This window comes from Streptomyces sp. NPDC045678, assembly GCF_056432085.1.
In genome coordinates this window covers 400,795-515,600 of the sequence record NZ_JBWKJS010000002.1, presented here as the reverse complement: position 1 = coordinate 515,600, position 114,806 = coordinate 400,795, and the positions used below count along the sequence as shown (strand labels likewise).

At 69.7% G+C, this 114,806-nt stretch carries 95 protein-coding genes and 4 pseudogenes; 42 read left to right on the top strand and 57 right to left on the bottom strand.

The genetic code is table 11. The annotated features are described in order from the left end of the window. Positions 1-317: 317 nt before the first annotated feature. Genes AC07DO_RS08815 through AC07DO_RS08805 form a run of 3 tightly spaced genes read right to left on the bottom strand, consistent with a single transcriptional unit; the run spans position 318 to position 1,972 of the window. Positions 318-950, bottom strand: coding sequence for a hypothetical protein (locus AC07DO_RS08815; RefSeq protein WP_479057943.1), 633 nt, complete (start codon positions 948-950; stop codon positions 318-320). A gap of 42 nt (positions 951-992) precedes the next feature. Then, positions 993-1,553, bottom strand: coding sequence for a competence protein CoiA family protein (locus tag AC07DO_RS08810; RefSeq protein ID WP_479057942.1), 561 nt, complete (start codon positions 1,551-1,553; stop codon positions 993-995). A 26-nt stretch (positions 1,554-1,579) separates the two neighbouring features. Then, on the bottom strand, positions 1,580-1,972 hold the full coding sequence (locus AC07DO_RS08805; protein WP_479057941.1) for a helicase associated domain-containing protein: 393 nt from the start codon (positions 1,970-1,972) through the stop codon (positions 1,580-1,582). Between the two features lie 610 nt (positions 1,973-2,582). On the opposite strand from AC07DO_RS08805, the gene AC07DO_RS08800 reads away from it, so the two are divergent. Both AC07DO_RS08800 and AC07DO_RS08795 read left to right on the top strand, forming a co-directional pair. Then, positions 2,583-3,062, top strand: coding sequence for a hypothetical protein (locus tag AC07DO_RS08800; protein WP_479057940.1), 480 nt, complete (start codon positions 2,583-2,585; stop codon positions 3,060-3,062). 151 nt (positions 3,063-3,213) lie between these two features. Next, positions 3,214-3,459, top strand: coding sequence for a hypothetical protein (locus AC07DO_RS08795; RefSeq protein ID WP_479057939.1), 246 nt, complete (start codon positions 3,214-3,216; stop codon positions 3,457-3,459). Positions 3,460-5,047: 1,588 nt separating this feature from the next. Here the strand turns inward: AC07DO_RS08795 and AC07DO_RS08790 are convergent. The 3 genes from AC07DO_RS08790 to AC07DO_RS08780 all read right to left on the bottom strand — a co-directional run bounded on the left by AC07DO_RS08790 (position 5,048) and on the right by AC07DO_RS08780 (position 7,248). Next, positions 5,048-5,377: a hypothetical protein gene (locus tag AC07DO_RS08790; RefSeq protein ID WP_479057938.1), complete on the bottom strand. Its 330-nt coding sequence runs from the start codon at positions 5,375-5,377 to the stop codon at positions 5,048-5,050. A gap of 667 nt (positions 5,378-6,044) precedes the next feature. Then, positions 6,045-6,482 (bottom strand): hypothetical protein, encoded by a 438-nt coding sequence (locus tag AC07DO_RS08785; RefSeq protein ID WP_479057937.1) that lies wholly within the window; start codon positions 6,480-6,482, stop codon positions 6,045-6,047. 16 nt (positions 6,483-6,498) lie between these two features. Then, complete coding sequence (locus AC07DO_RS08780; RefSeq protein WP_479057936.1) at positions 6,499-7,248, bottom strand: peptidase inhibitor family I36 protein; 750 nt, start codon at positions 7,246-7,248, stop codon at positions 6,499-6,501. Positions 7,249-7,661: 413 nt separating this feature from the next. Here AC07DO_RS08780 and AC07DO_RS08775 point away from each other — a divergent pair, with 413 nt between their 5' ends. The 3 genes from AC07DO_RS08775 (at position 7,662) to AC07DO_RS08765 (ending at position 12,620) form a co-directional block, all read left to right on the top strand. Continuing rightward, entirely contained in the window at positions 7,662-12,095 is a 4,434-nt protein-coding gene (locus tag AC07DO_RS08775; RefSeq protein ID WP_479057935.1) for a golvesin C-terminal-like domain-containing protein, read from the top strand. A 116-nt stretch (positions 12,096-12,211) separates the two neighbouring features. Beyond that, a complete protein-coding gene (locus AC07DO_RS08770; RefSeq protein ID WP_479057934.1) occupies positions 12,212-12,400 on the top strand; it encodes a hypothetical protein in 189 nt (62 codons plus the stop codon). A gap of 34 nt (positions 12,401-12,434) precedes the next feature. After that, complete coding sequence (locus AC07DO_RS08765) at positions 12,435-12,620, top strand: hypothetical protein (protein WP_479057933.1); 186 nt, start codon at positions 12,435-12,437, stop codon at positions 12,618-12,620. Positions 12,621-12,713: 93 nt separating this feature from the next. Here the strand turns inward: AC07DO_RS08765 and AC07DO_RS08760 are convergent. Continuing rightward, positions 12,714-13,002 (bottom strand): annotated as a pseudogene (locus tag AC07DO_RS08760) (transposase); the annotation flags it as partial. A 304-nt stretch (positions 13,003-13,306) separates the two neighbouring features. Here AC07DO_RS08760 and AC07DO_RS08755 point away from each other — a divergent pair. The 6 genes and pseudogenes from AC07DO_RS08755 to AC07DO_RS08730 all read left to right on the top strand — a co-directional run bounded on the left by AC07DO_RS08755 (position 13,307) and on the right by AC07DO_RS08730 (position 18,516). After that, complete coding sequence (locus tag AC07DO_RS08755; protein WP_479057932.1) at positions 13,307-14,086, top strand: DUF6531 domain-containing protein; 780 nt, start codon at positions 13,307-13,309, stop codon at positions 14,084-14,086. 306 nt (positions 14,087-14,392) lie between these two features. Beyond that, positions 14,393-15,328: a hypothetical protein gene (locus AC07DO_RS08750; RefSeq protein ID WP_479057931.1), complete on the top strand. Its 936-nt coding sequence runs from the start codon at positions 14,393-14,395 to the stop codon at positions 15,326-15,328. A gap of 5 nt (positions 15,329-15,333) precedes the next feature. Continuing rightward, entirely contained in the window at positions 15,334-15,885 is a 552-nt protein-coding gene (locus AC07DO_RS08745; protein WP_479057930.1) for an RHS repeat-associated core domain-containing protein, read from the top strand. Between the two features lie 336 nt (positions 15,886-16,221). After that, positions 16,222-16,833, top strand: a complete 612-nt coding sequence (locus AC07DO_RS08740; protein WP_479057929.1) for an ATP-binding protein — start codon at positions 16,222-16,224, stop codon at positions 16,831-16,833. Beyond that, positions 16,821-17,281 (top strand): annotated as a pseudogene (locus AC07DO_RS08735) (telomere-associated protein Tap); the annotation flags it as partial. The gene AC07DO_RS08740 and the pseudogene AC07DO_RS08735, both read left to right, overlap by 13 nt. A 590-nt stretch (positions 17,282-17,871) precedes the next feature. Continuing rightward, positions 17,872-18,516 carry an SMI1/KNR4 family protein gene (locus tag AC07DO_RS08730; protein WP_479057928.1) on the top strand — a complete coding sequence of 215 codons (645 nt, stop codon included), beginning with the start codon at positions 17,872-17,874 and terminating at the stop codon, positions 18,514-18,516. Positions 18,517-18,577: 61 nt separating this feature from the next. On the opposite strand, the gene AC07DO_RS08725 is transcribed toward AC07DO_RS08730, so the two are convergent. The 5 genes and pseudogenes from AC07DO_RS08725 to AC07DO_RS08705 all read right to left on the bottom strand — a co-directional run bounded on the left by AC07DO_RS08725 (position 18,578) and on the right by AC07DO_RS08705 (position 22,954). Further along, positions 18,578-18,892 carry a hypothetical protein gene (locus AC07DO_RS08725; protein ID WP_479057927.1) on the bottom strand — a complete coding sequence of 105 codons (315 nt, stop codon included), beginning with the start codon at positions 18,890-18,892 and terminating at the stop codon, positions 18,578-18,580. A gap of 676 nt (positions 18,893-19,568) precedes the next feature. Further along, positions 19,569-20,726: an oxygenase MpaB family protein gene (locus AC07DO_RS08720; protein WP_479057926.1), complete on the bottom strand. Its 1,158-nt coding sequence runs from the start codon at positions 20,724-20,726 to the stop codon at positions 19,569-19,571. 94 nt (positions 20,727-20,820) lie between these two features. Further along, positions 20,821-21,875 (bottom strand): annotated as a pseudogene (locus AC07DO_RS08715) (polyprenyl synthetase family protein). After that, complete coding sequence (locus AC07DO_RS08710; protein WP_479057925.1) at positions 21,865-22,143, bottom strand: polyprenyl synthetase; 279 nt, start codon at positions 22,141-22,143, stop codon at positions 21,865-21,867. The pseudogene AC07DO_RS08715 and the gene AC07DO_RS08710 overlap by 11 nt, the downstream one beginning before the upstream one ends. Positions 22,144-22,153: 10 nt before the next feature. Beyond that, a complete protein-coding gene (locus AC07DO_RS08705) occupies positions 22,154-22,954 on the bottom strand; it encodes a DUF6192 family protein (protein ID WP_479057924.1) in 801 nt (266 codons plus the stop codon). 800 nt (positions 22,955-23,754) lie between these two features. Here AC07DO_RS08705 and AC07DO_RS08700 point away from each other — a divergent pair. From AC07DO_RS08700 to AC07DO_RS08690, 3 genes are all read left to right on the top strand, one after another. Continuing rightward, entirely contained in the window at positions 23,755-23,952 is a 198-nt protein-coding gene (locus AC07DO_RS08700) for a helix-turn-helix transcriptional regulator (RefSeq protein ID WP_479058570.1), read from the top strand. Positions 23,953-24,053: 101 nt separating this feature from the next. After that, complete coding sequence (locus AC07DO_RS08695; protein WP_479057923.1) at positions 24,054-24,542, top strand: hypothetical protein; 489 nt, start codon at positions 24,054-24,056, stop codon at positions 24,540-24,542. A 110-nt stretch (positions 24,543-24,652) separates the two neighbouring features. Then, positions 24,653-24,790, top strand: coding sequence for an integrase (locus AC07DO_RS08690; protein WP_479057922.1), 138 nt, complete (start codon positions 24,653-24,655; stop codon positions 24,788-24,790). Positions 24,791-24,951: 161 nt separating this feature from the next. Here the strand turns inward: AC07DO_RS08690 and exaC are convergent, their stop codons facing one another. From exaC to xylB, 6 genes and pseudogenes are all read right to left on the bottom strand, one after another. Next, entirely contained in the window at positions 24,952-26,475 is a 1,524-nt protein-coding gene (gene exaC, locus AC07DO_RS08685) for an acetaldehyde dehydrogenase ExaC (RefSeq protein WP_479057921.1), read from the bottom strand. Between the two features lie 160 nt (positions 26,476-26,635). Further along, positions 26,636-27,883 (bottom strand): winged helix-turn-helix domain-containing protein, encoded by a 1,248-nt coding sequence (locus tag AC07DO_RS08680; protein ID WP_479057920.1) that lies wholly within the window; start codon positions 27,881-27,883, stop codon positions 26,636-26,638. A gap of 76 nt (positions 27,884-27,959) precedes the next feature. Then, positions 27,960-28,559: an N-acetylmuramoyl-L-alanine amidase gene (locus tag AC07DO_RS08675; RefSeq protein ID WP_479057919.1), complete on the bottom strand. Its 600-nt coding sequence runs from the start codon at positions 28,557-28,559 to the stop codon at positions 27,960-27,962. 199 nt (positions 28,560-28,758) lie between these two features. Beyond that, a pseudogene (locus tag AC07DO_RS08670) lies at positions 28,759-28,905 on the bottom strand (acetamidase/formamidase family protein); the annotation flags it as partial. 352 nt (positions 28,906-29,257) lie between these two features. After that, a complete protein-coding gene (locus AC07DO_RS08665; RefSeq protein ID WP_479057918.1) occupies positions 29,258-30,526 on the bottom strand; it encodes an ROK family protein in 1,269 nt (422 codons plus the stop codon). A 14-nt stretch (positions 30,527-30,540) separates the two neighbouring features. Continuing rightward, the gene (xylB, locus tag AC07DO_RS08660; protein ID WP_479057917.1) at positions 30,541-31,995 is read right to left on the bottom strand and encodes a xylulokinase; all 1,455 of its coding nucleotides are present in this window, start codon (positions 31,993-31,995) and stop codon (positions 30,541-30,543) included. A gap of 123 nt (positions 31,996-32,118) precedes the next feature. On the opposite strand from xylB, the gene xylA reads away from it, so the two are divergent. Both xylA and AC07DO_RS08650 read left to right on the top strand, forming a co-directional pair. Further along, complete coding sequence (gene xylA / locus AC07DO_RS08655) at positions 32,119-33,285, top strand: xylose isomerase (RefSeq protein ID WP_479057916.1); 1,167 nt, start codon at positions 32,119-32,121, stop codon at positions 33,283-33,285. A 290-nt stretch (positions 33,286-33,575) separates the two neighbouring features. Beyond that, on the top strand, positions 33,576-34,157 hold the full coding sequence (locus tag AC07DO_RS08650; protein ID WP_479057915.1) for a hypothetical protein: 582 nt from the start codon (positions 33,576-33,578) through the stop codon (positions 34,155-34,157). 5 nt (positions 34,158-34,162) lie between these two features. On the opposite strand, the gene AC07DO_RS08645 is transcribed toward AC07DO_RS08650, so the two are convergent. The 3 genes from AC07DO_RS08645 to AC07DO_RS08635 all read right to left on the bottom strand — a co-directional run bounded on the left by AC07DO_RS08645 (position 34,163) and on the right by AC07DO_RS08635 (position 39,873). After that, positions 34,163-35,512, bottom strand: a complete 1,350-nt coding sequence (locus AC07DO_RS08645; RefSeq protein WP_479057914.1) for an esterase-like activity of phytase family protein — start codon at positions 35,510-35,512, stop codon at positions 34,163-34,165. Between the two features lie 168 nt (positions 35,513-35,680). Then, positions 35,681-37,000: an SWIM zinc finger family protein gene (locus AC07DO_RS08640; RefSeq protein ID WP_479057913.1), complete on the bottom strand. Its 1,320-nt coding sequence runs from the start codon at positions 36,998-37,000 to the stop codon at positions 35,681-35,683. After that, on the bottom strand, positions 36,997-39,873 hold the full coding sequence (locus AC07DO_RS08635; RefSeq protein WP_479057912.1) for a DEAD/DEAH box helicase: 2,877 nt from the start codon (positions 39,871-39,873) through the stop codon (positions 36,997-36,999). Before AC07DO_RS08635 ends, AC07DO_RS08640 begins: the two co-directional genes overlap by 4 nt. Positions 39,874-40,121: 248 nt before the next feature. On the opposite strand from AC07DO_RS08635, the gene AC07DO_RS08630 reads away from it, so the two are divergent. Next, a complete protein-coding gene (locus AC07DO_RS08630) occupies positions 40,122-41,174 on the top strand; it encodes a fatty acid desaturase family protein (protein ID WP_479057911.1) in 1,053 nt (350 codons plus the stop codon). Between the two features lie 153 nt (positions 41,175-41,327). Next, positions 41,328-41,510, top strand: coding sequence for a hypothetical protein (locus tag AC07DO_RS08625; protein ID WP_479057910.1), 183 nt, complete (start codon positions 41,328-41,330; stop codon positions 41,508-41,510). A 58-nt stretch (positions 41,511-41,568) separates the two neighbouring features. Here the strand turns inward: AC07DO_RS08625 and AC07DO_RS08620 are convergent, their stop codons facing one another. Both AC07DO_RS08620 and AC07DO_RS08615 read right to left on the bottom strand, forming a co-directional pair. Next, positions 41,569-42,393: a hypothetical protein gene (locus tag AC07DO_RS08620; protein ID WP_479057909.1), complete on the bottom strand. Its 825-nt coding sequence runs from the start codon at positions 42,391-42,393 to the stop codon at positions 41,569-41,571. A 127-nt stretch (positions 42,394-42,520) separates the two neighbouring features. After that, positions 42,521-42,826, bottom strand: coding sequence for a hypothetical protein (locus AC07DO_RS08615; RefSeq protein ID WP_479057908.1), 306 nt, complete (start codon positions 42,824-42,826; stop codon positions 42,521-42,523). A 101-nt stretch (positions 42,827-42,927) separates the two neighbouring features. On the opposite strand from AC07DO_RS08615, the gene AC07DO_RS08610 reads away from it, so the two are divergent. After that, on the top strand, positions 42,928-43,833 hold the full coding sequence (locus tag AC07DO_RS08610; RefSeq protein ID WP_479057907.1) for an oxygenase MpaB family protein: 906 nt from the start codon (positions 42,928-42,930) through the stop codon (positions 43,831-43,833). Here AC07DO_RS08610 and AC07DO_RS08605 read toward each other — a convergent pair. Next, the gene (locus tag AC07DO_RS08605) at positions 43,810-44,343 is read right to left on the bottom strand and encodes a PadR family transcriptional regulator (protein WP_479057906.1); all 534 of its coding nucleotides are present in this window, start codon (positions 44,341-44,343) and stop codon (positions 43,810-43,812) included. The genes AC07DO_RS08610 and AC07DO_RS08605 overlap by 24 nt on opposite strands. 138 nt (positions 44,344-44,481) lie before the next feature. Between AC07DO_RS08605 and AC07DO_RS08600 the strand changes: the two genes are divergently transcribed. Beyond that, complete coding sequence (locus AC07DO_RS08600; RefSeq protein ID WP_479058569.1) at positions 44,482-45,231, top strand: alpha/beta fold hydrolase; 750 nt, start codon at positions 44,482-44,484, stop codon at positions 45,229-45,231. Positions 45,232-45,270: 39 nt separating this feature from the next. On the opposite strand, the gene AC07DO_RS08595 is transcribed toward AC07DO_RS08600, so the two are convergent. Beyond that, positions 45,271-45,870 (bottom strand): class I SAM-dependent methyltransferase, encoded by a 600-nt coding sequence (locus AC07DO_RS08595; RefSeq protein WP_479057905.1) that lies wholly within the window; start codon positions 45,868-45,870, stop codon positions 45,271-45,273. A 152-nt stretch (positions 45,871-46,022) separates the two neighbouring features. Between AC07DO_RS08595 and AC07DO_RS08590 the strand changes: the two genes are divergently transcribed. From AC07DO_RS08590 to AC07DO_RS08570, 5 genes are read left to right on the top strand one after another with little or no spacing between them, the layout of a single operon-like run. Beyond that, complete coding sequence (locus AC07DO_RS08590) at positions 46,023-46,796, top strand: MHYT domain-containing protein (protein ID WP_479057904.1); 774 nt, start codon at positions 46,023-46,025, stop codon at positions 46,794-46,796. A 56-nt stretch (positions 46,797-46,852) separates the two neighbouring features. Beyond that, positions 46,853-49,498 (top strand): sensor histidine kinase, encoded by a 2,646-nt coding sequence (locus AC07DO_RS08585; RefSeq protein ID WP_479057903.1) that lies wholly within the window; start codon positions 46,853-46,855, stop codon positions 49,496-49,498. After that, positions 49,495-49,929 (top strand): roadblock/LC7 domain-containing protein, encoded by a 435-nt coding sequence (locus tag AC07DO_RS08580; protein WP_479057902.1) that lies wholly within the window; start codon positions 49,495-49,497, stop codon positions 49,927-49,929. The genes AC07DO_RS08585 and AC07DO_RS08580 overlap by 4 nt, the downstream gene beginning before the upstream one ends. Positions 49,930-49,947: 18 nt before the next feature. Then, entirely contained in the window at positions 49,948-50,361 is a 414-nt protein-coding gene (locus tag AC07DO_RS08575; protein WP_479057901.1) for a DUF742 domain-containing protein, read from the top strand. Continuing rightward, on the top strand, positions 50,342-50,947 hold the full coding sequence (locus AC07DO_RS08570; protein ID WP_479057900.1) for a GTP-binding protein: 606 nt from the start codon (positions 50,342-50,344) through the stop codon (positions 50,945-50,947). The genes AC07DO_RS08575 and AC07DO_RS08570 overlap by 20 nt, the downstream gene beginning before the upstream one ends. 64 nt (positions 50,948-51,011) lie before the next feature. Here AC07DO_RS08570 and AC07DO_RS08565 read toward each other — a convergent pair whose 3' ends face one another. Further along, positions 51,012-51,440 carry a PPOX class F420-dependent oxidoreductase gene (locus tag AC07DO_RS08565; RefSeq protein WP_479057899.1) on the bottom strand — a complete coding sequence of 143 codons (429 nt, stop codon included), beginning with the start codon at positions 51,438-51,440 and terminating at the stop codon, positions 51,012-51,014. Positions 51,441-51,543: 103 nt separating this feature from the next. Between AC07DO_RS08565 and AC07DO_RS08560 the strand changes: the two genes are divergently transcribed. Together AC07DO_RS08560 and AC07DO_RS08555 are read left to right on the top strand one after the other, a co-directional pair. After that, entirely contained in the window at positions 51,544-51,957 is a 414-nt protein-coding gene (locus tag AC07DO_RS08560; protein WP_479057898.1) for a roadblock/LC7 domain-containing protein, read from the top strand. Positions 51,958-52,068: 111 nt separating this feature from the next. After that, positions 52,069-52,986, top strand: coding sequence for a DUF6397 family protein (locus tag AC07DO_RS08555; RefSeq protein WP_479057897.1), 918 nt, complete (start codon positions 52,069-52,071; stop codon positions 52,984-52,986). Positions 52,987-53,042: 56 nt separating this feature from the next. Here the strand turns inward: AC07DO_RS08555 and AC07DO_RS08550 are convergent, their stop codons facing one another. From AC07DO_RS08550 to AC07DO_RS08540, 3 genes are all read right to left on the bottom strand, one after another. Continuing rightward, entirely contained in the window at positions 53,043-53,555 is a 513-nt protein-coding gene (locus tag AC07DO_RS08550) for a tetratricopeptide repeat protein (RefSeq protein ID WP_479057896.1), read from the bottom strand. A 133-nt stretch (positions 53,556-53,688) separates the two neighbouring features. Next, on the bottom strand, positions 53,689-54,591 hold the full coding sequence (locus tag AC07DO_RS08545) for an acyl-CoA thioesterase (RefSeq protein WP_479057895.1): 903 nt from the start codon (positions 54,589-54,591) through the stop codon (positions 53,689-53,691). A gap of 46 nt (positions 54,592-54,637) precedes the next feature. Further along, a complete protein-coding gene (locus tag AC07DO_RS08540; protein ID WP_479057894.1) occupies positions 54,638-57,211 on the bottom strand; it encodes a DEAD/DEAH box helicase in 2,574 nt (857 codons plus the stop codon). Positions 57,212-57,272: 61 nt separating this feature from the next. Between AC07DO_RS08540 and AC07DO_RS08535 the strand changes: the two genes are divergently transcribed. After that, a complete protein-coding gene (locus AC07DO_RS08535) occupies positions 57,273-58,067 on the top strand; it encodes a metal-dependent hydrolase (RefSeq protein ID WP_479057893.1) in 795 nt (264 codons plus the stop codon). Positions 58,068-58,135: 68 nt separating this feature from the next. Here the strand turns inward: AC07DO_RS08535 and AC07DO_RS08530 are convergent, their stop codons facing one another. From AC07DO_RS08530 to AC07DO_RS08515, 4 genes are read right to left on the bottom strand one after another with little or no spacing between them, the layout of a single operon-like run. Next, positions 58,136-60,001: an ABC transporter ATP-binding protein gene (locus AC07DO_RS08530; RefSeq protein ID WP_479057892.1), complete on the bottom strand. Its 1,866-nt coding sequence runs from the start codon at positions 59,999-60,001 to the stop codon at positions 58,136-58,138. Continuing rightward, positions 59,998-61,809 (bottom strand): ABC transporter transmembrane domain-containing protein, encoded by a 1,812-nt coding sequence (locus AC07DO_RS08525; RefSeq protein ID WP_479057891.1) that lies wholly within the window; start codon positions 61,807-61,809, stop codon positions 59,998-60,000. The genes AC07DO_RS08530 and AC07DO_RS08525 overlap by 4 nt, the downstream gene beginning before the upstream one ends. Before the next feature lie 57 nt (positions 61,810-61,866). Then, entirely contained in the window at positions 61,867-63,648 is a 1,782-nt protein-coding gene (locus AC07DO_RS08520) for an ABC transporter ATP-binding protein (protein ID WP_479057890.1), read from the bottom strand. Next, positions 63,645-65,561 (bottom strand): ABC transporter transmembrane domain-containing protein, encoded by a 1,917-nt coding sequence (locus tag AC07DO_RS08515; RefSeq protein WP_479057889.1) that lies wholly within the window; start codon positions 65,559-65,561, stop codon positions 63,645-63,647. The genes AC07DO_RS08520 and AC07DO_RS08515 overlap by 4 nt, the downstream gene beginning before the upstream one ends. Positions 65,562-65,791: 230 nt before the next feature. On the opposite strand from AC07DO_RS08515, the gene AC07DO_RS08510 reads away from it, so the two are divergent. After that, the gene (locus AC07DO_RS08510; protein WP_479057888.1) at positions 65,792-66,505 is read left to right on the top strand and encodes a L,D-transpeptidase family protein; all 714 of its coding nucleotides are present in this window, start codon (positions 65,792-65,794) and stop codon (positions 66,503-66,505) included. 87 nt (positions 66,506-66,592) lie between these two features. Continuing rightward, positions 66,593-68,212: a peptide-N4-asparagine amidase gene (locus AC07DO_RS08505; protein ID WP_479057887.1), complete on the top strand. Its 1,620-nt coding sequence runs from the start codon at positions 66,593-66,595 to the stop codon at positions 68,210-68,212. A 60-nt stretch (positions 68,213-68,272) separates the two neighbouring features. On the opposite strand, the gene AC07DO_RS08500 is transcribed toward AC07DO_RS08505, so the two are convergent. From AC07DO_RS08500 to AC07DO_RS08490, 3 genes are all read right to left on the bottom strand, one after another. After that, positions 68,273-69,763, bottom strand: coding sequence for a Gfo/Idh/MocA family protein (locus tag AC07DO_RS08500; RefSeq protein ID WP_479057886.1), 1,491 nt, complete (start codon positions 69,761-69,763; stop codon positions 68,273-68,275). Positions 69,764-69,889: 126 nt separating this feature from the next. After that, the gene (locus AC07DO_RS08495) at positions 69,890-72,814 is read right to left on the bottom strand and encodes an FAD-binding and (Fe-S)-binding domain-containing protein (protein ID WP_479057885.1); all 2,925 of its coding nucleotides are present in this window, start codon (positions 72,812-72,814) and stop codon (positions 69,890-69,892) included. A 45-nt stretch (positions 72,815-72,859) separates the two neighbouring features. Continuing rightward, the gene (locus AC07DO_RS08490) at positions 72,860-73,303 is read right to left on the bottom strand and encodes a MarR family winged helix-turn-helix transcriptional regulator (protein WP_479057884.1); all 444 of its coding nucleotides are present in this window, start codon (positions 73,301-73,303) and stop codon (positions 72,860-72,862) included. A 94-nt stretch (positions 73,304-73,397) separates the two neighbouring features. Here AC07DO_RS08490 and AC07DO_RS08485 point away from each other — a divergent pair, with 94 nt between their 5' ends. From AC07DO_RS08485 to AC07DO_RS08470, 4 genes are all read left to right on the top strand, one after another. Next, positions 73,398-75,206 (top strand): ABC transporter ATP-binding protein, encoded by a 1,809-nt coding sequence (locus AC07DO_RS08485; RefSeq protein ID WP_479057883.1) that lies wholly within the window; start codon positions 73,398-73,400, stop codon positions 75,204-75,206. A 43-nt stretch (positions 75,207-75,249) separates the two neighbouring features. Continuing rightward, positions 75,250-76,062: an endolytic transglycosylase MltG gene (gene mltG, locus AC07DO_RS08480; RefSeq protein ID WP_479057882.1), complete on the top strand. Its 813-nt coding sequence runs from the start codon at positions 75,250-75,252 to the stop codon at positions 76,060-76,062. 135 nt (positions 76,063-76,197) lie between these two features. Next, the gene (locus tag AC07DO_RS08475; RefSeq protein WP_479057881.1) at positions 76,198-76,899 is read left to right on the top strand and encodes an antibiotic biosynthesis monooxygenase; all 702 of its coding nucleotides are present in this window, start codon (positions 76,198-76,200) and stop codon (positions 76,897-76,899) included. Between the two features lie 246 nt (positions 76,900-77,145). After that, positions 77,146-78,381, top strand: a complete 1,236-nt coding sequence (locus AC07DO_RS08470; RefSeq protein WP_479057880.1) for a S8 family peptidase — start codon at positions 77,146-77,148, stop codon at positions 78,379-78,381. Here AC07DO_RS08470 and AC07DO_RS08465 read toward each other — a convergent pair. The 6 genes from AC07DO_RS08465 to AC07DO_RS08440 all read right to left on the bottom strand — a co-directional run bounded on the left by AC07DO_RS08465 (position 78,378) and on the right by AC07DO_RS08440 (position 83,918). After that, positions 78,378-79,499 (bottom strand): NAD(P)-binding domain-containing protein, encoded by a 1,122-nt coding sequence (locus AC07DO_RS08465; RefSeq protein WP_479057879.1) that lies wholly within the window; start codon positions 79,497-79,499, stop codon positions 78,378-78,380. The genes AC07DO_RS08470 and AC07DO_RS08465 overlap by 4 nt on opposite strands. Positions 79,500-79,582: 83 nt before the next feature. Then, positions 79,583-80,791, bottom strand: a complete 1,209-nt coding sequence (locus tag AC07DO_RS08460; RefSeq protein WP_479057878.1) for an LLM class flavin-dependent oxidoreductase — start codon at positions 80,789-80,791, stop codon at positions 79,583-79,585. A gap of 2 nt (positions 80,792-80,793) precedes the next feature. Then, a complete protein-coding gene (locus AC07DO_RS08455) occupies positions 80,794-81,843 on the bottom strand; it encodes an ABC transporter substrate-binding protein (protein ID WP_479057877.1) in 1,050 nt (349 codons plus the stop codon). An 88-nt stretch (positions 81,844-81,931) separates the two neighbouring features. Beyond that, positions 81,932-82,684, bottom strand: coding sequence for an ABC transporter ATP-binding protein (locus AC07DO_RS08450; RefSeq protein ID WP_479057876.1), 753 nt, complete (start codon positions 82,682-82,684; stop codon positions 81,932-81,934). After that, on the bottom strand, positions 82,657-83,538 hold the full coding sequence (locus AC07DO_RS08445) for an ABC transporter permease (protein ID WP_479057875.1): 882 nt from the start codon (positions 83,536-83,538) through the stop codon (positions 82,657-82,659). The genes AC07DO_RS08450 and AC07DO_RS08445 overlap by 28 nt, the downstream gene beginning before the upstream one ends. A gap of 296 nt (positions 83,539-83,834) precedes the next feature. After that, on the bottom strand, positions 83,835-83,918 hold the full coding sequence (locus AC07DO_RS08440; protein WP_355809829.1) for a putative leader peptide: 84 nt from the start codon (positions 83,916-83,918) through the stop codon (positions 83,835-83,837). 102 nt (positions 83,919-84,020) lie between these two features. Between AC07DO_RS08440 and AC07DO_RS08435 the strand changes: the two genes are divergently transcribed. Genes AC07DO_RS08435 through AC07DO_RS08425 form a run of 3 tightly spaced genes read left to right on the top strand, consistent with a single transcriptional unit; the run spans position 84,021 to position 85,511 of the window. After that, positions 84,021-84,449 (top strand): secondary thiamine-phosphate synthase enzyme YjbQ, encoded by a 429-nt coding sequence (locus AC07DO_RS08435; RefSeq protein ID WP_479057874.1) that lies wholly within the window; start codon positions 84,021-84,023, stop codon positions 84,447-84,449. Between the two features lie 41 nt (positions 84,450-84,490). Continuing rightward, positions 84,491-84,874: a hypothetical protein gene (locus AC07DO_RS08430; RefSeq protein WP_479057873.1), complete on the top strand. Its 384-nt coding sequence runs from the start codon at positions 84,491-84,493 to the stop codon at positions 84,872-84,874. A 1-nt stretch (position 84,875) separates the two neighbouring features. After that, on the top strand, positions 84,876-85,511 hold the full coding sequence (locus tag AC07DO_RS08425) for a hypothetical protein (RefSeq protein ID WP_479057872.1): 636 nt from the start codon (positions 84,876-84,878) through the stop codon (positions 85,509-85,511). Between the two features lie 28 nt (positions 85,512-85,539). Here AC07DO_RS08425 and AC07DO_RS08420 read toward each other — a convergent pair whose 3' ends face one another. Beyond that, positions 85,540-86,706, bottom strand: coding sequence for a M48 family metalloprotease (locus AC07DO_RS08420; protein ID WP_479057871.1), 1,167 nt, complete (start codon positions 86,704-86,706; stop codon positions 85,540-85,542). 63 nt (positions 86,707-86,769) lie between these two features. Beyond that, a complete protein-coding gene (locus AC07DO_RS08415; RefSeq protein WP_479057870.1) occupies positions 86,770-87,186 on the bottom strand; it encodes a Fur family transcriptional regulator in 417 nt (138 codons plus the stop codon). A 263-nt stretch (positions 87,187-87,449) separates the two neighbouring features. Between AC07DO_RS08415 and katG the strand changes: the two genes are divergently transcribed. The 3 genes from katG (at position 87,450) to AC07DO_RS08400 (ending at position 92,002) form a co-directional block, all read left to right on the top strand. Then, positions 87,450-89,675, top strand: a complete 2,226-nt coding sequence (katG, locus tag AC07DO_RS08410) for a catalase/peroxidase HPI (RefSeq protein ID WP_479057869.1) — start codon at positions 87,450-87,452, stop codon at positions 89,673-89,675. A gap of 177 nt (positions 89,676-89,852) precedes the next feature. Continuing rightward, the gene (locus AC07DO_RS08405) at positions 89,853-90,470 is read left to right on the top strand and encodes a TOPRIM nucleotidyl transferase/hydrolase domain-containing protein (protein ID WP_479057868.1); all 618 of its coding nucleotides are present in this window, start codon (positions 89,853-89,855) and stop codon (positions 90,468-90,470) included. Between the two features lie 167 nt (positions 90,471-90,637). After that, positions 90,638-92,002, top strand: coding sequence for an FAD-dependent oxidoreductase (locus AC07DO_RS08400; protein ID WP_479057867.1), 1,365 nt, complete (start codon positions 90,638-90,640; stop codon positions 92,000-92,002). 82 nt (positions 92,003-92,084) lie between these two features. Here the strand turns inward: AC07DO_RS08400 and AC07DO_RS08395 are convergent, their stop codons facing one another. The 4 genes from AC07DO_RS08395 to AC07DO_RS08380 all read right to left on the bottom strand — a co-directional run bounded on the left by AC07DO_RS08395 (position 92,085) and on the right by AC07DO_RS08380 (position 95,511). After that, a complete protein-coding gene (locus tag AC07DO_RS08395) occupies positions 92,085-93,443 on the bottom strand; it encodes an aldehyde dehydrogenase family protein (RefSeq protein ID WP_479057866.1) in 1,359 nt (452 codons plus the stop codon). Between the two features lie 95 nt (positions 93,444-93,538). Beyond that, positions 93,539-94,105 carry a TetR/AcrR family transcriptional regulator gene (locus tag AC07DO_RS08390; protein WP_479057865.1) on the bottom strand — a complete coding sequence of 189 codons (567 nt, stop codon included), beginning with the start codon at positions 94,103-94,105 and terminating at the stop codon, positions 93,539-93,541. A 3-nt stretch (positions 94,106-94,108) separates the two neighbouring features. After that, positions 94,109-94,804, bottom strand: a complete 696-nt coding sequence (locus AC07DO_RS08385) for a type 1 glutamine amidotransferase domain-containing protein (protein ID WP_479057864.1) — start codon at positions 94,802-94,804, stop codon at positions 94,109-94,111. A gap of 197 nt (positions 94,805-95,001) precedes the next feature. After that, entirely contained in the window at positions 95,002-95,511 is a 510-nt protein-coding gene (locus AC07DO_RS08380; protein ID WP_479057863.1) for a winged helix-turn-helix transcriptional regulator, read from the bottom strand. Positions 95,512-95,584: 73 nt separating this feature from the next. On the opposite strand from AC07DO_RS08380, the gene AC07DO_RS08375 reads away from it, so the two are divergent. After that, the gene (locus AC07DO_RS08375) at positions 95,585-96,349 is read left to right on the top strand and encodes a class I SAM-dependent methyltransferase (RefSeq protein WP_479057862.1); all 765 of its coding nucleotides are present in this window, start codon (positions 95,585-95,587) and stop codon (positions 96,347-96,349) included. Between the two features lie 192 nt (positions 96,350-96,541). Beyond that, positions 96,542-97,366: an IclR family transcriptional regulator gene (locus AC07DO_RS08370; RefSeq protein ID WP_479057861.1), complete on the top strand. Its 825-nt coding sequence runs from the start codon at positions 96,542-96,544 to the stop codon at positions 97,364-97,366. Here AC07DO_RS08370 and AC07DO_RS08365 read toward each other — a convergent pair. The 9 genes from AC07DO_RS08365 to AC07DO_RS08325 form a co-directional block, all read right to left on the bottom strand. Then, positions 97,312-98,826, bottom strand: a complete 1,515-nt coding sequence (locus tag AC07DO_RS08365) for a cytochrome P450 (RefSeq protein WP_479057860.1) — start codon at positions 98,824-98,826, stop codon at positions 97,312-97,314. The genes AC07DO_RS08370 and AC07DO_RS08365 overlap by 55 nt on opposite strands. Further along, a complete protein-coding gene (locus AC07DO_RS08360; protein WP_479057859.1) occupies positions 98,823-99,737 on the bottom strand; it encodes an SDR family NAD(P)-dependent oxidoreductase in 915 nt (304 codons plus the stop codon). The genes AC07DO_RS08365 and AC07DO_RS08360 overlap by 4 nt, the downstream gene beginning before the upstream one ends. A 74-nt stretch (positions 99,738-99,811) precedes the next feature. Then, positions 99,812-100,231 carry an ester cyclase gene (locus AC07DO_RS08355; protein WP_479057858.1) on the bottom strand — a complete coding sequence of 140 codons (420 nt, stop codon included), beginning with the start codon at positions 100,229-100,231 and terminating at the stop codon, positions 99,812-99,814. 45 nt (positions 100,232-100,276) lie between these two features. Continuing rightward, positions 100,277-102,706 (bottom strand): KR domain-containing protein, encoded by a 2,430-nt coding sequence (locus tag AC07DO_RS08350; protein ID WP_479057857.1) that lies wholly within the window; start codon positions 102,704-102,706, stop codon positions 100,277-100,279. Positions 102,707-102,725: 19 nt separating this feature from the next. Further along, a complete protein-coding gene (locus tag AC07DO_RS08345; RefSeq protein WP_479057856.1) occupies positions 102,726-108,776 on the bottom strand; it encodes an SDR family oxidoreductase in 6,051 nt (2,016 codons plus the stop codon). A gap of 59 nt (positions 108,777-108,835) precedes the next feature. Next, positions 108,836-110,317, bottom strand: coding sequence for an acyltransferase domain-containing protein (locus AC07DO_RS08340; protein WP_479057855.1), 1,482 nt, complete (start codon positions 110,315-110,317; stop codon positions 108,836-108,838). Positions 110,318-110,396: 79 nt separating this feature from the next. After that, positions 110,397-111,746 carry an NAD(P)/FAD-dependent oxidoreductase gene (locus AC07DO_RS08335; RefSeq protein ID WP_479057854.1) on the bottom strand — a complete coding sequence of 450 codons (1,350 nt, stop codon included), beginning with the start codon at positions 111,744-111,746 and terminating at the stop codon, positions 110,397-110,399. A 61-nt stretch (positions 111,747-111,807) separates the two neighbouring features. Next, positions 111,808-113,271 carry an MFS transporter gene (locus AC07DO_RS08330; protein WP_479057853.1) on the bottom strand — a complete coding sequence of 488 codons (1,464 nt, stop codon included), beginning with the start codon at positions 113,269-113,271 and terminating at the stop codon, positions 111,808-111,810. 62 nt (positions 113,272-113,333) lie between these two features. Further along, on the bottom strand, positions 113,334-114,617 hold the full coding sequence (locus AC07DO_RS08325) for a wax ester/triacylglycerol synthase domain-containing protein (RefSeq protein ID WP_479057852.1): 1,284 nt from the start codon (positions 114,615-114,617) through the stop codon (positions 113,334-113,336). Between the last annotated feature and the right edge of the window lie 189 nt (positions 114,618-114,806).

The window sequence follows — 114,806 nt, the reverse complement described above, 5'->3', positions numbered from 1 at the left end:
GAGCTACAGGTGCACACGCGGCCAGAGTTACGAGAGTTACAGGGTTTTGGTCTATTGCAAGACGGTCTCCGGCTACTCGTACACGCACTACGGCCAGTGGGAGTGGACGAACGGCACGTCCATCGCATGGTGCGCCGGGGGAGACCGCAGGACGGGCTTCAGTAGCGAAGAGAGCTGAACCTTGTGCGACGTCCCGTGGCACACCACGGGACGTGGCCCGCTTCACGGCCTGCCGGACGGTAAGGCCGCCCTGGACCTCCTGCGGGGTGTAGAAGGTCTTCTCCCTTCACCGGCCGCTCCGGACAGGCACGCAACCTTCAGCACATGGTCAGTTGCTCGTGCTCGGGCAGGTCGAGGTTCGTGACTCGCCCTCCGGCCATCACAGCAACCAGTTCCCGGGCCTCCTGGGCACTTCTGGCCAAGGCGTGCAAGCGCTGCATTCCGGGTGAGGACGCGACCAGGCTGGGACAGGGCCGTACGACTCCGTACAGAATCCGGCGCCGTCCCAGCGAGTACACCGGAACTCCATAGACGTACTCCGCTGATAAGACTGGATTCTGCGGAACCTTCACCCGCAGACTCGTCATGCGCCAGGCATACTCGGCGACCACGGTGAACAGTTCGGTCTTCTGCTGCGACGACAGCCGATCCCACCACGCCCTCGCCGTCGCCAGTATCTGCCGCTGTGCCTCCTCGTGTTCGGCCTGCTCCTGGGCGAGCCGCGCCTCCTCTTCCGCTCTATCCGTCGCCCGCACCGCAGCCTCCTTCGCCCACTGTCGATGGATCTCCTCCCAGCGGGCGCGGGAGGCCTCCTCCTGCTGCTTACGCAGACGCTCAGCTGCCTCCGCCCTGCGGGCACGCTCCTGCTCCTCCAGCGCCCGCCGACGGCGTTCCGTCTCCTCTTGGCGGGCCTCCCGCTCGGCCTTCGCCGTCTCCTGCCGCTGCCGCATCGCCTCGTGCTTCTTCTGGTCGCCGACTGACTGAAGCGACGTCTACCACTGGTGCCGCCGGAACCGTCGCCGCTTACCGTCGATGACGCGGTAGACCCGCCGATACCGCGGCAAGACCGTTGTCGGGACAAGCTGGCCGTGCAGCGCCCAGCGCACGAACTGGGCGAGTGCCGCCTCTCTGAATATCCAGCCGCCGGCGGTGAAGACGAATCCGGTGAGGCCGTCGTCGACTACCCAGTCCTGATCTCGTTCTTGTGGAGCGCGAACCCGGACCGCCGGAACTGTGCTGATCCACTGCGGCGTTTGTTCATGTGGAGACACCCAGCAGACCGGGATGTCTTCGTCGGCGTAGCGGTCGGTGCGGGCAGCAATGGCGTCCAAGGTGATCGGCGACAGCTGTGCCTCCCAGGCCATACGTTGAGTGCCGTCCACGGAGGACGCCATGACACGGCTGGAGTTCCGCCACGATCTCGGGCTCGCTCTCGCCGCCCACTCCAGCCCGAGGCCGGCGAGCGCGGCGAGCTTGCCCGTACTGAGTTTGGCGCGCCTGGTCTTGGTGTTGGACAGGAACACCCCAAGCTTCACTTCCGTCCCGTCCGGCAACGCCTCTACGTGGCCCCTGGGGACCGTCACAGAGCCCGTGTGGGCCCTTGGGCTGCGCCAGAGGCCGCAACGCCCCTGCCGAAGGGCCTCACGGGCGTCGTGGACGGCTCCGTCGGCGCGGCCTGCTCCATCGGGGTCGGTGCCGGGGCCTGCGGGGTGACGCCGACGGCCTCCAGGCGCTCGCGCTGCCCGTCGGCCAGGGACTCCCACACCTCGGGCTTCCGCTGCCGGGCCAGCCACTTCACCACGTCCATGCCGTGCACGGTGAAGCCGGGCAGGACCTCCGCCACGCCTTCCTCGTCACGCACCAGCTCGCGCAGCGCGGCGTAGTGCCGCTGCCACTCGGTGGGCCACGACGGATTCCAGTCCTCGTCCACGGCCAGGAGCGCGGCCTCCTGTTCCTCCGGGTGGTCGGCCAAGGTGTCAGGGGCGCAGGTGGGACGGCCACTGCCCGACCGCCTGACCCAGCGCCGACGCAAACCTGGGGCGCACACAGCGTAAGTGCTCGTCGTGGTACGTACAGGCCACTTCCAACTTCCCCTGGAAGTGCCCAATGCGCACAGCTGCCTTCCTCGGAGTTTTCGCGACGTGCAGGACCTGCTCCACAAGCTCATCTGAACCGGCCAATTTTCCGGATGTCGGTGCAGTGAAAGGGTAGCCCTATCGCCACATCGAGAATTCCTTATGGATTTTAGGTGAGGCGCTTAGTAAGGTCCGGTTGTGACGGGGAAGCGTAGTTGCCGTGACGTTGCTGCCGAACGATTGCGGAGGAGGGGACTTGCATAGAATTAGAGGCAAGGAATGGCCTGCAGGAGCCTTCCTGGATGCGACGCCGCAAACAACTCGGCACTGGCAATTTCACAGCAACTGCGAGCAGCTTCACATCCTCTGAAGCTGCTTTGATCCGCCCGTAAAAGGACGCACAGATCCACACTGTCCACTTTTGAGTGAAATGGCAGTGGAATCGGCCGCATTCCCGTCAAAGATCACGGTCGCTCCACGTCGTGTGAAACACAAAGGAGATGTTACGTGAAGGGCAATACCCTGCGCATAAGTGCGGCCACCGCGATGGCCGCGGTCGCCTTCGGTGTTGCGGCACCGGCCGCCTCTGCCGTCGAGCATCACCGCACCGGTGGTTTCGTCGCATCCGCCACGGAGGCCGAGTCCGGGCTCGGGACCTCAGAGGCCCGTACCCTGCTGGCCGTGCCCGAGTTCCGCGCCGAACTCACCCCCGACGCCGAAGCCGCACTGCGGGCCGTGGCCGACGGTACCGCTACCCAGGAGGAGCAGGCCGTTGCCCGTGCGTCCGCCGCCAGTACGATCTGGAATCTGATCAAGAAGGCTGGCCCGTCCGTCGTCAAGGCGGCCAAGAAGGCGGCCGGGAAGTTCGCGACCTTCCGGAACTGGGTTAACGGCCTGTCCTGGTACAACCCGATTAAGCTTGCCTGGAAGGCCGCAGGAGCTGAAGCTCAGTACCAGATATGGAAGTACATCCACGACCACATCTGACGCTCGTACCGTGCGGGCCGAATGCCCGTTCATATTCGGCCCTCACGGCCACCCACCCCAGCCCCAAAGGACCTCAGAACCGATGGCTCCCTCGCGACCTCACCCTCCCGAAAATGCGGTCGGGCCTTCACCGGGAAACCGCACCGAGACCGTGATCGGCACCTTTCTGCTCACGACCTTTGTCGGCTTCCTTTTCCTGTTCGTCGCGGATGCCCGCGACAACGACACCCTGGCCACGATCGGCCGTGTCCTGCACTGGGCAGCGGGAGCGGGCATTGCCGCCGCCATCATCACCACCCGTACCGCACTGCGGCGCTGGACGTCCGGCTTCGACTGGATCTTCGCTGCAGTGTGGATTGTCCTCACGATCATGGCGTGGATCAACGGGCATCTTTGATCCGCCCTGTCGACGTTCCTGCGCGCGCTGCGCAGTGACCTGGCGGCGGGGAAGGGCGCCGGTCTCGCCGACCTCCCGCGCGAGCGCCGCGCCCATCTGCTCGCCGACCGCGCCATTGGCGAGAAGCAGGCCGGTCTGCGCACCGATGCGGTCGCCACGCTACCCAAGGCCGAGGAAGAGGCACCCGAGGAAGTCCTGTGCCGCCCCCGCACCAAGCAACTCGTCAAGGCCTTGCGGCGGTTGGGCACCGGTGCCGCGGAGGGGCGGTTGCGCGCCCTTGCTGATCGTCGTGGACTGCCCCGGTGACCACACGCACCCTGTACCTCATCGCCTGCGCCGCCCCGCCCGCCCGACGTCTTCACGTACCCGTCCACGCTGCCCAGGCGGCGGGCTGGGACGTGTGCGTGATCCTCAGCTTGTTTTTTAACCTCAGGCGCCTGTGCCAGATTCTTTGATAGGGGTGTTCGTGGCGCCGGGCTAGCGGCGATACCGCCTACGCACCCAGCCCGCTTCGAGAGCAACCGCGGCGATCACAGACAGAAGGATCGCCCCAAGAACCACGGTTGCTCCGCCTGTAATCACGATGACGGCCCACTACGGCGGATCACCTTCCACAGTGCACCCCTAAGGAATCACGAGTACCAGACCCGTGGGCCTGATCGCTCAATGCTCGATGGCGCCTGAGTCCGAACGGCGTGTCGTACGGGTTCACTCACCTGGGTATTCGCGGGGCAGGCGGATGGCAACCAGACGAACCCAGCGTCGAGCCAGCGGTCACGAAGGAGGCGGACCTGAGTCACGGTGCCGTCTCCGACGCCAGACTCAGTGCCGCAGCACTCACAGATGATGAACAGGGCCAAGCCGTGCTCGTCGAACCGCACTTCAGCGACGTCCAGCCCGTGAACTGATCTGGCACAAGCCGGTCGGCGCCGACCCCGACGCCACATTTCAGCGCATCGCCTGCAGCGACCAAGACGGCTTCGTTATGAGCAGCGGAACACAAGACATCTCCGCTGTCCTGGACGTGCCGGGTCAGCCATGGTGCAGCCACTGCCTCCTGTCGGCTCGCGCCACCAAGGAGTGAAGACCGTGCAGACTTCGGACACCACGCAGAGCCCGACAGCGTGGGATGGCGACGTGCGAGTCAGCAAGCACGGCCACCCGTTGTACGCGCTGACCATCTCCCGGGATGACGTGCCTCGTTATCGGCTCACTGACGACGATGTCACTGAACAAGGCACTGCTCCACGTGCATGCACACGCGAATGCGGGACAGTATGCGAACCGATCCGCTGTGTCCTGCCTGGCTGATCGCCGTTCCGCCCACGCCCGGTCAACCTCCGTCCGCACGTGCCGAGCGGCGGGTGCAGGGTGCACGCAGACTCTCCATGGGCGGAGCGGTTGGGCGGTTTCCGGCCCGGGGGGCGGGCAGCGCAGGGCGGCGCCACTTGTCCTCGGGTGGCTTCAACGGGCTACAGAGGCTCCACTTTTCCGGCTTGAATCGGGACCACTTGAAGGTCAAATGTAGGTGGTTCCGGTTTGAGCCGGCCGCGGGATCCGGTCCGTCTTGGCCCCCGGCTGCTCGGGTTCAGTCGTAGTGCTCACCGTCATCGCCTTGGACTCGGGCGCCAAGTGACAGCGCCACTGACTGCATCCTTCTGGTCAGGATGTCGGTGGGATTCTTGGCGCTGATATCCGATGGCGAGGACCAATGGATGGCTGTTCCCATCCGCTTCTCAGGCGGATGAGTGGCCATCTCCGCGGTCCAGCACGGGTGTTGTCCGTCGATGAAGGCGGGCGGAGCCATCTTCAGGTCGGGGTCGGTGGCGATCGCTGTCCGCCACTCCGCCTCAGTGATCTCCGGTCCGCTCTCGTCCCACCAGTTGTCGCGACGAGTGATGTGCACGTCATATCCCATGACACGGAACCATAGACAAGCGCGCTGACAGTCCAGGCCTGCGGCGGTGCCGGGCCGATCGGGACGCGGTCGTGCAGGACTTTCGCGTGGCGTGGACGCAGGAGATGTACTCGCCGGGGTGGACGGCCCGGTCGTGCCTGATCGTGAGCCGCCTCAGGCAGTTGTCGTCGAGAATGACGAAACAGCGACAGCCCGTCTCAAACAATCTGGGCGACGTAGATCAGCGGGGCTCGTACTCTCTCGAAGTGCCCGCACCCCACGACATCGACTCCTTAGGGACACCTTGCCGTTCATCCGGTTGGCCAGGCCCGTCTCCCGGCACCACCGGTCGAAGCTCGCCTTGTCCGTGTACTCGATGGGGATGGGCTCGCCGCGCTCCAGCCACCGGGACCAGCTCGATGGTGATGCCGCCCCGCCCGGCTTGCCGGCCTTCTGCTAGCGGGTCGAGTGCCGTCAGCAGAGCCTCAAGGGGTTGTCAGCAAGCTCAGGGCACGGCTCGACGAGGCACTGCCCGAAGTCGGGGAACGGCGACTGGTCCCGGAGCCAGGTGTCGAAGTCGGGCAAGTCCACCGCCATCGTCCACCAAGGCTGACGCCTCGTACGATCCGGGGCACGGCGCACTGGGCGCGCCGTGCCCCGACTCCGCATCAGCTCAGAACTCCTCGGGTCAGAATTCCTCGTTGGTGACGAGGGCGTTGCCGAAGACGTCGTACACCGAGACGTAGCCCTCCTTGGAGTCCTTCCAGTCGTCGAAGGCCGCGGCGAGCGCGCGTGCGGTGGCCATGGGTTCCTTGACCGGCGTCGTCCCACCGTTGATGTCGGTGGAGATGTAGGCGTTGCCGGTCCTGTCGTCCCACTCGCCGATGACGCGCCGTACGCGGGACGCCGCCTTCTTCTGCTCCTGGGTGCCGTTGGCCTCGACCCACGCGCGGAAGTCGTCGGCGTTCTTCCTCGACTGCTTCTTGTCGGTGTCGGGCGGCAGGGTCTCCTGCTCGGTGGCGGTGCCCTGGGCCGTCGTGTCGGTCCATTCACAGCCACTCGTGAGGCCGATGGCGACGCACGCACCGAGGGCGAACGCCGCGGATCGGATCAGCCGGGGGCGCATCACGCGCTCCTCCCTCTCAGAACTTGATCGCGTCGGCCTTGTCGTTCCAGTTACCACCGTAAGCGTAGGAAATCTTCTTGAAGTCCGGGTACCGGGTGTATCCGGCCCCGAGGAAGAGGTGCGGGTCGGGCATGCCGGTACGGAAGTCGTACAGCTCCACACCGCGCTGGGGGCGGTTGACGTACGCGGAGGACGCCTTGTCCCGGAAGCTCGGGCTGTACTGGTCCAGGTGGCGGGTCTTCGCGGTGTCGTACGTCGGCCACTGCAGGCGACGGCCCTTGAAGTCCGCGTCCTGCCACAGGCACACCCAGCTCTTGGGGCAGTCCAGCCAGCTGCTGCGCAGGGCGGTGGCGGCCAGCGCAGCCTTCTTCGGGGCGCTCTGGGCGGCCGCGCCCTCGCGCGCCTGCGGAGTCGGCGCGTGCTCGGCGAGGTAGGCGTCGGCCTCGGCCTGGTCGTCGAAGCACTCCATCGTGCCGTCCTGCGAGACCTCGGCGCAGACCTGCGCGCCGCCGAGGTCGTCGGACCGGGAGTCGATCTTCTCGCCGTGGTAGTACATCTCGACCTTCGGCGCGTTCTCCACCTCCTGGTGGACCTGCGCCTCCTCTTCGGCGGTCGCGGTGCCGGAGACGGCACCGGGCACCTCGGGGAGGGAGCTGTCGGCGAAGGCCGGAGCGGCGGTGATGCCTGCGGTCGCGAGGGCGAGGGCGGCGGCGGCCATGGTGGTGCGGGCGCTGATGTGCACGGGTGTTCCCCAGAAAGACGTCATGTTCGAGCGGATCCACGGAGCTCCGGGTTCTCCGGAGCGCGGATCCGATCAAGGAACGTAATGCGTGGAGCGTGCACCGATCTAGCGGATGAATCCGCTTAAAGCCGACAAGTGCCACCCACCCCATCTGTGGCGTTAAGCATGGTTGTACGGCGAGGGATAACAGCCCCATCAAGATCGACTCACGGCGCGGTCAACCACGTCGTGACGCGGCGTCACATGCTGATGAGTCCTCATATGTCCGTCGTGGCACCCGGTTTACGGCCGCCCTTATCCACGCCTTACGATGATCAATCCCATTTCCCCCACACCTCACAGCTTGACCGGCAACGCACCGACATCACGGGAGAAGACCCGTAACACACCATCGGTGCTGCTTTGCCATGCGCCAACTGTGAGAGGAAGAGCATGAGTTGACATCGCACATACGGAGACCGGCACGCGCCGGGATCGCGGGCCTCGCGGCCGCCGCGGTCCTGGCCGGGCTGATCCAGACCGGCACGGCCCACGCCGCGCCCGACGGCACGACCGTCGCCTCCCAGCCGAAGTCGGCCGGAGACGGCCCCGGTTCGGGTGCCGTCGCCGACCCCGACGAGATGCTCGGCAAGGACTGGGACACCTCGAAGGACCGGGCCGTCACCGCCGCCGCCGACTCCGAGGGGCTGCGCATCCTCGCCGCCGCGTCGGACGAGGCGTACGCGTGGAAGACCGCCGCCGTCCTCAACGAGCCCGGAATGCCCGCCGATTCGTGGATCGGCAACCAGTGCGTCATGGACGACTCCCATGTCGCCGCCGTGTACGCGCCGCGCGCGTTCACCAACAAGCCGGACCTGATGCAGGGCGGCGCGTTCACCGCGATCGTGAACACGAGGACGGGGGACGTGACGAAGCTGCCGTTCACCGGCACCCTCGCCTACTTCGACCCCACCTGTAACACCACCACGCACACCGCGGCCTTCACCCAGTACCGCGACATGAACGACGTGTCGCAGGTGAAGACGCAGGTGATCACGGTGGACACGGCGGGCAAGACCATCGCCAAGACCGGTGAGCTGCGCGGCCAGGTGTCGTCGGCGGCGCCCGTGAAGGCCGGTGTGGTCGCCGGTCTTGGCCGCGACCTCGTCCACGTCGACGGCAAGGGCAAGATCCGCAAGGTGGCCGAGGGCGACAGCGTCCCCTTCGACATCCGCCCCATGGGCGGCGACCGCGTCGGCTTCGTGGACCGCAAGGGCACGAAGACGGCGCAGGCGAAGGTGTACGACGGGCACGGCGTGCCCCGCACGATCGCCACCGGCCGCCTCGGCGACCTCGGCCTCGAACCCGGCGCGCGGGGCCGCACCTTCCTGACCGGCGAGGCCAAGGACGTACGACTGCGGGACAGCGGGGTCACCCGGGTCGACGCGCCCGCCGACACCGACCTCTCCTCGCACGGCCGGCTCGCCGTCGAGCCCGTCCTCACCCCCGGCGTCCGCGCCGGACTGACCCGCATCAAGGGCGCGGGCAAGGGCTTCGACAAGGCGAATGAGCCCGAGGCGGGCGTGCGTTCGCGCTCCGGCCAGGCCCCGGGCACCGCGGACGACGAGACCGTCATCACGGTGACGTCGACCGCGACGACCACCGGCGAGGAGGTCGAGCAGCGGGTCGAGTCGGCGCAGCCGCGCACCACCGCGGGCCTCTCCCCGGCCCTGACCGGTGACAGCAAGCCGCGCACGCTGACCCGCGCCTCGGCCGTCAAGACCGCGGCCGCGTCCGTCTCGCACGATCCCGTCGACACCGACCGGTGGTGCTCCGTCTCGCGCAACGACATGAGTGCCCAGGCGTTGCAGCCGACGCCGAACCAGGTGGAGTGGGCGGTGGACATGGCCGTACGCGGTGAGCTGCGCGCCAAGTGGATCCGCCAGGGCGACCACCGGGGCCAGGCGGGGCTCGGCACGATCGACCCGCAGGGCCTGTTCCCGCTGCCGAAGCTGAACGGGGGTGGCCGGATCCCGGCGAGCGTGCTCCTCGGCATCCTGGCGCAGGAGTCCAACCTGTGGCAGGCCGAGTCCGGCGCGATCCCCGGCCAGATGGGCAATCCGCTGGCCGCCGTGGACGGCTACTACGGCCACAAGGCGAAGGACACGCTCCTCGGCTACTGGCGCATCAACTGGGACAAGTCCGACTGCGGTTACGGCGTCGGCCAGGTCACCGACGGCATGCGCCTGAAGGGTCACGAGAAGAAGGACGAGACGAGCCTCGACCCGAAGCTGCAGAAGGTCATCGCGGTCGACTACGCGACCAACATCGCCGCCTCCATGAAGATCCTCGCCGACAAGTGGAACGAGGTCCACAAGGACGGGCAGAAGATCACGGTCAACAACGACGATCCGTCCCGCATGGAGAACTGGTTCACCGCCGCCTGGAATTACAACCTCGGCTTCAACCCCAAGTCGGAGGCGGGCAAGAACGGCGGACACTGGGGCCTCGGCTGGTACAACAACCCGGCCAACCCCATGTACAAGAAGGGTGCCTGGGACCACCCGTTCATGGATGTCAGCCTCAACGCGAACAACATCCGTGACGCGGCGCACCCGCAGGACTGGCCGTACGAGGAGAAGGCGATGGGCTGGTCCGCCTGGTCCATCGACACCGGCTTCTCCTACGGCACGGACGGCAAGCAGGACTGGAAGGGCGAGTCCGGCTTCAACACCGCCGGGTTCCGTCCCGCGTGGTGGGCGAGCATCGCCGACCGCTCCCGCGTCAGCCCGCCGCTGGACACGTTCTGCAACAAGAAGAACAACTGCGATCCGGCCAACCCGGTCGACTGCCCGGACGAGGCCTGCTACCGGCAGTTCTGGTGGACGCAGGAGAAGGCGGTGTGGAAGCCCGACTGCGACCAGACGTGCGGGCACGAGAGCATCAAGTACGTCACGCTGCGCTCCGAGCCGGGCCGCGGCTACCGGCTGAAGAACGGTGACCCGGTGTGCGGGGGCGCCCCCGCGGGCTCCGACGTCGTCGCCTCCGTACCCAACGGGACGCCGACCTGGTCCACTTGCGGCAAGGCGTCCTCGACGGGCGCGTTCCAGTTCACCTTCCATCCTGACTGGGACAAGCACTACGAGGCGAAGGCCGATCTGCACTCCATCGGTGGCGGCCACGGCGGCCACTTCTGGTACACCCACACCCGTAACGAGGACCACCTCGGCGGCGACGGCAACCGGATGACGATCGAGGGCGAGTGGACGGCGGGCAAGAAGTACGATCTCGCCGCCGTCTACGCCTACGTCCCCGACACCGGGGCGCAGACCAGGCACGCGACGTACGTTGTCAGCGGCGCGTCCGGCGGCCCCTACGAGCGGGTCGTCGACCAGAACGCGAACAACGGCAAGTGGGTGCCGCTGGGCGCCTACAAGTTCACGGGCACGCCGAAGGTGAAGCTCACGAACTACACGAAGACGGGCACCGCGGACCGCGACATCGCCTGGAACTCCGTGGCGTTCAAGCCGATCAAGGGCAAGTTCGTGCACCGCTCGCTGACCGCCGCGGCGATCTTCGACCCGAACCAGGAGCTGAACTCCAACTGGCCGGTGTCGACCGAGATCAACTCGCCGGTGCAGTCGATGAAGTCGCTCTACGACTGGGGTCTCGGCCTCGCTGACCACGGTCCGCTGTGGAACAACCCGGAGGGCGCCGACGCCGTCGGCATGTCCTCCAAGGCGCGCTGCCCTTCGGCGAAGGCCGTCGGCGAGTGCACGGGCCAGAAGACGTGGGACGCGGCCGACAAGTGGGCCAAGGAGATCAAGGCGGGCGGCTGGAAGCCGCGCGCCGACGGCTCCGCCCCCGCGCACTCCATCCCGCGCTGGATGGCCATGTCCAACGAGCGGCCCGACCCGGCCGAGCCCGCGTCCAAGGCGTACGCGGACCCGAACAGCTACAAGATCAAGTCTGATGTGAACGTGACGTTCGTGGTCGGCGAGGACGGGAAGATCGTCGACGGCAGCGTGGGGTCCGACTACCGCGCCCGCGTCGGCAACGCCCACCTGCCGCACTTCGTCACGGACATCATGCAGGCGATCGAGGCGGACTACGGCATCCCGGCGCCGGACATCGACTACACCACGCAGGACGCGCTCGAGTACGGCAACGTCCACACGTCCCACCCCTACAAGGACGGTGACACCCCTGGTCAGGCGTACTTCCCGCACTTCCGCGGCGCACGTCTGGACGACGCCAAGCAGTGCGTCGACTTCCGCGGGGTCGGCGGCGGTGTGCACGGCTACCGGGCGATGATCGGCCACAAGTCCGTCAACGACAACGTCAAGGCGTGGGTGGACCAGGTCAACAACGACCTGGAGACCAACCACACCGTGCGGCGGTTCGCCGGGGACGTCTACTCGATGTTCTTCAAGAACACCGGGAAGTGGAACAACAACATGTTCGGCTCCATGATCGGCAACGCCCCGCCGATCTGGCAGGACATCGCCGCGGCCTTCTGCGCCGACGGCTCCGTGAAGCCGACTCACCTGCAGAAGAACAGGGACGCCAACCCGTCCGACGGCATCGTCTTCCAGTCGTACATGCCGGACCTCTATCTGTACGTGGACGACCGGCTGACCGACAACCTCGGCCGGAAGTCGAACCACCGCATCAGCGGAGGCGACTGGCGGAACTTCTCCAACTTCCCCGCCACCGCGCCGAACGGCAACGCCTACGCCTCCTGCTCCGCCTACCACCGGGGCAGCGGCGGCAATCCATGGGGCGTGGACGCCCCCGTTCCGTTCCTGGGGGACGGGCCGGGAAACCGTCCCGGCAGTGTGGTGCACTGTGACGAGCCGGCGAACAAGTTCACCGAAAACCTCACCCGGTGACCCGGAGTGGGTGAGTGAGCGCATGACCGCCGACTGATCCGATGCACGAAGAGGGGGGACGGACCGGCCCGCACCGGCCGGCCCGTCCCCCCTCCGCACGACTAGGGAGAATCCTCATGGGCTTTCTGTACTTGGCCTTCTTCGCCGCGTTCCTCTACCTGGTGCCCGTGGCCCTGCTCTGCAGGAAGGTCGCGCTCAAGACAACGGCGAAGATGGGCTGGACCATGGCTTTCCTGCTGATCGTCTTCCCCGTCATCCTGCTGGTCATCGGCGGCGTGGTGGACGCCAAGGGAGCCGCGACGTAGGCATCTGCCGCATCACGCACAGAGGGAGCACGGCATGCGCATTCCTGGACCCGAACCGAGGGCGGTCGGCGGGGTGGGAGCCATCGCGGAGGCCGGGGGCCTGCACACCTACCAGCTGTGGCTGCACCAGGAGTACGGGCCCGTCGCGCGCTTCCAGCTGCCGGGCGTGGAGATGGCCGTCTCGGTCGCCGACACCGTGCTCCTTGAGAACTGCCTGTGACGACTGAGCGGGAGCTACGAGGCGAGAGCAGGCAATCTCCAAGAGGCCACCCGCTGACCGGAGTGGCGGCAGGAGCCACCTACACGAATCCCATCACCCGGCGAAGCCTTGGAGGCCCTGACAAAGGCCGACGTGGCGGTGGGTGATCAGGCAGACGGCGAGGCCGGGGAATGCTTCGTGGATGTCGTCGCGTCTGTCCCAGCGGATGCGTAGGCGGCGGAAGCCGTGGAGCCAGGCGATCGTGCGCCTCGACGACATAGCGGAAGACGCCCAGGCCGGTGCCGTGCGGCTCGCCCCGTTTCGCGATCACGGGGCGGATCCCGCGCTGCCAGAGCAGGCGGCGGTACTTGTCGTGGTCGTAGCCGCGGTCGGCCAGCAGGGCATCCGGGCGCCGACGGGCCGCGGAGCGCCAAACCGTTCTTTCTGGCCCCGCGTTGGGACAAAGCGAGCTACTGGGCCGGAGCCAGTGCTGATGGCGGATCCTCGTTCAATCACGCGGTAGCGATGCCCTTCAGCACCAAGGCCGGAGCGAAGGAGCGACTCGCGGCACAGCACATCAAGGACGCCTACACCAAGCCGACGAAAACCCGAGCCGGTAAACGCCAAGAAGCACATCCCTGGCCGCACCGCCAGCCGCCCTCTCACCCGCCTATATCACGATAAGGCTCGCCGCAAAGCCATCCGCGATGAGGCGATCAAAGCAGGCAAGGCCAAATGGGGGGCCGGATACGCAGAGGGCGGGGAGAAGGAGTGAGTTCCCCTTCTCCAGCACCTACGAGGGTGCTGCCCAGGCCACGGACGCGCTGACCGCCCGCATCAACTTCTCCACCGGCAACCTGATGCTGACCGCCACCGACTTCTCCATCGCCGGCGTCGGCCAGGAGCTCACCTCGGCGCGGACGTACCACTCGCTGGACGCGCCGTGGGGCAAGGTCTCCCAGCGCTGGTGGCAGCAGTACGAGCGCTACCTCCAGGTCCTGGACGACGAGGTGGTGCTGTACGACGCCTCCGGCGACACCCTGCGCTTCAAGAAGGCCGCCGACGGCTCCTACACCACACCCAAGGGCTACTCGAAGGAGCTGAAGGAGAACACCGACGGCACCTACACCGTCACCAACTGGAAGTCCCACACCAAGGACACCTACGACGAACACGGCACCCTGACCAAGGTCACCGACAAGAACAAGGGCACCATCACGATTGACCAGCACGACAAGGGCGACGAGCACAAGGGCTTCAAGCTGACCGAGACCCGCTCGGGCCGCTGGATCGACCTGCTCAAGACCGATGCCTCGCAGTGGCAGGCCAAGGACAACACCGGCCGCACCGCCGTCTCTGCGCGCCACCGAGCTGAACGGCTCCGGCCACACCGGGCCGACCTGGACCTACGAGTACGACACCGCCTCGCCGACCGCGGCCGGGACGACGAAGGTCACCGACCCCGAAGAACACGTGACGCGCTATGAGCACGACGGTGACGGTGAGGTGGAGAAGGTCACCGACGCCTTGGACCACAAGCGGTCGACGAAGTTCGACGCGAACCACAACGTGGATACGGCCACCGACGCCATGGGCACCGGCACCACTCCCGGCAACGTGACCGACTACGGGTTCAACACCCGCAACAACCTGGAGTCGGTGAAGTCGCCCACTGGTGGGAAGTCGGTCACCAGCTGGCAGACGATCGCCGGCGCGACAAGCCCAAGGACTCCACGAACGCCGACGGCGAGAAGACATCCTTCACCTACGACACCGCCGGCAACACCAAGTCGGTGGCCCGGACCGGCACGGGCGGCGGGCACGTCTCCTACACCTACAACCCCGCCACCCCCGACTGCGGCGGTTTCGAGGGCCAGCGCTGCACCGCCCAGACGAAGATGTCGTCCACGAAGACGGTGAAGACGTCCTTCACCTACGACGACAAGGGCAACCTCACCAAGGTCACCCCGCCCAAGCCGCTGGGGCAGACGACTTACACCTACGACGCGTTGGGCCGTACCGAGACCCTCACCGACGGCCGCGGGATCAAGAAGGTCTTCACCTACGATCACCTCGACCGCATCAAGACGGTCTCCACCACCAACGACACGGTCCGTTACCACTACGACGGCGACGGCAACCTGCGCCGGCGCGACGACTCCACCGGCACGGTGAAGTACGAGTTCGACCCCTTGCAGCGCGAGACGATCCGCACCCTGCAGGATGGCTCGCAGACCCTGCTGGCCTATACGCCCGCGGGCAACGTCGACTACTACCAGGACCCGGCCGGCAAGACCGACTACACCTGGAACGAGGTCAACAAGCTCAAGGACTCGCAGGGCAAGACCACCACGTACAAGTACAACAGCAACGACATCCGCACCCAGACCGCCTACCCCGGTGGCACTGTCCAGAAGGTGGACGTCGACAACTCCAGCCGCCCCAAGAACATCAAGGCGACCTCCCCCAAGGGCACCTTGGTCGACCTCACCTACACCTGCGGCTACGGCACCGACGCCAAGACCGACGGCGACAAGATCCGCACCACAACCGACGCCGTGACCGGCATGAAGACCAGCTACACCTACGAAGGCCGCTACGGCTCCACCGACCATAGCGAGCGCGTCAAGCTCGGCGACACCTACTTCCACAACGGCCCCCTCGGCCTGTCGGCCACCTCAACTGCCGGTGTGGACACGGGCTTCAACCGGGAACCGGGGGCACGCTGAACTCCATGACCCGGGACGGGAAGACGTACTTCTACCTCACCGACGCGCTCGGCTCCATCGTCGCGGCCGCCGACGAAGCCGGCGAAAAGGTCAACACGTACTCCTACAGCCCGCGCGGCGTGCAGCGGTCGACCACCTCGGAGAAGGCCCCGCAGCCCTACCGGTTCGCCGACGGCTACCAGGACTCGACCGGCCTCTACCACTTCGCGGCCCGCTACTACGACCCCAACATCGGCCGCTTCACCCAGCGTGACCCCTCCGGGCAGGAGAGGAACCCCTACCTCTACGCCGAGGGGGACCCCGTCAACCGCATCGACCCCACCGGACTCTTCAGCTTCAAGGACCTCGGCATCGACACGCTGATCGGCACTATCGGTGGTGCCGTAACCGGATGTGTTGGTGGAGCGGTTACAGCCGCGATCGTCGGATCGGCGGCAGGGCCCGGCGGAACAACCGTGGGTGCGCTTGGGGGGTGCGGTGTGGGAGCTGCCGCAGGCGGCTCCGCCGGCGCGGCTGGCGGGGTTGTCACATCAACTCTGAACCAGCTACTGAAATAGCCTGATAGATCGAAGGCGGAGGCCGAAAATGAGCGCACTCACCGCTGCTCTGGTCGGTGCGGTTATGGGGCTTGTTGTCGGCCCAGTGACCGTACTGCTCGTGATCAGGGCCCGCAAAAGACGCTGAGTCGGCATGAATGCGCGGTGGGCGGCCCGCCCGACGGCGGAAGTGCAGCACTACACGCCCACGTCGGGTACCGGACACTCCTGGGACTCACCGCCCCCCGACGGGACTCCGGGCAGTGTTTTTCCTCCGCCACCGCCGGCCGAGGGGCCATAGCCAGCCCCGGTCGGAGTCCTCGGCCGCCGCATCGGCGGCCGAGGGCTTCACCATGAGTGCCCCCGCCGGCGCTGCGGGAGCACTCCAGTTACGCGGGAGCACTCCAGTTACAAGGACTTCCTGGCCGAACCGGAGGCCAAGTTCGTCGAACGCGGGCAGTGCAGAAGCAGCGGCTGGTCAGGGAAGCGAACTTCCCCAGGCCCAAGCGGCCGGAGGGCTTCAAGTTCGAGGAAGACCCCGACGTCACCCTGCAGACGGTCGACCCGCCCGCCAGCCCGGCCTGGGTCGCCGCCCGCCAGCCGCTCTGCCTGATCGGCGAATCCGGCACCGGCAAGTCCCACGCGCTCATCGGGGTAGTGACCGCGATCGCGGAGGCCGGACTGCGGGTGCTCTACACGACCACCGTGAACCTGGCCAACGAACTCGCCGAGGCCGCGGACGAGAAGAAGCTCGCCCGTACCATCGCCCGCTACGGGGCGCAAACCCTGTCTACGGCTACGCCGGTACAGCGCCGCCTCTGCGTCACGCGTCCCGGCAGGGTCTCGAACCGGCCCCTGGCCCCTGGCGCCAGAGCTTCTGACCTGCATGCTCAATCTGCGATGGCACGAACTCGCGGTCATCAAGGTTCGGTGCCCCACGCTCAGAATTCGATGACCACGGCCCGCTAACCGTCCTGGACGGTGACGGCTCCGCGTACACGGTGGGCGCGTCGTGCTGGAATGCCCGGCGACCACCGTGCAGGAGCTGGTGGAGTGGACGCTGCGTGAGTCCGGTCTCGGCGCGCCGAAGCTCGACCGGTACGGCAAGGACAGCGACCCGCTGATCGTGCTCACCACGGCCGCCGCCGTGAAGCGCGGGCTGCCCGAGCGCCTGGAGGGCCACGAGCAGCGCCGTAGCCTGCGCCTTCCGGAGGACCACCCGGTCGTCAAGCAGCTTGCGAAGGCGAAGCGGCAGCTGACCCAGCGCGGGTTCGGGCCGTGGGCGCGGATCTACCGCAAGGCGCTGGGCCGCGACCGGCAGTGTGTGCAGTTGGCCGTGCTGTCCTGAGACGCCCTCGATGAGCGCTCCTGGCCCGGCGTCGCGGAGATGGAGCCGGCCGACATCGCCCGCGTGCTGACGCCTACGCGCGCCGCGCATCCGCCGTCCGTGCTCAGCGGCGGCGGCCCGGCTTCCGCGGGCCGTTCGTTGGTGGAGGTCGTGCAGACGGTTCCAGCGACGCTCCGGCGTCTTCGCGTCGCGCGGCGCGGGCCGGTTGGGTGCCGGGCGTGGAGCTCTAGCCAGGCATCGGGTCTGGCACCTGCGCGAGCCGCTGAGGGAGATTCGCACTCCTGGCAACCACGAGTTGACCCACCTCATGTGAGGACCAATGAGCACCATCCCCGCCCTCGGCATCTTTGGAGTCGAGGCACTGAACGTCCGTCCCCAGAAGGCCGGTCCCCGCGCCCCTGCGTCTCGCCAGCACCGGCAGAGCTTCCTGTACGGCGAGTACGACGGCAACGACATCCTGAGCCTTCGCTATGCGAGCAAGCAGGCTCAGTCCAAGCAGGTGCTGGAGGACCAGGGCTCGGAGTCCCGTCTGACCGGGCTTGCCGCCCCTGGGGAGTGCCTGAATGGCCAATCCGTATCTGGTCACGACGCGCACCGTGGAGCACGACCGAATCTTGCGTCCCCTGCTGCACGTGAACAGTTGGCGCTAGCGTGCTGGTATGGATGGACATGCGGCACGCGAGCAGAACATTGAGTGGCGGCAGATAGACGACGCCTGGCAGCGTACTGAGTCCTGGCTTGAACGGAACGCTCCGGCGACATTCGCGAGCTTGTTGCCTGGCGCTTCCGAGGCGGAGCTCGACGAACTGCAGGAGTCTTTGGGCGTGCGTCTGCCCGTTGGGCTGAGGGCATTGTGGAGTCGGCGGGCAGGTGTGGGACCGGATTCGACACCCGGGTTTATGCCGCTGGAGTGTGTGCTGATGTCGTTTTCCGTCGTCCGCCGCGTCTACAAGCGACAGATGTTTCTGCGTCAGCAGGATCTAGAGGATCAGCGGAGGACGGGTAGCACAGAAGAGATCACGGTGTGGCGTCCCTCCTGGGTCCCCTTTGCCGCGATGGGTACGGATGCTCTGTCTGGCCTGTGCGTGGACGCTGAGACCGGAAGGATCTGGTACTGGTGTAGGTATGCGGAGCGCAGCATCCAGTTCGAGTCACTGACGGACTACATGGAGGAGATGGCTGACGTCCTCGAAATCCCGTCGCTCGCAGAAGAGGCGCGGGTCGGCCTGATGAACGGCTTCTTGGTGTGGGGTGTGCCGCAGGATGCGGCCGAGCGAGCGGCGTGGGAGCCGTTGGGTGGGTGAGAAGTGTGGGGTGAGCGTGCGTACTCACCCCACACGTCAGGAGAATTTAGCTGATCTTCTTTCACGCGCAGGTGCTGCTGGTGGTGGTGCAGTGTTCGAAGCCAGGGTTACTGAGGTAGAAGGTGTCCTTGTCGAGCATGCGCCAGGCGGGACCCGGAAAATTATGGAAGGCCCCCACTTTTTGAACTTCGGGGATCGTGGCACGGCCGCACTTCTCAGCGTTGCCGGGGCCGTTCTTGTCCTTGCGTGTGTCGGCGAAAAGGCCGAAGGAGCTCCCCGAGGGGTTGGCGTAGAGCTGCGCGCACTTGTCTCCTGAGTTGACCTCGTACTTGTTGCCGGTGTCGGGGTAACCACCACTTTCGTGGTTTGAGGCCATGGCGAACTCGTCGCGGGCCGGCGACCCGCGCGGCGAGGTCGACGTCGACAGCGCCGACCATGTCCCAGGTCAGGTCGATGGTCTCCTCGCCTGTGCCGGTCCACTTCGTGGTGGTGCTGGCCACCTGAGTCTGGCCGACCTCGCTGTCCAGCCAGTAGCCCCTCTCGGCCTCTCCCGTCTTGTAGTGACGGAGACGGGCTGACGGCCGGGGCTTGGGGTCCTACCTACCGTCAACGCGAGAGACCGGGGTGGCAGTTCGAGCTCGCTGCACCACCACGTCCGGGTGGACGTACGCCTGGCGGCGTCTGCGCGCCAAACTCACCGAGCTGGAGGAGGCGTTCACCGGCCACCATGCGTTCCTGCTTACCCAGATGGTGGCCGCGTCGGCGCCATCAACGCCGACATCACGGCGCTGGATGCGCGGATCGGCGCGGAGGTCGGCCCCGGCGCCGACGTGATCCGGCCCCATGTGGAACGGCCCTGCTTTCAGCGGCTTCTTCTGCCCGCGGCCCGGAAGCTTCGGGGATTTGCGCCACGAAGGATCGGTGCGGTGTCGCGCCCGTCCGGGTTCATGACGTCTGCGGCATCGGGACAGGCCGCTCTCCCGAGCCCCGGACGACCGGCCGGGCGGGGACGGTGATCGTGCGTGCCCGGGGCCGCCCGGTGTGCGGGGCCGTCAGACCGTGGCGGCCGGCGGGACCCACCGGTGGGTGCGGGGCGCCGTGCTGGTGATGCCGTAGTCCTTCTTGAGTGATTCGGGGATCGCGTAGTGCATGACGCGTCCACGGGTGAGGGTGGACAGTTCGAGGACAGTGGTGAGGTGGCCGAGGCGGTCCAGGGCCCGGGCGCCGAGCGGGGAGCGGTCCTCGATGGCCTCCAGGATGCCGAGGAGGTGGGGCACGGTCTTGACGACGGTGTCCCACGATGTGCGCGGTACGTGGAGCCAGTCGGCGCAGGTGTCGCCGATGAGGTGGCGGATGAGGGCGGAGACGACGGGGTCGAAGAAGGTGCCGGGTACCACCTCCTCGTAGAGGTCGATCAGCTGCCGGGTCAGATGCGTGCCCTCCTCGGTGGGCCCCATGTGCCGGACCATGTACAGGTCGAGGAACTGGCGTGCCTCGTCGAGGGTCTGGGGGACGGCGTCCTGGTCGACGCCCAGCATGGCGCCGACGACGCGCCACGCGTAGTAGTACGCTTCCGCGCCCTCGGTCGACATGTGGATCCCAAGGCGGTGCAGGCTGTCCAGGACGAGCAGGGAGAAGAGCATCTGCCCGCCGATCATGTCCTCCTGGCAGATCGGCGTCCCGAGCGCCTCGGTGTCCCAGCGGTTCTCGCGGGTGAGGTGGTGGCGGATGGAGGCGTGCAGGAGGCGGACCTTCTGAGCGGCGGGGATGAAGCGGCTGCCGGCCTCGAAGGCGTCGGGCTGCATCAGATGGACGGTGAACTGGCCTGTCTCCGCCATCCGTTTGGACGGGTACTGCAGCCCGTGGGCGGCCGACAGCAGCTTCGCCACGTGCGGGATGAGGTAGCAGGCGGGCATGGAGGCGAAGGACAGCGCGGTGGAGATGTGCACGTTGTTGTCGATGAAGAACAGCCGGGCCTTCTCCATCTCCGCCCAGTCCACCCAGGCCGGCGGGGTGCGGGTGGCTTCGAGGTACTCGCGCGCGACGTCGGGCAGCCCGTCCGGCAGGGGAGCGCCGACGGTGGAGACGTACCGCATCAGGGTGTTGAACTTGCCCACCTCTCCGCGTTCGAAGAGCTCGGCGACGGTGGCATCAGCGAGTTCGTCCCCGGCCCGCCGCAGGGCGTCCAGCGATGCGTCGGTGTAGGTCATGGCAGGGTTCCTCATCTTCCTCGGGAGCGTCCACGACAGGCGGGAGGGGTGCCTGCCGGGGAGGGCACGGGCTCGCGTCCCCTGGATGCGAACGTCAGGACTGGCGTATGGCCGCGGAGTGCGCCAGCGCGGTAAGTACGGTGACACGTGCGCCGGTAGATGCAGTTCATGGAGGGCGCCGAGAGCCTCCTCGATCCGTACCCCGATCATGTCCTCGATGCGGTCGGGCGCTCTCAGCCGGCGCATCAGCTCGCGCACCGTGTCCAGCCCTTCTGCGTCCAGGGCGACCCGGCTCAGCAGCGAGTGCAGCAGCTCCCGCTCCGCGTCATCGGCGAGACGCCACGTCTCTGCCAGCAGCGTGGTGGGCCGTCGGCCGCGCACATCGTCGGCATTGGCCTTGCCGGTGCGATCGGGGTCTCCGAACAGCCCGAGCAGGTCGTCCCTCAGCTGGAACGCCTCGCCCAGCGGCAGCCCGTACGCGGAGTAGCCCTCGCGCAGCCGCGCGCCCGCGCCTGCCAGCGCCCCACCGATCAACAAGGGCTGTTCGACGGTGTACTTGGCGGTCTTGTACCGGATCACCTTCAGTGACGCCTCGGTGTCCGGACCGGCTCCGGTCCGGAGGATCTCCAGACACTCGCCCGCGATCAGCTCACGGGCCATCACCGCCCACAACGGGCGGGCCCGGACGAGATACGCGGCGGGCAGACCGCTGGTGGCGAACAACTGCCCGGCCAGCGCCATCAGCAGGTCACCCACCAGCATCGCCAACGACCGCGCGGCGTCCTCGGCGTCCGGACGGGCCCCTACGGCCCCGAGGAAAGCGACGTGGGCCGTGGGCCGCCCGTGCCGCAGCGGACTGTTGTCGATGAGGTCGTCGTGCACGGTCGCGGCGGCATGCACCAGCTCCATCGAGGCCGCAGCCCGCACCAGCGCCTCGCTGTCCGGCTGCCCCACCGCCCGCCACCCCCAATAGCAGAACGCCGCCCGCAGCCGCTTGCCGCTGGAGACCGCCGCTTCCAGCCCCTCAGCTACCGCGCCGAGCATCGGATCGACCGCCGCGAACTCATCGGCCTCCCGGGCGACGAACCGGCGCAGCACCTCGTCCACGCGGACCTTGAACGCGTCGGACTCCCACTGCTCAGACGCCACCGGTGGCCTTCCGAGCCAGGGCGCGCCGGGCGAGGATCTCCAAGTGGGCTGGGGGCACAGCCACATACCGGTCAAGGGCCAGACGCCCACGCGCCACGAGCTCGTGTTCGGCCTCCGCTGTCAGCTCCGCGGCGTCCGACCGGCGCAGCAGCCCTCGCACCGTCCCCAGGGCTGAACCCACCATGCTCACCGCCACATCGGCCAGTCCGGCAGCCAGCAGCAGCGCCTGGCTGTCCAAGCCTCCACGACGACCCTCTTCTTGCGTCACGCCATCTCCCTCACCCGTCGTACGTCCAGGCAGCCCTGGGGACACACCGCCCTTCCGAGGGTCGCGTCCCATCGGATGCGGAAGCGGAAGAACTCACGACCGAGTGACCCCGCCGCTCGACCGTGCGATCGCTGAACAGGGTGGAAACTGCGATCCGCAGCGAGGAGTCACGCTGGTCGTCGTCGCTGACGGTGTCTGTCGACCTGGTCGAGGCGTTCCGCGAGGGTGGTACGTGCGGCGAGGCAGAGAGAGTTGGGTGGCGCGGAGACGACAGAGCGATGACGTTCGTGCTGCCAGGGGTCTCCTCCTGCCCGGGGACCGAGTCCTGGGCGGCCTCTTCGGACTGCTTCCACCGGTCGGTCAGCGCGTTGTTGAACAGGTGCCGGGCCGTCTTGTCGCCCGCGGCGCGGAAGGCGAAGCCGGGGCGCCGCAGGAAGTCCGTAGCCACTCGCGCGGCCACCTGTTCGTCGGTGGCCAGGTCATGGATGGCCTCCACCTTCTCCAGGACCGACTGCGGCGTGTCCACCTGCCACCCCACCTGCCGCTTCGCCGCATCCCCCGTCCACTGGTACAGCCCGGTACGGGGATGCTGGGGCGGCTTCAGGATCCGCTGAAAGCGGTCCTCCAACTGTTCCAGGATCCGGTGGTTCTCGAACGGGACGTTCTCCGCCCGGTAGCCGCTCGGCCACCGGCTGGCGACGTGCGACGGCAGGCAGAGACTTCTGTCGTCATGACGCGTTGGGCTTCCGTGCGGCGGTCTTGCGCGGTGAGGCCAGGGCGAGCCGGTGAACGGAGTCGCTGCTCGCGGCATGCTCGGCGCGGATTCGCCCACGGCAGACGAGAAAGGTCCCCAAGGGACTGGAACCTCCTCCGGGATCATGTCAACGTACAACGTCCCGGAAAACACCTGGTCAGCTAAGGTATGCGGGCCTCCGGGCCGACGGGCAGACAGGTCGGGCGCCTTGGCAGCCCCTTACTCCCGTCCTAATCGACTCCCGTCCTAATCGGCCTCACCGCCGAGGTCCGCCTCAAGGAGGCAAATCTGTCGAATCCCGCTCTCCGATCGGCCCGCTTCACTGTCCTCATCCTCTTGGCGCTGGGTGCTCTGAATGCGTGGACCGCACGGGAGTCGGAAGAAGACGGTGCTCTTTCGACGGCGCTGTGTCTATGCGTCTGCCCGGCCGGACTGTTCGGCGGGGACCTGGTGCAACGGGGCTACCGTCGTGATCGAGCGGTCCTCGCGCACATCGCGGCGCACCCCGGAGCCGCAACTCGACACGTCGCCCCAGTCCTTGGCTCCTCCGAGCGCGTGGTGGTCCGTAGCCTCAGCCGACTCACCGAAGACGGGCTTCTGATGCTGGTCACGGGTGGAGCGGCCCCTGCTCTCCATTCCTATCGACTGGCTTCTTGAAGTAGACGACACGAGTGCCAGGGGCGCTTCCTTCGTGCTGGGCGATACATATCAGACGATCCCCGGTTAGCGAAGCCGGGGATTCTCCAGACCATTGGTGTTGTTCGCACTCGGCTGCGCTTGGCGGTGGAGCCGTGTCGGACGCAGTTGGCAGCGCCGCACGCATTCGAAAGGAGGCATTAGCGGGATGGTGATACTGCCTGGCTCGTCCTCCCGCGCTGAAGCTTGCCGAGGTTCTGGCGGAGATCCGTATGACTCCGTCAGCGTTCTACCGAATGCGCGCTCGCGGGCAAGCACCCCACATGATCAAGTTGCCCCATGGCGAACTCCGGTGCCGTCGCGCAGACCTGGACGCTTGGTGGGAAGCATGCGATAGAGATTCTGACACTTGGCGATGAGCTACAACGTCCGCTTCTGGGACATACGCGAGCGCCCTGACCGGCGCAAGCCGTTCATGGTCCGGTGAACGGTCGATGGGCGCGACAAATCCGAGTCATTCATGACCTTCGGGCTCGCCGACAGCAGGCGCTCAAAACTGATGACGGCAGCGCGTGAAGGCGAGCCTTTTGATGTGCACACAGGTCTGCAGGCGTCCGAGCTACGAGCCGTCAAGCAGCGGACAACGTGGTACGACCTTGCTCACGAATACCTTGACCAACGGTGGGACCGCACGCCGGGAAACACCCGCCGCACTCTGGCCGACGCATTCGCCACCATCACACCTGCCCTGGTGCACCATGACGCGACCTATCCGGAGCCGCGGGTCCTGCGGCGCGCCTTGTACTCGTGGGCCTTCAACAAGAACGCATGGGCCCAAGGACCGAACGAGGAGTGGCGGAAGGCCCTGGACTGGATAAAGCGCAACTCCCTGCCCGTCGGTGCACTCGCGGAAGCCGATGTGCTGCGACGGGCACTGGACGCCCTGTGCCGCAAGCTGGACGGCAAGGCGGCTGCGGCCAAGACGGCGCGGCGCAAGAGTGCGTCCTGACCCGCACGAAACTCGCCTCCGGGTTGGCCAAGCGGCCCTACGATCTCCGGCACGCCGGGATCTCGTTCTGGCTGTACTCCGGTGTGGACCCGGCCGAATGTGCTCGTCGCGTGGGCCAGAGCATCGAGGCCCTCTTCCGCCACTACGCCAAGTTCCTGGACGGCGTCCGGAAGCAGGCCAACCTCCTCATCGAGCAGTCGATGGAGGAGTGGGGCCGCGTCAGCAAGGGGGTGGCGAGTGAGGGCTGAGTCGGGGTTTTGGTCCGCCACTGGTCCGGAACAGCTGGTCAGGAGGGGGATAGCTTTGGGAGAAACTGGGAGTTACACCGCAAACCAGGCTTCGGTCTGAGTGGGTCGAGTAAAGGCGCCCGACGGGCAAAAGTCCTGGTCAGGCGCCTTTTTTCGCGCCTCTAGAAGAAGCCGAGCTTCTTCGCCGAGTACGACACCAGAAGGTTCTTCGTCTGCTGGTAGTGCTCCAGCATCATCTTGTGGGTCTCGCGGCCGATACCGGACTGCTTGTATCCGCCGAACGCCGCATGCGCCGGATACGCGTGGTAACAGTTCGTCCAGACGCGGCCCGCCTGAATCGCGCGGCCCGCCCGGTACGCCGTGTTGATGTCACGTGTCCACACCCCGGCCCCCAGGCCGTACAGCGTGTCGTTGGCGATCTTGATGGCGTCGTCGAAGTCGTCGAACGACGCGACCGAGACCACCGGGCCGAAGATCTCCTCCTGGAAGATCCGCATACGGTTGTCGCCCTCGAAGATCGTCGGCTGCACGTAGTACCCACCGGCCAACTCGCCGCCGTACTCCACGCGCTGCCCACCGGTCAGCACCCTGGCGCCCTCCTGCTGCCCGATGTCCAGGTAGGAGAGGATCTTCTCCAGCTGGTCGTTGGACGCCTGCGCGCCGATCATGGTGTCGGTGTCGAGCGGGTGCCCGGCCTTGATCTGCTCGGTGCGGGCGACGGCCGCTTCGAGGAACTCGCCGTACTGCCCCCGCTGCACGAGCGCCCTCGACGGACAGGTGCACACCTCGCCCTGGTTGAGCGCGAACATCGTGAAACCCTCGAGCGCCTTGTCCCGGAAGTCGTCATTCGCGGACCACACGTCGTCGAAGAAGATGTTCGGCGACTTGCCGCCCAGCTCCAACGTCACCGGCTTGATGTTCTCCGAGGCGTACTGCATGATCAACCGCCCCGTCGTGGTCTCCCCGGTGAAGGCGACCTTGGCGACACGTGGACTGGATGCCAGCGGCTTGCCCGCCTCGACGCCGAACCCGTTGACGATGTTGACGACCCCGGGCGGCAGCAGATCGGCGACCAGACTCAGCCAGTAGTGGATGGACGCCGGGGTCTGCTCGGCGGGCTTGAGGACGACGGTGTTGCCCGCGGCGAGGGCCGGCGCCAGCTTCCACGTGGCCATGAGGATCGGGAAGTTCCACGGAATGATCTGCGCGACGACGCCGAGCGGCTCGTGGAAGTGGTACGCGACAGTGTCCTCGTCGACCTCGCTCAGCGCCCCCTCCTGCGCACGGATGACACCCGCGAAGTACCGGAAGTGGTCGATGGCGAGCGGGATGTCGGCGGCCAGCGTCTCGCGGATCGGCTTGCCGTTCTCCCAGCTCTCGGCCACCGCCAGCTGCTCGAGGTTGGCCTCCATCCGATCAGCGATCTTCAGAAGCACGTCAGCGCGCCCGGTGGCCGATGTACGCCCCCACGCGGACGCCGCCGCGTGCGCCGCGTCGAGGGCACGCTCGACGTCCTCCGCGGTACCCCGGGCCACCTCGGTGAACGGTCGGCCGTTCACCGGGCTCGGGTTCTCGAAGTACTGGCCACGGGCGGGCGCCACGTATTCGCCGCCGATGAAGTGGTCGTAGCGCGACTGGTAGGAGACGATCGCGCCCTCGGTGCCGGGTGCTGCGTAACGGGTCATCTTTTGCTGGCCTCCCGGGGAAGGCTGCCCGCCGTCGGGCAGCTCTCGTCCGGAGGCTAGGAGCGTCGACGTTGCATCGACGTTGCGGTCCTCGACGCGTACGACCGACCGTACGAGGGTCAGGTCAGGTTCGTGCCCGGCCATGTCCGTTCGTGTGCGGCTACGCCAGTTCCGCGTCCAGCTCGTCCAGGCGGGCCAGCACGGGAGCCGTAGGGCGCAGCCCGGCCAGCGCCTGCCACACCGCCAAGTCCTCCTCGCCCCAGGGAGCGTGCGCCCAGTCCGCGAGCAGGTCCGGGTCGTTGCGCTCGACGAGTGCCGCCCGCATCTGGTCCGCGAGCCTGCGACGCAGTCGGACGAGAGCGGGAGCCTGGGACTGCGGCAGCAACGGCCCCGCATACGCAGCCGCGGCAGCCGCCACCGCCCCCGCACCGAGACGACGTTCCACCACGCCGACATCGCACTCGACAGGCACCGCCAGCCGATACGGCCGCGACCGAAGCAACTCCGCACCCAGCACCCGGCGCAGCCGCGCCATCTCGGCCCGCAACGTCACCTGCGACACCGACTCGTCCTCGTACAACGCGCACAGCAACGCGTCCCCCGACAGCCCCTCCGGGTGCCGAGCGAGCAGCACGACGATCTCGCTGTGCCTACGGCTGAGCCGCACCTTGCGCCCCTCCACGAGCAACAACGCCTCATCCCGCCCGAGCGCTGCCAGTTCCGCCTTCCCGTCCGACCTCACCGGCGGCGCGAGCAGGGCCAGTTGCGACTCACCAGCACGCGCGACCGCCTGTACGAAGGCGAGACTGTGCGGGTGCGCGAGCTCGTCCCCGCCGGTGATGTCCACCGCGCCGATCAGTCGTCCGGTCCGGGGATCGTGCACAGGAGCCGCCGCGCACGTCCACGGCTGCACCCGTCGCATGAAGTGCTCGGTGGCGAAGACCTGCACCGGCCGGCCCACGGCGACCGCCGTCCCCGGCGCGTTCGTCCCCATGGCGGACTCCGCCCACCGCGCACCCGGCACGAAGTTCATCCGCCCCGCCCGCTGTCGCGTCACCGCATGACCCTCGACCCACAACAGCCTGCCCTGTGCGTCGCACACGGCGAGCAGATGCTCCCCGTCCGCCGCGAAGGTGCCCATCAACTCACGGAACAACGGCATCACTCGCGCCAAGGGATGCTCCGAGCGGTATGCCCCGAGGTCCCCGTCGGTCAGCTCCACCGCCGCGCCGGTGCATTCCGGGCTCAGCCGCGCCCTGGCCGACCTCCGCCACGAGTCGGCCACCACCGAACGCACCGGACGAGTGATCGTCCCCGCGTCGGTGAACCTCTCGTGGGCCCTGCGCACCACCCGTACCCGCTCCGCGGGATCGACACCGGGCCCCAGAGCCACCCACGGATCGGACAACTCGGCCTCCCAGGACGGCGATGCGGTGTTGCCATCGTCGCCCCGGAGACGGAAGCCGACAAGGATGCGCAGCGCTTCAGGCGAAGTTGACGAGGCGCAGGTAGCGCGACCAGTCCCAGTACGGGCCCGGGTCCGTGTGGTCCGACCCGGGGACCTCATGGTGGCCGATGATGTGTTCGCGGTCCTTCGGGATGTCGTACTTCGAGCAGATGGCGGCGGTCAGCGCGGCGGACTGCTCGTACAGCGCGTTGGTGAAGTACTCGGGTTTGTCGACCCACCCTTCGTGCTCGACTCCGATGCTCCGTGTGTTGTAGGTCCAGTTCCCCGCATGCCAGCCGACGTTGCGCTCACGGACGCACTGGGCGATGTGACCGTCCTTGGAGCGCACGACGTAATGGGCCGACACCTTCTTCGCCGGGTTCTGGAAGATGGCGAGCGTGTCCGCGTACGTCTCCTGTGTGACGTGGATGATCACGTAGTCGATGGGGTAGGTGGTCGGGCGGTTGGCTGCCGTGTAGTTGGAGGAGCTGGCCGGGACCCATTCGGCCAGGGGAAAGTCGACGGCGCGAGCCTGTGCGGTCGCGGGGGTGGCGGGCAGGAGCGTCGCGGGCACGGCGGCTGCGACCGCGCCTTGCAGCAGCCTGCGCCGACTGGGGAAGCGTCTCACTCGATCCATGACTGGCCTGCCTCTCGGTGGGGGGTGGGGGAGGACGATGGCTGGACTGGCGCTGTACCTGAAAGGCCCGGGCGGCGGGTGTCCCACTGCGGTGGGTGGGCCACTGCTTTTCTGTGACGGCGAGGGTGCCGCCGGAGTGCTGCGCACAGGCGCAGCGCCGAACTTCGGCGGGCGCCGTCCTGGCGAAAGGCGCTGAGCTTTATGCGGGGTGCGGGTCCGTGCCCCGCGGCAGCGAGATCGCCGTCTCGCGCAACCGCGAGTGCGGTCCACGGCGAGTCTCGCGCGCGGGCAGCCACTCCTTGCGGATCTTGGCGATGCACGTGTAGTCGGTGTCGCAGACCTCGGAGTCCGTCCAGGCGTATTCGCCTGGCTCGGTCCGTACTGCCAGGATCTGAGCATCGTTCATCTCTGCGCCGCTCCACTCTGGCCGGATGGGCCGTCGGTCCGACCGGGGTGGGCCGCGCAACTCGCTCGGGTCCCGATCCGCGAAGCCGCATCCGTCGCTGACGTGTCGTCACCGCTGCGAGGCCTCGTGTGAATTACGTTACGGCGGCCGCCGGTTGAGGTGGAAGAGCCCGCGTCGGATCTGTGCACAGCGGCGTGATTGTGGATATCCCGGCCACTCGTTCGGGGTAGCGGTCGCCCGCCAAACGTGTACCGGCGGCCGTCGGCGTCCGCGGAGCCGCGCCGGCAGCTCCCTACGTTCGCTGAGCTGTCGTGCCCGCAGTGACGCCCGCCGGATCGTCCAGCACCGCCCGCGCCACCGAGTGCGCAGCCCCCAGCAGCGGCCCGTCAGGACCGAGCCCGGACACCGTCACCCCGCAGGCCCGGCCCGCGGTGCGCTCCGACAGCTCGTGCTCGAGCGCGGGCAGCAGCCATGGTGCTAGCCGCGACAGCGCACCGCCCAGCACGACGGCCTGCGGATCCAGCAGGTTCACCGCACCGGTGAGAGCGATACCCAAAGCCGTTCCGGCGTCGCTGAGTGCTCGCCGGACAGGCTCGTCGCCCGCGGCGGCGCGCTCGGCGAGCACTTCGCCGCGTTCCACGCCCGCGCCGTTCGGGTCGCCCGAGTCGCCCGAGTCGCCAGGGCCGCCCGGGCCCAGGCCCGCGGCGCGCAGGACCGCAGCTTCACCCGCGTACTGCTCCAGGCAGCCATGGCCTCCGCAGGGACAGGCAGGCCCGTCGGGACGGACGGGCACATGTCCCAACTCGCCGGCGAACCCCCGGATCCCCCTCAGCAGCCGTCCATCGACGACGAGTGCCGCGCCGATGCCGATCTCCGCCGACACGTGGAGGAAGTCCTCGGGCGATCCTTCGCCGAGCCACAGTTCCGCGAGCGCGCCGAAGTTGGCCTCGTTGTCCACCGTCAGCGGCAGATCGCCGGGCAGGAGTCGGCTCAGGTCGATGTCGTGCCAGCCGAGGTTGGGGGCGCGGACGACCGTCCCGGTGTCGCGAGCGACCAGTCCGGGCACGGCCACCGCAAGGCCCGCGGGAGCCAGCCCTTGCTGGTGCGCCTCGGCGCACACCTGCTTCACCAGGGCGGCGAGTTCCTTCAGTACAGGGGCGGGGGAGCGGTCACGGTTGGCGGACCGTCGCTCGGCGCGTGCGCGGATGTCCCCCCGCAGATCGACCGCGCACACCGCCAGATGGTCGACCCCCACCTCGGCGCCGATCCCGACCGGCCCCGTCGCGCTGACCGCCAGCGCCGATCCCGGGCGCCCCACCCGCCCAGGACGCTCGGGACCCAGCTCGTCCAGGAGCCCCGACCGGATCAGTTCGTCCACGAGCGTGGAGACGGCAGCGCGGGTCAGCCCGATGTGGGAAGCCACCGCCGCACGGGACAGCGGGCCGTGTGTGGCCACCGTGTGCATCACACGGGACAGGTTCCGGCGGCGCATCCCCTGCTGGGTGTCGGGCAGCCGCGCGCCGGATGTTCCCCGGCGCCGGTCGTGCGGCGGTGCGGTCATGCTTCGGTCAGTCCTCACTCCCCTTGGGGCACCCTGCCCAGGAGCGGCGCCGCGTCGGAGAGTACCCCGGAGATCCTGGACAGCGCCGCCTCGTCGCGCCGCACAGGGTCGAGCACGGGCCCCCGGGCCGTGTCCCAACGCCTCGCGACGGCGCTCGGGTCCTCCTCGGTCAGCAGGCCGGCCGCCTGCGCCGCGGCTCCGAGTGCCACCAGCTCCTGAGCCTCAGGGACCTGCACGGGACGCCCGGAGAGACGCCGCACCGTGTGCTGCCAGGCCTTGCCCCGCGCCCCGCCCCCGATGAGCAACAGCGGGGTCGACCGGTCGGCGTCGGCGTCAAGGACCAGGTCGAGTGCGCCGAGCAGTGAGTGGACGGCACCGTCGTACGCGGCCTGCAGCAGTTGCCCGGGCGTCGTGTCGTGCCGAAGGCCGTGCAGCACACCGGAGGAGTGGGGCAGGTTCGGTGTGCGCTCGCCGTCCAGGTAGGGCAGGAGCGTGGCCGAACCTCCTGGCTCCACCGCCTCACGCTCCAGATGGAGAAGTTCGGCCACTCGATCGACGGCCTGGGTGCAATTCAGGGTGCAGGCCAGCGGCAACCATGCGCCACGCGCGTCGGCGAAGCCCGCCACGGTACCGGTCGGGTCGGTGGGACGGCGCTCCGAGACGGCGTACACCGTGCCTGACGTGCCGAGGCTCAACACCGGTGTTCCGGGGCGCAGCCCGAGCCCCAGGGCCGCCGCCGCGTTGTCGCCGGTGCCGGGGCCGACCAGCGTGCCCTTGGAGAAGGGCAGTTCACCGCTGTCCCGGACCGTTCCGACGACCTCCCCGGGCCGCGCGACGCGGGGAAGCAGCGCGGGGTCGAGCCCCACCATGTCGAGGATGTCCTCGTCGTACTGCTCAGGGCCCGACGCCCACCAGCCCGTTCCGGAGACGTCGCCGCGGTCGGTCGTGCCGAGGCCCGTCAGCCGTTCCGTGAGGTAGTCGTGGGGCAGGCGCACCGCGGTGGTGGCGCGGGCCGAGGCGGGCTCGTGTTCGGTGAGCCAGGCCCACTTCGTCACGGTGAAGGAAGGCCCTGGCACGCTGCCGACCCGATCGGCCCACACTTTGGGTCCGCCGAGACGCTCCACGAGGCTGCGGGCCTGAGGGGCCGATCGCACGTCGTTCCAGAGCAGCGCCGGGCGGACCGGGCTGCCGTCCCTGCCGAGGGTGACGAGTCCGTGCTGCTGCCCTCCGATGGACACGGCGGCGGCCTCCCGGGCGGCCTGCCCGCACTGCTCCAGGGCCGTGCACAGGGCGTCCCACCACTCCCGAGGGTCGCTCTCGCGATGCTCGCCGGTGCTGACGCGGTGCCGGGCCTGCCCACGCGCGACCACCCGGCCCGTGGGCGCGTCGACGACCAGGACCTTGGTGGACTGCGTGGAGCTGTCCACCCCGACGACGAGAGGTCCCTGAGTGGTGGGCGCTGACGACATGACGGTCTCCGTTTCTGCGGCTGTCCCCGGGTGCGCTCCGGAGTTCACTCCTCGACCTTCCCAGCAGCGCCCTCGGATACTAATTTGTAAAGCGCCATGACGAAATAGGTGAGGGAGCCGCACATGAACTATCAGCCCACCCCTGAGGACAAGTTCAGCTTCGGCCTGTGGACGGTCGGCTGGCAGGGCCGGGACCCGTTCGGAGACGCCACCCGGGCAGCGCTCGACCCTGCCGACTCGGTGCGGCACCTCGCCGAACTGGGTGCCTACGGAGTGACCTTCCACGACGACGACCTGATTCCCTTCGGGTCCTCCGACTCGGAACGGCAGGCGCACATCAAGCGGTTCCGCCAGGCGCTGGACGCCACGGGCCTCGTCGTGCCGATGGCCACCACGAACCTCTTCACCCACCCCGTCTTCAAGGACGGCGGGTTCACCGCCAATGACCGCGACGTGCGGCGGTACGCGCTGAGGAAGACGATGCGCAACATCGACCTCGCGGCGGAGTTGGGTGCCCACACTTATGTGGCGTGGGGCGGCAGGGAGGGCGCGGAGTCCGGCGCGGCGAAGGATGTCACTGTTGCACTCGACCGCATGAAGGAAGCCTTCGACCTGCTCGGCGAGTACGTGACCACACAGGGCTATGATGTGCGTTTCGCCATCGAGCCGAAGCCCAACGAGCCGCGCGGCGACATCCTGCTGCCCACCGTCGGCCACGCTCTTGCGTTCATCGAGCGCCTGGAGCGCCCGGAACTGTACGGCGTGAACCCGGAGGTGGGGCACGAACAGATGGCGGGCCTCAACTTCCCGCACTCCATCGCTCAGGCGCTGTGGTCGGGCAAGCTCTTCCACATCGACCTCAACGGCCAGACCGGCATCAAGTACGACCAGGATCTGCGGTTCGGTGCCGGCGATCTGCGCAGCGCCTTCTGGCTGGTGGACCTCCTGGAATGGGGTGGGTACGACGGCCCCAGGCACTTCGACTTCAAGCCGCCGCGCACGGAGGACTTCGAGGGGGTGTGGGCCTCTGCTGCGGGCTGCATGCGCAACTACCTGATCCTGCGTGAGCGTGCGGCCGCGTTCCGGGCCGACCCCGAGGTGCGTGAGGCGCTGCGTGCCGCGCGCCTGGACGAGCTGGCCGTCCCCACGGCCGAGGACGGCCTCTCCGGCCTGCTCGCCGACCGGAGCGCCTATGAGACGTTCGACGTGGAGGAGGCCGCGGCACGCGGCATGGCCTTCGAGCGGCTCGACCAGCTGGCCATGGACCACCTGCTGGCAGCCCGGAGCTGATCCCCCCGGTCCGTGCGCGAGCAACCGGCGCAGGGGGCTCGCCATATGACCTGTACGAGGCGACTCTGGTGGGTATGGCCATGCCGCCCGTACCGCCGCAGCCGCCTCCGCCGCCCAGTGGTCCGCCGCCCGGCGGGGGAGGGTTCGGTCCCCCGCCGGGCGGCGGGTACGGGCCGCCCCCAGGGGCCGCGGGCCCGCCGTCGCCCCCACCTTCCGGCGGGCCGCCAGGGCGGCGCAACGGCCTGTTCGTCCTGCTCGCGGTCATCGTGGCTCTCGGAGCCGTCGCCGCAGTGGTTCTGCTGGTCACCGGCGACGACGGCGACGGCAAGAAGGAACCCGCCGGGTCCGACAGCAGTACAACGCGCGAACCCACACCCTCCTTGAGCATTCCGTCCCGGATTCCGAGCGAGTTGCCCACCGGCTTGCCGAGTGACGTCCCGTCGCTGCCGACCGACTTCCCCACGCTGCCGACCGAATTCCCGAGTGACCTCGGCTCGGCCGTACCCTCGCCCGCCGATGACCAGGTCCCGTACTACCTCTTGAAGACAGGCGACTGCTTCAACGTCGACAGCAGCCGGCCCGGCCAGGCCGCGAAGAGGTCGTGCAACCAACCGCACGACGCCGAAGTCGTGGAGTTCGCCGAACTTCAGGGCTCCTATACGACGGACGCGGCCCTGAAGAAGGCGGCGGCCGCCCTCTGTGAACGACCACTGGAACGCAAGGCGCGCAGCCAGCCGTCCGGAACGGTGCGCGGGACCCTGGTGCAGTATCCGGATGCCACGGGCTACAAGGTGGGCATCGACAATGTCGCGTGCAGCCTGGCGGGGGACAGCGGCCCGGGAAAGCACAAGCTCACCGGACCACTGTCCTGACCAAGTCAGTATCGCCGGGGGAGACGTACGTACGTCACCGTGGTCTCCGTGCCGCTGTCGACCAGCCGTCCGTCCTTGTCGAAGGCCTCCGGGCCGTCGCTCATCCCGAAGTCGTTGTCATTGATGAGGGCCAAAGTGCGACTGTCGACCCGGGCGACGCCCTCGATCTTGCCGGGCACGCCGCCGACCGTGTTCAGGTCGACCACCAGTCGTTTGCCGAGAACGGGCACTCCGGAGGAGGCGGGGTCGTCGAGCTCCTCCAAGGAGGGCCGAGTCGTGCTCCTGTCCCACTTGCTGCCCAGGATGTTCGCGCCGCGATCCAAAGTGACGGCCTGGAGACGTGCGGCTTTGTCGGTGCGCTCCTGGACGAGGAGCTTGTCGCGTCCTGTGGCGACAACGGAAGAGATCTTCAGTTCGGACGTGTCGTCCTCACCGGGATCCACGATGTCCACGGGATCGAACCGGTAGGCGTACTCCGCGGTGACGGCCTGCTCGGTCGGCGAGAAGCGCAGCAGCCGTGTGGTGCGAGAGTTCTCACCCGCGTCATCGTCCGGCAGGGAGAGCGGACTCTGCACGGCCATCACCAGGTCGCCGCCGGGGAGTTGGGTGAGCCCTTCGAAGCCGCGGTTCGTCTTGCGGTGCAGAAGGACGCCGGGCAGCGCCTCGACCACCGGGTAGTCGGCGCCCCGCAGCTTCAGCCCGCGCGGCACGTACCGCTTGATGATCTTTCCGCGCGCGGAGACATGGATCAGGGACGGCCCGTACTCGTCGACCAGCCAGAAGGTGCCGTCCGGGGCGCGCACGAGCCCTTCCGTGTCCAAGCCGTTCGGGTCGTACGGCACGGGGGTCTTCGCGTCGTACGAGTACGGGGCCTCGTCGCGGCCCTCTTGATTGGGCAACCCGGTGACGGGCTTTCCGGAAGAGGCCGTCAGCGGCAGCGCGGAGATGACCTTGATCTTGTCCCCACGGACCCGGATCTTCACGATCGCCGGATCGAAACCGGGGACAGGGAAGGTGCGGCGCTTCTTGCCATCGATCTTTATCTGACCGTTGGGTCCCCGATCGGTCACCGCCCAGAACTCACCCTTGCGGCCCGTCGGGTACAGGTCGCTGCCGATGCCGCCGAGGTCGACACCGCGGTCGTCCTTCACCGTGCCCGGCAGCAGCTTATTGCTGAAGGTGCCGAGCGGAATGTCGCCGAGGGTCGCGGCGGCGGTCACGCGCGCCTCGTCGTGTCCACCGCCCGGCCGGCCCGTCGCGGTGCCCGCCACCGTGAGGGCGGCCACCACGGCGAGTGGCAGGCCGATGGCCATGGAACGACGGACACGGCCCGTACGGGCGACGTGCGGGGACATCGGGGCCTCCTGGGGCACAGGGTTGGTGACAGCGGCCAGACTTCGCCGCCATCACGAACCTGAGGAAGCCTCCGAGTGAACGAGGGGTGATGTGCTGACGGCGCGCCCTCCTGAGGGGGGCAGGCGGGGCTGCCGACACAGGCCCCTAGCGCGCCCGGGTGGGGCGCGTCACTCGTTTCCGTCGGCGACGGCCAGTGCTGTCGCCGGGTCCTGGGCCGCGGGCCCTGCGGGAGCCCAACGGCCGCCCTCCTTGCGGTAGGGCCACCAGCGGCCGTCGCGCCCGTGGCGCAGCTGTACATCCGCGCCGACCACGGTCCAGCGGTTGTCCGTCGCGCGAAGCTGAGGCCGTTCGTCCTCGTCCCAGGCGGCGTCCAGTGCGGCCCGCGCGCGGGCCAGCGCCTCGTCCTTTGGCGTCCACATCTCTTCGAGGATGTGGAGGGCGGCGCGACCTCCGTACCTCCAGGCGCGGACGGCAAGGTCGAGAGCGTCCCGACCGCGCTCGGATGCCGCCGCGAGCCGCGTTTCGACCGCGGTACCGGGCCGCGCCGCCGCCAGGCGGACAGCGTCCTCGTCAGTCGACAAGTCGACCTCGACGGGGAGCCGTTCGTGGCCGGGCGCGAGCGCATCCGCCAGGACGCGGTATGCCTCGACAGCGGCCTGTGCGGCCAGGAACTCGACCGCGGCCACGTCCAGCCCCGCAGCGGGCTCCGCGTCCGTGTAGAGCGTCGGCGGCACACCGGGCTCCGCGGGCAGCGGAGGCAGCGCGGGCAGCGGCGGGAGGATGGCACCCTCCGCGTACGCCTCCGCGGCGTCCACACCCTCTGGACCGCCCTCCAGGGCGTCCCCGCCGGCCTCCTGTGCCTCAGCCGTCGAGGCGCTGCGCGTCTGCAGCTCGTCGAGAAGTATCCGCTCCCCGCGTCCTCGCATCAGTAGCAGCACGAACGGGTCCTCGTCGAGAAGACGCGCCACCTGGTAGCAGAGGGCAGCCGTATGTCCGCAGTGGTCCCACGCCTCGCAGTCGCACTCGGGCTCGAGGTCACCGATGCCGGGCAGGAGTTCGACGCCCGCCGCCGCGGAATCCTCCACCAAGTGCGGAGGCATGTCGCGGTCCAGGAGCGCGGCGATGTGGCCCGCCCGCTCGATGGCCATCTCCAGGAAGCGGTCCCACGCCTCCGGACTCAACTCCTGCAGCAGCACATCGGAACGGTGCGGTGTACCGTCCCGGTCCTTGACCACTGCCGTGATGCGGCCGGGGCGCACGGAAACAGCACCCACCGCGCCCGCGCGCGCGAGACGACGCCCGGCTTTCAGCTGCTGCAGATCCAGGGCGGTGTCCTCGAGAGCCTTCAACCAGGCCTGACCCCACCAGCTCTGCGCGAACCCTCGCCCGTGTGCGGGCGGCAACGCCGCGAACGTGCGCTCTTCCGACTGCGCGCCCCCGCGCGTGTCGTCCGCGTCGTCGTACGCCTCATCGTGGATGTCACTCATCGCGTGCCCCCTCGCAGCTCCACAAGATCCGACAATTCGGCATCGGTCAGCTCGGTGAGAGCGGCCTCGCCGGCTCCGAGGACGGAGTCCGCCAACTCCCGCTTGCGCAGCAGCATGTCGGCGATGCGGTCCTCGATCGTCCCCTCCGCGATCAGCCGGTGCACCTGCACCGGCTGCGTCTGCCCGATGCGGTACGCGCGGTCGGTGGCCTGCGCCTCCACCGCGGGATTCCACCAGCGGTCGTAGTGCACGACGTGCTCGGCACGCGTCAGGTTCAAGCCCGTTCCGGCCGCCTTCAAAGACAGCAGGAAGACCGGCACTTCACCGTCCTGGAAACGCTGCACCATGGCCTCCCGCTGCGCTACAGAAGTGCCCCCGTGCAGGAACTGCGAGGGAACACCACGCGCCGAGAGATGCTGCTCGATGAGCCGCGCCATCTGGACGTACTGCGTGAAGACGAGCACGCTCGCCTCTTCCGCGAGGATCGTGTCGAGCAACTCGTCCAGCAGCTCCAGCTTTCCGGAGCGTCCGGGGATGCGGGGCTCGTCCTCCTTGAGGTACTGCGCGGGGTGGTTGCAGATCTGCTTGAGCCCGGTGAGGAGCTTGACGATCAGACCCCTGCGCGCGAACCCGTCGGCGCCGGAAATGTCCGCCAGCGTCTCCCGCACCACCGCTTCGTAGAGGCCCGCCTGCTCCGCGGTGAGCGAGACGGCACGGTCGGTCTCCGTCTTCGGTGGCAACTCGGGTGCGATCCCCGGATCCGATTTGCGGCGGCGCAGCAGAAACGGCCGCACGAGCTGTCCGAGCCGCTCGGCAGCAGCAGGATCCGAACCGCCCTCGACGGCTTGGGCGTACCGCGTACGGAAAGTGCCGAGCCGGCCGAGCAGACCGGGGGTCGTCCAGTCGAGAATGGCCCACAGTTCGGAGAGGTTGTTCTCCACAGGTGTGCCGGTGAGCGCCACGCGCGCGCGTGTACCGATCGTGCGCAGCTGCTTCGCCGTGGCCGAGTACGGATTCTTCACGTGCTGCGCCTCGTCGGCGACGACCATGCCCCAGGAGGCTTGGCCGAGCCTTTCCGCGTCGAGCCGCATCGTCCCGTAGGTGGTCAGGACGAACTCGCCGTCCGCCAGATCGTCGAGGTTGCGCTGGGAGCCGTGGAAGCGGCGTACACGCGTACCTGGCGCGAACCTCTCGACCTCGCGCTGCCAGTTGCCCATGAGCGACGTCGGACAGACCACCAGGGTGGGCCCGGCGGACTCCTCCTGCGTCTGACGGTGCAGATGCAAGGAGATGAGCGTGATCGTTTTGCCGAGACCCATGTCGTCGGCGAGGCAGGCGCCCAGCCCGAGCGACGTCATGCGTGCCAGCCAGTTCAGACCGCGCAGCTGGTAGTCGCGCAGCTCGGCGGCGAGGGCCACGGGTTGGCCGACCGGCTCCATGCCTTCCGGATCGGCGAGCCGCTCGCGCAGGGTGGCGAGCCACCCCGTAGGCTCCACGTCGACTCGCTGCCCCCCGACCTCGGCCGTGCCCGTCAGCACGGCGCCGAGCGCGTCGATCGGGGTGACCTTGTGGTCCTGCTGGTCGCGGGCGCGGCGGACCTCCGCCGGATCCACCAGCACCCACTGGTCGCGCAGGCGGACCACGGGACGGTTCGACTCCGCGAGGCGGTCCAGCTCCGCCCGTGTGAGCTGCTGGTCACCCAGCGCGAAACGCCAGTTGAAGGCGAGGAGGGCGTCGGCCGAGAGGAAGGACCGCGTGTCCGAGGACAGCTTGTGCGGTCCCTTCCGGTCGCTCTCGTCGTCGTCCGCCGGCCCGATGACGGCGTGTGCCGTGAGATTGCGCGCCAGTTCCCGGGGCCAGTGCACGTCGACGCCCGCGGCCGCCAACACGCGGGCGCCATCGCTCAGGAGCGCGGTGACGTCCTCGTCGGCGAGCTCGATCGCGTCGGGGACGGTGGCGGACAGGAGAGGGGCCAGCGGCGGCCACGCGCGCGTGGCACGACGCAACGCGAGCAGGGCGTCCATACGCGCCCGCGGGCCGAAGGCCTGGCCCGAGGCGCCGAACCCCGCCCACACCTCCGCGGCATCCGCGACGAGCGAGGGATCGCTGACACTGTGCAACTGCAGTACGGCCCGGAAGGGCAGCAGGGTGCCGTCGTCGGCAACCGTGGCGAGGCCGGGAATCTCCACACGCAGTGAGATCCGCACCCCGGCGTCGTGCCCGGCGGCGACGTCCAGCGCCCAGGCGCGCTGCTCCGGCACGTGCTGGGGCTCCGGAGCGGCGAATACGGGCCCGCCGGCGGCCAGTGGCGCGGCGGGGGAGCGCGGGAGGGTGTCGGCCACGGCGTCGAGGAACTGGCGCAGGACATGCTCGGGTTCGGGCAGCCGCGGCGGGACGCTGGCGTGCAGCGGCAGAGCGTGGGCGGCGGGCGGCATCGCAGCGGCCAGCTCACGCAGCCGTTGCAGATCCTCGGAACTCAGCGGACCGGCGCGCCACGCGTCGTGATCACTGACGGTCAGCCCCGGCAACAGCAGACCGCGCGCCGCCAGTTGCAGGGCCAACACTCCTGCTGTCCCCCAGAAGGCGCCCGTCGGATGCGTCTCCGTGGCGGCACGCGCGCGCGTGAGGACGGGCAGCGCGGCGCGGACGGGAACCAGTGCTGCGGTGACGGGCGCGAGCTCGACGCCCTCGTCCCCCGGTACGACGAGGGTCAGTTCTTCGTGGACACCGGCTGAGGTGTGGGGCGGCTCGGTGCCGTCGGCATGCCAGAAAGCCACACGTCCGTCGCGGGGCGGGTCGGCAGGCACGAAGAGAACGGAACAGCGCGACAGTTCGGAGATCTCGGAGCGGGACACGACAGGGAGCCTGTGCACAGCGATGGCGCATTCCTCAAATTTGACTACTGAGACCAGAGCGGCCGAGAGTACAGCACGGCGAGGCCTTCGCGAAGGTCATGGCGCGGTGATCCAGGTCACTTCTCCTTCGGGGGGTGTAGCCAGCCCCCCTGACGGACGGTGCTGGCCCCCGGTTGGACACGGGTGGTGCCGCCATGGTTGCCCCAGGTCGCTGATCCGTACGTTCTATCAGGTCAGCCCGTTGTCATGAAGACCGGAGACCCACCATGCCCCAGGCCGCCGCAGTAGCGGAACGCCCCCCATCCAGCACCCGCGGGCAGAGTGCCGGAAGTGATTTCGCCCCTCTCCTGCGCACGGTCAAGGAACAAGGCCTCCTCAACCGGCGCACCGGATGGTACGCGCGAACCATCGCGCTCAACGCCGGTGCGCTGACCGCCGTGGGCGTCGGCATGTTCCTTCTCGGCACCTCATGGTGGGTGCTCCTGCTCGCGCCAGTGCTGTCCGTCCTGTGCGCCCGGACAGCGTTCATCGGTCATGACGCGGGCCATTCGCAGATAACGGCGGACCGTTCCGTGGGCCGTGCCATCGGTCTCGTGCACGGCAATCTCCTGCTCGGGATGAGCTCGGCCTGGTGGAACGACAAACACAACAGACACCACGCCAACCCCAACCACGTCGACAAGGACCCCGACGTCGCCGCGAACGTCCTCGTGTGGACCAGTCGCCAGGCCAAGGTGCGCGTCGGATTCCGGCGTTGGCTCACCCGTAACCAGTCCTGGCTCTTCTTTCCGTTGACGCTCCTCCAGGGCGTCGCCATGAAGATCTACGGCTTCCAGGACCTGCGGCGGCAGGGTCCGCGCGAACGCGTCGTGGAAGGCCTGCTACTGGTCGCGCATCTTGTCGGCTACGTGACGTTGCTTCTCACCGCCATGCCCCTCGGCCACGCGATCGCCTTCGCCGCGGTCCACCAGGCACTGTTCGGTCTGCACCTCGGACTGGCCTTCGCACCCAACCACAAGGGCATGGAGATGCCGGATCCGAACGGCGAGCGCTGGGGGCATCTGCGTCGCCAGGTGCTCACCTCGCGCAACATCCGCGGCGGCCCGGTGACCGACTGGTTCCTCGGCGGACTCAACTACCAGATCGAGCATCACCTGTTTCCGAGCATGCCCAGGCCCCACCTGCGGCTGGCCCAGCCCGTAGTGCGCGCCCACTGTGCCGCTGTGGGCATGTCCTACACGGAGGCCGGGTTCGTCGACTCCTACCGGCAGGTCCTGCGGCACATGTACGAAGTCGGCGAGCCGCTCCGGGTCGAGTAGGCCTGAAACCGGTGAGGCGGGGACCAGTGAGGCCCGGGAACCAGTAGGGGGCGCGACTCAGGGCTTTCTCAGGGGCGCGGTCAGGAACCGTGCGAGAGCTGACGCCGTTTTCCAGGACAGAGAGCGGCACACGCCGCGAAGGAGGCGACGCACATGTCGAAGAACGCGAAGATCGCCGCAGGTGGTGTGGCGGCCGGGATCATTCTGCTGATCTGGCTGCCTTGGTGGGCCGCACTCCTGATCGTGCTCGGAGTCCCCGCGGCGGCATATCTCACGCTCGACTCGGGCCAGCGGCGCCGACTGCGCCGCGTCACCCGCAAGGAGATAGGCCACTGAGGACCGCTCGGTCCGGCCGGCCTGACGGGTGAGGACGACGGGTGGCCCGTCAGCCGGCTCAGGACGGACGCACCGCCATCTTGTCGAGGGCCTCCAGCAGCGCGGGAAGCTCAGGGCCACGGCCTACCGGACGTACTTCCCCCGGCTCTTCGTCCAGGAGCACGAAGGCAATGTCGTCGGTTCTGGCGACCAGCGACCAGCCGGGGCCGTCGGCCCGCAGAGTGCGCGCGTCACCCGAGGCGAAAGCCGACCGCACCCGTCCTAGGGGCGGCGGCGTGTCCACGTAGGCGCGGGCTTCCGCCAGGACGCGCCTGACACCGGTCAGAGGTGCCGCCTCGGCATCCGCTTGAGTGTGCTTCTTCTCGGCTACCGCCGTCTCGAAGTCACTGTCGTCGACCTGTGCCCGCCAGGCCGCCCACTGCAGCGCTATCTCGTCCGCACCCAGCCGCCGCTGTGCGGGGCCCCAGTCGTCGGCCTCCGGTGGCGCCAGCGGAGGCCGGCCTGCCTCGGTATCGGGTTCGGGGTCGTGCGGAGCAGGAACTCCGGGAGCTGCCACCGCGACCGCGAGCGGCCATCCGGGCAGTGCGGTGACCACGGTGCGTTCATCGGGGGAGAGGTCGTACTCCATGCCGCAGTCCCACGAGGCGATCGCCACGGCCACGAGCGACACGTCGTCGACGACGACTGTCCAGCGCGCACCCCCGCCGTCCTGGCCGAGCACCAGTCCGTAGCCTCCCGCTATCGGTGGCAGATCCAGCGTCGCGCAGGCCTCCGGGTAGTCGTCGCCCAGCACACTGGGAAACTTCGCGGGCGTCAGGAGCACCGCCGTCAGTACGTACAGCGCGTCGTCATCGGCGGCGACAGCGTCGTCCGTTCCGGCCATGCCAGCCTCCCCATCGCTTCATCCGTCGGCGCACCCTAACCACTGGCCCCGGAGATCGTCGAGAGGTGGATGACCAGGAAAATCACCGGCCCACCACCTTTCGGGGCGAGCGAGGCGGGGGGCCGCCTCAAGCGGCAGGCAGGCCAAGGAGCAAGCGGGCCACGTCGTGTGGGGACTCGTCGCGTTCGCGCGCCAGGGCTATGACGGCACGGCACGCGAGCTCGTTGACGCCGAAGGACAGTGCCTCCGGAGAGACCCAGCCAGTCGCTTCGTCCATCGTGGGCTGATCGTCCTCGGCGCACGCCGCGACATAAACGGCGGCCGCTTCGAAGAGGTTGTGCGGGCGTTGGTGCTTGTGGTGGCCGCGCGCGGTCCCGTTCTCGGACTGTGGTGGTTTGTCGGCGCGCCAGAACTTGCGGAGTGCGTCAAACATGTGGTCAACCTTCCCCCGGTATGTGCCACCACCGTTGTTCCCTGCATCTGCCCCACGCCAACGTAGAGTGAGTGCTCCGGTGACAGAAGGGGGACCGCGCGGTGAAGCGTTTCGAGCGGCTCGAGCAGATCAGGCGCCTCGATCCAGAGCGGGACTACCTCGAGATCTACCGTCTCACCACGACGTTCGAATTCCCGTGGGATTACACGCGCGCACTCGAACTCGCCCTCTATCGCACGTACGCGGTGCCCAGCATCGGGCGGCTGCTCGCACAGACGGCAGAGCTGACGGACCGTACGCAGAAGAGGTACGACGACACGGCCCTCCTGCTCGACGCCGTTGTGGAGCACGGCTTCGCCGACGACGAGGGACGCACCGCCATCCGCCGCATCAACCAGATGCACCGCAGTTACGACATCAGCAACGACGACATGCGATACGTGCTGTGCACGTTCGTGGTGGTGCCGAAGCGGTGGATCGACACCTACGGCTGGCGCAGGCTCTCGCGTCACGAGACGGCCGCCGCCGCCACGTACTACCGCACCCTCGGGCAGCACATGGGCATCAAGCAGATCCCGGGCACCTACGAGGAGTTCGAGAACTTCCTCGACGCGTACGAAGAGGCGCACTTCGGGTGGGATCAAGGGGGTCGTAGTGTCTCCGACGCGACTCTGGACCTGATGGCCTCGTGGTATCCGAGCCCCCTGGCACCCATGCTGCGCAAGGCGACCCTCGCGCTGTTGGACGAGCCCTTGCTGCGGGCCTTCCGCTACGAAGAGCCGGACGCGCTCACCCGCTCGCTGGTTCGGGGAGCCGTGCGGCTGCGAGGGCGTGCCGTGCGTCTCATGCCGCCGCGCAGACTGCCGCATTACGCGCGTCAGAACCGGGAGATCAAGGGCTATCCCGACGGGTACGAGGTTGCCGAACTCGGCTCGTTCCCCGTGCCGGGCGTTCGCGGCTGCCCGGTGCCGCACAAGGGCACGTCAGCGAGCGCTCCGGTCGAGTGATGCCAAGGTGTCGCGCAGCCAGGTGAGTTCGGCCCGGCTCGTCGCGCGCGCGATCGTGAGGATCCCGCGCCGGAAGGGGTCGTCCAGCTCCTCCGCGCGCAGGGGCCGTTCGCCGTCGTAGAAGAAGCTGGCCGGCTCCTCCAGAAAGGCGAGTCGCCGCCGCAGTACCCCCGCCTGCGCCTGCGCGTCGTCGAGGTGACGCAGGAAGGCGAGAAGTGTGAACCAACGGTTCTCGTCGGTGATGTCCCCCCGCGCCGGATCCGCGAGCCGCTTGTGCAGTTCCAGCCTACCGGCCGGAGTGAGGCTCAGGACGTGGCGCGGCGCGGCCACGGCGCCCGGCTGAGTCTCCCTGGCCAGCAGCCCGGCCTTCTCCAGCCGCTTGATGGCGGGGTACAGCGTGCTCTCCGCCACGGGCCGCACGTGCCCGGCCAGTGCGGTGATGCGCTTGCGCAGCTCGTAGCCGTGCAAGGCGGTGTCGTAGAGGAATCCGAGGATGGCCAGTTCGAGCATGAACTGCATTCTGCCTCACGGAGCCTACTCATCCGCTGTACCCCTGCTACGTAATACATCGGTGCCGATGTATGGTCTCCGGGGTCGCCCCAACGGTGGGCGGAGTGAACGACACGACGAAGGAAACGGGGTGCGGTGGTGAAGGAGGCCCAGTTCGATGCGCAGGGCAGCCGGGTGCGGTGGACCGAGGTGGACGGGACCGGCCCGGCACGGGTCTACGTCCATGGCCTCGGTGCAGCGTCCACGGTCTACCACGCGCACATAGCCGCCCGCCCCGAACTGGCGGGCAGACGCTCGCTGTTCGTTGACCTGCCCGGACACGGCCTCAGCGACCGGCCGGCCGACTTCGCCTACTCCCTGGAAGATCACGCAGACGCATTGGCGGCCGTCCTGGACGAGGCGCAGGTGGTCGGGGCGGAAATCGTCGCGCACAGTATGGGTGGCTCGGTAGCCATCGTGCTCGCACACAGGCGTCCCGAGCTGGTGGCCAGGCTGGTGCTCACCGAGGCCAACCTCGATCCTCACCCTCCCGTCACAGCAGGCAGCAGCGGCATCGCCGCGTACACGGAGGAAGACTTTCTGGCGGGTGGCTACGCGCGCGTGCTGGAGAGGGTCGGCCCCACCTGGGCGGCCACCATGCGTCTCGCGGACCCCCTGGCTCTCCATCGCAGCGCGTCGGGACTTGTCGCGGGCGCCCGGCCGACGATGCGGCGGATGCTCATGGAACTTCCGGTAGAGCGTGTCTACTTGCAGGGCGATGCGAGCGGAGAGCTTGCTGGACGCGACGAACTGACGGCAGCAGGGGTGCGCGTGGTGACCGCGCCGGGAGCGGGACACAACGTCATGTTCGACAACGCGGACGCTTTCGTCGCCGCGATCGCCGGATGACGACCCGACCCGCTCTGTCGCTCGCGGACCGGGTCGGGTTCAGTCCTGGCGTACGGCCAGAGCGAGGAAGCGGGCATCCTCGTCGACGTACGAGGTCATGAGCCAGCCGGAACCTGCGAGCAGCGGTCCCAGGTTGGCCTCCGCCCGCAGGTCGGCCGGGGTGATCTGCCGCCCCTGACGTGCCGCGAGCGCCGCCCTGCCGATGGGGTGAAAGAGTGCCAGCAGCCCTCCGGGACGGACGACCCGCCACAGCTCCCGGAGGTTCTCGGCGGGGTCGGGCAGATGCGAGATCAGCCCGGCGCCGAACACGGCGTCGAGTGACCGCGTGCGCACCGGAAGACGCGTCACGTCGGCGAGCAGCAGTTGCCCGGCAAGGTCCCTGCCCGCCTGTGTCGCGGCTACCAGCATGGCCGGCGTCAGGTCGGCGCCGAGCACCACGCCCGAGGGCCCTACGGCGTCCCTGAGCGCCGGGAGTGCCCGTCCCGTACCGCAGCCGGCGTCGAGCACGGTGGAGCCGGTGCTCAGGGCGAGTTCGGCAACAGCGGCTCGATAGGCGGGCCCGTCATCGGGAAAGCGCGTGTCCCAGTCGGCCGCGCGGGCCGTGAAGAACTCTTGGACCTGCGTGTGGTCGTCGCTCATGCGACCCATGATCCCGCAAAGTGCCGTACGCGCGTTGGGTGCACTCGTTCGAGCGTGACGCGATCGTTCAGGGCCGTCTCTCTGTCACATTCCAGCAGCTTTCGAAATGCGCCCCCGCCGTGCGCCCTCCCTCGGACTACCGTCCCGGGGCCATGGGACACCTGGACCACACCATCTTCGGCTGGCTGACCCCGGTGCTGTCGTACGCGATGGCCAGTATCGGCGCCGCTCTCGGTCTGTGCTGCACCGTCCGCGCCCTGGACGCCACAGGCAGGTCGCGGCGGAACTGGCTCATCACCGCCGCCTCCGCCATCGGGACGGGCATCTGGACGATGCATTTCGTCGCCATGCTCGGCTTCGGCGTCACCGGCACGGAGATCCATTACAACGTGCCTCTGACCTTCGTAAGCCTCCTGGTCGCGATGGCCGTCGTGGGCGCCGGGGTCTTCGCTGTGGGATACGGCCGCGATCGAGGACGCGCCCTCGCGCTGGGTGGGCTCACCACGGGGCTCGGCGTCGCCAGCATGCACTACCTCGGCATGGAGGCCCTGCGCCTGCATGGAGACGTGCGGTACGACCCAGTCCTGGTCGCGCTCTCCGTACTCATAGCGGTCGTTGCGGCAACCGCAGCGCTGTGGGCCGGCCTCAACATCAAGTCCCCGCTCGCGGTCGTCGCGGCTTCTCTGGTCATGGGTGGCGCGGTGACGAGCATGCATTACACCGGCATGTTCGCGGTCAGCGTGCGGGTGACCCCCTCCGAAGCCGCCCTGCCCGGAGCCACCACGATGCAGTTCATCTTTCCCGTCGCCGTCGGCCTCGGCTCCTACCTGTTCCTGACCTCTGCCTTCGTCGCGCTGTCCCCGACCAAGGGTGAGCGTGAGGCCTCCGTGTCGGCCCAGCGACCGGTTGACGGTGTCGCCTCCTGAAGAGGCATTCGGGGCCGGCCGGTACACCGCACCACACCCAACCGAGCGAGGAGGCCATGGACACCACGCGAAGCACCCCCGATCCGGCCGCGGGCGCGATACCTCATCCCCGGCCTCCTGGACAGCCGACGCGCGGCCGCCGCGCCCACGCAGGCCCACCGGCCGACGAACGCCCCGCCGGAGAGGAGCAGTTCGTGCAGCCCTCGACCTACAGGGCCGCCACGCGCGCGGGATGGTGGCGACTGCGTCCGCGCACCGTCCGGGCCAAGATCGTGTGTCTGCTGATGGTGCCCGTCGTCTCGCTCCTCGCACTGTGGGGGTACGCGACCGTCACCACTGCGCAGGACGTAGCCCGCCTGCGGCAGGTGCAGCGCGCCGACACCGACGTACGCGGCCCGGTCGAGACGGCCGTCATCGCGCTCCAGGCCGAACGCGTCGCCGCCGTACGCTACGCGGTCGAGCCCGGTGCCGACCGCAAGGATGTGCTGGAGCGCCGGGCCGCGAGAACCGACCGTGCCGTGGCAGAACTGCGCCTCGGCGACAAACGGACCGTCGCCGACGGAGCAGGCTTCCCCGAAGGGGTGGTTGACCGCCTGGAAGCCTTCGTGAACGGTGCCGAAGGCCTCCGACCGCTACGAGCCGACGTGTTGGACCGACGTACGGGTTGGGACGCGACGTACGGCCAGTACACCAGGGCGATCGCTCAGGCCTTCGCGGTGGGCGGTGCCCTCACAGGCATGCAGGACAGCACGCAGGGCTCCCACGCGCGCGTGCTGCTCGAATTCTCCAGGGCGGGGGAGATGCTGGCCCGTGAGGATGCCGTGCTTGCCGCGGCTCGGCAGGCCGGCGCTCTGGAGGGCGAGCGCCTCCGGCTGTTCACCGGAGCCGTCGACACCCGCCGGACCCTGACTGACACAGCGGTCCCGGACCTGCGCGGCCCTGAGCGGACAGCATGGCGCGGACTCGAGGGCGCCAGGGCGTACGGGGACGTCCGGGCGGCCGAGGACAAGGTCCTCCTGGCCGAGCCCGGCCGAAAGGCCCTCGCAGCGGCCCCGGCGAAGACGTGGAACGAGGCGTACGCGACAGTGCGGGACGAACTCCATGAGATCCAGGAAAGAGCGGACCGAAGCGCGGCCACCCGTTCCGACCCACTGACCCACGGCGTGCTCACACCTGCGGGCGCCGCGGTCCTGCTCGGACTGGCCGCCGTCGCCGCCTCACTCGTCATCTCCGTACGCATCGGGCGAGGACTCGTGGTCGAGCTGGTGACCCTGCGCAACGGGGCCCTGGAAATCGCACGACGCAAACTCCCGCAGGCGATGCGGCGGCTGCGCGCCGGTGAGGAGATCCAGACCCGCGCGGAGGCACCTCAGGGGCCACCTGCGGACGACGAGATCGGGCAGGTCGCCGAAGCGCTCGGTACCGTCCACCGGGCGGCCCTGCACGCCGCGATCGAGCGCGCGGAGCTCGCAAGCGGCGTCTCCGGAGTATTCGTCAATCTGGCCCGCAGGACACAGGTCCTCGTCCACCGGCAGCTCAACCTCCTCGACACCATGGAGCGCAGGGCCGACGACCCCAACGAGCTCAGTGACCTCTTCCGGCTGGACCACCTGACCACCAGGATGAGGCGCCACGCGGAAAGCCTGATCATCCTCTCCGGAGCCGCGCCCGGCCGGGCCTGGCGGCTGCCGGTCTCCTTGACGAACGTCGTGCGCGCTGCTGTTTCCGAAGTCGAGGACTACGCGCGCGTGGAGGTGCGACAACTTCCCGCAACCTCGGTCCTGGGCACCGCGGTGGCCGACCTCACCCACCTCCTGGCCGAGCTCGTCGAGAACGCCGCCCAGTTCTCACCCCCGCACACCAAGGTGCGCGTCAGCGGCGAGCCGGTGGGCAACGGCTATGCCTTGGAGATCGAGGACCGCGGGCTGGGCATGGGCAAGGAAACGCTCGTGGAAGCCAACCGTCGTATCCAGCATTCCGAGGCGCTCGACCTGTTCGACAGCGATCAACTCGGTCTCTTCGTGGTCAGCAGGCTCGCGGCACACCACGACATCAAAGTGCACCTGAGTACCTCCCCCTACGGAGGCACCACAGCGGTCGTACTGCTGCCGACCGCCCTCCTGCACAGCGGCACGCGGGAAAACCGACAGCCCCCCTCGGAGGCCCGCCACATGGTGCGCGGGGCTGGAGCCGGGGCTGACCTCGACAAGGAGCACGCGCGCGTGCACGAACCAACGGGCCACGACATGAACGCCGACTCCGTCCCGCGCCCCGCCTCCCGACCCGCTCTGGCCGTCGCGGCCGAGGCCTCGTCGCCGCCCGGGATCACCGCGCTGCGGTTGCACCACGGCCGGGACACGCGCGAAACGCCGGGCACGACGCCCACCCGCGCGGATGCGCTCGACGTGGCCGGCCCCGACGCGGAGGACGCCGCACAGGACGCGTCGAGTGAACTGCCGCACCGCGTACGGCAGGCGAGCCTCGCCCCTCAACTGCGCGAACGCCACGCCGCGAGCGGCGGAGGCGAGGCAGACGGCATCGGAAGGGACGAGCGCAGCCCCGAAGAGGTGCGCGACCGCATGACCGCCTACCGCAACGGTTGGGCTCGCGGCGGCGGCAGGCCTCCGGGTGCCGGCGGCTCGGCACCCACGCCCATGGGGCCCGTACCGGGCAGCGACCGCATCGAAGGAGATCCCGCATGATCCAGGACCAGAGCATCCCGGCCGGGCGAGTCGGCGGACTCGGCTGGCTGCTCGACGACTTGGTGCTGCGCGTGAGCGAGGTGCGGCACACCGTGGTGCTGTCCAACGACGGACTCCCGGTCGGCGCGTCGACCGCCCTCACCCGCGAGGACGCCGAACACCTCGCCGCGGTCGCCTCGGGCTTCCACAGCCTCGCCAAGGGGGCGGGGCGGCATTTCGGTGCGGGCGGCGTGCGTCAGACCATGGTCGAGATGGACGACGCGTTCCTGTTCGTGGCAGCCGCCGGCGACGGCTCCTGTCTCGCCGTACTCACTGCGGTAACGGCGGACATCGGCCTGGTGGCGTACGAGATGGCCCGCATGGTCAAACGAGTGGGAGAGCACCTCGACACTCCGGCGCGCTTCGCCGAACAGCCACCGGCCACCGGATGACCGGGGGCGGTGGTACCGATGACCGAGGACACGAGCGGCGTCCCGGAGCAGCCGGGTAGCCAGTGGTACGACAACGAAGCCGGTCCACTTGTCCGTCCCTACGCCATGACGGGCGGACGGACCAGACCGGGACCACGCGGAGTCCGCTTCGATCTGATCGCCCTGGTGACGCTGGACGACAGCGCGCCGGGGCCCGGTGACGGCACGGCACTCGGTCCTGAACACCGGGCACTCATCGAACTGTGCCGCGCGGAGACGCAGTCCGTCGCCGAGCTCGCGGCAGGCGCGGATCTGCCCGTCGGTGTGGTCAGGGTGCTTCTGGGCGACCTACTGGAGATGGGCTGCGTCAGAGTCAGCCGACCCGTGCCACCCGCACAGCTTCCCGACGAAAAGATCCTCCGAGAGGTGATCGATGGGCTCCGAGCGCTCTGACGCCATGGCCACCGAGACGACGGCCATGGCCCTGAAGATTCTGGTCGCGGGCGGTTTCGGGGTGGGCAAGACCACCTTGGTGGGTGCGGTCAGTGAGATCCGTCCACTGCGCACCGAGGAACTGTTGAGCGAGTTGGGCCAGTCGGTGGACGACACCGAAGGGGTCGACCGGAAGACCACAACGACCGTGGCCATGGACTTCGGCCGCATCACCATCCGCTCCGGCTTGTCGCTGTACCTGTTCGGCACCCCGGGCCAGGACCGCTTCTGGTTTCTGTGGGACGAGCTGTCACAGGGAGCCCTCGGTGCTGTGGTCCTCGCGGACACCCGACGGCTCGAGGACTGCTTCCCCGCCGTGGACTACTTCGAGCACCGTCGCATCCCGTTCGTCGTGGCAGTCAACTGCTTCACGAAGACGCGTACGTACGGTGCACGCGAAGTGTCACGGGCCTTGGACCTCGACCGCGGAACGCCGGTGGTGCTGTGCGATGCCCGGGACCGAGATTCGGGGAAGGAGGTGCTGATACGTCTGGTTGAGTACGCCGGGCGGTTCCATACCGCCCGGCTGCTCGACTCCGTCGGATGAGGCACCGGCAAAACAGCCGTACGCGCGCCGGCCGGACTACGGCAAACCCTGCGAGCTGGACGCGTCAGTCGGAGACCCCGGCATAGGCGAGCACCTTGTCGATGCGTACGCGGACCAGGAGCTCTCCCGGAACGCCGTTTCGCTTGGCGAACTCCTCGGCGCGGTCCTCGCCCATGTAGCGCGCACCGAGCCGTCCCGCCCAGTGCTGGACCTGGTCGAGGTCCTCGCTCAGCTCGGCGCGCCCCTGCAGGACGACGAAGGCGAACGGCGGCTGATCGTCGTCGACGCACAGGGCCACCCGTCCGTCCCGCGCGAGATTGCGACCCTTGACGGTGTCCCTAGCGGTGTTGAAGACGAGGTCGTCCCCGTCGAGAAGGAACCAGATCGGTGCGACGTGCGGGCTGCCGTCGGCCCGGACGGTCGAGAGCTTGCCGGTGCGTGTGCCGTGCGAGACGAAGGCCCGCCATTGGTCATCGGTCATCTTCTGTGCCATGTCCTCATCATGCTTGCCGGGGCGCCGGTCGTGGGGAAGGCTGGCAGGTCAGATCCTCCAGCCAGGGGGATTCGACGCGAAACGCACACGGGGAGACAGGAACATGGGGCAGAGCACGGGGCTCGGCTGGCTGCTGGACGACCTGACCCAGCGGATGGAGCACGTACGACACGCGTTGGTGCTGTCCAACGACGGTCTGGTGACCGCCGCCAGCTCGGAGCTGAAGCGGGAGGACGCGGAACACCTGGCGGCGGTCTCGTCAGGGCTGCACAGCCTCGCCAAGGGGTCGGGCCGCCATTTCCATGCCGGGAACGTCCGGCAGACGATGATCGAGTTCGACGACGCGGTTCTCTTCGTCACCGCCGCCGGCGACGGCAGTTGCCTGTGCGTCCTGAGCTCGGCAGAGGCGGACATCGGCCAGGTCGCTTACGAGATGACGTTGCTCGTGAACCGGGTCGGCGAGCACCTCGGCGTGGACGCACGGCAGCCGGAACGCACCCCTGTCGTGGACCTCTGACCTGCGCTGACGCTGCCACGTCAAGAGTTATCCACAGGTCGAGCGAGAATCGCCGGGAGCGGTCTACGGTTTTTCCCGAGAGCAGTTCACCACGCACGGGGGAGAACCACGATGACCGGTGACACCATCACGCACCAGGCAGGGGAAACGACCGTCCGGCCGACGGTCACGCCGAGCTGGGCAGCCAGGGAACTGGGACTGAAACGCGGAGAGTTCGACCTCGCCGTCATGCTCGGGCGTATCCGCACGGTAGGGGAGGCACCGGGCGGTCAGCGCCGCGTCACCCGCGAGGAGATCGACCGCGTGCGCGGAAGTGAGGGCTGTCTCGAAGCGTTGCGCGAGGGCGTCAGAGCCGTCGGCACCACGGAGGGCGCCGAGCTCATGCACATCACCACGGCGCGCTTCACCCGCCTGGCCCGTGCAGGCTTCCTGACACCCGTAAAGTTCTACCTCAACAGGTACCGCGCCGTCGTCTGGCTCTATCTCGCCGAAGAGCTGCAGCATTTCGCCGCTGCCGAACTCAACGCCGCACTCCTCAAAGGCCGCTTGCCCGAAACGATGCGAGGGCGGCTCGAAGAAGGCCAGGACCTGCGAGCACGCAACTGGCGGGGACGGCACGCCGGATTCCTGCTCCGCCAGTCGGAGGACGCGTGGGAGCGGGTGGCAGTCATGGCTTCGCTGCTCGCCCCGCTACAGATCGCGGAGATCGTCAGGGACCCCTATGAACGCGCCTACATCAACAGGCTCAAGCCCGCGCCACGCAGCAGCCCTGGAGCACCGGAATCACCTGGGGCGCGCATCGTGGAGAGGATCACGACGGCAGACGATCCCGATGAGATCCGGTGGCTGCGCTCCAGCCTCCTGATCGGTCTCGTCCAGGCCCGCGCGCAGCGCCAGGCGCCACGGCCGGCCCCGCGACGTGACCATGAACCGAGCGCTCACGCCACGGAATGGACAGCGCCGGGCGATACCACAGCGGTGGTGGAGTCCCGAGGCCTGATGAAGTGGCTGCGCCGCCGTAAACCCTAGGCAGCGCGCAGCGCAGACAGTTCTGTCCTGTCCGCTCTGTCCTGTCCGCGACGGTGTCAGCCCATCGTTGCGTCCAGGTCCTTGGCGTACTCCTCGATGGCGGGGCGGTAGCCCGCGAGCTCCGGGTCCCCGGTCGTGGTGACGAGCAGTGTCAGAAGCAGCTGCATGGCATCGTGCGTTCGACCGGTGTTGTATAAGGCCATGGCCAGAAAGGTCTTGAGCCCGTTGTCGTCGGGGAACTCTGCCACACCCTCGCTGAGGGTGGCGACCGCTTCCTCGTGACGCTGGAGGATTCGATAGGTGCTGCCCAGGCCCAGCAGCGCTCCGCGGCGGTCGTCAGCCGTCAACGCCGATCCGCTGAGCGCGCGCTCGTAGTACGGCACCGCCTCGGCCTCCAGGCCCAGCGTGTCGTGGACCCATGCCGCCTGATAGGCGACTTCCGCATCCAGGGGAAGTTCGGAGGAGAGAACGACGAGCCGCTCCCTGGCCTCTTCGCGCCGACCCGTCTCGCGAAGCCGCACGGCCTCCGACAGCAGCCGATCCCTGTCCGTGCCCGATTGCCCGCTCATTTCCCCGTCCCCTTCACAGCCTCGCAGCCCCGTCACGCCCGGGTGCTTGATCGTGACCGGAACCTATCCCGAACGGAGACACAGATGCTCGGCGAATATCCCCCGCCTCTCGCCCGCGCAGGCCACTCGCCGGTCAGACGCCGGATGTCGGGCTGTCCATGTGGCGCTCCCCGTACGGACGGAACAGCCCCTCCTGCACCACCGACACCAGGAGGCGACCCTCAGTGTCGTAAATACGACCCCGGGCGAGGCCGCGACCCCCCGTGACGATGGGGGACTCCTGGTCGTAGAGGAACCACTCGTCGGCACGGAAGGGGCGGTGGAACCACATGGCGTGGTCGAGCGACGCCATGTCGAAGCCGCGTGGCCCCCAGAGCGGCTCGACCGGGATGCGGACCGCGTCGAGGAGCGTCATGTCGCTCGCATAGGTGAGCGCGCAGGTGTGCACGAGCGGATCATCGCCCAGCGGTCCCACGGCGCGCATCCACACCGCGCTGCGCGGCTCGGCGTCCTTGATCTCCTCGGCGGTCCAGCGCAGCCGGTCGACATACCGGATGTCGAAGGGCTGGCGCCGGGCCATGCGTTCCAACTGCTCGGGGAGTGCGCCGAGGTGCTCCTTGATCTCCTCGGCGACCGTCGGCAGCGACTCCGGAGAAGGGGCCGCCAGGCGCGGCGGCAGCTGGTGTTCGAAGGCGCCCTGTTCGGGCTGGTGGAAGGAGGCGGTGAGGTTGAAGATGGTGCGGCCCTGCTGGACAGCGGTGACGCGGCGCGTCGTGAAGGAGCGCCCGTCCCTGACCCGCTCGACCTGGTACACGATCGGCACGCCCGGGCGACCCGGGCGCAGGAAGTACGCGTGCAGCGAGTGCACCGGACGGTCGCCCTCGGTGGTGCGGCCCGCGGCCACCAGCGCCTGGCCGGCGACCTGCCCGCCGAACACGCGCTGCAAGGACTCGTTCGGGCTGCGGCCCCGGAAGATGTTGACCTCGATCTGCTCCAGGTCCAGCAGGTCGACCAACTTGTCGGCGGGATTGTTCATGGCAGTTCCTCGACTCCTGTCCGGGGCACGCGGGTCCTCGGGGCCCTCAGAGCTGACCGACGTCCGTGACCCGGATGACGGCGAGACCCTCCTCGTCGGAAGCGGCGAGATCGACCTCCGCGCTGATGCCCCAGTCATGGTCGCCGTTCGGGTCGGCGAACGTCTGCCGGACGCGCCACAGACCGTGCTCGGGATCCTCCTCGATGAGCAACAGCTTGGGGCCGCGGGCGTCGGGACCGGTGCCGAGATCTTCGTACTCGTCCCAGTACTTGTCCATGGCCTCACCCCAGGCGTCCGCGTCCCACCCGGACTCGGCGTCCAGCTCGCCCAGCTCCTCGACGTGGTCGAGGGCGGCCAGCTCGACCCTGCGGAACAGTGCGTTGCGCACCAGGACACGGAAGGCGCGCGCGTTGGCCGTGACCGGCTTGACCTGGTCCGCCTTCTCCTGAGCCTCCTCGGCCGTCATGACCTCGGGGTTGGCCAGCTGCTCCCACTCGTCGAGGAGGCTGGAGTCGACCTGCCGGACCATCTCCCCGAGCCAGGCGATCAGGTCCTCGAGATCCTCGGACTTCAGGTCGTCCGGGATGGTGTGCTCCAAGGCCTTGTACGCGCCCGCGAGGTAGCGCAGCACGATGCCCTCGGTGCGGGCGAGCTCGTAGAACGACGTGAACTCCGTGAAGGACAGAGCCCGTTCGTACATGTCGCGGATGACCGACTTCGGGGACAGCGGGTGGTCGCCGACCCACGGATGGCTCGTGCGGTACGTGTTGTACGCGTGGAAGAGCAGCTCCTCCAGGGGCTTGGGGTACGTGATGTCCTGGAGCCGCTCCATGCGGTCCTCGTACTCGACGCCGTCCGCCTTCATCAGCGCCACGGCTTCGCCCCGCGCCTTGTTCTGCTGGGCCGCGAGGATCTGACGCGGGTCGTCGAGGGTGGACTCGACGACGGACACCATGTCGAGGGCGTACGACGGGGACTCGGGGTCGAGGACCTCGAAGGCGGCGAGGGCGAACGTCGACAGCGGCTGGTTGAGCGCGAAGTCCTGCTGCAGGTCGACGGTCAGGCGCACGATGCGGCCCGTGGAGTCCGGCTCGTCGAGCTTCTCCACGACTCCGCCGTCGAGCAGGGAGCGGTAGATCGCGATGGCCCGACGGATGTGCCTGAGCTGCTGCTTGCGCGGCTCGTGGTTGTCCTCGAGGAGGTGACGCATCGCCTCGAAGGCGTTGCCCGGCCGCGCGATCACGGACAGCAGCATGGTGTGCGTGACCCGGAAGCGGGAAGTCAGCGGCTCCGGCTCGGAAGCGATGAGCTTCTCGAAGGTGCTCTCGGACCAGGCGACGAAACCCTCGGGCGCCTTCTTGCGGACCACCTTGCGGCGCTTCTTCGCGTCGTCGCCGGCCTTCGCCAGCGCCTTCTCGTTCTCGATGACGTGCTCGGGCGCCTGTGCCACCACGAAGCCCGCCGTGTCGAAGCCCGCACGCCCGGCACGCCCGGCGATCTGATGGAACTCCCGCGCTCGGAGCGTGCGGACACGGTTGCCGTCGTACTTGGTGAGGGCGGTGAACAGCACGGTGCGGATCGGGACGTTGACGCCGACCCCCAGGGTGTCGGTGCCGCAGATGACCTTGAGGAGACCCGCCTGCGCGAGCTTCTCCACCAGACGGCGGTACTTGGGCAGCATGCCCGCGTGGTGCACGCCGATCCCGTGACGCACGTAGCGGGAGAGGTTGCGGCCAAACTTGGTGGTGAAGCGGAAATTGCCGATCAGGTCGGCGATCTTGTCCTTCTCCTCGCGCGTGCACATGTTGATGCTCATGAGCGACTGTGCGCGTTCGACCGCCTGGGCCTGGGTGAAGTGCACGATGTAGACCGGCGCCTGCTTGGTCTCCAGGAGCTCGGTGATCGTTTCGGTGATCGGCGTCAGACGGTACTCGTACGAGAGCGGCACCGGGCGCGTCGCCGACCGTACGACGGAGGTGGGCCGGCCGGTGCGGCGCGTCAGGTCCTTCTCGAACATGGAGACGTCGCCGAGCGTCGCCGACATCAGGATGAACTGCGCCTGAGGCAGTTCGAGCAGCGGAATCTGCCAGGCCCAGCCGCGGTCCGGCTCGGCGTAGAAATGGAACTCGTCCATCACGACCTGGCCGATGTCGGCGTGCTTGCCGTCCCGCAACGCGATCGAGGCGAGGACCTCGGCCGTGCAGCAGATCACCGGAGCGTCGGAGTTCACGGACGCGTCGCCCGTCAGCATGCCGACGTTCTCGGTGCCGAAGAGTTTGCACAGGTCGAAGAACTTCTCCGACACCAGAGCCTTGATGGGCGCCGTGTAGAAGGTGACCTTGTCCTGAGCGAGCGCCGTGAAGTGCGCCCCGGCCGCGACCAGGCTCTTGCCGGAGCCGGTGGGCGTGGACAAGATCACGTTGGCCCCGGAGACCACCTCGATCAGCGCCTCCTCCTGGGCCGGGTAGAGAGCGATGCCCTGGTCCTCGGCCCACGACGAGAAGGCTTCGAAGAGGGCATCGGGGTCGGCGTCGGGCGGCAGCTGATCGATAAGGGTCACACCCCCATCTTGCCTTCCTTCCCACCCGATCAGGGAACCGGAGGTCCCCACGAAGATCACGAACGCTACGCTGTGTCGCCGACGGGGCGTCAGACCAAGGGAAATGGGGCGGGCAACAGCGATGATGGGACCGGCACACTCACTGTCGGGAGCGGCGGCCTGGCTCGGGGTCGGCGCTGCCGCGGCGGCCGCAGGGCACACGATGCCCTGGCCGGTCCTCCTCGTAGGGGCACTGATCTGCGCAGGAGCGGCGCTCGCCCCCGACCTGGACCACAAGTCGGCGACCATCTCGCGAGCCTTCGGACCGATCTCCCGGGGCTTGTGCGAGATCGTCGACAAACTCTCGTACGCCGTCTACAAGGCGACCCGCAAACAGGGGGACCCGCGCCGCTCGGGCGGGCACCGTACGCTCACGCACACCTGGCTGTGGGCGGTGCTGATCGGAGCGGGCGCCTCGGCCCTGGCGATCTTCGGCGGGCGCTGGGCGGTCCTCGGGATCCTCTTCGTCCACATGGTGCTCGCGATCGAGGGCCTGCTGTGGCGGGCCGCTCGCGGATCGAGCAGCGATGTGCTCGTGTGGCTGCTCGCCGCGACGAGCGCCTGGATTCTCGCCGGGGTCCTGGACAAGCCGGGCAACGGCGCGGACTGGCTGTTCACCGAGCCCGGCCAGGAGTACCTGTGGCTGGGGCTGCCGATCGTGCTGGGCGCCCTGGTGCACGACATCGGGGACGCGCTGACCGTCTCCGGGTGCCCGATCCTGTGGCCCATCCCCATCGGCCGCAAGCGCTGGTACCCGGTCGGGCCGCCGAAGGCGCTGCGGTTCCGGGCCGGCAGCTGGATCGAGCTCAAGGTGCTGATGCCGGTGTTCATGCTGCTCGGGGGAGTGGGCGGCGCGGCCGCGCTCAACTTCATCTGAGTCACCTCCGGCACTGCACGGGGCACCCTCGTTCCGGGGGTGGCCGCGTCGGACGTGTCGGCCGCGGTTCACGCCCTGCCTGGCCGGTCATCGTGCCGGGCGTGCCGCGGCTCACCGTGCCAGGAGTGCCACAGCGCGGCGTAGGCGCCGTCGGCCTCGACGAGCTCCTCGTGGGGGCCCAGCTCGGTCACCCGGCCGTCCTGCATCACCGCCACGCGGTCCGCGTCGTGGGCCGTCTGCAGACGGTGGGCGATGGCGATGACGGTGCGCCCCCGGAGGACCGCGGCCAGGGCCCGCTCCGTGTGTCGTGCTGTCGTCGGGTCCAGGAGCGCGGTCGCCTCGTCGAGGATCAGCGTGTGCGGGTCGGCGAGTACGACTCGGGCCAGCGCCAATTGCTGGGCCTGCGCTCCGTGCAGCTGGTGGCCTCCGGGGCCCAGCGCGGTGTCGAGACCGTCCGGGAGGTTGTACGACCAGTCGGCGCCGACTGCGGTGAGGGCTGCTCCGAGTTCGGCGTCCGTGGCGGACTCCGCCGCTATCAGGAGGTTGTCCCGGACGGTGCCGAGGAACACGTGGTGCTCCTGGGTGACGAGGACGACCTGCCTGCGCAGCTGGTCCGGGGGCAGGTCGGCGATCGGTACGCCGCCGACGGTGACCGTTCCGGCGAGGGGGGTGTCGATACCGGCCAGGAGTCGGCTCAGGGTGCTCTTTCCCGCCCCCGAGGGCCCGACGATCGCGAGCCGCTCACCGGGACGCACGGACAGGGTGACCCCACGCAGGACATCGCCTCCACTCCCGTACGCGAAGCGCACTTCCTGCACCTCGATGCGGTCGTCCTCCGTGGTGCCGCTGGGGGAGTGGGAGGCAGAGGGCCCGCCGGACGTCGGGGGAGCGGCAGCGGGGAGCTCGGAAGGCCCCTTGGGGGCGGCCGCCAGTCCTTCGACGCGGGCGAAGGAAGCGCCGCTCGCCTGGACCTGTTCGACCTGCTGAAGGATCGTGTCCAGGGGCTGGGAGAGCTGCTGGAGGTACAGGGCCGCGGCGACCACTGTGCCGAGACTCACGGACCCTTGTTGGTGCAGCACGCCGCCGAGGAACAGTACGGCGACGACCGGGACCGCGTACGAAATGTCGATGGAGGGGAACAGGACGCTGCGCAGGAAGAGCGTCCTGTCATGGCCGGCGACGCACCGCTCGATCGCCGCCTCGCTGTCCGCGACGCGGCGCTCGCGCAGCCGAAGCGCCTCGACGGTGCGGGCGCCGGAAGCGGTGGCCGCGAGCACCTCAGCCAGCGCGGAGTGCGCCGCGCCCTGCTCGAGGTAGGCGGAACGCGCGCGGCGCAGGTACCAGCGGGTGGCGAACCAGATGCCGGTGAGACCAAGCACGCCACAGACACCGAGCAGCGGATCGAGGAGGAAGACGGCGGCCAGGATGAACAGCGCCTGCACCGCCGCGACGAACACATCGGGCCCGGTATCGCGCAGCATCTGTCCGGCGGTCGCCACGTCGGTGGTGCCGCGCGCCGTCAGATCGCCCGCACCGGCCCGTTCCACGACCGAGGCGGGCAGCGCGAGGGCCCGGTCGACGAACTGTTCACGGATGCGGGCGAGGGTCCGCTCACCGAAGCGATGGGCGAGGTAGCGGGCATGGCGCGCCAGAAGGAGCTGGGCGAGGGCACCGGCCAGGATGCCGAGGGCGAGGCGGTCGACGGCATCGACGCCGCCGCCGTCCCTGACCGTATTGATGATGCGCCCGAGGAGCCAGGGGCCGGCGAGGCCGGCTGCCGCCGCGAGCGCATTGAAGGCGATCATCGTGACGAACGCGCCGGTGTCCTGGCGGATGAGGTGGACGGCGGCGCGGCGGACCTGGCGGCGGTCGGCCACGGGCAGCTGTCCGGGTGCGGGGGCCGCGCCAACCGGGCCGCGGTGGGACGACGTCATCGGAGGGCCTCATGAGTCGGCTCGTCGGAAGGGCGAGGGCGGGTGCGACGTTCTGCCGCATGCTGCTGCTCCGCCTCGTGGCCCTCGGTCTCCGCGCCTTCGCCGGTGCCGCGCGACACGAGGCGTCGGTAGTCCGGATGCCGTGCGAAAAGGTCGGCGTGGCTGCCGGTCGCGCTCACCCGGCCGTCGACCAGGTAGTGGACGACGTCGGCTCGGTCCAGGACGAGGGGAGACGTGGTGGTGACGAGAGTCGTGCGGCCTGCGCGGGCGGCGCTGAGCCGGGTCGCCATGTTCGCCTCGGTGTGGGCGTCGACCGCGGAGGTGGGTTCGACGGCCAGGAGGACTTCCGGCTCGGCGAGGAGGGCCCGGGCCAGGCGGACGCGCTGGCGCTGGCCACCGGACAGGTTGCGGCCGTGGGAGTCGAGCGTGGCGTCCAGCCCGTCCGGCAGGCCGAGGACGATGTCACGGGCCATGGCCGCGTCGACCGCCCGGGCGATGGCCTCCTCGTCCGGCGCGCAACGGCCGGCGACGGCCGCGCGCAACGTACCGGCGAAGAGGTCGGCCTCGTTGTCCGCCACCAGGATGCGGCTGCGGACCTCGTCCAGGGCGACGGCGTCGAGGCGCACCGATCCCCAGGTGGCAAGGGAAGGAGAGAAGCGGCCCAGGCGGTCGACGATGTCCGTGCCGTCGGAGGAGCGAGCACTGACCAGGGCGGTGAGGAGTCCGGGCGCGACCTCCACACCGGACAGCGGGTCACGCAGCACGGACGGTTTCTCCGGGCCGGGCACAGGCTCCGCACGCGAGCAGGACTCCCATTCCCCGGGTGCCAGGTTCAGGAAGTCCACGACCCGTCGCGCGGCGACCAGGCCTCGGCCGATGTCGTAGCTGCCTTCGATGAGGAACGTCACCGGCAGGACGAGCACGGCGGCGTAGCCGTAGACGGCCACCAACTCGCCCACAGTGATGTCGCCCTGGGCGGCCATGCGTGCGGCGAGCCAGGTCACGGCGGCCAGGAACAGGGTGGGCAGACCGATACCGAAGGTCTGGACCCAGCTCATGCTCGAACCGACCCGGTAGCCCTCGTCACGGAGCCGGCGGGACCCCTCGCCGTAGCGGGCCGCGAACACCCCCTTGCCGCCCAGGCCGTTGAGGACACGGAGGCCGCCGGCAAGGTCGCCGAGTATCGCGGCGAGCGCGCCCTGACGCTCCCGGTAGGCCGACTCGGCCCCCTGCAGACGGCCGAGGAACGGGCCGATCAGTACAGCGAGCAGGGGCACGCCCACGAGCACCACGACGGCGAGCAGCGGCGAGACGGACAGCAGCAGCGCGGCCACGACGAAGTAGGCGATCACGGCGCCCACTCCGGGCCCCGTCACGGTCAGGGTCTGGCTGATCACGCCCACGTCGGAGTGACCGATCGTGACGACCTCACCGGCCGAGACCCGGCGGGGCAGGGCCGCGCCGAGCCTGGTCGCGTGGTCGACCACGACACGCACGGTACGGAAGTAGGCGTCGAGCCGGATCCGGGTCATGGTGCGGTGCCGCATGATCGCCAGCCAGGCGTTGAGGAGCCCGGTGCCGAACAAGGCCGCGCACCAGCCGACGAGGGCGGAGCGGTCGCCCGGTCGCAGGCCGTCGTCGATGGCGCGCGACAGGACGTACGGCGGGAGAGTCAGGCAGACCATCCACACGCTGCCCAACAGGGCACCGAGGAGCACACGTTGCGGCTGGCTGACGATCACCCACCAGAGGTAGCGGGCAGGCCCGCGCCGGTCGGGGACGTCGGGATCCGTGGACGGTGCAGCCATCCTCGTACCCTAACTACCCCCGGACCGGCGGAAACAGGGTCCCCTGGGGCAGGGCGCCTATCCGTGCCAGGACCGCCACAGCGCCGCGTACGCGCCGTCCGCCGCCACCAGTTGATCGTGGCTGCCCAGTTCCGCGATCCGGCCGTTCTCGACCACCGCGATGACGTCCGCGTCGTGCGCGGTGTGCAGCCGGTGGGCGATGGCCACGACCGTGCGGCCGTCCAGCACACGGGCGAGGGAACGCTCCAAGTGCCGTGCCGCGCGCGGATCGAGGAGCGATGTCGCCTCGTCCAGAACCAGCGTGTGCGGATCGGCGAGGACGAGACGCGCCAGAGCGATCTGCTGGGCCTGTGCGGGCGTCAGCGCGAAACCGCCGGAGCCGACCTCGGTGTCGAGGCCCTCGTCGAGGCCGCGTGCCCAGTCGGCCGCGTCGACCGCGCCCAGCGCAGCCCACAGTTCGGCGTCCCGGGCCCCGGTCCTGGCCAGGAGGAGGTTGTCGCGCAGGGACCCCACGAAGACGTGGTGTTCCTGGTTGACGAGGGCCACGTGCGCACGCACCTGCTCGGCGGGCATCGCCGACAGCGCGGCGCCACCGAGGGTGACGTGACCGGTGCGCGGACCGTAGATCCCGGCGAGGAGCCTGCCCAGCGTCGACTTGCCCGCGCCCGAGGGGCCGACCAGGGCGACACGCGAGCCGGGCTCGACGGCGAGAGAGACCTCGCGGAGCACGTCGACGCCCGCGCGGTAGCCGAAGTGCACGTCGTCCGCACGGACAGCACGCCCGTCCGGGGTCACGGAAGCATCGCCGGCGTCCGGTTCGATGTCACGCACACCGACGAGCCGGGCCAGCGACACCTGGGCGACCTGCAACTCGTCGTACCACCGGAGGATGATCCCGAGCGGATCGACGAGCATCTGGGCGATCAGGACGCCGGTGGTCAGCTGCCCCACTCCGATCCAGCCCTGGAGGACGAAGACACCGCCGATCATCAAGGTCGAGCACAGCACGGTCGTGTGCGTGAAGTTGATGACCGGGAAGAGGACCGACCGCAGATAGAGCGTGTAGCGTTCCCAAGCCGTCCACTCCGCGATGCGGCGCTCCGACAGCTCGATGCGGCAGCGGCCGAGGCGGTGCGCCTCGACGGTGCGTCCCGCGTCGACGGTCTCGGTGAGGGCGGCGGCAACGGCGGCGTAACCGGCGGCCTCGGAGCGGTAGGCGGCGGGCGCCCGCTTGAAGTACCAGCGGCAGCCCACGACGAGAAGCGGCACGGCGACGAGCACGGCGGGCGCCAGGGGCGGCGCCGTCACGACGAGTCCGCCGAGCAGCAGCACCACCCACACCACGCCGATGGCGAGCTGTGGCACCGCTTCGCGCATGGCGTTGGCGAGACGGTCGATGTCCGTGGTGATGCGCGAGAGCAGGTCTCCGGTACCGGCCCGCTCGAGCACGCCCGGCGGCAGCCCGACGGATCGCACGAGGAAGTCCTCGCGCAGATCCGCGAGCATCCGCTCACCGAGCATCGCGCCGCGCAGCCGCACCTCCCGCACGAAGAGGGCCTGCACGACCAGTGCCACCACGAACAGGCCGATCGTGAACTCCAGGTGGAGGTCACGCGCGCCGTCCGAGACCTTCTCGACCAGGTCGCCGAGCAGATAGGGGCCGACCATCGAGGCGATGACGGCGAGCGTGTTCACCAGGATGAGCAGGAGGAAGGCCGTGCGATGGCGCTTGAACAGTTCGGTGACGTAGGTGCGTACGGTCGCGGCCGAGCCGACGGGCAGGGTCTCCGCCGTCGTGGGGGCCGCCGGGTCGTAGGCCGGGGGCGCCAGGCCGATCATGCCGTCTCCTCGATGTCGAATTCCGTCAGGACGTCGGTGTCCGTATCTGTGTCCGTATCTGTGTCCGTGTCCGTGTCCGTGCGGGCGTCCGCGGCGACGCGTTCCGCGTCGGTCTCCCGGGTGACGACCGCGCGGTACCGCGGCTCGGTGTGCACCAGTTCGCGGTGTGCGCCCACCGCCGCGACCTCTCCGTCGGCCAGGAAGACGACGCGCTCGGCGCGGTCGAGGAGCAGCGGCGACGACGTGAGCACCACGGTGGTGCGTCCTTCGCGCAGGTGCCGGATGCCGTCGGCGACCCGGGCCTCGGTGTGCGAGTCGACGGCGGACGTCGGCTCGTCGAGGACCAGCGCCTCGGGGTCGGTGACCAGGGAGCGGGCCAGGGCGAGGCGTTGGCGCTGGCCTCCGGAAAGGGAGCGGCCGCGTTCCGTGAGGTGGGCGGCCATCGGGTCGTCGTCGGTCGACGCCTGGGCGAGGGCGTCCAGGACGTCGGAGCACTGGGCCGCTTCGAGTGCCGCCTCGGGACTGACTGCTCCCGACGCCGGTACGTCGAGGAGTTCGCGGAGCGATCCGGAGAGGAGGACGGGGTCCTTGTCCTGGACCAGGACGGCGGTGCGTGCGGTGGCCAGCGGCAGCCCGTCGAGCGGTACGTCGCCGAGGCGCACGGACGGCAGGTCCGCGGCCTCGTCGAACGCGGGATGCCCGCCGAGACGTTCGGCGAGACGGCCTGCCTCGTCCGGGTCGCCGCAGACCACCGCGGTGAGCCGTCCGGCGGGCGCGAGCAGCCCGGTCGCCGGGTCGTACAGGTCACCGGCGGGCATGAGGGAGTCGTCCGCGGGGGGCTCTGGCTTCGCGGCGACCGGCGCGCCGGTGCGCTCGGCCCCGCGCTCAGACCTGTCCCGCACTCCCGCACTCTCCGTCGTCCGCTGGAGTGAGAGCACGCGGGCCGCTCGCTTGGCGGAGGGCCGCGAGAAGGAGTACGCCATGGCGATCTCTTCGAAGTGCCGCAGCGGGTAGTTGAGGATCATGATGGCGCTATAGACGGTGACGAGCTCACCGACCGTGACCCGACCCTCGCGGGCGAGGTGCACGCCCTGCCAGACGACCGCGATCAGCAGCAGCCCGGGCATCAGGACCTGGATGGCCGAGATGACCGCCCACATGCGGGCGCTGCGCACGGCGGCGGTGCGGACCTCCTGCGACGCGGCGCGGTACCGGTCGAGGAAGAGCTCCTCGCCGCCGATGCCGCGCAGCACCCGCAGCCCGGCGACGGTGTCCGACGCCAGCTCGGTGGCCCGGCCCGCCTTCTCGCGCTGGTGGTCCGCCCGGCGCGTGGCGCGGGGCAGCAGCGGAAGGACGGCGAGGGCGAGCACCGGGATGCCGATCGCGACGATGATGCCGAGGGCGGGCTGGTAGACGAGGAGGCCGACACAGACGAGGACGACGGTGAGCGCGGCGGCGGCGAACCGCGACAGGGCCTCCACGAACCAGCCGATCTTCTCGACGTCGCCGGTGGAGACGGCCACGACCTCGCCCGCGGCGACGCGCCGGGTGAGCGCGGAGCCGAGCGCGGCGGTCTTGCGCGCGAGGAGTTGCTGTACGCGGGCCGCGGCGGTGATCCAGTTGGTGACCGCGGTGCGGTGCAGCATCGTGTCGCCCAGCGCGATGGCGATGCCGAGGACGACGATCAGCGCGCCCGCGAGGGCGAGCCGTCCGCCGGACCGGTCGAGCACGGCCTCGACGGCGACGCCGACCATGTACGGCAGGCCCGCGATGGAGCCGAAGTGCAGCAGGCCCCAGGCGAGGGACTTGAGTTGTCCGCCGAGCTGGTTGCGGCCCAGCCACAGCAGGAAGCGTGGCCCCGACCGGGCATCGGGGACGCCGGGGTCGGGATACGGAAGGTCGCGAATCTGCATGACGTCCCAGGAATCGGTGCGGCGGCCGTCGCCCGGGCGAATGCGTAGCGGGGGCGCACGGCGGTTACAAACCGTGAAAGGTTCGCCTCGCGCGGTGGCCCGAGGCAAACGGTTTTCCGTCCTGAGGTAAAGAATCAGCCCGGTCGCGGCGTGGGCAGCGGGGCTTGACGGGGGTTCCGCGGACGGGGTGCGACCATGGGCGGATGCGAATAGCCGGTACGGTGCGAGTGATGGTCGCGGCAGCGGCCTGCGGTGTTCTTCTGACGTCCTGCGCGAGCGGAAGCGACGACAGTGCGAGGAAGGGCGACGCCGGTGCCGACCATGGAAAGAGTCCCCAGGCCGGGGCCGCCGATTCACGGCGCATCCCCGACGTGGGCGACCGGTTGCAGTCCAGGATTCCCGAGGGGTCCCGCCAGGTCGTAGCGGTCTACGGCGAGGGTGAGGACTCGGCCAAGTCGACCGTCGTGCTCTACACGAAGTCGGGGGCCAAGGACACCACCTGGGAGAAGACCCGCAGCTGGCCTGCGCACAACGGCAAGAAGGGCTGGACGACCGACCACCGCGAGAACGACAAGCGCAGCCCGGTCGGCGTGTTCACGCTCACCGACGCGGGCGGCGTCCTCACGGACCCGGGTGCCAAGTTCCCGTACACGAAATCGTCGTCCATACAGGCCCCGCACTACTGGCCCAAGACACACTGGCACGATTTCGACTACGTGATCGCGATCGACTACAACCGCGCCAAAGGCACGCCGCCGAACGATCCGACGCGGCCGCAGGGCCAGGCCAAGGGCGGCAGCATCTGGCTGCACATGGACCACGGCGGCGGCACATCGGGCTGTGTGAGTCTGTCGAAGCCGGCCATGGAGTACCTGCTGCGCACGCTCGACCCGAAGCAGCACCCGGTCGTGGTCATGGGGGACAGGGCGAACCTGGAGGCATGAGGTTCGGGGCTCAGGGCCTCGAGCGGTGGGCGTGACGCGTGGGGCGGCACCATTGCGGTGATCGGCAACTGCCCATAGAAATCCCCCATGAGAAGACGCGTTATGTCCATGCTCGTCGGAGTGGCCCTCGCGGCGAGCACCCTCCTCGGTGCCGGGCCAGCAGCGGCCGGCACGCCACCGGTGGAGTTCGGCGACGACTGGCACGACCCGGTCACCGCCGCGCCGCCCGTACCGAAACCGCACACCAAGTCCTGCGAAGTGACGCTCGCCGAGGCACAGTTCAAGGACTTCACCCCGTACAAGGGCGATTACGCGCCTCCGACGAAGTGCGGCAAGAGCCGTTGGGGCAAGGTGGTGCTGCGTCTGGACGGGAAGGTGAAGGGACGGCAGTACGACCGTCTCGGATACTTGCGCATAGGCGGGGTCGAGGTTCTGCGCACATCGACTCCGGAGCCGTCGGTCGACGGCATCACCTGGTCCGTGGAGAAGGACGTCACCCGCTACCGCGAGACGCTGAGCCGTGACCAGCAGGTCGAGATGCTCATCGGAAACGTGGTCAACGACACGTACACCGGGATCATCGACGTCAAGGCGACGCTGACGTTCTACGAGACGGCCAGACAGACCAAAGCCCCCGACCGTGTCATCCCCCTCGGTGACGGCAGGGGTAGCAGCGACAGATCGGACGCCGCCACCGTCACCACCCCGCGCAACAGCGAACGCATCGTCGCCGAGGTGTACGCCACCGGATCCGGCGGAGGCTGCGAGGAGTACTGGTATCTGACCGTGCCCGACGCCGCGCCCTACTCGTGCAAAGCCGACCACGGCCCCTACCGGGAAGTGCAGGTCAAGGTCGACGGACGACTGGCGGGCATCGCAGCGCCGTTCCCGACCGTCTGGACCGGCGGCTGGTCGAACCCCTTCCTCTGGTACGTGATTCCCGGGCCCCGCGCGTTCGACATCAAGCCCATCGAGTACGACCTGACCCCGTTCGCGGGAGTCCTCAACGACGGCCGCCCGCACCAGGTGGAGGTCTCCGTAGTCGGCGTCCCCGAGGCGCGGACGGGATGGAGCACACCGGTCAACGTGCTGGTCTGGCAGGACAAGAAGAGCGACCGCGTCACGGGCAGGCTGACCGGCCACAAGGAGAGCACCCCCGCCAACACGTCGACGTACACGCCCGGTACGGGCGACGAGGCGCACCGGCTGGACACCGAAGGCGGCCACCGGCTCAGCGTGTCGGGGTACGTGAACACGTCGCACGGCCGAGTCGCGACGACCGTGACCCGCAGCCTCGCGAACACGTCCCTGCACCGCTGGACCGAGGGCGAGTCGACGGACGAGCTCAAGGCCACGTGGACGGACCGGGAGACGGTCACCACGGGCCGCCGCGCCGTGCGCACCGACCGGACGTACACCATGGACGGCACCACGACCCTGGGCGCCGGTGACCGCCTGCGCACCGAAATCTCCCTCGGCGACCGCGCCGAGAGCGTCACGAGGACGGGAGGCCGGCGCACCGGCTGGTCCGTGCTGGACGACCGTTACGACGGCGACGCGACGTACACCGCGAACGTTCCCCGCGACCAGCGGCACGCCGTGGGCACATCCCGCGAGCGCTACCGCCTGACCGGCGACACGGGCTGCTACGACCGGACGATCGCCACCGCCCAAGGGATCCTGACGCAGGACCACTGGCGCTGCTGATGGCGAAGGGGCGGTGGGCGGCGAACACGCCGACCACCGCCCCAGCAGGCCCCGGGTCCGTTACGCCTTGGGCTTCTCCGAGTCCACTCCCGGTCGCTCCTTCTTCCACAGACCACGCGTGAAGTCGGGGATCGCCTGCGGCGCGCCCTTCGCCTTGATCGACAGATGGCTGAGCGGCACGGGGGCCGTCCACGTCGCGGCGTCGTACACGTCGAAGTCCGGGACGAGGCCGAGCTGCATGGTCTGCATCAGACGGAAGATCATGATGTAGTCCATGCCGCCGTGGCCGCCGGGCGGGTTGGAGTGCTCCTTCCACAGCCAGTGGTCGAAGTCGGCGTACTTGGCGAAGTCGCCCCACTCGTCGTCCGTGTGGTCCGGCTCTATGTAGATGCGCTCGGGGTAGTCCTCGAAGACGCCTCGTGTGCCGCCGAGGCTGTTGATCCGGGAGTAGGGGTGTGGCGTACTGACGTCGTGTTCCAGGCGGATCACCCGGCCCTTCGCCGTCTGGACCAGGCTGATGGTGCGGTCGCTCTCGATGTACGTCTCCTTCCAGCTCGGGTCGCCCGCGGGCATGTGCTCCTTGCGGTACTGGGCGAGGCCGAGGGAGGGCGTGCCGAAGCTGGATATGTGCGTGGCGCGGTCGCCGCGGTTGACGTCCATGTAGTTGGCGACCGGGCCGAAGCCGTGGTTGGGGTAGAGGTCGCCGCGCAGCCGGGTGTGCCAGAGGCGCCGCCACGGGCCCTCGTAGTAGTCCGGGTCGAACATCAGGCCGCGAAGGTCGTGGTTGTACGCGCCCGCGCCGTGCAGCAGGTCGCCGAACTTGCCCGCGTGCGCCATCCGCAGGACACGCATCTCGTTCCTGCCGTAACAGCAGTTCTCCAGCTGCATGCAGTGTCTGCGGGTGCGCTCGGAGAGGTCGACCAGCTCCCACAGCTCGTCGAGGCGCAGGGCGATGGGACACTCCACGCCCACATGCTTGCCGTTCAGCATCGCCGACTTGGCCATGGCGAAGTGGAAGTCCCAGGGCGTCGCCACGTACACGAAGTCGATGTCCCCGCGCTTGCACAGGTTCTCGTAGTCGAGCTCGCCCTTGGTGTACGTCGCGGGGGCGGGCTGACCCGCGGCCGTGACCTTCTTCGCGGCGGCCGCGGCCTTCTCCTTGACCGGGTCGCAGAGCGCGACGACGCGCACGCCGGGGATCGCGAGGAACAGATCGATCATGCTGCCGCCGCGGTTGCCGAGTCCGATGATCCCGACCCGGACCGTCGAGCGACGCTGGAACGGCACGCCGATCATCGTCTTGCCCTTGCGCGCGGGCGCCTCGGCCCCGTCCTCCGAGACGCCGGCCCCCGGCGCTCCGGTGGCGGCGGAGTCGGGAGTGCCGGCGTGCGCCGTGCCGCCCGCGAAGGCGCCGACTCCGAGCCCCGCGCCGGCGAGACCCGCCGTGCGGAGCACCGCGCGACGGGAGTGGCCGTCACCCGACCTGCTGCTCTCGGTGCCGTCGTCCGGGGTGGTGCCTTCAGGGTTCGGTGTGACGTTCTCGTCGTGCATCGGACCTCCGTAGCTGAATGGCGGCTGGTCTCTACCACTGGGGCGGAAGCCACCCTGGTGGGGGTCCGGCCGGGGCGCAAGAGACAGGAGGTGCCGAAGAGTTGGATTTATCGAGAGGACCGCCGCTCAGGGGCGCGTCGCACGCTCCAGTTCCAGGAGCACGGAGTAGTAGCCGCGGCCCGTCGCGTGGTCCATACCCACCTCACACATGCGGTTCGCGGAGAGATGCGCGTCGTAGCGGCGGGACGTGACCTCCGCGGCCTCCTTGCGCGTGGCCGACTCCGTGAGCTCCTTGTGGAGCATGCCCCGGTCGCCCGCGAAGGCACAGCACCCCGCGTCGTCCGGGACGACCACTTCGTCCGCGCACGCCTCGGCGACGGCACGGAGCTGCGCCTCGTCACCCAGGTGCTGCATGGAGCAGGTGGGGTGCAGGACCGCCGAGCCGACCGTGCGGCGCACCGTCAGCCGGGGAAGCAGTTCGTCGGCGGCCCAGACGATCGAGTCGACGACCGTGAGCTCCCGGTGCAACTCCCTGTTGTCCGCGGTCAGATACGGCACGACTTCGTGGGCGATGCCGAGCGTGCAGGACGAGGCGTCGACGACCAGCGGCAGGCGGCCGCCCGCCGTCCAGCCCCACGCCGCCTCGACGATGCGATTGGCCATGACCCGGTTGCCCGCGACGTACCCCTTGGAGTGCCAGATCGTCGCGCAGCACGTCCCCGCCACATCGTTCGGAATCCAAACCGGCTTCCCCGCGCGCGCGGAGACGGCGACGACGGCCTCCGCCAGGGAGCGGTCGCCGGGACTGCCGAAGATGCGGTTGACGCACGCCGGGTAGTAGACGGCGGAGGCTCCCGCGCGCGCGGTGCGCGGCAGTTTGCGCGCCGCGGCCCCGGGGATCTGCGGCAGCCACTCGGGGACGAGGTCCGGGCGCACCGCCTTGCGTGCGCCGCGGGTCACCGCGGTGAGCAGCCGGTCGCTGATCCGGTCGGCGGCGGCCACCGCGAGCCGCGCCGACGCCTCGACGGCCTTGAAGTTCTTCGCGGCGACAGCGGCCGCCCTCTCCTCGCGCGGTGAGTGCCGCGCGTGCCGGAACTCCTTCATCAGAGCGCCCGTGTCGATGCCCACCGGGCAGGCGATGCTGCACGTCGAATCGCCCGCGCAGGTGTCCACGGCGTCGTACCCGTACGCCTCGACGAGACCGTCCTCCACGGGGGACCCCGCGGGCTGGCGCATCATCTCGCGACGCAGCACGATGCGCTGGCGCGGTGTCGTGGTCAAATCCTCGCTGGGGCACGTCGGTTCGCAGAAGCCGCACTCGATGCACGGGTCGGCGATCGGCTCCACCCGGGGGATGGTCTTCAGGCCGCGCAGATGCGCCTTCGGGTCCCGGTCCAGGACGATGCGGGGCGCGAGCACCCCGTCCGGGTCGATGACCTGCTTCGTGCGCCACATCAGCTCGGTCGCTTTCGGGCCCCACTCAAGCTCCAGGAACGGCGCGATGTTGCGGCCCGTGGCGTGTTCCGCCTTGAGGGAGCCGTCGAAGCGTTCCACGGTCAGACGGCAGAACTCGTCCATGAAGGCGGCATAGCGCTCGACATCGGCGGGAACCGCCGCGTCGAAGGCGAGCAGGAAGTGGAGGTTGCCGTGCGCCGCGTGGCCCGCGACGGCGGCGTCGAACCCGTGCCGCGTCTGGAGGTCGAGCAGGGCTTCGCAGGCCTCGGCGAGCCGGCCGGGCGGGACCGCGAAGTCCTCGGTGATCAGCGTCGTGCCCGAGGGCCGGGAGCCGCCGACAGCGGTGACGAAGGCCTTGCGCGCCTTCCAGTAGCCGCCGATCGTCTTGGCGTCGCGTGTGAACGCGTTGGTCACCGACGGCACGGGCGCCGTCAGCTCCAGGCCTTCAAGAGCCTTCGCCGCCGCCGCTTCGTACGCCTCCTGCGCGCCCGCGTCCGGGGCGCGGAACTCGACCAGGAGCGCGGCCGTCGACTTCGGCAGCTCGGCCCAGTCGGCGGGCACCCCCTGGACGCTGACCGACGCCCGCAAGGTGTTGCCGTCCATCAGCTCGACGGCAAGCGCGCCGGCGGCGTTGAACAACGGCACGGCGGCCGCCGCCGCGGGCAGCGAGGGGAAGAACAGGAGGGCGGTGCTCGTGTGCCGGTCCAGCGGGAGTGTGTCGAAGACGATCTCGGAGAGGAAGCCGAAGGTGCCCTCCGAGCCGACCATCAGGCCCCGCAGGATCTCGACGGGCGTCGTGCCGTCGAGGAACGCGTCGAGGCGGTAGCCGTTGGTGTTCTTGATCTCGTACTTCTCGCGGATTCGGGCCACCAGCTCCGGGTCGGCCTCGATCTCGTGCTTGATCGTCAGCAGGCCCGCGCAGAGATCGGGCTCGGCGTGCGCCAGCTGCTCGTCCGCGTCGGGTTCGGCCGTGTCGACGACCGTCCCGGAGGGGAGGACGACGGTGAGCGAGGCGACCGTGCGGTAGGAGTTGCGGGTGGTGCCCGCGGTCATGCCCGACGCGTTGTTCGCGACGACACCGCCGACCGTGCAGGCGATCGCGCTCGCGGGGTCGGGGCCGAGCACGCGGCCGAACCGGGAGAGCGTCGCGTTGGCCCGCACGACCGTTGTGCCGGGACCGATGCGCGCCCGCTCGCCCCCGCCGAGCACCTCCACGCCCGACCAGTGCTTGCGCACGTCGACGAGGATGTCCTCACCCTGCGCCTGGCCGTTCAGCGACGTACCGGCCGCGCGGAAGACGACTTCGCGGCCCTTGCCGTGCGCGTACGACAGGACGGCCGACACGTCGTCGATGTCCTCGGGGACGACCACGACCTGCGGCACGAAGCGGTAGGGGCTGGCGTCCGAGGCGTACCGCACCAGGTCCGACACCTTCGTCAGGACCTTGTCCGCACCGAGCAGCGCGATCAGGTCCGAGCGGAGCGGCTCCGGGGTGCCTCCGCTGCGCCGGTCCGGCACGCGGTCGTGGGCAGGGCCGTCCGCGCGCGACGCGGCACCGGGGCGCAGGGCGTCGGACTCGGGCTCCAGCAGTGGCATGAGCTCTCCTCGGCGGTTGCGGCGGCGTACCTGCGGGCCGGGCGTTCAGCAGCGGCGGACGTCCGGCACGTCGAACAGCGCGTTCAGCAGCACACCCAACTGTGCCCGCTGATCGGCGTCCAATGGAGCAAGGATGTCCTCCGCGGCGGCCCGGCGCGCGCCGCGCAGCTCACCCAGGGCCTTGAGTCCCGCGTCGGTGAGCTCGATGCGGATCACCCGGCGGTTGGTGGGATCGGGCGCGCGGCGCACGAGATCGGCGGCCTCCAGCGCGTCGACCAGCGTGGTCACGGCGCGGGGCACGACCTCCAGACGCTCGGCCAGGTCGGCCATGCGCGGCGGGGTCTCGTAGTGCGCGAGGGTGCGCAGGAGGCGGGACTGCGCGGGCGTGATGCCGGTCGGCACCAGATGGCGCTTCTGGATCCGCTGCAGCCTGCGGGTCAGTCGCAGCAACTGTTCGGCGAGCAGGCCGTCTGGGTCCGGGGTCTTCATGCGGGAACATTATCAGGACGTTGTGCATTGTGAGTATAGGTAACAGTGAGCTATGCTCCCTGAGTCATTGTCGTCCGAGATCCCGTAGGAGCCCATGCGTCACGACGAAACCACCTGGACGCCGCAGCCCCCTGCCCCCGGCGAGGAGCCGCAGCCGCGCCAGATGCGTCGCATCCTTCGCCTCTTCCGTCCCTACCGAGGCCGCCTCGCGATCGTGGGCCTGCTGGTCTGCGCCGCCTCGCTCGTCTCGGTCGCGACCCCGTTCCTGCTGAAGGAGATCCTCGACACCGCCCTGCCGCAGGGGCGCACGGGCCTGTTGAGCCTGCTCGCGCTCGGCATGATCCTCAGCGCGGTCGTCACGAGTGTCTTCGGTGTCCTGCAGACCCTGATCAGCACGTCCGTCGGGCAGCGCGTCATGCACGACCTGCGCACCGCGGTGTACGGCAGGTTGCAGAGCATGTCCCTGGCCTTCTTCACCCGCACCCGTACGGGCGAGGTCCAGTCCAGGATCGCCAACGACATCGGCGGCATGCAGGCGACCGTCACCTCCACCGCCACGTCCCTGGTCTCGAACCTCACCAGTGTCATAGCGACCGTCGTCGCGATGCTGGCGCTAGACTGGCGGCTCACCGTCGTCTCGCTCCTGCTGCTTCCCGTGTTCGTGTGGATCAGCCGCCGCGTCGGCCGTGAGCGCAAGAAGATCGCCACGCAGCGCCAGAAGCAGATGGCCGTCATGGCCGCGACCGTCACCGAGTCGCTCTCCGTGAGCGGCATCCTCCTCGGCCGCACGATGGGGCGCTCCGACTCCCTCACCAAGTCCTTCTCCGACGAGTCCGAGCAACTGGTCGACCTGGAGATCCGGTCCAACATGGCGGGCCGCTGGCGCATGGCCGTCATCACGATCGTGATGGCCGCCATGCCCGCCGTCATCTACTGGACCGCGGGCATCGCCTTCCAGATGGGCGGCCCGACCGTCTCCATCGGCACGCTCGTCGCCTTCGTCTCGCTCCAGCAGGGCCTCTTCCGGCCGACCGTGAGCCTGCTCTCGACCGGCGTGCAGATCCAGACCTCGCTCGCGCTCTTCCAACGCATCTTCGAGTACCTCGACCTGCCCGTGGACATCACCGAGCCCGAGCGGCCGGTGCATCTCGAAAGGATCAAGGGTGAGGTCCGCTTCGAAGACGTCGAGTTCCGCTACGACGAGAAGGCGGACCCCACGCTCCAGGACATCGACATCGCCATACCCGCGGGCGGCAGCCTCGCCGTGGTCGGACCGACCGGTTCCGGCAAGTCGACGCTGAGCCATCTCGTCCCCCGCCTCTACGACGTCACGGGCGGACGCGTCACCCTCGACGGCATCGACGTGCGCGACCTCGACTTCGACACCCTCGCGCGCGCCGTCGGCGTGGTCTCCCAGGAGACGTACCTCTTCCACGCCTCGGTCGCGGACAACCTCCGCTTCGCCAAGCCCGACGCCACCGACGAGGAGCTCTTCACCGCCGCCCGTGCCGCCCAGATCCACGACCACATCGCCTCCCTCCCCGAGGGGTACGACACGGTCGTCGGCGAGCGCGGCCACCGGTTCTCCGGCGGCGAGAAGCAGCGCCTTGCCATCGCCCGCACCATCCTGCGCGACCCGCCGGTTCTCATACTCGACGAAGCGACCAGCGCCCTCGACACCCGCACCGAGCGGGCCGTGCAGGAAGCCATCGACGCTCTGTCGGCGGGCCGGACCACCCTCACCATCGCCCACCGGCTCTCCACCGTCCGCGGCGCCGACCAGATCGTGGTTCTGGACGCCGGCCGGGCCGCGGAGCGCGGCACGCACGAGGAACTCCTGGAGCGCGACGGCCGTTACGCCGCCCTTGTGCGCAGAGACGCCCAACTGGAGCCCGCGACATGAAGATATGCCAGGAATATGACCATTTGCGGGTTACCGTGCCCGCATGCAGACCAAGACTCCGAGACGCGGAACGATTCGACTGACGCGACGGGGCCGGATCGCCCTGATCGCGACCGGAGCCGCCGCCGTGGCCGCCGCCGTGGCGGTGCCGCTGCTGCTTCCCGACGACGACAAACGGCCCGAGACGCTGACCATCCCCGAGGGGTGGCGTTCCGGCCAGGTGTACGCGGCCGTGGACAAGGCCCTCGATGTGCCCGAGGGCACCACGAAGAAGGCGCTGCCGAAGGCCGGCCTCAAACTCCCCAAAGACGCGGACGGCAACCCCGAGGGGTACCTCTTCCCGGCGACGTATCCCATCAGCCCGAAGTCGACCCCGGCATCCGTCCTCTCGTACATGGTGAACACGGCGAACAAGAAGTTCGGTGCCGGTCACGTCACGGCAGGCGCGGACCGGAATGCGCTGAACGTCTACCAGAGCGTCACCATTGCCAGCATGATCGAGGCGGAAGCCGGTTCCAAGGAGGAAATGGGCAAGGTCGCCAGGGTCATCTACAACCGTCTCGACCGAGGCATGCCCCTCCAGATGGACTCCACCATCAACTACGCGCTCAACCGTTCGACACTCGCCACCAGTGAACGCGACACGAAGATCAACAGCCCGTACAACACCTACGCGCGCATGGGCCTGCCGCCCACGCCGATCGGCAACCCGGGAGAGGAAGCGATGCGGGCGGCGATCAACCCGACCCCGGGGGACTGGCTGTATTTCGTCACCGTGAAACCTGGAGACACGCGTTTCACATCCGACTTCCAGGAACACCAGAAGAACGTAGGGGAGTTCAACAAGGCGAAGTAGCGGAAGGGGGAAAAGTGGCAATGGGTGAGGGGCTTCGATCGGCCATTGCGTCCGCTCCGTCTTGACCTCAACCGTGGTTCAGGTAGAACGCTTTTCTCTCTGAACGGACCGCTCAGTGTGCAGGAGGAGCCGACTATGGCCACATCCATAACACGTGCCTTTCCCGACGTCCGGCGGGCGGACGCCGGGACGATCCTCGTCAGCTCCTGGAACCTGCCGGCCCCAGGGGTCCAGAAGCAGGCCGCGGATCTGGTGATCGAGGAGTGGGAACAGCAGGAACGTCCGGACGCCATGCTCTCGTTCACCACCTTCCTGAGCGAGAACGGCCGCGAGGTCCTCAACTACGCCCAGTGGACGGACGACGACTCCCACCGGGAGTGGGCGCGCGCGACCCGGTGCCGTGAGGACATCAGCGGGGTCGAGCGGATGGTGCTCGGCATCGAACGCCCGGGCGAGGTGCGCTACTCGCTCTACCGCAGCTACGCACCCGAAGAAGGAGCGGAGAGCGCCCCCGGCGCCCTCGTCACGCCCCTCTTCGAGACCGAGGGACCGGACAGCCAGCGCGCGTTCGTCGACGGCGTCATCGCGATCCTCGAGCGGACCCGGCCGCCGGGGCTGCTCGCGGCCCACTTCCACACGAGCAAGGACGGCCGCAGGGTCCTCAATCACGCCGAGTGGCGGGACATGTCCGCCTGGCGGCGTTTCACCGAGAGCGGCGGCACGGTCGAACTGGGCATGCTGAGCGAGGGCTTGGAGGGCGTCACCCCGTCGTCGGCCCGGCCCAGCGTGCCGCGCTACCTCCCGTACAAGAGCCTGGTGAACGTCGCGGCTCCCTGAGTCGCGGCCCCAGTACGCCGTTCCAGCACTCCGCCCCTCACCTCTCCCGCAGGACCGGCCCGGCCTCTTGTGCCGCGTCGAACGGCGCGAGAGGCTGGCGGGCGCGCTCCACCGGACAGGCGCACCCCAGCACCGCTTCACCCAGCACCGCTTCATTCGGTACCGCTTCACCCAGCACCGCACCGCACATGGCCCGACCCCGTCCCTGGTCAGTCGATGAAAGGTTCAGGTGCACCGGGAATGAGAATGCCCTCCCCTCGGCGGGGGACAGCGGTGCTGCTCTCCGCCGTACTGACGGCCACCGGCCTGCTCGCCGTCACCACCTCCTCCCATGCCGCAGCCGGCCCCTCCGGCGGCGACCTGCGGCTCGCGGGCGGTTCTGAGGACGCCGTGCCGGACGGCTGGATCGTCGTGCTGAAGGACACGGGTCGGCTGAAGGACTCCGCCGTGTCCGGCGTGGCGCGCGAGCTCCTCGGGCGGGCCGAAGGAGCGCGGCTCGGCCATGTGTACCGGGCGGCGCTGCACGGGTTCTCCGCCAGGATGAGCCGGGCACAGGCGGCCCGGCTCGCCGCGGATCCCCGTGTCGCGTACGTCCGCCAGGACACCCGGGTCCGCATCGCCGGCTCGACGGACCAGACCCAGGCCGACGCGCCCTGGGGCCTCGACCGCATCGACCAGCGCCGCCTCCCGTTGTCCACCACGTACACCTACCGCACCACTGCCCCCGGCGTGAGCATCTACCTCATCGACACCGGGCTGCGCACCACCCACGCGGAGTTCGGCGGCCGTGCCTCCGTCGGGACGGACACCGTCGGCGACGGCAGGAACGGTGACGACTGCAACGGGCACGGCACCCATGTGGGCGGCGTCGCGGCGGGGAAGACGTACGGCGTGGCCAAGCAGGCCCGGCCGGTCGCGGTGCGCGTCCTCGACTGCCAGGGCTCGGGCACGACCTCGGGGGTCGTCGCGGGCATCGACTGGGTGACGGCGAAGGCCGCCAAGCCGGCGGTCGCGAACATGAGCCTCGGCGGGGCGCCCGGTGACGTCCTCGACAGCGCGGTGCGGCGCTCCATCCGCTCCGGCGTCACGTACACGGTCGCCGCGGGCAGCTCCGGCCAGGCCGGCGGCGCCTGCAACACCTCGCCCTCCCGGGTGCCGGAGACCATCAGCGTCGGCGCGAGCGACCGCGGCGACCGCCGGGCGTCTTCGTCCAACTACGGCTCGTGCGTCTCCCTGTTCGCGCCGGGCGTGCAGATACCCTCCGCCTGGAAGGACAGCGACACCGCGACGGCCACCCTCAGCGGTACGTCGATGGCCACCGCGCACGCGGCCGGCGCGGCCGCGCTGCATCTGGGCCTCCGGCCCACGGATACCCCGGTGCAGGTCAAGAAGGGCCTCGTGGACAACGCCACCACGGGAGTGCTGCAGGGCAGCCCGCCCGTCACGCCGGACAAGCTGCTCTACACGCTGTACCCGGGCTAGGCAGGGCTCGGGACCGAGGTGCCGGCCAGCAGCCGCTGGACGTCGCGCACCGCCGCGCGCCCCGCGCGGTTGGCACCGATCGTGCTGGCCGAGGGCCCGTATCCCACCAGGTGGATACGGGGGTCCGCCGCGACCCTCGTGCCCTCGATACGGATGCCGCCGCCCGGCCCGCGCAGCCGGAGCGGGGCCAGGTGGTCGACGGCGGGGCGGAACCCGGTCGCCCAGAGGATCACGTCGGCGTCCACGCGGCGGCCGTCGTCCCACTCGACGCCCGTCGGCGTGATCCGGTCGAACATCGGCAGCCGGTCGAGGACGCCGTCGGCCCGCGCCCGCCGGATCGCGTCGTTCACGGGCAGCCCCGTCACGGACACCACGCTGCGCGGCGGCAGCCCTTGACGTACGCGCTCCTCGACCATGGCGACGGCCGCGCGCCCCCAGTTCTCGTCGAAGGGCCCCTCGCGGAACACCGGCTCGCTCCGGGTGACCCAGGCGGTCGACGCCGCGTAGGGGGCGATCTCCATGAGGTGCTGCGTGCCCGAGGCTCCACCGCCCACGACGATCACTCGCTGTCCCGCGAAGGCCTCGGGGCCCGAGTAGATCGCCGTGTGCAACTGCCTCCCGCGGAACGTGTCCTGGCCCGGGTAGCGCGGCCAGAACGGCCGGTCCCAGGTGCCCGTCGCGCTGATCAGGGCCCGCGTCGACCACGTGCGCGCCGACGTCTCGACGAGCAGCCTGCCGTCCTCGCCCTCGCCCTCGCGGACTCCGCGCACGTCGACGGGGCGTCGTACGCGCAGCTCGAAGCGGCGTTCGTACTCCTCGAAGTACTCCCCGACGACCTCCGACGACGGGCGTGCGGGGTCCGCACCCGTCAGTTCCATGCCGGGAAGCGCGTGCATGCCGTGCACCTTCCCGTACGTCAGGGAGGGCCACCGGAACTGCCAGGCGCCGCCGGGCCGGGGAGCGTGATCGAGGACCACGAAGTCCCGGTCCGGCTCGTAGCCGACCCGCCGCAGGTGGTAGGCGCTGGACAGGCCAGCCTGACCGGCGCCGATGACCACCACGTCCACGTTCTGGACCGTCGCTGAGGCGGCTGCGTCTCGTACCCCGATGTCGTTCACGTTTCTACTAACTTCCTCGGGGGTCAGGATCTTCCCGGCGGGCCGGCCCTGTCTCTTGCGTCACCGGTGACCGGCGCCTTGTCTCACCGGCCGCCCGCGACGAGGAGCGGCGCGCCACCCGGGGCGGAAGCGGGCCGGCCGTTCGCCGCCGGCACACCGGACAGCGGCGACGCCGGAATCCGCGGCAGCAGCCCGCGCACGGCCAGCTCGGGGATCACACCCTCGCCGAACCAGTACGCCTCCTCCAGATGCGGATAGCCGGACAGGACGAAGTGCTCCACACCGAGCGCGTGGTACTCCTCGATCCGGTCGGCGACATCGGCATGGCTGCCGACCAGCGCCGTGCCCGCCCCGCCGCGCACCAGACCGACACCGGCCCACAGGTTCGGCGAGATCTCCAGCTTGTCGCGCGAGCCGCCGTGCAGCGCGAGCATCCGCTGCTGGCCCACCGACTCGCTGCGGCCGAGCGCCTCCTGGGCGGCGGCGATCGTGTCCGGGTCGAGGTCGTCGAGCAGCCGGTTCGCGGTCGCCCACGCGTCGGCGGCCGAGTCGCGGGAGATCGTGTGCAGTCGGATGCCGAAGCGGACCGTGCGGCCCTCCTTCTCGGCGAGTCCGCGAATCCAGGCGATCTTCTGCTTCACCTGCTCGGGCGGCTCGCCCCACGTCAGGTAGACGTCGGTGTGCCGCGCAGCGACAGGACCCGCCGCGGCCGACGAGCCACCGAAGAAGATCTCCGGCAGCGGATCCGGCGGCAGCGCGGTGAGGCCGCCGTCGACCTGGAAGTGCTCGCCCCGGAAGTCGAACGGCTTGCCGCCCCACACCCCTCGTACGACCGAGAGGAACTCGTCGGTGCGGGAGTAGCGGCGGTCGTGGTCCAGGTGGTCGCCGAACCGCCGCTGCTCGGTCGAGTCACCGCCCGTCACCACGTTCAGGAGCAGCCGGCCGCGGGTGATGCGCTGGTACGTCGCCGCCATCTGCGCGGCAAGGACGGGGGAGATGACGCCGGGGCGGAACGCCACGAGGAACTTGAGCCGCTCCGTGTGCTGGGCGAGCGCGACCGTGGTCAGCCAGGCGTCCTCGCACCACGTACCGGTGGGCGTGAGTACCGCCTCGAACCCCAACTGCTCGGCGGCCTTGGCGATCTGGGCCAGATACGCGATGTCGGGCGCGCGCACGCCGCTCACCGGGGTGACGCGGGAGCGTGTGATGCCGCCGTCGGTGTAGGCGTGGCGGTCGACGAGGGTGCGGCCGTCGCCGCCCGTCGGCAGGAACCAGTGCAGGTGGACGTTCATGGTCAGGACTCCTTGCGGTACGAGCGCGGCTCGGTGGTGGAGGGCGGCAGATCGCCGTTGAAGCGGGTGTCGACGAAGTCACCGAAGTCGATGCGGCGCGGGATCAGCTTCAGATCGGTGAAGGTGTCAGCGATCTCCTGCTCGGACGCGATGACGTTCTTGTCCATGGCCACCTGGACCCGGGTGCCGTTGGTGCGCTTGACGGCGTCGAGCGCGACCTCGTAGGGGAGGCCGGTGTCCTGCGCCCAGACCTTCGCCCAGGCCTTGGGATGCTTGTAGACCCAGTCCTGGGCCCTGCGGAGCCGGTCCAGGTAGTCGGAGATCGCCGCGGCCTTCTTCTTGTCGTCGAGGGCGCCGGGCGCCGCCGCCTGGAAGGCGAGGCCGTTCACCAGGCCGTCGCCGTCGGTGAGGACGCGGCCGGTCTTCGCCCGCAGGACCTGCGAGGTGTACGGGTCCCAGACGGCCCAGGCGTCCACCTTGCCGCTGGTGAACGCGGCGAGCGCGTCGGCCGGCTGCAGATACTTGACCTGTACGTCCTTGAAATCGAGCCCGGCCTTCTTCAGGGACGCGACCAGATTGAAATGCGCGGACGAACCCTGTGCCACGGCAACGGACTTGCCCTTGAGCTGCTGTGGCCTCTTCAGCGGCGAGTCGTCCGGCACGAGGATCGTGTCACCGGCGGCCGTGCCGTGGCTCGCCGCCACCACGGAGATCTTCGACCCCGCGCCGGCCGCGAAGACGGGCGGGGTGTTGCCGATGCCGCCGATGTCGACGGCCTTGGCGTTGATGGCCTCCAGGAGCGGTGGGCCGGAGGTGAAGGTGGACCAGCGGATCTTGTAGTCGAGGTCGTCGAGCTCCCCGGCAGCGCGCAGCACGGCCTCCGAACCGCCCTTCTGATCACCGACGTTGAGGGTCAACGACCCTTTTCCGTCGGTGCCGCCGCCCGAGCCGCCGATGGAGCTGTCGGCGGACGAGGTGCCGGAGCAGGCGGCGAGCAGCAGGGCCAGGGGGAGCAGCAAGGCGGCGGCGGGGACGGGGCGTGGTCGTCGCATGGTGGTTCCGTTCGCTTCCTTCGGTAGGTGGGGACGGGGACATGGGCGGGGACGGGGGCGTCAGGTGGACGGGCTGTGGGCGGTGGGGTCAGATGGCGGCGGCTTCGGCGGGCGCCTCGACACCGAGCCGTTCGAGCAGCTCCGCGCGGAGCTCGCCGAAGCGGGGGTCGGAGATGCCGCGAGGCCGTTCCAGGTCGATCTCCGTCTCGTACGCGATGACGCCGCCGTCCATGACCAGGACCCGGTCGGCGAGGAGGACCGCCTCCTCGACGTCGTGCGTGACGAGGAGAACCGCGCAGCCGCGCCGCTGCCACAACTCGTCGACGAGCCGCTGGGCCTTGATGCGGGTCAGCGCGTCGAGCGCGCCGAACGGCTCGTCGAGCAGGAGCAGATCCGGCTCGCGCACCAGGGCGCGGGCCAGCGAGGCGCGCTGGGCCTCGCCGCCGGAGAGGGTCTTGGGCCAGGCGTTGGTGCGGTGCTTCAGGCCCACCTCGGCCAGGGCCTGCTCGGCGACGTCCCGGTCGGGCTTGCCCGGCAGCCCGAGCAGCACGTTGCGCCACACCCGCTTCCACGGCATCAGCCGGGGCGCCTGGAAGGCGACGGCCTTGCGGCGCGGCACGAGCACGGTGCCCTCGATGTCCCGGTCGAGCCCGGCGAGGATGCGCAGGAGAGTCGACTTGCCGCAGCCGCTGCGGCCGAGCAGCGCCACGAACTCGCCGGGTCGCACATCGAGGTGCAGGTCGTCGATGACGGCACGGTCGTCGAAGGTGCGGGTCAGCCCGTCGACGCGGACGGCGGAGGGCACGGTCGTGGTCACCGGCCGGTGAACGTCGGTCGCCATTGCAGCAGCAGCCTTTCGAGGGTTCGGACGACGAAGTCGGCCGCCAGGCCGAGGAAGGCGTAGACGACCAGGCAGACGACGATCACGTCGGTGCGCAGGAAGTCGCGGGCCTGGACCATGAGGAAGCCGAGGCCGGCGTCGGCGTTGACCTGCTCGGCGAAGACGAGGGCGAGCCAGGAGATGCCCAGCGAGTAGCGCAGTCCCGTCATGGCCCCGGGCAGCGCACCCGGCAGGATGACGTGCCGCACGAGCCCCCACCGCGACAGGCCGAGCGACTCCCCGGCCTCGATCAACTGGGCGTCGACGCCCCGGATCCCGGCGTACACGTTGAGGTAGAGCGGGAACGAGACCCCGAGCGTGATGATCGCGATCTTCGGCGCCTCGCCGATCCCGAACCAGATGATGAACAGCGGGATCAGCCCGACGAACGGCACGGTGCGCAGCATCTGCACGCTGGCGTCCACGAGGTCCTCGCCGATGCGGAAGAGCCCGGAGACGAGCGCGAGCGTCGTCCCGACGACGGTGCCGAACAGCAGCCCGAGGGCGACGCGCTGCAGGGAGACCCCCATGGCGTTCTGCAGGGACCCGTTCTCGATGAGATCACCGGCGACGCGGGCGACGGTCCCGGGTGAGGCGAGCACGTCACCGGCGAGTACGCCGGTGGCGCTCAGGACCTGCCAGAGGGCGAGCAGCGCGAGCGGTCCCGAGGTGCGGCGCAGCCAGCGGGGGACGCGGGCGCGGCGGGTGGAGGAGGGGACGAGGGCGTGGAGCTCGGGTCCCGGGGACGGATCTGAAGGGGATCTAGCGGATATGTCGGGCGAGGACGGGTGTGGCGGGGCATGGCTGATGCTCATGAGGGCTCCGCGGGGAAGGGAGGGCGGGGAGGGAGGGGAGAGGGGGCGGGGAGAGAGGGGAGGGGAGAGGCGCAGGTTCACCGGCGGTCGGTGCGCACGCAGCCGGACGCCGTCAGCTCACGGCACGCACGTGACGCCCACGCGACACGCATGGGCCTGCACGCCTGAAGGCCTACTGGCCCATTGGCTCACTGACCTACGGAGGGCATGTGGGAGCAGCGCGAAGCGTGAAGCACGAACCGGCCAAGACCGGCTGGAACCGGCGAGGCGAAGAACGCGAAAGCGGGGAAAGGGCGTCAGCAGCCGCGACGACACGCGGACGAGGCCACCCGCAGCAGGTCGATGTGACCGCGCGTGGTGAGCAGGGCTGAACGCAACATGCGGCAGAACGTAGCCACTTCGTCCGCGCACGGTCAATGGTGTCTCGAAAGGCGGACTTCCGGTATCAGCGGATGGAAGCCGACGTGAGGGAGGATGGGCGTATGCCCGATGCGTTCACCACCCGAGTCCTGCAGGTCACCACCGGATCGACCGAGGTCGTCCGTGATCTCACCGCCGACTGCGAGGCCTTCCTGCGCGAAGCGGCCGACGGCCGCGACGGCCTCCTCAACATCTTCGTCCCGCACGCCACGGCGGGCATCGCCGTACTGGAGACGGGAGCAGGCAGCGACGACGACCTGCTCGCCGCGCTGCACACGCTGCTCCCCGCGGACGACCGCTGGCAGCACCGCCACGGCAGCCCGGGCCACGGCCGCGACCACGTGCTCCCCGCCCTGGTCCCGCCCCACGCGACCCTGCCGGTCATCGACGGCCGCCTGGAGCTGGGGACGTGGCAGTCGGTGTGCCTTGTCGATACGAATGTCGACAATCCGGACCGGAAGGTGCGGCTGTCGTTCCTCGGCGGGGAGTGAGGCACCCTGTTCTCTCGGACCGAGAGAAGAGGGCAGGGGCCATGCAGAGCTCACCGGAGCGGGAGTCGGTCGAGTTGTCGTACCAGGTGGTGTCGGAGCCGGAGTGGAACGTGACGGCCGCGGCCACCGCCTCGGTCGGAGTGCATCCGAGCGAGGAACTGGCCGAGGTCGTCGTGGTGTCGGGTCCCTGTCCGCGCTGCGGGCACCACACGGTGTTCTCGGAACGGCTCGTGGCCTACTCCGACGTGCTCGGTGCCGGCTCCGGACGACGCGGCCTCCTCGCCCGCGCCCTCGGGCGGGCCGTGGCCCGCGGTGGTCGGCGCGACATCGAGGTCATCTGCTCGTGCGGCGGTACCCACCCGGACGCCGGGGAGGAGTCGGGGTGCGGCGCGTCCTGGGTGCTGACCGTGGAATGGGGGCAGTGAGGTGGCCGTACGTGTCACGGCCGGGCCGGCGAGCACCCCGGCCGGGCGACGGCGGGCCGAGGAGGCGCGTCGCCTGCTCGACGAGGAACTGTCCAAGGTCCGCCAGCAGGCGGAGAGTTGGCGCAACGGCCTGGCCGCGCTGCTTGCCCTGTTGACCACGGTCGGCGTGGTCAAAGGACCGGACAGCATCCAGGGGCTCACGCCGGGCGCGCGGCGTACGGTCGGAATTCTGCTGCTCGGCGGTCTGGCGCTCGCCGCACTCGGAGCCTTCCTCGCCATGCGGGCGGCCTTCGGCCTGCCTCGGCGCAGGCTCGCGGAGGCTTCCCTGGAGCAACTCCTCGTCCGACAGCGGACCGTCACCCGCCGGGCCGTGACCGATCTGCGGCGTGCGATCGTCGCGGGCTTCGCGGCCCTCGCGGCGGTGACTGCTGCCGTCGGCCTGACCTGGTACGGGGAGCGGGCCGCGGTACCGGGCTTCCGGGTGGTGGAGACATCGGGCAGCGCACGCTGCGGCGAACTCCTCTCCATGGACAAGAAGTTCGTGCGGATCCAGGTGAGCGCGGCCGAGGAGCAGCGGATCCCGCTGTCCCGTGTGGTCTCCGCCAAGCCGGTGCCCGGCGGCTGTCCCAAGCGGTGAGACGTCACCTCGGGGGACCCGGGGGCCGTCAAGTCCAACGGGCGTCCGGCGTGTGCCCGGTGCGGCGCAGTTCTTCCACGAGAGGTGCCGTGTGCTCCCACAGCACGGCGACCGTCGCCTCGATGCTCTGAGCCGCCTCGACGTACAGGGTGGAGTCTTCGGGAAAGGTGTCCGTCAGGGTTTCGCGCAGCATCTCGCGGCGCAGTCCGGCAGGGGGGTGGGAGCTCCGCCGCCCGTCGGCGTCGGAGTCCTCCTCGGGCCCGTTGCGCCCCTCGGTGCCGGTCGTGAACAGGTTCCGGGCATTCTCCAGGACCTCGGACGCCAACAGGAACAGTTCGGCGCCGACGTGGCCGTAGAGGCTGGGTTCCTCGGCTGACGACGTGGTCAGAAGCGCCGCCCGCCAGCCGAGCTGATCGGCCACCAACTCCTGCTGCCATGACCTTTCGACCTCGTCGAACACCAGGTCCTCGTCCCCGAGCAGCCGCCGTCGGCCCACCTTCTCGGACAGATGCCCGGCCGCGATATGGCCGTACTCATGGCCGAGGACGAAGCATTCCATCGCGTGGAGCAGGTGGACGGCCGTGTGATTGATCCTGCTCGGTGCGAAGTACTGCGGTGCCCGGTTCGGGGAGCCGTGCAGGAGGTAGGCCAGAACGACCTGCCTGAACCGGAGCAGCGCTTCGGGCGACTTCTCGACGATGTCGCGCACCCGGTCCTGACTCCGGGCGAAGGCGGTCTGACCGTCATCGGCCCGAGGGAGGGCATAGGCGACAGCCTTGCTGAACAGCAGCAGGTAGGTGGGCAGTTCGTCTTCGAACAGCACGATGTGCTCGGCCGAGCCCGGCACACGCAGGGTGACCGCGTTGACCTCTCCGGTGGAGAGCGAGCCGAGGACCGGCCGGGCGAAGGGGCCGGTGAGGTGTTCCTCGATCGTGTCGGCGAGCGAATGGAGCAGTTGGTAGATCCCGAGGTCTTCGTGCGGCCCGGCCGGGGGCCAGTGCGCCGGCGGATTGCGGTAGCGGTCGAGGACGTCGCCGCGATGCCCCGGAAAGCCCTCGAGGTTCATCTTGTCCACGGCCACATGCATCAGCGAGGCCGCGCGATCCGCGTCGAAGCCCCTCTTGCCCCGCGCGGCGGCCACTTCCGCCTGTACGTCCCACAGGAAGCGGAGAGCCCGGCCCGGCTCTTTCGTCACGACTCTTGTCCCCCACCTTGCGACTCCATCGGTGCCCCGCCACAAGTATGGGAGAGCCGCGGCTCAGCCCGCCGCGCACCCCGGGCACCGGCCCCGGTACGTCACCTCCGCCGCGGAGACCGCGTAGCCGAACCGTTCGGAGTCCGGCAGGTCGCTCAAGGGATCGCCGGAGGGGTGGACGTCGCGGATGGTGCCGCAGCCCGAGCACACCAAGTGCTGGTGCGGGCGGTGCGCGTTGGGGTCGTAGCGCTTGGCGCGGCTGTCCGTCGTCACCTCGATCACTTCGCCGAGCGAGACGAGTTCGCCGAGGGTGTTGTAGACGGTGGCACGGGATATCTCCGGCAGCCTGGCGGTGGCCCGGGCGAGCACCTCGTCGGCGGTCAGGTGGACGTGGTCGCCGGCGAGCACCTCGGCGACCACACGACGCTGGGCGGTCATCCGCCAACCGCGTCCGCGGAGCCGTTGCAGCAGGTCACTCATGACCACCAACCCTCACTGTGCGGAATTGTGCAGAGTCCTTGCGAATGAATACGCGTGCGCCTGTCTTATGTATTGACTTGGATTTCGTCCATCGTAGGATCGGATCCGGCTGGCAGCCAAGGGTCAGGGCAACGGCAGGGAACCACACGTGACTTCACTGGATCGCCTCACTTCACCGGATCGCCTTCCGGCCCGCGCGTGCACCTGCTCCACCACCCTCAGCTCCTGAGCACCGCGATCCGCCCTCTCCGGAAGGATTCCCCATGACCGAGAACCACGACGCGATCGTCACCGACCCCAAACCGGAGGAGACGGGCGGCTGCCCGGTGGCGCACCGCGCGCCGCACCCGACGCAGGGCGGTGGAAACCGGCAGTGGTGGCCGGAGCGGCTCAACCTGAAGATCCTGGCGAAGAACCCCGCCGTGGCCAACCCGCTCGGTGAGGAGTTCGACTACGCCGAGGCGTTCAAGACCCTCGACCTCCCCGCCGTGAAGCGGGACATCGCCGAGGTGCTCACGACCTCCCAGGACTGGTGGCCCGCCGACTTCGGCAACTACGGCCCGTTCATGATCCGCATGGCGTGGCACAGCGCGGGCACGTACCGCATCAGCGACGGCCGCGGCGGCGCCGGCGCCGGCCAGCAGCGCTTCGCCCCGCTCAACAGCTGGCCGGACAACGCCAGCCTCGACAAGGCCCGGCGTCTGCTGTGGCCGGTCAAGAAGAAGTACGGTCAGTCGCTCTCGTGGGCCGACCTCCTGATCCTCACCGGCAACGTCGCCCTGGAGTCGATGGGCTTCAAGACCTTCGGCTTCGGCGGCGGCCGCGCCGACGTGTGGGAGCCCGACGAGGACGTCTACTGGGGTCCCGAGACCGACTGGCTCGGCGACGAGCGCTACACCGGCGACCGCGAGCTGGAGAACCCGCTCGGCGCGGTCCAGATGGGCCTCATCTACGTCAACCCCGAGGGCCCGAACGGCAATCCGGACCCGATCGCCGCGGCCCGCGACATCCGTGAGACGTTCCGCCGGATGGCGATGAACGACGAGGAGACCGTCGCCCTCATCGCGGGCGGCCACACCTTCGGCAAGACCCACGGCGCGGGCCCGGCCGACGCGGTCGGCGACGACCCCGAGGCCGCGCCCATGGAGCAGATGGGCCTGGGCTGGCGCAGCACGCACGGCACGGGCGTCGGCGCCGACGCGATCACCAGTGGGCTCGAGGGGATCTGGACCGACACCCCCACCACGTGGGACAACAGCTTCTTCGAGATCCTCTTCGGCTACGAGTGGGAGCTGTTCAAGAGCCCCTCGGGCGCGCACCAGTGGCGGCCGAAGGACGGCGCGGGCGCGGGCACCGTCCCCGACGCCTTCGACGCGACGAAGAGGCACGCGCCGACGATGCTGACGACCGACCTGTCGCTCCGGCTCGACCCGGTCTACGAGCAGATCTCGCGTCGTTTCAAGGACGACCCCGACGCGTTCGCGGACGCTTTCGCACGCGCCTGGTTCAAGCTGACCCACCGCGACATGGGCCCGATCGTGCGCTACCTCGGCCCGGAGGTCCCGAGCGAGACGCTGGTGTGGCAGGACCCGCTGCCCGAGGTGACGTACGAGAGCATCGACGCCGCGGACGTCGCCGCTCTCAAGGAGCGGATCCTCGCCTCGGACCTGTCGGTCTCGCAGCTCGTGTCCACCGCGTGGGCGGCCGCCTCCTCCTTCCGCGGCAGCGACAAGCGCGGCGGCGCCAACGGCGCGCGGATCCGTCTGGAGCCGCAGCGCGGCTGGGAGGTCAACAACCCGGACGAGCTGGCGACGGTCCTCCGTGCCCTGGAGGGCGTCCAGGAGTCCTTCAACTCGTCCCGCACGGACGGCAAGCAGGTCTCGCTCGCCGACCTCATCGTGCTCGCCGGCAGCGCGGCCGTCGAGCAGGCCGCCAAGGACGCCGGCTTCGCCGTCGAGGTGCCCTTCACCCCGGGCCGCGTCGACGCGGCGCAGGAACAGACCGACGTGGAGTCGTTCGCCGCGATCGAGCCGGCCGCCGACGGCTTCCGCAACTACGTCGGCAAGGGCAACCGCCTGCCCGCCGAGTACCTGCTGCTCGACAAGGCGAACCTGCTGACCCTGAGCGCCCCGGAGATGACCGTCCTCGTCGGCGGTCTGCGCGTCCTCGGCGCGAACCACCGGGGCTCGAACCTCGGCGTCCTCACCACCAGCCCCGGCACCCTCACCAACGACTTCTTCGTGAACCTGCTCGACCTGGGCACGGAGTGGAAGTCGACGTCCGAGGCGCAGGACACGTTCGAGGGCCGCGACGCCTCCGGCGCGGTCAAGTGGACCGGCACGCGGGCCGACCTGGTCTTCGGCTCCAACTCCGAGCTGCGCGCGCTCGCCGAGGTCTACGCGAGCGACGACGCGAAGGAGAAGTTCGTACGTGACTTCGTCGCGGCGTGGGTCAAGGTCATGAACCTCGACCGGTTCGACCTCGTGTGACGCGGGCCGGTTGACCGGCTCACCGGCGCGGGCGGCGCGGGCGGCGCGTCCAGGGGGGTACCACCTGGACGCACCGCCCGGCCGGTCTCCGGCTCCGACACCTCCGACACTCCCGGCGCCCCGCGTCGCTGCCGATATTCGGTGCCGTGCCGGGCGACTGACGTGCAGACTCGTTCCATGGTGGACATGGGCGCTTTCAGGGACGCGGTCGGCAACTGGGCGGCGGGTGCTCCCGACGGACCCGCGCGTGAGCTGGCGACGCGGCTGGGGCTGCGGACCGCGGTGCTTCTGGAGGGCCCGAGCGACCTCGCGGCCGTCGAGACGCTGGCCGCGCGGCGCGGCCGGGACCTCGCTGCCGAAGGGGTGTGCGTCGTACCGATGGGCGGGGCGATGAGCGTCGGCCGGTACGCCGGGCTCCTCGGGCCGCCCGGTCTCGGCCTGCGCCTGACGGGGTTGTGCGACGTGGGCGAGCGGCGCTTCTACGATCGCGGGCTGGAGCGGGCCGGGGCGTCGCGGCAGGGCATCCACTTGTGCGCCGCCGACCTGGAGGACGAGCTCATCCGCGCGCTCGGCACGGCGCGGGTCGAAGAGATCATCCGGGACGAGGGCGATCTGCGGGCGTGGCAGACTCTGCAGCGGCAGCCCGCCCATCAGGACACGCCGCGGCACCAGCAGTTGCGTCGCTTCCTCGGCACCAAGAAGGGGCGCAAGATCCGCTACGGCGGTCTCCTGACGGACGCCCTCGCTCCTGGCGAAGTGCCCGCTCCGCTCGACGGGCTGCTCGCGAGCGTATGACGCGGTGCCGTCCCGTCGCACAGGCCAGCGAGTACCCCAAGGGGATATGATGGGAGTCATAAGGCTGCCTTATGAGGTCATAAACCTGACCCGCCTACTTACTTAGGCTTGCCTTAGCTTAGGCTTTCCCTCGAGTCACCCCATCACCGCTCGAAGGGAACCTGAACATGCCTCGCCCTCTGCGGGTAGCCATTGTCGGAGCCGGTCCCGCCGGAATCTACGCCGCCGACGCGCTGCTCAAATCCGCAGTGGCGGTCGAGCCGGGTGTGTCGATCGACCTCTTCGAGCGGATGCCGGCGCCGTTCGGTCTGATCCGCTACGGCGTCGCCCCCGACCACCCCCGCATCAAGGGCATCATCACGGCCCTGCACCAGGTGCTCGACAAGCCCCAGATCCGCCTCTTCGGCAACGTGGACTACCCGCGCGACATCAGCCTGGACGACCTGCGCTCCTTCTACGACGCCGTGATCTTCTCCACGGGCGCCACCGCCGACCGAGCGCTCGACATACCCGGCATCGACCTCGCAGGATCGTACGGAGCCGCGGACTTCGTGTCCTGGTACGACGGACACCCCGACGTGCCGCGCACCTGGCCGCTTGAGGCCGAGAAGGTCGCCGTCCTCGGCGTCGGCAACGTAGCGCTCGACGTCGCCCGCATCCTCGCCAAGACCGCCGAAGAGCTGCTGCCCACCGAGATCCCGGCGAACGTCCACGAAGGACTCAAGGCCAACAAGGCCCTGGAGGTCCACGTCTTCGGCCGCCGAGGCCCCGCGCAGGCGAAGTTCAGCCCCATGGAGCTGCGCGAGCTGGACCACTCGCCGAACATCGAGGTCATCGTCGACCCCGAGGACATCGACTACGACGACGGCTCGATCGCGACCCGGCGCGGCAACAAGCAGGCCGACATGGTCGCCAAGACCCTGGAGAACTGGGCGATCCGCGACGTCGGCGACCGCCCGCACAAGCTGTTCCTGCACTTCTTCGAGTCGCCCGTCGAGATCCTCGGCGAGGACGGCAAGGTCGTCGGCCTGCGCACCGAGCGCACCGCCCTCGACGGCACCGGCAACGTCAAGGGCACCGGCGAGTTCAAGGACTGGGACCTCGGGGCGGTCTACCGCGCCGTCGGCTACCTCTCCGACGAACTGCCCAAGCTGCCCTGGGACGTCACCTCCGGCACGGTCCCGGATGTGGCGGGCCGCGTGATCGAGGAGTCCGGCGAGCACCTTCAATCGACGTACGTCACCGGGTGGATCCGACGCGGCCCCGTCGGCCTCATCGGCCACACCAAGGGCGACGCCAACGAGACCGTCGCCAGCCTCCTCGACGACCGCGAGAACGGCCGGCTGCACACCCCCGCCTCGCCCGAGCCCGAGGCCGTCGAGGCCTTCCTCGGCGAGCGCAACGTCCGCTTCACCACGTGGGACGGCTGGTACCGCCTCGACGCCGCGGAGAAGTCCCTCGGCGAGCCGCACGGCCGTGAGCGCGTGAAGATCGTCGAGCGCGAGGACATGCTCAGGGCGAGCGGCGCGTAACGCTCCGCGGCTTGAACCCTTGTGTGCGCAGGCGCGTTGAAGGTGGACCTCCAACTCGCCTGCGCACACTGCTATGCGGACCTCACGAACGGTGCCCGGCCCGCCCGTTGCCGAGCGGCACGTCCAGGCGGGCGCGGCGGTGGCTGAACGCGGCGATGGAGTGCGGGCCGTGGTAACTGCCCATGCCGCTCTCGCCGACCCCGCCGAACGGCAGGTCGGACACGCGCAGATGCGCCATCGGCAGCCCGAAGCCAAGACCGCCGGACGAGGTCTCGGCGGCGAGGCGGCGCCGTGTCGTCTCGTTCTCGGTGAAGCCGTACAGGGCCAGCGGCTTGTCGCGGTCGTTGATGAACGCGATGGCCTCGTCCAGGTCCGCGACCTCCACGATGGGCAGGACCGGGCCGAAGATCTCCTCGGACATGACGGGGTCGTCCGCCGTCACGCCGGTCAGGACGGTCGGCGCGATGTACACGTCGTCCCGGTCGGTCCGCCCGCCGAACGCCGTCGTACCGGAGTCGAGCAGGGCGCTCACGCGGTCGAAGTGCCGCTCGTTCACCATCCGCCCGTACGCCGGCGAGGACTGCGGGTCGGCGCCGAAGAGACGCTCGACGACCTCCGCGAGCGCGCCCGCGAGGGTGCGGGCGGTGTCCGGGTCGGTCAGGACGTAGTCCGGCGCGACGCAGGTCTGCCCGGCGTTGCGGAACTTGGCGTCGGCCAGACGGGCGGCGACGGTGGCGACATCGGCGTCCCGGTCCACGAACACCGGCGACTTGCCGCCCAGTTCGAGGGTCACGGGCGTGAGGTGCTCGGCGGCGGCGCGCATCACGATGCGGCCCACCGCGCCGTTGCCGGTGTAGAAGATGTGGTCGAAGCGCTCGGCGAGCAGCGCCGTGGTCTCGGGAATGCCGCCCTCGACGACGGCTACGGCCTCGGGGTCCAGGTACATCGGTACGAGGCGGGCCATCAACTCCGAGGTGGCCGGAGCGAGTTCGCTCGGCTTGAGCACCACCGTGTTGCCGGCGGCCAGCGCTCCGGCGACCGGTACGAGGGAGAGCTGGACCGGGTAGTTCCACGGGGCGATGACCAGTACGGTGCCCAGCGGCTCGTACTGCGTGCCGGCCGTGGACCCCTCGGGCAGCCCGGCGAGGGACGCCTGGTCGAGCCGCTGCGGCTCCAGCCACTCCGCGAGGTGTGCCAGCGTGTGGTCGATCTCGTGCACAGGCAGGTCGACCTCGGCGCCGTACGCCTCGGGGCGGGGCTTGTGCAGGTCGCTGTGGAGGGCGTCCGCGATGGCCTCGCGGTTCTCGGTGAACAGCGCGCGCAGCCGGGTCAGCTGCTCCTGACGCCAGGCGAGGGGCCGGGTGTGGCCGGTGGCGAAGGTGGCGCGCAGCCGGGCGACCAAGGAGGCGGTCCGGTCGGTGAGGGTGACGTCGGTGGTCATGGGGGGAATTCCTCAGAGGTGCGGTGTGCGGTGTGATGCGTTCTTGGTGCTGTGCTCTTTGGTGATGCGTGATGTGTGATGTGGTGCGTCAGGCGTCAGGCGTTCTGTGCGGGGGCCGCCGTGCCGAGCAGGCCGACGGCGAGAGCGTCGCTGGCCGGGCCCAGCAGGCTCCGGGGAGCGGGCGCCCCCTCCAGGCCTACGACCAGCGCGACGCAGATGTCGGCGGCCTCTGCGGGCGTGACGCCCGCGACCGTGCCCGCCTCGGTGAACAGGCCGGTCAGCACCTCGCGCAGCTCCGCGGTGAACGACGTGCAGAGGTCGCCGAAGAGGCGGGCCTTCCCGTCGAGCAGCTCCGCGGCGTGCGGGGAGTCCCCGGCGAGCTGGAGGACGAGGTCGAGTTTGGCGGCCAGGACGCCGTGCAGTCTCACCGCGTACGGGGTGTCGGCGGTGGCGGCCTCACGGGCCCGTAGGAGCGCCTGCTCGTGGAGGCGTCCGGCGAGCCTGCGGAAGGCGTCGTCCTTGCCGCGTACGTACTGGTAGACGGCGGACCGGGACACGCCCATGGCAGAGGCGATGTCGTCCATCGTGGTGCGTCGCGCGCCGTACCGCGTGAGGCAGTCGTAGGCGGCGTCGAGGACCTCGTCGAGCCGGTCGGTGCCCATGACTCAGGCCAGCTTCCCGAGCAGCTCGGCGGCGAGCGGGGCGGAGGACGCGGGGTTCTGGCCGGTGACGAGGTTGCGGTCGACGACCACGTGCGGGGCCCAGGGCTCGCCCTCCTGGAAGTCGGCGCCGCCCTGCACCAGGCGGTCCTGGAGCAGCCACTTCGCCCGGTCGGCGAGACCGGCCTGGGTCTCCTCGGCGTTGGTGAAGCCGGTGAGGCGGTAGCCCGCGAACGAGGGCAGGCCGTCGGCGGAGACGGCGGCCAGGAGCGCGGCCGGGGCGTGGCAGACGATGCCGAGCGGCTTGCCCGTCTCCAGGGCGGTGGTGAGCAGCCTGCCGGACTCGGCGTCGACGGCGAGGTCCTCCATGGGGCCGTGGCCGCCCGGGTAGAAGACGGCGGCGTAGTCGTCGAGGTTCACCTCCGCCAGCTTCACCGGGTGCTGGAGTTCGGTGAACGCGGCGAGCGAGGCGGCGACCTTCTCGGCGCCTTCCTGCCCGCCGTTGGCCTCGGGAGCGAGGGAGCCGCCGTCGACGGTGGGGACGACACCGCCGGGAGTGGCGACGACGATCTCGTGACCGGCGGCCTTGAACGCCTCGTACGGCGCCACGGCCTCCTCGGCCCAGAAGCCGGTCGGATGCCGGGTTCCGTCGGCCAGGGTCCAGTGGTCGACGCCGGTGACTACGAACAGGATCTTCGACATGCGGGGGCCTCCGATGATCGGGGTGATCGGGCGGGCGGTCTGACGTTCTGGATGCAGAACGTCAGGACGGCGATATCCCCAACGTAAATCCATCCGGCATAGGTATCCAATGAGGAAATCAATAGGAGGTATCGGAAAACCGATGGCGGAGTCGGAGGCGGGGTGGCCGGCGGCGGGGGCGGGCGCGTCCGCGCCGGTCAGTCGGAGTGCTGCCGCCCCGCGACCAGAGGGCCGAGCACCCGAGTGCCCGGACCCACGCGGCCGCCGGGGCCGGGGAGGTGGGTGGTGTTGTCGACGGTGAGCGCGTCACCGCAGTGTGCGCACACCGTCACCGGCTCCGTGTCGTGTCCGCAGTCCACGTGATGCAGGCGCAGAGGCGGTCCGGACCCGTCGCTCTGCCAGCGGTCGCCCCACCGCATCAGGGCGAGCAGCACCGGATACAGCTCCGTGCCCTTCTCCGTGGCCACGTAGTGCTCGCGCGGCGGATGGTCCTGGTAGCGCTCGCGCCTGAGGACGTCCTCCTCCACCAGCCGCGAGAGCCTGGCCGAGAGCACCTTGCGTGAGATGCCCAAGTCGTGGGCGATGTCGTCGAACCGTGTGACGCCCATCAGGACGTCCCGCATGATCAGCGCCGTCCATGCGTCGGCGAACAGGTCGGTCGCTCGGGCGATCGAGCAGGCCACGTCGGTGAGAGAGGTCCTGGTCACGCCTCCAGGCTATCCGAGTTCCCTAAAGGTACTAGAGTGTGGGTTCCCTGAGGGAACCAATCGGGAGGGTGTCATGGCTCCGATCATCGAACTCAACTCGCTCACACCTGACGCGGTCGACGGCCGGCACATCCGGGCCCTCACCTTCCAGCACGTGCGCATGGAGTACCTGACCACGGTCCTCCAGCGGCTCGGTATCGAGCCGCCCGGGCGCCGCGCCCTGGTCATCGGAAGCGGACGCGGTCTCCTCGCCCGCGGGCTCGCCGGACTCGGCTTCGACGTCGTCGCTCTGGATCCCGCGCCCCGGGCCACCGAACTGGCCCGACAGGCCGCCGGTGACGAATCCGTCCAGTACGTGACGGCACCCGCCGAGGACCCCGGTCTCTCCGGTGAGCGCTTCGACGTCGTCTTCTGCACGGACACCTTCGAGATCACGGACGACCTCGACACGGTGGTCGCGCAGGCCGCCCGCCTGCTGTTGCCCGACGGCGTCCTCTTCTACGACACGGTCAACAAGACACCCGTGTCCCGCCTCATCTACCTGGGCGCCTTCCAGTCCCTGCCGCTCACGCGGATCATGCCCCGCGACCGCTACACGAACGATCGGTTCCGCACGCCCCAGGAGGTCGCGGCCGCACTCGCCGCCCACGGCCTGCGCAACGAGGACACCTGCTCCTTCAAGCCCAAGAGCGTGGTCGGTCTGGTCCGCGCCACCATCGCGCGCCGGAGCGGCAAGATCACCGATGACGAGATCCCGCAGCTGGCCGACTTCGTCCTGGAACCCGAGGGCAAACCCGTCGTCACCTACCTCGGCCACGCTCGCCCACAGGAGAGTTAGAGGACCGGCAGCGCTCGAAAATCGCAAGCGTCCGCCTCGAGACGCGATGGAAGAACAAGGCGGTCGGGTGCCGGGCGGTGCTGTTGTGGCGGTGTGCGGAACCATGGGGGCGCGCCCGGGCAATCCATGCTCTCGGCGCGATGCGGTACCAGCGGCGAGGTCCGGCCGCGTACCCGACGGGAAGGGGAAACGGTGACAAGATCCGGTACTCAGGGCGGCAGCGTGCACGCCACCCGGGTGTTCAAGGTCCAGCGGGCCTTCACCGAACTCGGCGGTCCGGCGCACGGCCCCGGCGAACTCGCCGAGGCGACCGGGCTCGATGACTCCACGGTCCACAGGATCCTGCAGTCCGGTGTCCAGGAAGGCACGTTCGTACGGGAGTCGCGCGGTCTGTACCGGCTCGGCTCCGGAGCCGCACGGCTGGGCCTGAAGGCGCTGATGCACGAGCCCAACGCCGCGGTCGCGCACGCGGCGCTGGAGGAACTGCGCGAGGAGATCGACGGAGGCCTCGTGTGCCTGTTCGTCCTCGCCCCCTTCGGCGGCGCCAGGAAGCAGTGCCTCGACATGGCCGTGGGCGACTCCGACCTGACCGAACTGGGCATCGGGCACCGTGCGTTGCTCTCCATCTCCCAGTCGCTGCGCACAGGTGCCTGCGGCCGGGCGATCCTCGCTCACCTTCCCGAGGTCATCCAGGACCAGGTGCTGGCCGAGCCGCCGCCCAGGGAGGCCGGCCCGGGTGCCTACCGCGACAACGCCGAGCTGCGCACGTCACTCCGGGCCATCCGGGAGTCGGGCTACGCCGTCGAGAGCGAGGAGTGGGCCCGCGGCTGGAACGGCTGTGCCGCACCCGTCAGCTGGGACGGCCTCGTGATGGGCTCCGTCCTGGTCCTCGTCGAGGGTGCCGTGCCGCGCTGGTCCGCCGCCGACATCCGGGCCGTCATGGGCGCCGCCGCGCGATTCACTCAGGCGAGCGACTCCGGAGCCTGGTCGTCCAGGGTCCCGGCCGATCGCCCGTGAGGGCACCCCTGACGGCTGACCGCGGTGGGCAGCGGGCGTCCGGGCATCCGGGACGCCGACCCGGACACGCGGTCGCGCGGGGTCAGCCGCACCATCACGTCCTTGAGCGGCCGGAGCGAGATCACCGGCGATCCGTACCCCAGTGAGTCGCCGGGGATCATGCTGACCTTGAACCGCTGGTTGATCATGGCCACGATGGTCCGCAGTTCCAGCAGCGCCATGGAGTTTCCGACGCACTGGCGCGGCCCGGCCCCGAAGGGGAGGTACGCCATGCGCGGGCGTTCCCGCACGGCCTCCGGCGTGAAGCGGGTGGGGTCAAAGGCCAGCGGGTTCTCCCAATAGCGTGGGTTGTGATGGGACACCAGCGGTGACAGGAGGATCGAGGAGCCCGCCTCGATCGCATACCCGTCCAGAGTGTCCGGGCCGACAGCGGCGCGCGGAAAGATCCAGATGGGCGGGTGCATCCGCAGGCTCTCGTCCACCACCATCTGTGTGTAGGTGAGGGCCTCGGTGTTCGCGGCGTCCGGCGGCCCGCCGCCGAGTACCTGCTCGATCTCACCGTCGAGCTCCTCCTGTACCGAGGGGTGGTTCGCGATGGAGAGCAGGGTCCAGCAGAGTGACACCGCGGTGGTCTCGTGGCCCGCGAGGTAGATGGTGAGCAACTCGTCACGGATCTGCTGATCGGTCCAGGGCTCGCCGGTGACGGGGTCCTTGGCCTGTTCCATCAGGGCCATCAGCGGGCCCTCGCCGGTCTCCGCGTGACTCTTGCGCACATCGGCGACGACCTTGTCGAACACATGATGAATACGGGCGATCTTCTGCTTGCGGTCGGTCGGCAGCCAGGACGGCAGCATCTCCGAGAGCGTGCCGCGGCGGAACATCACTTCGACCACGTCGTCGACGATCTGCTTGAGCACCCGGGCCGAGGGCTTGATGTCGTACGCGAACAGTGAACGGCTGAGGGTGACCAGGGTGAGCCGCAGCATCTCCGTCATCAGGTCGACGGGCTCGCCGCGCGCCGCCTTCCCCTCCCATTCGTCGAGCATCTCACCGGTCGCCCGGACGATGTTGGGGATGATGTCGAGCACGGCGTTCTTCAGGAACACCGGCTGGACCGCCCGGCGATGGCTGCGCCAGAACTCGCCGTCCGTGGTGAGCAGCCCCTTTCCCATCACCACGCCGAACTGCTCGTACAACGGGCCGCGGACGTAGTTCCCGTGGTTCTTCACCAGCACCTGGCGCACCGCTTCGGGACCGGTGACCTGATGCACCGTCATCGGACCGAGGCGCAGGCGCACCACCTCGCCGTAGTCGCGCTGCAGACCGAGCAGGAACTCGGCGGTGTTGCGCCGCCAGGAGCTGAGACTGCCCACCAGCGGGGCGCCCTTGGGGCCGGGAGCCGTGGCGCCGACGGCGCCGGCGAAGGCGAGCGGCGAGTCGGCGGAAGCGGTGGTCGTCATCGGGATTCTCCCTGCTGTCGGAGGTGCGAAGGGGCGGGCGCCGCCCGGCGGTCGAGTCTCCGCGGCACGGGAAAGGCGCGCCGCACGAAGAGGTTGTCGAAGACGACGTCGGGCGTGAGACGGCGCAGCGCGATGGTGCTGCGGGCCAGGAAGCCCACGGGGTAGCGGGCGTGCGGGCGCGCGCTGCGCACGGCACGTTCCACGACGCGTGCGACGTCGTCGGCCTGGATCGCGAAGGTGCCCGCCAGAGTGCGCCGGCTCCCGGTGTAGATCGCGTCGAAGTACTCGGCCGTACGCTGACGGAACTCCGCGTAGTCCTCGCTGACGGGCTTGAAGTTGGCGACGTACGTGGCCCCGAACTCGGTGGTGCGCACGGGACCCGGCTCGACGAGGACGACGCGCACGCCGAAGTCGGCCGTCTCCAGGCGCAGTGCGTCGCTCAGCGCCTCGACCGCGTGCTTGGACGCCTGGTAGTAGCCCCCGCCGGGAACCGCGTAACGGCCGAAGATGGACGAGATGTTGACGATCGTGCCGCCGCGCGCGGCGCGCATCGCGGGCAGGACCAGCTGGCTGAGCCGGGCAAGCCCGAACACGTTGGTCTCGAACTGCCGCCGCATGTCGTCGAGACCGGCCTCCTCCACGACTCCCGAGAGGGCGTACCCGGCACTGTTCACCAGGGCCCCGACCGACCCGTGCGCCGCCTCGACGGTGTCGACCGCGGAGCGCATGCTCGACTCGTCTGTGACGTCCAGGGGCAGGGTGCGGATGCCGTCGTCGGCGAGCGGCTTCAGCGTCTCGGGCCTGCGCGCCGTGGCGTAGACGATCATCCCCGACCGGTGCATCCGCAGGGCGGTGGCCCGGCCGATACCCGAGGAACAACCGGTGATCAGTACGGGGAGCTGTGCCGCCATCAGAATCTCCTTCTCTGGACTGGACCGTGCGGAAAGACCGGGCCCCGGCGCCCGAAGGCGCCGGGGCCGTCCGGTCAGCCCAGCGCGCCGAGCTGCTTGGCCAGGTCGAGTCCGTCGAGGGAGAACCAGCTCTCCACGATCAGGCCGTCCTTGAACTCGTCGATGACGATGCCGCTGACCGCGAACGCGCGGCCCTGGGCGGGCACACCCTCGTAGGGCTCGCCGGTGTGGGTGCCCCGCGCCGTGAACCGGCTGACGACCTTGTCGCCCTCCAGGATCCAGTCGTCGACCGTCACGTGCAGGTCGGGGAACGAGGCGCGCTGCAGCCGCACCCACTCCTTGAGGTGCTCCACACCCTCCTTGCCGTTCGGCGCGGTGCCGTGGCTGATGTGGTCGGCGCCCGCGCCCTCGTAGATGACGTCGAGGTTGCCCTTGTTGAGGCACTCCTCGTAGTAGCGCTCCAGTACGGCCTTGTTCTCCTGCAGGGTTGACATGTCGTCCTTTCCGAATGTCTCTGATGTGCGAACAGTTGAGTGGGCTCAGAGCGGGCCGGTGAGGCCCGACACGGTCATGACCGGCGCCCCCGAATCCCGGCTCCTCACCTTCCAGATGCCGAGGATCGGATCACCCTCGACCACGGACGTTCCGTGCTCCTCGGAGTGGAGCGCCATCCGTCCCACGGTCAGCGGGTCGACGGCGACGGACAGGCCGTTGCCCTGCTTGGCGCAGGCCATCAGCACGTTCTCCAGAGCACCCACCGGCAGGGAGGTGCGGGGTACGTGGTGCGTGGCCCACAGGTCGTTGGGAGGACAGGCCGGGACCTCGGCCACCCGCCTGCCGTCCGGCCACTCGGACCAGTGCGCGACCGGCACGACCGACGAGCGCCAGCGCAGGAGCGGCCGGCCCGACCGCCAGGTCGTCGTGCGGGGCACGTCGGGCCGGGGCGGGATGTAGGAGCGCGCCTCCGGCGAGTCGTGGACGACGCGCACGCTCGCCTCCGGCCCACCCCCGTCGTCCCCCCGCCGACGGAAGCGCACGGTGACGACCCAGGTCAGCCCCTCGTGGGCGCCGCGTACCTCTCGCTCCCACACGGCGGACCCGGCGTCGAGCCGCAGCAGCTCCAGCGGTACGACCACCTTCTCCAGGCAGCCGACCCGCAACTGCCGGAAGTCCTCGGGCACGATCCACTCCGCGCCCCGCACCGCGCTCTCCAGCAGCATGCTCACCGGCACCGCCGGCACGCCGTCCACCGTGAAGTCGGTGAGGACGGGCGCCGTCTCCGGGTCGAACGTCACGCGGGACACCAGCCGGTCGTGCGGCCGGTAGGCGGTGACCTCGCCGAGGTGATGGATCCTCGGATACGTGCCGGCGAAGCCCGGCAGATCGGGCACGACCGGGTAGTCGGTCGCCTGGACGGGACTCATCGCTCTGCCCAGCGGCCCCACGAAAGTGACCTCGCCGTCCGAGCCCGCCAGCAGCTCGGCCCGCCATCTGGCCAGGCCGTCGTCGACGTCGACGGCGGTCATGTAGCGCAGCGTCGCCGAGAAGTTGGCGATCAGGCCGATACGGTCCCAGGTGGGCCACGCGAGCGTCATGACGGGAAAGTCCGCCCGTCGGCTCGCCCACCGCCCCAGGCGTGCGAGCCCTTCGTTGGCGGCCGCGTACTCGAGCTGGCCGACCATGCCGCCCAGCCGTCCGGTCAGGGACCCCACGTTGCAGAAGAACTTGAGGCGGTGGCCGCGCAGCTCCTCGAAGAGATGGGTGAAACCACCGATCTTGATGTCGACGGTCCGCACGATGTCGTCGTCCGACTTCTTGGGCAGCCTGGCCGCCGTGTCGACACCGGCGTTGTGCACGACGCCGGTCAGAGCGGCGCCCTCCCGCCGCACCAGCGCGCGCACCTGCTCGCGGTCGGTGAAGTCGCACCGGGCGTACTCGACGCGCAGTCCGCGCGCCCGGGCCCCGGTGATGTTGGCGGACAGCTCCCACAGGCGGCGGGTGCGCATGATGTCCTGCCGGATGCCGGCCGGCGAACGGCCCTTGCGCCGCTGCGACCACAAGCCCTTCTCGTACGACTTGAGTTCGCTCTCGTCCATGCCGAACCACGGCTCGGCCCCGGTGGGCAAGGCCTCACGGCCGGTCACCACGACGCGCATGCCGTAGCTGTCCGCCAGCGAACGCGCCAGCTCCCAGCCGATGCCGCGGCCGCCGCCGGAGATCAGCACGCAGTCGTCGACGCCCAGGCTGACGACGGGTTCTCCGGCGCGCCGTGCCACCGGGGTCAGCGTCAGACGCCGGCTTCCGCGGTATCCCACCTCCAGCTCGCCGGGCCTGCCGAGTTCGGCGGCGACGATCTTCGGCAGGTCCGCGGCCGCGGCGGCGCCGGTGTCGACGACGCGCGCGTTGCAGTTGGGCAGTTCGCGGTGGAGCGTCTTGGCCAGACCGGCCCAGATGCCGCCCAGCGGCTGTGCCAGATCGTCGTCGGGGTGCTGGCCCATCCCGCCGCCCAGATACGTGACGGCCAGGTAGAACAGCCGCCGCGCGGAGGTCTCCGCCGCCCAGTCCTCGTACGTTCCGCGCAGCGCCGCGATCGTGCGCAGCAAGGGACGGCGCCACGCGTCGGCCGGGTCCTCGCCCTCCGGAGCCCGGCGCAGCGTGAGGTCGACGATCGCGTCGATCCCGCCGCGGGGCTGTCCGTCGCGGCTCACGAGTGCTCCGTGCGCGCTCAGTTCCCGTTCGACCGCGGCGGCGGTGTCGTGCTCGTCGGAGGTGTCGGCGGCGTCACCCCCCAGCAGGAGGACGCGCATGCCCGCCAGCCCGGCCGGTTCCGGCGCGGCGTCCGGCAGGGCGGTGAGCCGCCATTCCATGCGGGTGACCGGCTGGACCGGCGCGTCGGTGTCCGGGGTGACCTGACCCGCGGGTCCGGTCCGCGCTTCCCGTGCTTCTGGTGCTTCCTCTACGGACAGCATGATCGAATCCCGTTTCCCGTCAGTCGCTCTGGATGGGGACGGCTTCGCCGGTCCGCGCGTCGACGTAACCGATCAGGGTCGCCCGCATGTCCTTCATCTGCAGGAGCATCCGGCCGTCGGACCGGGCGGCCACGAACCGGTTGTCGACCCGGTCGGCGGCGAGGTCGAAGCCCGGCGGCGTCGCGTACAGCTCGATCGGTGCCGGCTGTGCGGAGAGCACCTGGTCGTTGGCGTCCTCATAGAGGTCGATGCGCCGGATCGACAGTGGCGCCGCGACAGGGATCAGACGACCGTCGACCAGATCGAGCACGCCGACACGGGCCAGGCCGTCCAGGAGGATGCTCGGCACGACGAAGCGCGAGAACGCCGGATCGTCCGCCGGGAGGTCCAGTGCGTAGCGGCCCCGCTTGCCCATGGGGTGGATGCGGGTGTCCGTCGTGGACACGAATGGCCCGGTCAGCCGCACCGGCGAGCCCGCCAGGTGGTACGGGTCCGGAACAGGGGTGTCGTCGGCGGTGTCCCAGGCCTCCCAGCGAGGGGCGGCCGGGAAGGCGTCGGCGAGCACGACTCGGGCCGTGAAGTGCACCCGGTCCTTGACGAGGACGACGCCCGCCGGAGACACCACGTCCTCGGTGATCTTCACGTCGACGACGGTCGTGTCACCCGCGGTGTCCACGATGTGCGCGCGCAGCCGTCTGGCAGCCGACGGCAGCCCGCGGTAGACGCGCAGGAAGTGTTCGAAGCGCAGGTCCTCGAAAGCGATGACGTGCTTGTCCGGTACCAGGTGCCGCGCCGCCTCCGCCGCCATCTCGGTGACGAACGTGCCGGGCAGGGTCGGCTCCCCCCGCACCGTGTGGTGCTCCAGGTAGCTGTCGGTCTCCAGGTCGAAGGGGCACTCGAAGACCGCGGACCGCTCGTCCGACGACACCGGGCGGCGGAGGAAGAAGCCCGTGTCCGCCCCGCTTTTCGTGTCCCCCTCGCTCGCCGTCAGATAACCGGGATAGAACTCCTCGACCGTGGCCCGCTCGGCGTCCCCCAGGTGGACGAGGGCAGGTCGCCGGACGGGGGAGTGCAGTTCCTGGAAGAAGTGGTGCACCCCTTCCGCGACCGCCATGTTGCTGTAGGAACCGGCTCGTTCGTAGTAGGCCTTGGTCAGCTCGTTGGCGCCCATGCCCACGCTGGCCCACAGCGTCCAGCCGATGGTGAACTCGACGCGGTCCGAGGTGGCGGCCGCGTAGCCGGACATGGAGGCCAGGAAGTCGTTCGCCGACGCGTAGTCGGATTCGCCGAGCTGGCCGAAGTACCCAAGCAGCGATCCGAAGTTGCACCACAGGCGCGGCGGCGCGGCGCGCAGCGCGTGCTTGAGATGCAGATAGGAATCGACCTTCAGATTCCGGATGGCGGTGAACTCCGCGAAGTCCTTGTCCCTGATCAGTGCCGAACGCTGCAACCCGGCCGCGTTGACGAGCAGATCGATGCTTCCCTCCGCCGCGAGCACTTCACCGATGGCCTTCTCCACCGCGGCGCCGTCCCGCATGTCGCACGGCAGGTAGGTGACCCGGCCCTCGCCGCAGTGCTCCGCCATCACGTCGAGGTTCCTCTTCGCCTCGCGGGCGTTGAGCATCCGGTCGTAGCCCCGGTTGATGTCCGCGACGGTCCGGCCCTCCCGCTTGGCGAGCTCGGCGGAGATGTAGGCCGCGCGGCCCGCCGCGAACTCCTCGTCGCTGCCGGCGAAGACGGACGGCGGATAGCTGTCGAGCGCGTTGCTTCCGAACACGTACATCCGGGGGCCGATGTGCTCGGCGACCGCTTTCAGCACCTCGGCGGTGATGCCCCGGGCGCCGCCCGCGACGACGACCACCGAGTCGCGGTCCAGAACGGCGGGGGTCGTGGTGTCCAGGACGTTCGGCTCCCCGCGCAGCCGGTACACCTTGCGGACGCCGTCGTCGTCGACCACCACCGGGAAGCCCCGGTGCGCGCGGCTCTCCTCCTCCACGAGCCGTACGGCCTCCACGGCGTCGGTGCACGAGGTGAGCAGCCCAAAACCGGTGCTGTCCCCGAGCTCCCTGCCCGCGCTCTTGAGCAGCCCTGTGAAGATGCCCGAGTACGGATGCGGAGTGCCGCCCGGAACCGCGCCGAGGAGCAACATGACGAGCGAGGACCCTTCGGCGGAGAGGTCGTCGAAGGAGTGCTGAAGGGCCAGGAAGACGGCGTCGTGCAGGGCGAGCAGCGGCTCGGCCGCCTCGGCGCGCACCTCCTGCCCCGGTGGTGCGGTGCGTCCCAAGTCGGTCAGTACCCGTAGCCGGGTGACCGGCCCGCCGCCCGCCTCCAGGGCCGCGGCGACCGTCTGCGCGGAGAGATCCGGCAGGTGGTGCCAGCCCGGCCGCGGTGCGTCGAGCGGAGTGGTGGAGAGGACGGTCAGCGTGAGGCCCGGGTCCGTCGCCCGGGCGAGGAGGTCGGGAGCGTCGGTGACGACGACGGTGCCGTCCGCGAGGAACGGCGTCACGTCCCGCACCTGTCGGGCCGGCGCCGCTTCGAGCACCGGGACCTGGCGCTGTACGCGCAAGGGCGTGCCGTCGCCCGTGTGGGTGCCCGACACGAAGCCGTCGGGCAGTGTGCCGGTCGCGGCGGCTTTGGACGAGCCGGTGTCCGGCCGCCCGGCGGTCTCGGAACCGGGGACGGTCAGGCGGAGCCGGACGCCGGGAGCGTCGTCGCTGTCGGTGCAGGAGACCTCGACGGTGCCGGCCGGACCGTGCAGCGCCTTGAGGACGGCGAGTCCGCCCGCGGCGCCCAGATAGCGGGCGTACTCCGGTTCCCCGCACCGGATCGCGGGGTGTTCGGAGGTGGTGGCGGCCGTCGGCAGGGCGACGGTGCCGCCGAGTGGTTCGTCGACGTACGCGAGGACCTTCAGGCCCGCCCGGCGAGCGCGCTCCTCCGTGGTGAGGGCCAGCAGGAAGGCGCCCTCGGCCAGTTCGCGTTCCTGTTCCGGCAGCAGGCCCCCGATGAGCGTGCGGTACTCCGGAAGACTGTTGCCGTTGATGCCGCCGGCCAGCGCGAAGTCGAGCTCACCGGTCCGCAGGTAGCGGCCCGCCGAACTGATCGACGACAGGGCGGAGGCGAACCCGGAGTCCATCGTCATGTTCGGGCCGTGCAGGTCGAAGTAGTTGGCGACCCGGGCGGAGATGACGTTGGGCATCTGGCCGGGGAACGAGTCCTCGTTGGAGGCCGGGATCATGGCGCGTACCTGGTCGCGCAACCGGTCGAGCACCTTGGTGGCGGCGGAACCGGCCAGGCGGGAATCGGTGGCGACCGCCTGTCCGACGTCGTCCAGGTAGCACCGGTTGGCGTAGAGCATCGCGGCGCGGGTCGGGCCCATGTGGCCGACGAACACACCCGTTTTGGCCGCCTGTTCGCCCCAGAACTCCGGCATCTGGTCCCGGAGCCGGTGCGCGCACTGCAGGATCATCAACTGGCAGCGGTCCAGGGCCCGGATCGTCTTGGGCGGCAGTCGGACCTCGTTGAACGGCGGCGACGGGTAGTCGTCGCCGAAGGTGCTGAGGGGCCGCGGGCCGCCGGCGAGCCAGCGCGATACCTCGTCGCGCCCGGCCAGTCCGGGCAGATGGGTCGACCAGCCGACGATCACCACCCGGCCGGCACCGTCCGGTTCTCCGGTGGCCGGGACCGCCTCGGGCCGTGAGCTCTTCGAGGACGGGGGAGCGGTGTGCCGTGCGGTGTCCGGCGTGTCCTCGGAGACGATGAGATGGGCGTTGGTGCCGCCGAATCCGAATCCGGACACCGCCGCGAGCCGGGGACGGTCCTTCCGCCGCGGCCACCGCGCGGGCTCGGAGCCGATCTGAAGGCCGGTCTCCGACAACCGGAAGTCCTCGCGGGCCCGGGTGAAGCGGAACTGGCCGGGGATGGTCTCCTGCTCCAGAGCCAGGAGGTTCTCGATCAGCGAGACCACGCCCGCCGCCCAGCCGGTGTGCCCGATGAGCGACTTGTTGGAGGTGACGGCGGTGGGCCGGGCGGTGCCGAAGTGCTCGCGCAGCATGGTGAACTCCGCGAGGTCCCCGGCCGGCGTCCCGGTCGCGTGGGCGTTGATCCACTCCACGTCGTCGGCGTCGACGTCGCCGTCCTCCAGCGCCCGCCGCACCGCGAGGCTCTGACCGGCCGAGTTGGGCGCGTAGATCGCCTTGCCCTTGCCGTCGGAGGACGAGCCGAACGACCGCAGGACGCCGAGCACCCGGTCGCCGTCAGCCCGGGCCCTGCTCAGCCGCTTGAGGACGACCAGGGCCGCGCCGTCGGCGAAGATCACGCCGTCGGCGGCCTCGTCCAGAGCGTGCACGCGGCCGGTCTTCGAGAGCCCCTGCAACTTGGAGAACAGGACGGTGCCGCGCGGAGCCAGGGCGAAGGCGCCACCGCAGACGGCGATGTCCTGCTTGCCCATCAACAGACCCTTGGCGGCGATGTCGATGGCGTACAGCGAGGAGGAGCAGGCGGTGTCGACCATGTGGAGTTCGGTCGACGGCGGGAGGATCCCCTGCATCGCCAACTCGCCCACCCGGTGGGGCAGATAGCGCGACGCCGTGGCGTCGCCGTGTGAGTAGCGCCGGGTGAGTGCCTCCTCGAAGCCCGAGCGCAGCGCGTCCTGTTCCCCGGCCTCCAGACCCAGGTCCTCGACGATGTCGTGCGTGAGCCGGGTCATGCTGTCGAGGACACCGGCCTCCTCGAGGTACTGGCTTCCGTCCGGGGTGTAGCCGACCACGAAGGAGCAGGTGTCGCTGTCCTCGTAGTGCACCCCGTCGAGCGCCTGGACCAGGCTGTGCCGCAGCCACTTCGTGGTCTGCTCCTGCTCGTCGGAGCTGCCCTCCATGCCATCGAGCGCACCCGCCGCGGGCTCGAAGCCGGTGATGAACACGCAGCGGTCGGCGTACGCCTTGTCCTCGGTCTCGGCGTCGGCCGAGTGGAAGTTCTCGTGCTGCCAGCGGTCCGCGGGGACCTTGACGAAGAGTTCGTCCCCCGTCATGCGGAGCTTCCAGAACTCCTCCGGGCTGTTCGCGCCCGCGACGGCCAGCCCCATGCCGACGACGGCGATCGGGTCGTCCGCGAGATCCCGCTCGTCGGCCGGAGCGTTCGCCGTGACGGGTTTCGTGACGGGTTCCGCGACGGGTTCCGTCACGGGCTCAGTGACGGCAGCCGGAGCCTGCGAGAGGGCCGTGTCCGCAGCAGCCTCCGCAGCCGTCTCCACCGTCGCTTCTTGAGCTGTCTCCGCGGCCGTCTCCAGGTCCGCCTTCGGCGGTGAGAGGAGCGCCGCACCGAGCGTGAGCCCGCCGTCGGCCAGAATGACCTGACCGGTGATCCAGCGAGCGTCGTCCGAGGCGAGGAAGCCCACGACGGTGGCGAACTCCTCCGGCCGCCCGAGCCGGCCCCACGGCGTCGCCCGGGCGATGACGTCCTGCATCTCCGCGGACCGGGGGAACTTGTCCGCGACCTCGCTGGTGAGCATGGCGGCGGACGCCGTGTTGACCCGGATGCCGAGGGGAGCCAGTTCCACCGCCAGGTACCGGGACGCCGCCTCCGCGGCCGCCTTGGCCGGGGCGCACGCCAGGTAGTTGGCCATCACCATCTGCGAGCCGCCGAGCGCGGAGACCGTGACGATCGACCCGCCGCCGCCCCGGGCCATCAGCGGCGCGGCCGTGCGCGCCACCCGCAGTCCGCCCTTGTAGTTCGTTTCGAGTGCCCTGTCGAGGTGTTCGTCCGTGACCTCGTCCATGGGCAGCAACGCGCCGTCCGCGGCACTGTTGACGACTATGTCGAGCCGGCCGTGCAGCCGCTCGACCTCTTCCAGCATCCGGTCGACCTGCTCCTGCCGGGCCACCGAGGCACGGACGAGATCGACCCGGAAGCCCTCGGCGACCAGTTCGTCGCGGGTCTCCTTGGCCCGGTCGTGCGAGTGGAAGTAGTTGAGGACGATGTCGGCTCCACGCGCGGCGAGCTCCCTCGCGATGGCCTTTCCTATCCCCTTGGACCCGCCGGTGACCAGAGCCACCTTTCCGGTGAGGTCTTTCATGGCACACATGTCCTTCTGAGCGAGAGCGGGAGAGCGAGCGGAGGTCGGCCGGCCCCTCGTCAGACCGCGACGCCGGAACGCCGGCCGGCGAGTTCGGTGACCACGAAGTCGACGAGCCTGTCGATGGTGTTGTAGTCCGAGAGCCGGAAACCGGACTCACGCGGCGGCAGGCCGTAGCGCTGCGAGACCCGGGACAGCAGCTCGACCTGCTTGACGGAGTCCACGCCGAGCTCCGCCTCCAGCTGCACCCCGCCCTCGAAGACCTCCTCGGGATACTCGAGGGCCTCCGCGTACAGGCTGCGCAGTTCGGCGAAGACCTCCGTGCGGTCGGGACCCGCGGCAGGGGAGTCGTCCGCTCGGTCGGTGAGGGGCTGTGCGACCACGGTGGTGACCGGGGCCGCCTGCGGTCGGTAGGCCGCCAGGTCGTCGGCGATCCGCTGGAGAACCGCGTCACCGTGCTCGCTCCAGTAGGCCTCGAACAGCTCCGGGGTCACGGACACCGGCAGCAGTTCGGTGAGGACCGGGGCTCGGCCCGTGTCGGCGAGACCGGCGAGCCGCAGGGTCTGCAAGGTGGCGTCGAGCGCCAGGCGTGCGTCGTCGTCGGTCGTCAGGGTGGCCAGGGAGCGGACGTCGGAGCCCTTCGTCAGACGAGCCACCAGCTTGGTCAGCGCGGCCCGCCCGCCCGCCTCGACGAACGTGGTGACACCGGACTCCTGGAGGTGGCGCACGGCCGTCGCGAAGCGGACCGGCTTGACGAAGTGCTCCGCCAGCAGGTCGCTCAGGGAGTCACCGGGCTCGTAGTAGCGCTGGAGGATCGGCGAGTAGACGGGGCGCCGCAGCGGCAGCTGGTCCAGCTTCCCCACGAACGCGGCGAACTCGGGAACGGCCGGAGCCAGCGCCGGAGAGTGGAAGGGGAAGGGCGCGTCGATCTCGACGGCGCCGATGCGCAGTTCACCGGCGATCGCCACGGTCCGGTCCAGGACCTTGCCGGGGCCGCTCACCACGGTCTGCTCGTCGTGGTTCTCGGTGGCGACGGTCAACTGCGGATCCTCGAGGAGTTCCAGCAGACGCCGGACCCGGTCCGCGCCGGCGGACAGAGCCACCATGCGCCCCTCGAAACCGGACTGCCGGGCGATGACCGCGACGCGGTGCGCCACGATGCGCACCCCGTCCTCGATCGAATACGCGCCGGCGGTCACCAGGGCGGTGATCTCGCCGAGGCTGTGACCGGTCAGGACGTCCGGCTGCACGCCCCGGGCGGTCAGCACCTCGTACGCGGCGAGGCCTGCGCCGTAGATGGCCACCTGTGAGACCCATGGGTCGTCTTCGAGGAGCCGGCGCAGTTCCACCTTCTCCGGTCCCAGGACCAGGTCTGATATTCGGCGCGAGAACAGCGTCATGGTCTCCGCGTCGAGACGCTCGAAGATCTGGCGGACCTGCGGGTGGCGGGCGTGGGCCAGGCGCAGCGCCTCGCCGTCGAAGCCGCCCTGACCGGGGAAGAGAAACGCGGTGCGCAGCTCGTTGGACCTGTTTTCGGGCATGTCGAATCCTCCGTCGTGGTGCGGAAAGGTGAGAAAGGGTGAACAGGCAGCAACGGGATGACGGCGCTGCCCGGGGCCGTCAGGCGAGATAGACGCCCATGGGCCCGAGGTTCTTGGCGATGAGCCGGTCGGCGACGCGGGGCGCCGGAGGGACGTGCCGGGCGGCGCCGCGCACGAGCCACCGGACCATGCGCAACTTCCAGCCCGGCCCGGCGCCCGGCTCCAAGTGGTCGAGCAGGGCGTGGATGTTGGCGGCCGAGTAGAACTGGGAGGGATGGATCATGGTGGCGAACATGCCCACCATGTCCCGGCCGTGCGTGGGACTCCTGGTCATGGCGCGAATGAAGGCGATCTCTTCGCGCGAGTGGTTCGAGATGGTCGCGTGGTCAAGGGTGTAGCGGTAGTGGCCCGATACCAGCGCGTCGCGCTGCCTGCTGTAGCTGGCGAGCGCCTCGGACAGGGGCCTGCGCCCGGCCAGGCCCGCGTCGACGGCCTCCGAAAGGAGCTCGGCCGAACGGAGGGCGTCGGTGATTCCGGCGGCGGTGATCGGATCCCTGGTGTATCCGGCGTCGCCGACCAGGGCCCAGCCGGGTCCGTCGGAGCGGCGCAGGAAGTTGGGCACCGAACCCGTCATCCAGCGGTCCGCCCGCTGGGTCCGGCGCAGCAGTTCGGCCCGAGCCGGGTCCACCTCCTCGAACGCGGAGATCACCGTCCGGTCGCGGTCCTCGTCGCTCTTCGCCTTGAAGTCGGCGACCGGTAGGGCCACGCCCACGATCGTGAGGCCGTCGTGGGTCGGCCAGGTGAAGGCGTGCTTGTGGGCGTGACGGTAGGTACGGACGCGTCCGTCGTGCGGCAGCCCCTCCCAGTAGGACCAGTGACTCTTGTTGAGCACCGGGTGGGCGTCGTACTTCTCGGCGTCCACCAGCCGGGCGACGGTGGAGTTGGAGCCGTCCGCGCCCACCACGAGACGGGCGTGCTCGATGACCGGGGTACGGTCCTCGGTCTCGCCGCGGATGCCGGTCACGGTGCCGTGTTCGTCGGTGAGGAGCGAGCGCAGCGAGACACCCGTCCGCAGTTCGGCGCCGGCCTTGACCGCGGCGTCGAGCAGGATCTGGTCGAGCCTGCTGCGCTCGGGGGAGTAGGCCTCGCCCACACCCTCGACGCTCGGCAGCTCGGCCATCAGGCGCGCCGGGCCGCTCTGCAGGCCGTACTCGCGGATGGGCGGGCAGCCGGTGGCCGTCAGCTCGTCGAGCAGTCCCCACTTCTTCAGCCGGAGGATGCCCGGCGGGTGGACCAGGTTGGTCGCCGCGGCCTTCCCGCCCGGGAGCACGGCCCGGTCGAGCAGCAGGACCCTGTGGCCCGCCTTCGACAGCAGCGTCGCGGTGGAGGCACCGCTGATGCGGGCTCCCACAACAATGACGTCGTACATCTCGCCTCCGAGGCCGATGGGCCGGTGTGAACGGTGGGTCTTGGGGATCGACGCGGATGGTTCAGTGGTGCGAGGTCTCCAGCGGGTCGCTGCCGCGCGTGGACTCCTTCGTGCCGCTCGCGTGTGCGGTCTCCGCGGCCGGGGACTGCCTGGACCGCCTGGGCGCGGTGAGGATGGCGAGGCATCCGAAGGCGGAGACGGCGGTGCCGAGCCACACGGCGGGTTCCAGGCCGTCCACGAATTGCTGGGGCGAGCCGTAACCGCCGCGCGCCGTGAACACCGAGGTGAGCACCGCGACGCCGAGCACCCCGCCGAGCTGACGGAACGTGTTGTTCGCTCCGGAAGCGATGCCCTGGTCGGCCGGGGCGACGACACTCATCGCCATCTCGGCGGCCGGCGCGAAGAACAGGCCGAGTCCGATACCGCCGAGCACCAGGCCGGGCACCATGTCCGCGTACTGCGTGTCCACGCTCACCACCGCGGCGAGCCAGCCGAGGCCGACGGTCTGGAACAGCAGCCCCGCCGCCACCACGAGCCGGTTGCCGAGCCGCGACGTCAGCAGACCGGACAGCGGGGCGATCACGACGGGCATCGCCGTCCAGGGCAGCATCCGTACGCCCGTCTCCAGCGGCGAGAAGCCCTGGATGTTCTGCATGAACTGGGTCAGCAGGAACACGAGCCCGAACATGGCGGCGAACATCATCAGGCCCGCGGTGTTGATCGCGCTGAACGAGCGGTTGCGGAAGAGCCGCATCGGCAGCATCGGACGGGGCGTACGCGTCTCCCAGCCGACGAAGACCCCGAGGAGCACCACCCCGCCGATCAGCGAACCCAGCACCGTGCCGTCGGTCCAGCCGTCCTCCGTGGTCCGCACGAGCGCGAAGACGAGACCGAACATGCCCAGGCACACGAGGAGCGTGCCGACCGGGTCGAGGGCGCTCTCGGGGCGGTTGCTCTCGGCGAGCTTCCACAGGCTCAGCACCAGCACCACGACACCGATCGGCACATTGACCCAGAAGATCCACTGCCAGGAGATCTTCTCCACGACCGCCCCGCCGATCAGCGGGCCGAGCGCCACCGCGAGCCCGCTCAGCGCGCCCCAGATCCCCAGGGCGAGGCCCCGGCGACGCGGCGGAACCGCGACGGTCAGGAGCGTCAGTGTCAGCGGCATGACGAGCGCCGCTCCGAATCCCTGCACCGCGCGGGCGACGACCAACTGCTGCGAGGTGTCGGACAGCGCACACGCCGCCGAGGCGCCGGTGAACAGCACGAGTCCCGCCACGAACATGCGGCGGCGGCCGAACCGGTCACCTGCCGCGGCCCCGGCCAGCAGGAACACGGCGAAGACCAGCGTGTAGGCGTTCACCGTCCACTCCAGGTCCTGGAGGCTGGTGTCCAGGGACGACTGGATGGCGGGCAGGGCCGTGATGACGACGAGGTTGTCCAGCGCTGCCATGAAGACGGCGAGACCGGTGATGACCAGGGTCCATCCGGCATGGCCGCGTGAGCTGGACCGACTCAACATAGGGATTCTCCAGAGGAGTTGACGGGAGGTGCTGGTGGGGGCGAGGGGTGCCGCGGGTTTCTCTACGACGTGGGCAGGGCGTCCAGCGCCTCGCGCCAGAGCGTGGCCAGCCGTCCCGCGTCGGGAAGCCTGAGGTCGTACAGGAAACTCACCTGGACCCGCGCACCGCAGGACAGCAGCGTGACGGAGAGGCCGTTGCCCGGCAGGAGCACGCCGATCGGTACGACGTCGATGACCGGGTCCCCGTTGAAGGCGAGGGAGTCGGGGAGCGAGTAGCTGGACGCGTAGAGCGGGGCCGTGCCCGGGTTGAGCAGGAGCTTGACGGCCATGCGGGTGGAGGCGGCGGGCAGCAGGCCGACGAGCGCCCGGCTGGCCGGCCGCAGTCCGCTGTCGCGCATCCGATGCGTGCGGTCGATGAGCTGGTGGAAGGCGGGAGCCGTGGGCAGCCGCCCGTCCGGCAGGGTGACGACCGCTGTCGCGAGGTGGTTCCCGACTGCTGCTTCCTCGGCCTTGTGCCGGGTGCTCAGCGGCATGCGTACGGGCACGGGCGACGCACCGACCGCCGTCCGGACGGCGTGGCCTGCGCCGCTCCCGGACAGGTCGTCGTCGTCCGCGGAGCGGCTCCACGCGCTCAGTGCGCCGCGCAGGGCCATGAGGAAAGCGTCGGTGACCGTGCCGCCGTACTTCCGCCCCAAGGTGCTCAGTTCCTCACGGGTGGCGCTCGTGCTGCAGACCGCCAACTGGTCGGGGCCGGACCTGAAAAGGCTGGGCCACGGGTTCGCGGGCCGCAGCCCGCGCACCATGCCCTTGGTGACGGTCAGCATGCCGTGCGCCAGCTCCGCGGGACCCGCCGTCAGCAGCGGTCCCCGTGCGGTCCCGGCCTCTGCCGCTCCGGGCAGGGCGCTCTCGCCGAACAGGACGGCGGCGACGTGCACGGTGCCCATCCCGTCCTCGAGACCGTGGTGGACGCGGTAGCACACCGCGTACTCGCCGTCGGCGTATCCGTGGACCAGATACATGTCCCACAGCGCGCCCGAGCCGGGCAGCGGCAGGCGCATCACTTCGGTGAGCGCCTCGTCGAGCGAGCTGCCCCCGGGGAGCCTCAGCTCCAGCACGTGCTCCTTGGGGTCGAAGTGTGCGCTCGGCGACCAGGTGGTGCGCCGCCCCGCACGCACGGCCCGGTAGGTCAGCCTGGCGAGGGCGGGAAGCCGTTCCGCCAGGTGCTCGCGGAGCACGTCCAGCGACGGCACGTCTCCCCGGAAGCGTATGAACTTCCCCTGCACGGGTGTGAGTTCGCGAGGAATGGCGAGAAATATCTCGTCGATCGGATTCAAGGGCTGCTGCATGGTCTTTTACCGTCCGAGTTCATCGGGAGCGCCAGCGAATGGCCGGCCCGGGTGAAAGGAGGGCACGGCCCTCGCCTGCCGGGGCCCGGCCCGCGACGGCGTCGTCGGCGTGCGGGCGGGCTGCGTCCGCCGAGGCGGGCGACCTTGCGGGGGCGCCGGCGCGGGGCGCGGTCGGCCGGGCGGGGGTGT

Excerpts from the sequence above, each read along its gene's own strand:
- AC07DO_RS08780 (WP_479057936.1), bottom strand. The coding sequence starts at position 7,248 with ATGACGTCTTTCTGGGGAACACCCGTGCACATCAGCGCCCGCACCACC.
- AC07DO_RS08430 (WP_479057873.1), top strand. The coding sequence starts at position 84,491 with ATGCAGAGCTCACCGGAGCGGGAGTCGGTCGAGTTGTCGTACCAGGTG.
- AC07DO_RS08730 (WP_479057928.1), top strand. The coding sequence starts at position 17,872 with ATGGATGGACATGCGGCACGCGAGCAGAACATTGAGTGGCGGCAGATA.
- AC07DO_RS08695 (WP_479057923.1), top strand. The coding sequence starts at position 24,054 with ATGACCTTCGGGCTCGCCGACAGCAGGCGCTCAAAACTGATGACGGCA.
- AC07DO_RS08435 (WP_479057874.1), top strand. The coding sequence starts at position 84,021 with ATGCCCGATGCGTTCACCACCCGAGTCCTGCAGGTCACCACCGGATCG.
- AC07DO_RS08470 (WP_479057880.1), top strand. The coding sequence starts at position 77,146 with ATGCCCTCCCCTCGGCGGGGGACAGCGGTGCTGCTCTCCGCCGTACTG.
- AC07DO_RS08515 (WP_479057889.1), bottom strand. The coding sequence starts at position 65,561 with ATGCAGATTCGCGACCTTCCGTATCCCGACCCCGGCGTCCCCGATGCC.
- AC07DO_RS08350 (WP_479057857.1), bottom strand. The coding sequence starts at position 102,706 with ATGCTGTCCGTAGAGGAAGCACCAGAAGCACGGGAAGCGCGGACCGGA.
- AC07DO_RS08325 (WP_479057852.1), bottom strand. The coding sequence starts at position 114,617 with ATGCAGCAGCCCTTGAATCCGATCGACGAGATATTTCTCGCCATTCCT.
- AC07DO_RS08615 (WP_479057908.1), bottom strand. The coding sequence starts at position 42,826 with ATGTTTGACGCACTCCGCAAGTTCTGGCGCGCCGACAAACCACCACAG.
- AC07DO_RS08390 (WP_479057865.1), bottom strand. The coding sequence starts at position 94,105 with ATGGGCACCGACCGGCTCGACGAGGTCCTCGACGCCGCCTACGACTGC.
- AC07DO_RS08355 (WP_479057858.1), bottom strand. The coding sequence starts at position 100,231 with ATGTCAACCCTGCAGGAGAACAAGGCCGTACTGGAGCGCTACTACGAG.
- AC07DO_RS08770 (WP_479057934.1), top strand. The coding sequence starts at position 12,212 with ATGGGCTTTCTGTACTTGGCCTTCTTCGCCGCGTTCCTCTACCTGGTG.
- AC07DO_RS08640 (WP_479057913.1), bottom strand. The coding sequence starts at position 37,000 with ATGAGTGACATCCACGATGAGGCGTACGACGACGCGGACGACACGCGC.
- AC07DO_RS08535 (WP_479057893.1), top strand. The coding sequence starts at position 57,273 with ATGATGGGACCGGCACACTCACTGTCGGGAGCGGCGGCCTGGCTCGGG.
- AC07DO_RS08520 (WP_479057890.1), bottom strand. The coding sequence starts at position 63,648 with ATGATCGGCCTGGCGCCCCCGGCCTACGACCCGGCGGCCCCCACGACG.
- AC07DO_RS08725 (WP_479057927.1), bottom strand. The coding sequence starts at position 18,892 with ATGGCCTCAAACCACGAAAGTGGTGGTTACCCCGACACCGGCAACAAG.
- AC07DO_RS08445 (WP_479057875.1), bottom strand. The coding sequence starts at position 83,538 with ATGAGCATCAGCCATGCCCCGCCACACCCGTCCTCGCCCGACATATCC.
- AC07DO_RS08455 (WP_479057877.1), bottom strand. The coding sequence starts at position 81,843 with ATGCGACGACCACGCCCCGTCCCCGCCGCCGCCTTGCTGCTCCCCCTG.
- AC07DO_RS08595 (WP_479057905.1), bottom strand. The coding sequence starts at position 45,870 with ATGAGCGACGACCACACGCAGGTCCAAGAGTTCTTCACGGCCCGCGCG.
- AC07DO_RS08575 (WP_479057901.1), top strand. The coding sequence starts at position 49,948 with ATGACCGAGGACACGAGCGGCGTCCCGGAGCAGCCGGGTAGCCAGTGG.
- AC07DO_RS08705 (WP_479057924.1), bottom strand. The coding sequence starts at position 22,954 with ATGCCGCGAGCAGCGACTCCGTTCACCGGCTCGCCCTGGCCTCACCGC.
- AC07DO_RS08510 (WP_479057888.1), top strand. The coding sequence starts at position 65,792 with ATGGTCGCGGCAGCGGCCTGCGGTGTTCTTCTGACGTCCTGCGCGAGC.
- AC07DO_RS08485 (WP_479057883.1), top strand. The coding sequence starts at position 73,398 with ATGCGTCACGACGAAACCACCTGGACGCCGCAGCCCCCTGCCCCCGGC.
- AC07DO_RS08365 (WP_479057860.1), bottom strand. The coding sequence starts at position 98,826 with ATGACGACCACCGCTTCCGCCGACTCGCCGCTCGCCTTCGCCGGCGCC.
- AC07DO_RS08785 (WP_479057937.1), bottom strand. The coding sequence starts at position 6,482 with ATGCGCCCCCGGCTGATCCGATCCGCGGCGTTCGCCCTCGGTGCGTGC.
- katG (WP_479057869.1), top strand. The coding sequence starts at position 87,450 with ATGACCGAGAACCACGACGCGATCGTCACCGACCCCAAACCGGAGGAG.
- xylB (WP_479057917.1), bottom strand. The coding sequence starts at position 31,995 with ATGTCGTCAGCGCCCACCACTCAGGGACCTCTCGTCGTCGGGGTGGAC.
- AC07DO_RS08555 (WP_479057897.1), top strand. The coding sequence starts at position 52,069 with ATGACCGGTGACACCATCACGCACCAGGCAGGGGAAACGACCGTCCGG.
- AC07DO_RS08625 (WP_479057910.1), top strand. The coding sequence starts at position 41,328 with ATGTCGAAGAACGCGAAGATCGCCGCAGGTGGTGTGGCGGCCGGGATC.
- AC07DO_RS08345 (WP_479057856.1), bottom strand. The coding sequence starts at position 108,776 with ATGAAAGACCTCACCGGAAAGGTGGCTCTGGTCACCGGCGGGTCCAAG.
- AC07DO_RS08665 (WP_479057918.1), bottom strand. The coding sequence starts at position 30,526 with ATGACCGCACCGCCGCACGACCGGCGCCGGGGAACATCCGGCGCGCGG.
- AC07DO_RS08400 (WP_479057867.1), top strand. The coding sequence starts at position 90,638 with ATGCCTCGCCCTCTGCGGGTAGCCATTGTCGGAGCCGGTCCCGCCGGA.
- AC07DO_RS08440 (WP_355809829.1), bottom strand. The coding sequence starts at position 83,918 with ATGTTGCGTTCAGCCCTGCTCACCACGCGCGGTCACATCGACCTGCTG.
- AC07DO_RS08415 (WP_479057870.1), bottom strand. The coding sequence starts at position 87,186 with ATGAGTGACCTGCTGCAACGGCTCCGCGGACGCGGTTGGCGGATGACC.
- AC07DO_RS08475 (WP_479057881.1), top strand. The coding sequence starts at position 76,198 with ATGGCCACATCCATAACACGTGCCTTTCCCGACGTCCGGCGGGCGGAC.
- AC07DO_RS08360 (WP_479057859.1), bottom strand. The coding sequence starts at position 99,737 with ATGGCGGCACAGCTCCCCGTACTGATCACCGGTTGTTCCTCGGGTATC.
- AC07DO_RS08605 (WP_479057906.1), bottom strand. The coding sequence starts at position 44,343 with ATGCTCGAACTGGCCATCCTCGGATTCCTCTACGACACCGCCTTGCAC.
- AC07DO_RS08630 (WP_479057911.1), top strand. The coding sequence starts at position 40,122 with ATGCCCCAGGCCGCCGCAGTAGCGGAACGCCCCCCATCCAGCACCCGC.
- AC07DO_RS08765 (WP_479057933.1), top strand. The coding sequence starts at position 12,435 with ATGCGCATTCCTGGACCCGAACCGAGGGCGGTCGGCGGGGTGGGAGCC.
- AC07DO_RS08330 (WP_479057853.1), bottom strand. The coding sequence starts at position 113,271 with ATGTTGAGTCGGTCCAGCTCACGCGGCCATGCCGGATGGACCCTGGTC.
- AC07DO_RS08755 (WP_479057932.1), top strand. The coding sequence starts at position 13,307 with ATGAGGCGATCAAAGCAGGCAAGGCCAAATGGGGGGCCGGATACGCAG.
- AC07DO_RS08815 (WP_479057943.1), bottom strand. The coding sequence starts at position 950 with ATGCGGCAGCGGCAGGAGACGGCGAAGGCCGAGCGGGAGGCCCGCCAA.
- AC07DO_RS08580 (WP_479057902.1), top strand. The coding sequence starts at position 49,495 with ATGATCCAGGACCAGAGCATCCCGGCCGGGCGAGTCGGCGGACTCGGC.
- AC07DO_RS08450 (WP_479057876.1), bottom strand. The coding sequence starts at position 82,684 with ATGGCGACCGACGTTCACCGGCCGGTGACCACGACCGTGCCCTCCGCC.
- AC07DO_RS08645 (WP_479057914.1), bottom strand. The coding sequence starts at position 35,512 with ATGTCCCCGCACGTCGCCCGTACGGGCCGTGTCCGTCGTTCCATGGCC.
- AC07DO_RS08490 (WP_479057884.1), bottom strand. The coding sequence starts at position 73,303 with ATGAAGACCCCGGACCCAGACGGCCTGCTCGCCGAACAGTTGCTGCGA.
- AC07DO_RS08495 (WP_479057885.1), bottom strand. The coding sequence starts at position 72,814 with ATGCCACTGCTGGAGCCCGAGTCCGACGCCCTGCGCCCCGGTGCCGCG.
- AC07DO_RS08675 (WP_479057919.1), bottom strand. The coding sequence starts at position 28,559 with ATGGATCGAGTGAGACGCTTCCCCAGTCGGCGCAGGCTGCTGCAAGGC.
- AC07DO_RS08385 (WP_479057864.1), bottom strand. The coding sequence starts at position 94,804 with ATGTCGAAGATCCTGTTCGTAGTCACCGGCGTCGACCACTGGACCCTG.
- AC07DO_RS08550 (WP_479057896.1), bottom strand. The coding sequence starts at position 53,555 with ATGAGCGGGCAATCGGGCACGGACAGGGATCGGCTGCTGTCGGAGGCC.
- AC07DO_RS08565 (WP_479057899.1), bottom strand. The coding sequence starts at position 51,440 with ATGGCACAGAAGATGACCGATGACCAATGGCGGGCCTTCGTCTCGCAC.
- AC07DO_RS08375 (WP_479057862.1), top strand. The coding sequence starts at position 95,585 with ATGGCTCCGATCATCGAACTCAACTCGCTCACACCTGACGCGGTCGAC.
- AC07DO_RS08335 (WP_479057854.1), bottom strand. The coding sequence starts at position 111,746 with ATGTACGACGTCATTGTTGTGGGAGCCCGCATCAGCGGTGCCTCCACC.
- AC07DO_RS08620 (WP_479057909.1), bottom strand. The coding sequence starts at position 42,393 with ATGGCCGGAACGGACGACGCTGTCGCCGCCGATGACGACGCGCTGTAC.
- AC07DO_RS08585 (WP_479057903.1), top strand. The coding sequence starts at position 46,853 with ATGGACACCACGCGAAGCACCCCCGATCCGGCCGCGGGCGCGATACCT.
- AC07DO_RS08500 (WP_479057886.1), bottom strand. The coding sequence starts at position 69,763 with ATGCACGACGAGAACGTCACACCGAACCCTGAAGGCACCACCCCGGAC.
- xylA (WP_479057916.1), top strand. The coding sequence starts at position 32,119 with ATGAACTATCAGCCCACCCCTGAGGACAAGTTCAGCTTCGGCCTGTGG.
- AC07DO_RS08505 (WP_479057887.1), top strand. The coding sequence starts at position 66,593 with ATGAGAAGACGCGTTATGTCCATGCTCGTCGGAGTGGCCCTCGCGGCG.
- AC07DO_RS08395 (WP_479057866.1), bottom strand. The coding sequence starts at position 93,443 with ATGACCACCGACGTCACCCTCACCGACCGGACCGCCTCCTTGGTCGCC.
- AC07DO_RS08570 (WP_479057900.1), top strand. The coding sequence starts at position 50,342 with ATGGGCTCCGAGCGCTCTGACGCCATGGCCACCGAGACGACGGCCATG.
- AC07DO_RS08745 (WP_479057930.1), top strand. The coding sequence starts at position 15,334 with ATGACCCGGGACGGGAAGACGTACTTCTACCTCACCGACGCGCTCGGC.
- AC07DO_RS08560 (WP_479057898.1), top strand. The coding sequence starts at position 51,544 with ATGGGGCAGAGCACGGGGCTCGGCTGGCTGCTGGACGACCTGACCCAG.
- AC07DO_RS08340 (WP_479057855.1), bottom strand. The coding sequence starts at position 110,317 with ATGCCCGAAAACAGGTCCAACGAGCTGCGCACCGCGTTTCTCTTCCCC.
- AC07DO_RS08525 (WP_479057891.1), bottom strand. The coding sequence starts at position 61,809 with ATGGCTGCACCGTCCACGGATCCCGACGTCCCCGACCGGCGCGGGCCT.
- AC07DO_RS08545 (WP_479057895.1), bottom strand. The coding sequence starts at position 54,591 with ATGAACAATCCCGCCGACAAGTTGGTCGACCTGCTGGACCTGGAGCAG.
- AC07DO_RS08790 (WP_479057938.1), bottom strand. The coding sequence starts at position 5,377 with ATGGGATATGACGTGCACATCACTCGTCGCGACAACTGGTGGGACGAG.
- mltG (WP_479057882.1), top strand. The coding sequence starts at position 75,250 with ATGCAGACCAAGACTCCGAGACGCGGAACGATTCGACTGACGCGACGG.
- AC07DO_RS08405 (WP_479057868.1), top strand. The coding sequence starts at position 89,853 with ATGGTGGACATGGGCGCTTTCAGGGACGCGGTCGGCAACTGGGCGGCG.
- AC07DO_RS08720 (WP_479057926.1), bottom strand. The coding sequence starts at position 20,726 with ATGACCTACACCGACGCATCGCTGGACGCCCTGCGGCGGGCCGGGGAC.
- exaC (WP_479057921.1), bottom strand. The coding sequence starts at position 26,475 with ATGACCCGTTACGCAGCACCCGGCACCGAGGGCGCGATCGTCTCCTAC.
- AC07DO_RS08530 (WP_479057892.1), bottom strand. The coding sequence starts at position 60,001 with ATGACGTCGTCCCACCGCGGCCCGGTTGGCGCGGCCCCCGCACCCGGA.
- AC07DO_RS08590 (WP_479057904.1), top strand. The coding sequence starts at position 46,023 with ATGGGACACCTGGACCACACCATCTTCGGCTGGCTGACCCCGGTGCTG.
- AC07DO_RS08460 (WP_479057878.1), bottom strand. The coding sequence starts at position 80,791 with ATGAACGTCCACCTGCACTGGTTCCTGCCGACGGGCGGCGACGGCCGC.